Raw genomic sequence first — 115343 nt, forward strand, 5'->3', positions numbered from 1 at the left:
AGAGCTCGACCGAAGGATCCGGTGTACCCGGAGGCGGACCAGATCGCACTGAGGATACCGGTCAACAGCACCAGTCCTGCGCCATGGTCGCCGGTAATCTGCTTGATGGGGTCTTCCATAATGGCGTACATCTGGGCGGGCGCGTTGTCCTTGAGGAAGGCGAGGATGACGGCGGCGCTTTCCTCACCGTGACCGAATACGCCCAGTAGGGAGACGATCGCCAGCAGGGCGGGGAAGATGGACAGCACGGTGAAGTAGGTGAGTGCTGCCGCCATATCGGTGCCGCCGTTTGCGCCGAATTTGTAGATGGCACGGCGCAGAATGTAGAGGATGCTGCCCTTGGGGAAGTCGCGCAGTTTCACGCTTGCGTACTTGGGGGCTGCGGGCTTCTTCTTACGGGAGAAGAGTCCGCGTCGAGCTCCGGCGGGTACCTGGGTTGAGGAGGTGTCCGTGGAAGAGCCGGTGTGTGCAGCCAATGGGGCTCCTTGAATGAGTGGGGTGTACACAGTGGTGCGCCTATGAGCTTCAGCGTGTGGGCGCACAGAAGGGGCGAGGAGAACAATGAGCTGTCCTTCCCGCCCCTGCGGTGACATTATAGGGTCTTCTAACCCTCCCGCATTTTTCTGCGAGTGCAGATAGCTGACCTATCGGTCAGTTAGAGAGGGTAACCGCCCCGAAAAGCCTCAAAAAAGGCTTGTCAGCTAGGGTATAAAGCTACCTGCTGAGCCTAACTGAAAACTAGTTGTGAATACCCAGAACCTTAGCGGTGTGAGCCATCAGCTCATCAGCCAGATCCGGGTTGTCGTTGAGCTTCACACCGTAACCGGGGATAAGCTCCTTCAAACGGGGCTCCCAACCGGCAATCTTGGAGGGGAAGCACTTAGCCAGCAGGTTCAGCATAATCGGAGCCGCGGTGGAAGCACCGGGGGATGCACCCAGCAAAGCCGCGATGGAGCCGTCCGCTGCGGAGACAACCTCGGTACCGAACTGCAGGATGCCGCCCTTCTTTGCGTCCTTCTTCATGATCTGAACGCGCTGACCAGCTTCGATGAGCTCCCACTCGCCGCCGTCAGCCTCGGGGTAGTACTGGTGCAGGGTCTCCAGGCGAGCGTTCTTGTCCTTGACCAGCTCGGAGAGCAGGTACTTGACCAGGGAGAAGTTATCCAGACCTGCACGGGTCATGGGGTATAGGTTGTGCAGGCGCAGGGACTTCGGCAAATCCAGTACGGAACCCTGCTTCAAGAAGTTTGTCTTGAAACCGGCGTAGGGTCCGAAGAGCAGAGCACGCTTGCCGTCCACGTAGCGGGTGTCCAGGTGGGGAACAGACATGGGAGGTGCACCCACCGAAGCCTGACCGTACACCTTAGCGTTGTGCTGGTTTGCGGTTGCCTCGTGGGTGTTGCGCAGGAACAGACCGGAGACGGGGAAGCCGCCGTAGCCCTTACCCTCTTCAATGCCGGACTTCTGTAGCAGATGCAGGGCGCCACCGCCGGCGCCGAGGAACACGAACTTCGCGTTGATGCTCAGAGGCTCATCCTTGTTGATGCGGTTAATCGCCTCAACCTGCCAGGAACCGTTCGATTCGCGGTTCAGGTTGGTGACCTGGTAGCCGTAGCGAACCTCAACACCCTTGGTCTGCAGGTAATCGACCAGCTGCTCGGTGAGGGAGCCGAAGTTCACATCGGTACCTTCGGGGGACCAGGTTGCAGCCATCGGCTCGTTACCCTTGCGGCCCTTGACGGTCAGCGGTGCCCATTCGCCAATCTTCTCGCGGTCATTGGAGAACTGCATACGCTCGAAGAGCTTCTCCTTGCGGAAAGAATCGTAGCGCGCAGCCAGGTACTTGGAGTGGTCTTCGCCGAAGACCAGGGACATGTGGGGGACCGGGTTGATGAAGCTGGTGTCAGTCAGAATATTCTTCTCAGTCAGGGAAGCCCAGAATTGGCGGGAAACCTGGAACTGCTCGTTAATGTTCAGCGCCTTAGCTGCCGAGACGGTGCCGTCGGGGCCAGCGGGTGCGTAGTTGAGTTCGCATAGCGCCGAGTGGCCGGTACCTGCGTTATTCCAGGGGTTGGAGGATTCCTGAGCAACCTTGTCGAGGCGTTCGAGCAGGATAATATTCCAGGTCGGTTCGAGCTCCTTGAGGAACACGCCGAGGGTGGCGCTCATGATGCCGCCGCCGACCAGGACGACGTCGGTTCGTTCAGTACGTGCTACCACTGAATTCTCCCTTAGGGGTGCGGGTGCCCGGCCTGGGCACAATGACTGTGGGGTACATCATCTAGCCTACTCCTTTTAGCGGGGTTGGCATAGCTAGAATCAGCAAATAACAGGAGAGTGTTGCAGTTCACATGTTAGCTTCCCTGGAGGGTAAAAACCCTCCAGAGCACGCCAAACATGCGCACAACGCAACACTCAAACCTGAACTGCCTACAACTTACGCAGTTTTCCAAACAGCTCAATCGCATTCTGCTCCGTCTGATAGCCCTGAACCTCACGGCTCACAGCCACCTTAGACGTCACATTCAGCAACGGAACCGCTGGCATGAACTGACCCAACTGAGACACAACCTTCGCGTACAGCTCACGCTGCGAATCCACCGAATCGGCAGAGTCTGCGGTACGAATCGCCTCCAAAATCTGCGTAAAACGAGGCGACGGCGCCACCGCCACAGCAGTAGGCGACGGCGAAGGCGACGCCGACGGGCTCGGCGAAGCAGAAGCCGAAGCCTCCTCTTCAGGCGTCAACGGATCCGGCGAATAACTCGGCTGCGGGCTCGGAGTCGCAGAAATCCGCACATTCGAATTCGCGCCACCCGACGACGGCACATCAGAACTCTTCTTCGTCAAACCAGTCGTCATATCCGACGGCGCATTAGCAATCAACGAACGCACCTGATGCTCAGCAATCAGCGGCGCCAACACCGGACCAAAGAACGCATACGGGTCACGGTACATGCCGTAGAAACCCGCCAAGGTAATACCGCGCTCAGAAGAAACCTCACGGCTCTTCGACAGATACTCAGACCACGGCAGAGGCACCGGCTTAATATTCAGGCCCACCTCAATCAGCGAAGCCACCATCTCCGAATACACCTTCTGCGGAGTATCCATCCACGGTAGAGACACATCGGCAGGGTAGTAACACTCAATCACCTGATTGTCGTACCCAGCAGTTGCCAACAGTGAGCGCGCCATATCCTGATTACGGTCCGTGTAATCCTTCGCGTCATCAGCCTTAATGCGGAACGACGGCGAAATCAGCGTCTGCGTATCCGAGGTGCCCTGCGGATAATACTGACGTAGTGCACCGCGATCCACAGCATGCGAAATAGCGCGACGCACCGAAATATTCTTCAACACCGGATGCGCCGTATTCAAACCCAAATACACCAGCGAGAACGGGTCACGGCCCGGCGTCTGATAACCATCACGCGCCAACTGACCCAGATCAGACGAATTCACCTGATCACACGCATCAATATGACCCTGCATCAGCGCAAAATAACGCTTATCCGACGAAGTGAGGGTCGAAATCTGAATCTCATCCAGCTCAGGTGCCTGACCATCAAAATGGGTATTCTTCAGCAAGCGAACCGTGCCGGCCTCGAACGACTCCACACGGAACGCACCCGTACCCACCGGGTTACCCGTCAGCTTCTGATCCGCACCAAAAAGCGAAGGATCAATAATGCCAAACGCCTGCTGCGTCAAAATACGCGGAAACGCCAACGAAGGACGCGACAGGGTCACCACCACAGAGTTACCCTTCGCCACCACCGACGAAACCAGCGGCAAGAACGACTGCACTGCAAATGACTGGGTGGCATCTGTCTTCTTGCTGTTCTTCTTATCATCCGGCTGAGTAGCAGCATGAGCACCCGCAGAAGCCGATGCAGAAGCCGACGCGCTCGGGGTAGCCGTCTCGGAAGCAGACGGGGAAGCACTTGCAGAAGCAGACGCACTCACGGAAGCAGACGGAGTAGCTGCACCCGACGGAGACGCCTGAACAGGCGCAGGCTCCACCGCCGAAGGATCAATAGAACCCGGCTTCGGCACACCAAAACCCCACGCAAACAACGGCTGAGCAGGCACCACCAAAGCTGCAGTACCCTCACCCGTAGCCAACGCCTGCCACCTCTGGAAATTCTGCACAACAGCATCCGCAGACAACGCAGAACCGTTACTAAAATGTGCCTCACGCAACACAAATGTATGCACCAAACGGTCATCAGAAACCGTCCACTCACTACACAACGAATCCTGAACCTCAGGATCACCCGTGTAATGATTCGCCACCAACAACGTCTGCAAAACCTGCGCCGTCACCTGATACGTACTCGCCACAGGAAACAACGCCGGATCCAAACCCAACGGCGCCGCACCCTGCGCAAAACGAAACACACGACGCGCATCAGCAGACGACGCGCTCGCCGAAGAACCAGCAGACGAACCAGCAGAAGACTGACCAGAACACGCAGAAAGCGCCAAACCAGCACTAAAAAGCGCGCCAAAACGCAAAACGGCACGTCGACTCAAGCCACTCGAGCCGGCAGTGGCTCGCAGCAGCGCATCAGAACTGCCAACAGCTGACGATGCATAAGGCTGATGCTGCACGGGAGGGTCCTCTCTTCCGTCGCGGATGCTTATCTCTCAGGATAACGGTTCAACACCCAACCGGGCGAGACACACCCACCACGGCAAGGCACATACAAGAGAACCCGCCGCCACGAAAACCGTGACGGCGGGCCCAATGTGAATGTGTGTGCGCGAGGGGGGACTTGAACCCCCACGCCATAAGGCACAGGAACCTAAATCCTGCGTGTCTGCCAATTTCACCACTCGCGCGTAGCGTCACCCCACATCCGAAGATGCATGCGTCTGAGGCAACAAGAAATTAGTGTACACCAGGAACCAAGGTTCTCCAAGCCTTATAAAGAAGCCCCCATAGGGCAAAAAGCCTGCAAACACGCCGAACGACAGCCCCCTCAAGAATCAGCAGAACGGCGATACGCAAACCCTAAAAAGCACGCCCCTACTTCGGGTCAATACCCAAATCACGACGCAACTTCGCCACATGACCCGTCGCACGCACATTGTACTGAGCCACAGAAATAACACCCTGCTCATCAATCACAAACGTCGAACGAATCAGGCCCTCATACACCTTGCCGTAATTCTTCTTCTCACCCCACGCGCCATACGCCTCAGCCACCGCATGATCAGCATCAGACAGCAACGGGAACGTCAACGACTCCTTCTCCACAAAACGAGCAATAGCCGCCGGCGAATCCGGAGAAACACCCAACACTACGTAACCCAGCGACTTCAACGACGCCAAATTATCGCGGAAATCGCATGCCTCCTTAGTGCAACCCGGAGTCGAAGCCTTCGGATAAAAATACAAAATCACCTTGCTGCCCGCATAATCACTCAGACTGTGCTCCTTACCCGACGCATCAGCAAGGGTAAAAGCAGGCGCCGGGGTACCCGGCTCAAGACGAACGCTCATCAATAACTCCTCAAAACATCAATAGAAATCAGCAGGGGAGCGGCGGATGCGCCCCACACAGTACCAAGGGCGGACGCGCCCCATGCAATACACACAGTCTAGTGTCCCACACACCCCACCCAAACAATGTGTCCAGGCTCACCCTAAATCAACTTGCGCACACCACGGAAACTCGCGTATAGTATTTTTCTGTTGCAAGGGAAACCTTGAAACAAGCAAGCGCCTCTAGCTCAATTGGCAGAGCAATTGACTCTTAATCAATGGGTTCTGGGTTCGAGTCCCAGGGGGCGCACTTCAAAGAAAATCCCGCTGATTCTTCGGAATCGGCGGGATTTTTGCGTTCCCTCAATAAATGCAGTTTTGTCGTGCGAGGTGCATATTATCCTCTTTGCTCCTGCAGGGGACCTGTCCTCGCAGAGCTCGGACACCCTGATGTCGCGGCAGAGGATATATGCACCTCTGCGTGTATCGGTATTCGGGGTACGCTTCGGATCCGCCGGGGTTGCGGTAGATTCGCGGTGGTTTCGTGTGCGCCCCGTGCCTAGCGAACTGGGGCGGGGGAGGGCTGTCGCGGTTTAGTGTTTTGCGTGGTGGCTTGGCGTTTTGCGTGCAAGCACACGAAAGCCCGCCGCAACCCTAAGGGGTTACAGCGGGCATTCAATCAGAAAAGTCTCTGTTACAGGACCGGCCAAATCCGCGTCACAAACTCACGGAAATCCTCCACATCCTTACCCTGCTCCAACAGGCCAGTACCAAGGTGAGTCGCAACCTCAGCATTATCCTCAAACGACAAATAAAACGAGCTGCCATTCACCGACTCAAGCGTCACCGCATCATCACCCACACGATACGCATGCAGAGCATTCGTATTATCAATCGTCGTCGCCGTACCCGCAGGCGTCAACGCCGGCAAATTGACCGGAGCAATAATCACCTCATCAGGCGCATCCTGATACCCAACAATAAAATGCTGCTGATCAGGATACTGATGCAACGCCAAATCAGGATTACGGTAAACCGCACGGCCCGTCGCATACACCAAATTGTATGCACCGTAATTAATAATCTGCTCGTCAAAAACCGGGTGCAGAACCCGAATGAGTTCCTCACCCGTCAAAAACTCGCTACTCTCAACAGAGTTACGGGGGTCGATAACCTCTGCGTACTTACTTGCTTCGGTCAGCTCATCAGCGACCGGGATGATCGGTTCGGTCATAGCTTCAGTCTACCGGGGCAACCAACGAAGGTCACGAGTATTCGCACATATTACGCCCAATGACATCCAAAAAAAGCGAGTTTTTCTCACCTGTTCAAATGAACACGTGGGAATGTGTCAACAAGTGCAATGTGTCCACATCATGAAAGAAAGTATCTGACCTGCGCCTTTATGAACAAAAACGGGCGTGTTGCTCGATAGAGATTTGACTCACCCCTTCTTGGGGCGCACCATAGAAGGGTGAAGACAGCAATGTTCCAGCGAATTCTACGCCTTGTCGACGTCGCCTAGGGCGCGTGGCAGGGTCTATTCACTGCGACTGAGCGCCCCTACCGCTACCACCAACAGCGAGGGGCATTTTTTATAGCTTGGTACCCCCGGGCATAGGATGCGTGAGGATCACACAAACCCCACGCAGAACATTGAGTACAACGAAGAACCATTAAGACACGAGGCATTTCCATGACCATGGGATTTTCCACTTCTGATGACGCGGCAAACGCTCCCGCAGAACGCATGACCGGTTCTCAGGCTATCGTCCGCACCCTCGAAGACCTGGGTGTGACTGACGTATTCGGCCTGCCTGGCGGCGCAATTCTGCCGACCTATGACCCCCTGTACGACTCCAAGAAGGTCCGCCACATCCTGGTCCGCCACGAGCAGGGCGCAGGCCACGCAGCTCAGGGCTACGCAGTGTCCAGTGGTAAGACCGGCGTGTGCATCGCAACCTCCGGCCCCGGCGCAACCAACCTGCTGACCGCAATCGCTGACGCAAACATGGACTCCATCCCCCTGGTCGCAATCACCGGCCAGGTGTCCACTAAGCTGCTGGGCTCTGACGCATTCCAGGAAGCTGACATCGTCGGCATGGCAATGCCCATCTCCAAGCACTCCTTCATGATCACCGACCCGCAGGACATCCCCCGCGCGCTCGCAGCAGCATTCCACATTGCATCCACCGGTCGCCCCGGCCCCGTGCTCGTGGACGTCACCAAGGACGCACAGGTTGGCATGATGGAATACCGCGGCATTCCTGAGGATCTGGAGCTGCGCGGTTACACCCCCGTCACCCGTGGCCACTCCAAGCAGATTCACGAAGCAGCTAAGTTCATCACCGAATCCAAGCGCCCCGTCTTCTACGTCGGCGGTGGCCTGGTCCGCGCAGGTGCTTCCGAAGAGTTCCACAAGCTGGCTAAGCTCATCGGCGCACCCGTCGTCACCACCCTGAACGCTATCGGTGCATTCCCCGACTCTGACCCCCAGAACCTCGGCATGCCCGGCATGCACGGCACCGTCCCCGCCGTCGCCGCAATGCAGAAGTCTGACCTGCTGATTACCCTCGGTGCACGCTTCGACGACCGCGTCACCGGTAAGCTCGACTCCTTCGCACCCGAGGCTAAGGTCATCCACATTGATGTTGACCCGGCAGAAATCTCGAAGATTCGCTTCGCAGACGTGCCGATTGTTGGCGACCTCAAGTACGTACTGCCCGAGCTGACCGACCTGCTCTCCACCGAGTTCGCAGACCAGCTGCCGAACCTCACCGAATGGTGGAACGAGCTCAACGCAATCCGCAAGGACTACCCGCTCGGCTACGAGAAGCCCAACGATGGCCTCGGCTCCCCCGAATACGTCCTCGAGCGCATCAGCGCCCTCACCGGCCCCGACGCATACTACGTCACCGGCGTTGGCCAGCACCAGATGTGGGGTGCACACTACATTCAGCAGGAGAGCCCCCGTCACTTCATTAGCTCCGCAGGCCTCGGCACCATGGGCTACGGCGTTCCCGCCGGCATGGGTGCAAAGGTTGCACACCCCGAATCCACCGTGTGGATCATCGACGGTGACGGCTGCTTCCAGATGACCAACCAGGAACTGGTCACCTGCGCACAGAACAACATCCCCGTCAAGGTCGCTATCATCAACAACTCCTCCCTCGGTATGGTGCGCCAGTGGCAGACTCTGTTCTACAATGAGCGCTACTCCAACACCGATCTGAAGGACGGTCACGGCACTGCACGCATCCCCGACTTCGTGAAGCTCGGCGACGCATACGGTTGCGCCACCTTCCGTTGCGAGCGCGATGAAGACGTGGACGCCACCATTAAGGCTGCCCTGGAAATCAACGACCGCCCCGTGGTCATTGACTTCACCGTCAGCCCCCACGCACTGGTCTGGCCCATGGTCCCGGCAGGCGTTTCTAATGACAAGATTTGGATTGCGAAGAACACTTCGCCCGAGTTCGATCGTGAGGGAGAGAACTAATGTCTCAGCACACTCTGTCCGTTCTGGTAGAAGATAAGCCGGGCGTTCTCACCCGAGTTTCCGGTCTGTTCTCCCGCCGCCTGTTCAACATCCTCTCCCTGGCTGTGGGCCCCACCGAAAACCCCGGTGTTTCCCGCATCACCGTCGTAACCGAAGGTGACGCTCACACCATCGAGCAGATTACTAAGCAGCTGAACAAGCTGGTTCACGTGCTGAAGGTCGTCGAGCTTCCCGCCGACTCCTCCACCCAGCGCGGCCACATCCTGATTAAGGTCAAGGCCGACGCAGTTGCTCGCCTGCAGATCGTTCAGGCAGCTGACCTGTTCCGCGCATCTGTGATTGACGTTTCCCCTGAGTCTGTTGTCATCGAGGCAACCGGTTCTGAGGAGAAGCTCAACGCACTGCTGGATGTTCTGGAGCCTTACGGTGTTCGCGAAATTGTTCGCGCAGGCACCATCGGCCTGGCACGTGGCCCCCGCGCCATGAGCGAGCGCATCTAGCACAAAATACCTGACGCTACATTCCCGTAGCAGTTCTCCCGCCCGCACAACCGAAACACACGTATTCGCAGTGCGGGCGGGGAAGCATCAGGTACTCTCTATTTCTTTCTCTACTAGGTGATTTCTCTACCTGGGGACCCTAATGCCAAAGAAATAGATGCAGTACCCCATAAACTCTGCAGGTTGTAAAATCTTGAGCCACAATCTGAGAAGTGCTCTCGTAAACCTGCACCCCAAAAGCTATCAAGTAGAATAGTCAATGTTGAGCCCAGCCTGGGCCGCATACCAAACTTACTGAGGAGAAGAAATGGCAGCAACCATTTTCTACAACGACGACGCAGACCTCTCCCTGATCCAGGGTCGCACCGTAGCAGTTATCGGCTACGGCTCCCAGGGCCACGCACACGCACTGAACCTGCGTGACTCCGGCGTGAAGGTCATCGTCGGTCTGTCCGAGGGCTCCAAGTCCCGTGCCAAGGCTGAGGCAGAAGGCCTGCGCGTCGCAACCGTTGCAGAAGCAGCAGCAGAAGCAGACGTCATTATGATCCTGACCCCGGACCAGGTCCAGGCAAAGGTCTACGCAGAGAGCATCGAACCCCACCTGAAGCCCGGCAACGCACTGTTCTTCGCACACGGCTTCAACATCCGCTTCGGCTACATCACCGCACCCGAGGGTGTCGACGTGGCAATGGTTGCCCCCAAGGGCCCCGGCCACACCGTCCGCCGCGAATTCGAAGCAGGCCGCGGCGTTCCCGCCCTGGTTGCAGTTGAGAAGGACGCATCCGGCGAAGCACTCGCACTGGCACTGTCCTACGCAAAGGCACTGGGTGCAACCCGTGCAGGCGTCATCAAGACCACCTTCACCGAAGAGACCGAGTCCGACCTGTTCGGTGAGCAGGCAGTTCTCTGCGGCTCCACCTCCCAGCTCGTCCAGTACGGCTTTGAGGTTCTGACCGAAGCTGGCTACCAGCCCGAAATCGCATACTTCGAGGTCCTGCACGAGCTCAAGCTCATCGTTGACCTGATGATCGAGGGCGGCATCGCTAAGCAGCGTTGGTCCATCTCCGACACCGCAGAGTACGGCGACTACGTCTCCGGCCCCCGCGTGATTTCCCCCGAGGTCAAGGAAAACATGAAGGCTGTCCTGGCAGACATCCAGAACGGCAACTTTGCAAAGCGCTTCATGGAAGACCAGGCTGCAGGCGCACCCGAGTTCAAGGAACTGCGCGCAAAGGGCGAGGCACACCCCATCGAGGCAACCGGCCGCAAGCTGCGCGAGCTGTTCTCCTGGAACACCGCTGACGACGACTACACCGAAGGTTCGGTCGCTCGCTAAGTGGTAGCTCAGCAATAGCTTTCTAAGAATCCGGCGTTCCACCTCTCATCCCGCACAGGGGAGGAGGTGGGCGCCGGATTCTTGCTGTTTCAAGCTGAACAACAACACTCAACAAATATGTGATGCATTTCATGCTTAATCGAGTTGCGGGCGGTTGAAGAATGCCGTATAGTATTTACTTGTTGCAAGGGAAACCCGCAAAAACAAAATAAGCGCCTCTAGCTCAATTGGCAGAGCAATTGACTCTTAATCAATGGGTTCTGGGTTCGAGTCCCAGGGGGCGCACTTTACAGAAAATCCCGCTGATTCTTCGGAATCAGCGGGATTTTTGCGTTCCCCTTGAAATGCAGGCTTCATGGGTTGAGGAATCGGTGTTCGTCCTCGTTCCTACAGGGGGACCTGTCCTCGCAGAGCTCGGACACCCTGATGTCACTACGGACGACACCGATTCCTCAGATGGTTTCTGCGGGTTCGGCAGGGGCACGTTATCCCGCCGGGGTTGCGGTAGCTGCGCGGTGGTTTGGGTGTGCGCCCCGTGCCTAGCGAACTGGGGCGGGGGAGGGCTGTCGCGATTTAGTGTGTTGCTTGGCGGTTGGTGTTTTGCATGTGGGCGGGGGAGGGCTGTCGCGGTTTGGTCTGCTACTTGGCGGCTTGGATGTTTAGGCTGGTGCGCCGTGTTTTCCGGAAGCGCCCTCAGGGTGTCACACGGACGCTCTCCGCAGCGAAGCAAGGAGGAAGCGGAGCGTCCGGGTGACGGGTGCCCCTGCGTAGGCGCGGAGGAAACATGCGGCGTGGTAGCCTCCACCCCGCAAACAATGAGCCACCGCGTATCAGAGTGTAACCCCGGTGAGAGTCGCGCCTAAGACTGCGGTAAACTGAAAGTTATGACTGCAACTCCGTTCTACATCACCACCGCCATCTCCTACCCCAATGGCAACCCGCACATCGGCCACGCCTACGAAACCATCGCAGCCGACGTGCTAGCCCGCTTCAAGCGCCTCGACGGCTTCGACGTGCGCTTCATGACCGGCACCGACGAGCACGGCCAGAAGATGCAGACCACCGCCGAAAAACTCGGCAAAACCGCCAAAGAACTCGCCGACGAGAACTCCGCACGCTTCAAAGCAATGAACGACGCGCTGAACATCAGCTACGACCGCTTCATCCGCACCACCGACCCCGACCACTACGTCGCATCCCAGGCCATCTGGAAGCGCATGGAAGAAAACGGCGACATCTACCTCGACAAGTACGCCGGCTGGTACTCCGTACGCGACGAAGCCTACTACGCAGAAGACGAAACCGAAGTACGCGACGGCCAGCGCTACGCCATCACCACCGGCACCGAAGTCGAATGGACCGAAGAAGAATCCTACTTCTTCCGCCTCTCCAAGTACGGCGACAAGCTCCTCGAACTCTACGCCAACGAAGGCTACGTCTACCCCGAATCCCGCCGCAACGAACTGATCTCCTTCGTCAAGGGCGGCCTCAATGACCTGTCCATCTCCCGCACCACCTTCGACTGGGGCGTACCCGTACCCGGCAACGACAAGCACGTCATGTACGTGTGGGTCGACGCCCTCACCAACTACATCACCGGCCTCGGCTACCCCGACACCGACAACGAACTGTTCACCAAGTACTGGCCCGCCGACCTGCACCTCATCGGTAAGGACATCACCCGATTCCACTCCATCTACTGGCCCGCATTCCTGTGGTCTGCCGGAATCGAACTGCCCAAGCGCGTGTTCGGCCACGGCTTCCTGCTCGTCAACGGCGAGAAGATGTCCAAGTCCGTTGGTAACGTCGTCGACCCCGCAAACCTCGTCGACGCGTTCGGCCTGGACGCGGTGCGCTTCTTCCTCATGCGCGAGGTGTCCTTCGGCCAGGACGGCTCCTACTCCGAAGAGTCCATCATCAACCGCATCAACTCCGACCTGGCAAACAACCTCGGCAACCTCGCCCAGCGTTCGCTGTCCATGGTCGCCAAGAACTGCGGCGGTGCCGTGCCCGAGCACGGTGAATTCACCGAAGCCGACCGTAAGATCCTCGACGAGGCGGCAGCCCTCTACGAGCCCGTCCGTGCAGACTTCGACGAGCAGGCATTCCACCGCGCACTCGACCGCATCTGGACCGTCCTCGCAGACACCAACGCCTACTTCGCAGAGCAGGAACCCTGGACCCTGCGCAAGAACGGCGAACTCGACCGCATGAACACCGTGCTGTACGTGACCCTCGAGGTCGTGCGCCAGGTCGCCCTGCTGCTGCAGCCCGTTATGCCCGACTCGACCGCCAAGCTGCTGACCCTGCTCGGCGTACCCGAAGGCGAGTCCCGCCAGTTCGCCGCCCTCGGCACCGCGCTCGTGCCCGGCACCGAGCTGCCCGCACCCGCACCGGTGTTCCCCCGCTACGAAGCACCCAAGGCATAACAGCTGCTTCTGCAATAGCGAATAGCGTATGAAAGCCCTCGGCTTCCTGACCCCGAATGGGGGAGGAGCCGGGGGCTTTTTCGCATATATAGGTGTAGGCGCGGGCAGAGAAGCGAGGCAGAGATACGGGGGTGGGGGTGCGGGGTAAGGACGCAGGGTGAGAATGCCGGTTGAGCCGCCACTCATCCTTAAGGATGATGCCGGCACCCCTCCTAGCCAGCCTTAGACGCATCTCAGCCCGTGGGATTAGCGATAGCCCCTGCATCCGCAGGTCAAGACCCGGTGAACACCCGCCAAAATCAACCTGGAGGATGAGAAAAACCCAGTAGTCAGCGCCACATTGCGTGAAATAATTGAACCATGACTACGACAACTCCTCACGCACAGACGGCACAGCCCGCCGTCTCCGCACGAAACCTTTCCAAAACCTACGGCATGGGTGAAGCCACCGTCCACGCCCTCAACAACGTCTCCGTTGACTTTGAGCAGGGAAAGTTCACCGCCATTATGGGTCCCTCCGGCTCGGGTAAGTCCACGCTGATGCAGACCATCGCAACCCTGGACACCCCCGACCCGAACCCGGCAACCTCGATTCGTATTGGCGGTACCGAGCTCTTCGGCCTGAAGGACAACGCCCTCACCGAATTCCGCCGCGAACACATCGGCTTCATCTTCCAGGCGTTCAACCTGGTGCCCACCCTCACCGCGGGCCAGAACATTGACCTGCCCCTGGGCCTTGCCGGTAAGAAGCCGGACCAGCAGTGGCGCGACTACCTGGTCAAGACCCTCGGCCTGGAAACCCGCCTCGACCACCGCCCCGAACAGCTCTCCGGCGGTCAGCAGCAGCGCGTCGCCATCGTGCGCGCCCTGCTCGCACGCCCCGAAGTGGTCTTCGCCGACGAACCGACCGGTAACCTCGACTCCAACTCCGGCGCCGAGGTGCTGCGCCTGCTGCGTGCCGCCGCAACCGACCACGCACAGACCATCCTCATGGTCACCCACGACGCAAACGCCGCCTCCTACGCAGACCGCGTGGTCTTCATCAAGGACGGCATGGTCGCCGGCGAAATGATCGAACCCACCTACGACGCCGTCCTCGGCGCAATGGCACAGCTGGAAGGTCGATAAGCCGTGGCAACCACACTGAACACGGTGGCGCGCTCCAATCTGCGCGCCTCCAAAGGAAAATACGTCCTCACGGGCATAGGCATCGCGATCTCATCCTTCTTCATCGCCGCCATTATGATGCTCACCAACTCGCTGCAGGCGACTGTCAACTCCTCCGTTGGTGACGTGCTCTCCCGCGCCGAGGCGGTTGTCGCCTCCGCCGCTACAACCTCCGACGGTAGAGACAGCACCTCTATCTACCTGACTCGTGACCAGATTCAGAAAGTAGAAAAGAGCGACCTGCTCTCCGGCTACTGGGTACAGTACGCTGTCACGGGTAAGCTCGGCACCGGCGACCAGGCAACCCAGGTGCAGTACGACCAGCTGCCCGCCGACTCTAGCCTCTTCCCGTACAAGGTGCAGGGCAAAATCCCCAGTAGCGACCACGAAATCATGGTCTCTACCTACTTCGCGAAGAAGCACAACCTCTCGCTGAACGGCAAGGTCACCAGCACCGACGTTGTAGAATCCGTCAGTGCCCCCGGTACTGATAAGACCGCCGAATACACCGTCGTCGGTCTGTTCGACCCCGGTTTTGAAGGCTCCACCACCAATCAGGCTGTCTTCATTGGTGGCACCAGCCTCGGCGAAGCCGCCCTGAAGGCAGCCGAGGCAGAAAACAAGAGTTCCGCGGCAGGCTACCGAAGCATGGCTGGCGCGAACCTCATCTACCTCAAGTTCAAGGACGGCGTAACCGACGCCAAACTCAAGAGCCTGCAGGATACCCTCAGCAGCGGCGACACCAAGAACGACCCGCGCGTCATGACCGGTCAGAAGCTGCTGGAGGACTACCAGAAGACCATCTCCACGGTCTTCACCTCCATTAGCGTGGTTCTGGGCGCCTTCGCGGCACTGGCTCTGCTGGTTTCCTCCTTCGTCATCTCCAACACCTTCGCGGTGCTGGTCGGCCAGCGCATCCGTGAACTGGCTCTGCTGCGTACCCTCGGTGCCCGTGGCGGCTCCCTCGTACGGATGCTACTCATCGAATCCATTACCGTGGGCGTGGTGTTCTCCCTCATCGGTGCGCTGTTGACCTACCCGGTTGGCGCGCTGGTTGGTGCAAACCTCACCACCATCATGATTTCGTACTCAATCACCCCGGTGATTATCAGTACCCTGATCTGCACCATCGTGACGGTTCTGGCGTCGCTCTCCCCGGCACGAAGCGCCCTGCGCATCTCGCCCATCAGCGCGATGAGCGAGCACACCAACCTTGAGGTGCGCAAGCCCGGCAAGGTCGGCCCAATCCTGGGTCTGGTCTTCGGTGCCGCAGGTATCGGCCTGGTTATGCTGGCTCAGAACCAGGGTTCCGGTGAGGGCGCCGGCAATAAGGCCATCCTCCTCATGATGGGGGCCGCACTGCTGCTCGGTATTGCGGTCTTCCTCCTCACCCCGCTGGTACTGCCCCCGCTGGTACGTGCCCTCGGTAAGGTCACCCGCACCCAGACCGGCAAGCTGGCGCTCGCCAACGCACTGCGTTCGCCCAAGCGCACCGTCTCCACCGGCCGCGCCGTGCTGGTGGGTACCCTGGTCGTGTCGACTGTGCTCACCGGTTACTCGGTGCTGAGCGCCTCGCTGACCAAGGCCCTGGATCAGCAGTACCCGATTTCTGCGCAGGCAAAGTACAGCTCGTACGACCAGTCTGAGGCTGCCTCCACCGTGACCAAGGCGGAGGAAATCGCCTCCAAGGTCAAGGGTATTAAGAACGTTCAGGCATCCGCCGTCGGTTACGCAGCCGGTGTGGTTGACTACACCGTCGAGTACGAAGGCCAGACCGCCAACCAGAATTCCGACCTGGTGGCGCTGAGCTCCTCCGATTTGAAGGCAATCTTGCCGGGCGAAAACTCGAACCTTGCCGACGACACCGTGCTCGTACCGCAGGGCCTCTGGAAGTCCGCTGGCTTGAACGAATCCAGCCGCCTGAAGGCACACGGCCCGCTCGGCGAAGTGGAACTCAAGCCCGTCAAGTCCGCAACCAAGCAGCACCTGCTGATTGTCAACCCTGCCACCGCCGCCAAGCTGCAGGACGCCAAGAACCCGCAGAAGGTTGCCAACCCTGCCGCTGAGGAAGCTCAGAAGCGCCTGGAAGAAGCAATCGCCAGCGGTGACAAGGAAGCTCAGACGAAGGCAGCTCACCTGACTGTCACCAGCCAGGCAACCGGTAACGACACCGTCGTTCTGGTGCGCGCCGCCTCCCCGCTGACCAGTAGCGAGAACGCGACCCTGCAGGCTGACCTGAACCGAGCCAGCCCGGACAGCTCCTTCACCGGTGGTCTGCAGGAACGTCAGACCTACGACCAGCTGCTGACCGTTATGCTGACCTTCACCCTGGTGATGCTCATGCTCGCAGTGGTCATCTCCATCATTGGTGTGGCGAACACGATGACCCTGTCGGTCAACGAACGCCGCCGCGAGAACGCGATGCTCCGCTCGCTGGGTCTGTCCCGCAAGCAGCTGCGCCGCATGATTTCCATTGAGGCGATTCTGATTACGCTCGCTGCAGTGGTGCTCGGTATGGTTTCCGGTGGTGTGATTGGTAGCCTCTCGGCGCAGATTATTATGTCTTCCATGAGTGCTTCCGCCCCGCTCGTGCTTGACCTGCCGTACGTCTGGTACGTGGTCATCCTCGTGGTGGGTGTGCTCGCCGCGATGCTCGCTTCGGCTCTGCCGGCGGCTCGTTCGGCTCGCATGTCCCCGGTTGAGGGTATGCGCGGCTAACCCGCTGTATCTGGCATAGTTACAGTACCCGGCGAACCCGGATACTCGGCGTGAGAGAGCCCCGGAGGGTGCCCCCGATCAGGAGGCGCCCGCCGGGGCTTCACTGTGTCCTCTAGTCTGCCGTGCTTGTGCTCTCAGACTCTTGGAGCTGACCTGTAGCATGGCTTTGCGCGTATGATGGGTGTATGAGTACTAGCCACCCCAATCTGCGTCGCGGGTACACGCTACCCCATGAAGCGGAGGTTCTTCAGATCCTCCGTGACGCTGGTGTGCGCCGTGCCCGGCTCTTCGGTAGCGCCGCCCGCGGTGAGCTGACCGAAACGAGCGACCTGGATTTTCTGGTGCAGATGCCGGGTGTAGCTCCTTTTGACGAGTTCATGCAGATGGTGGACGCTCAGCACCGTATTGAACAGCTGACCGGCCGCAGCGTGGATATGGTCACCCAGCTACGCCCCCGCATCTACGCGGAGGCTGAACCGGACATGGTGGAGCTGCCGCTATAAGAAGTTGCCTGAGCTGATGAGCGACTTTGAGCGAATCATCGATGAGATACAAGAAACCACTTAACTAAAGAGCCCCGGAGGGTGCCCCTGATAAGGAGGCGCCCGCCGGGGCTTCACTGCGTCCTCTATTCTGCTGTGCCCTTATATAAGGGAGCGCTAGTGGGCGATACCCGCCTCATACGCCATAATGACCGCCTGCACACGATCACGCGCACCCAACTTCGCCAACACATGCGACACATGCGTCTTCACCGTCGCCTCCGAAAGCACCAGCTCCCGCGTAATCTCCGCATTCGACAAGCCACGCGCAATCAGGCCCAGCACCTCAAACTCACGCGGCGACAACTGCTCAATCAACTCACGATGCGGATAATCCTGCACAGGCTCAAAGCTTGCATGCTCAGCCGGAATGAACGTTGCCTTAGGAAGCTCAGAACCAGCAGCCGGGGGAATAGCAGGAACAGACTCAGCGGCAGGAGCGGCAGGAGCGGTAGGAACAACAGGAGCGGGGGAGTCCAGCACCGGAATCATATGCTCCAACAGGCGGCGAGTCGCAGACGGCGCAATCACCGCATCGCCGTGGTGCACCGTACGAATCGCCTCCAGCAGCTGCTCCGGCGGAGTGTCCTTCAACAAGAAACCGCTCGCACCCGCACGCACCGCCGAATACACGTACTCATCAATATCGAAGGTCGTGAGCATAATAATGCGCACCCGCTCATCCTCTTCACGCTCGCCGTCACGCTCCAGAATACGGCGCGCCGCCTCCAGGCCGTCGCAGTGCGGCATGCGCACATCCATGAGGATGACCTGCGGCGCCTGCCCCTCAGAGACCATGCGGTCAAAAACGTCAATCGCCGCCAGACCGTCATCAGCCTCCATGACGACCTGCAGGTCCGGCTGGGAGTTGACGAGCATGCTCAGGCCGCCGCGCACTAGGCGCTGGTCGTCAACGAGCATCACGCGAATCGGCTGGGTGGTCTGTGGTGCAGAAGTCTGTGGTGCAGAAGAGTACATAGTTTCAATCCTAGATCACGAGGTAGTAGAGGGCACCGCTATTAGAGGTCGCGGTAGGGCAGCGCCGCCTCAACGAGCCAGCCGCCATCAGGCTGCAGACCGTATGTGAGGGTGCCGTGGTAGAGGGCGATGCGCTCGCTCATGCCGCGCAGACCGTTACCGCTACCGGGTACCGGGCGGGCAATGTGCTGAGCCGCGGCAGAGGAAACCGGGTCGTTCTGCACCCACAAGTGCAGACCGTCCTTACCCCAGTGAATGGCGACGGTGGTTGCGGCGCCGGGGGAGTGCTTGAGCGCGTTGGTGAGCGCCTCCTGCACGGTGCGGTACGCCGCCAGCTCGGCGCCCTGCGGTAGGGTGCGTGCCATGGTGCCGGTGATTCCGGTGCCGGTGATTCCGGTGAAGGTGACGGGTAGCCCGGCGCGGCGGCTCTGCTCCACGAGGGCGGGCACATCGTTGAGGGTGGGCACGGGCGCGTAGGCGATCGCCTCGTCGGTGCGGAGCAGCCCGAGGAGGGAACGCATCTGGGTAAGGGAGTCGCGGGCGGTCTCGGCGATGAGCTCGAGGGTCTGCTCGGCAATATCCGGCGTATTCTGCTGCTGAGCCTGACCCGCCTGCTTTGCCTGTTCTACCTGCTGTGCGCGTGCGGTGCGGGTGCTCGCGGCTGCGTAGCGTGCCCCGTCCGCCTGGGAAATAATGCTGGAGAGCGAGTGCGCCACAATATCGTGCATTTCGCGGGCGATGCGGGTGCGTTCGTCCTGCGCTGCGAGGCGGCGTTCCTGTTCCTGCTCGTATTCGAGGCGGCGGGCGCGTTCTTTGAATTCCTCGCTGCGCAGTTCGCGCATGCGGCGGGAGTCGCCGAGGAACCAGAAGACGGTGAAGATGGATCCGCAGAGCACGCCGAGCATCAGGGAGATGAAGATGCGGGCGGGCATGTCGTCCCAGTGGTAGAGGAACGAGAGCGAGGCCTGCACGGTGACGGCGAGTGCGCCGACCCAGCCGAGAATGAGGCCGCGGAAGCGGGCGCGGCGGGTCCAGTGCCGACCGATATGGTAGGCGGCGAGGCTGACGGGCGGGTAGCAGGTGATGGCGAGTGAGTCGGGGAAGGGCTCCACGAGGGTGAGGCAGAGCGCCGCGATGACCACGTAGATGCTGCCGTAGGGGAAGCGGTAGCGGAAGTAGAGCGCGGTGGTGCTGCAGAGCGCGGAGATGAGCGGGATCCAGCCGTAGTTGTTGACGAAGGCAACGGAGAGCATGCAGCAGAAGAACTGCATGTGTGCGACGACGAGGACGTTCATCCAGCTGCGTTTGTCTCTGATGTAGTTTTGCACGCGGCTGGAGGCGCTGATTGCGTCGGCGGGTAGGTCGCTGCTTTCTGAGATGCCGAGGGTATGCGTTACGGCGTAGCCTGATTCGGCTGTCTCGGTGCTGTTCTGTGGGTTCTTCTGGGGTTCGGTGTGCTTGAGGGGCATGTTTCCAGTGTATCTGGGTGTTTGTGAGGGGTTGGGGCCTCTTTTGTGCTCTCACATGCAGGAATATTCTGTGGGTTTGTGTGTGTGGGTGTGTGCTTGCGTGTGTGTGACACGCTAAAAACATCTATTTTTAGTGACCTTGATTACTTTTTTGTAGATTATTTATTCAACTAAAGCTTGAGGGTTTGGGGTTGTATGGGGTTCGAATTCGGGTTTAAGAGACCTGTAACTCCCTTAAGTAACCTATTTTGGTTGAAAAACCTTCAACTAAGGCGGAGAGTTTAAGGGAAACCCCCTCATCAAACCATTTTTGGAACCATTGCGGGATAGGTTCTTGATGGGTATAGTTTTAGCCGTACCCGAAATCTGCGCCCGAGGTCTAAGGCCTTACAGAACGAACACCAAGCGTTCTGAAGCGCGTCTCCCTATGTAGGGGAGCGGAGTACAGCATTATGTCGTTATCACCAGAGGTTAGGCGCAAGCCTACTTCACTCACTCGAATCTCATCAGGTGACGTTCTTCGCCGCGCACGACGGCGGGTGATAACTTTTATTCCTCAAAATGACATCACTCTCGAAGGACATACATGTCTACTAACATTTCTCGCCGCAAGGTTGTCGCTGGCGCAGCATGGGCTGCTCCGGTTGTCGCAGCATCTGCTGCAGTTCCCGCTTTCGCTTCCTCCACTGTTTGTGAGTGGGAAGAGACCGTAGCTTACTCCGCAAACGGCGCCGCATCCGGTGCTAAGGGCACCGCATCCTTCGTCGTTCCCGCACTGGTCGACAAGATCAAGTTCGAGGTCGTCGGTGGCGCTGGTGGTACCAACTACGACGATATGGCAGCAGGTTCCGGTGCAAAGATCACCGGTATCATCGAGGTCAAGCCCGGCCAGACCGTTCAGCTCATCGGCGCAGCCGGTGGTATTGGTAACGGCCCCCTGACTGCAGCTGAGGGTGGTGAGGGCTACGGTAACGGTGGTTCCTCCAACCTGCCCAACCCCATCCCCTCCAGCATCATGCAGCAGGTCAACACTATTTGGCCCGCTAACTCCCCCCTGAAGCGTATTACCTACTCCGCATCCGGTGGTGGCTCCTCCGCTCTGGTTATCGACGGTACCCCCGTTGCAGTCGCAGGTGGCGGTGGTGGCGCTGGCTTCATCAACAACGGTGGCGCTAACAACAACCCCCAGTACATGGAAGCTGGCGCAGTGACCGCTTCTTGGCAGTGGCCCTCCGGCGCAAAGCGCAACGGCAACATCATCTTCGGTTCCACCGGTGGTTCCGCTGACGGTGCATCGGGTTCTGCAGGTCTTGAAGGCTTCGGTATCTACGACGCTGACAACTCTATCCGCGAAACCGTTGAGGCCGGTGAAGGTGGCGCAAACGGTATCGGTGGTAACGGTGGTGCTAAGACCGCTCTGCACACCGGCAAGTCCCCGAACGGTGTTCTGGGCTTCTCCTCCGCCAACAACCAGGAGATTTACCAGTCCTCCAAGTCCGGTAACAATGGTGGCTCCGGCTTCACCGGTGCCGGTGGTGACGGTGTAGCATCCTACTCCTACCTGATCGACAACAACGATCGCACCAAGAAGGAAGAGGGTACCCACAACGGTACCGGTTACGCTCTCGAGTACTCCTCCATCGGCTTCAACTTCAACGGCTACGAGTCCGTCATCTCCGCAGGTGGTGGCGCAGGCTACGGTGGCGGTGGCTCCGGTGCTTCCAGCTCCTCCTCCGCAATCGTTCTGACCCAGAAGTGGAACAACAACCCCAACGGTATCCGCCAGAACGTCTCCTTCGGCCAGCTCGGCGGCGGCGGCGGCGCAGGTGGTTCCTACGTTGCTCCCGGTGTTTCCGGCGGTACCATTACCTCCGCAGGTAACGCTCCGACCGCTCGTAGCGAACGTGGCAACGGCTACGTCAAGGTCACCCTCTGCAAGCGCACCGCGTAATTGCATAGACCTTTAGGGCTCTCACTCTGAGTGAGAACTCGTAACGATATTCCCCGGCTGATAATTCAGCCGGGGAATATTGTTTTAACCGGTAGAGGCTGAACACCACAGAATCCAGAACCCCAGACTTCAGGAGGCGGGTCTGGGTCAAGGCGCTGCCGGGCAGAGACTGGGGGGGGGGTAGCCCAGAGCCCGTCTAGCCCAGAGTCTGAGAACCCGCCCGCACACTCTACCGCCCACCCGCGGCGCGTATTACGGTAGAGGCATGACTGAAGCACGTAGCATCGACCTCGCCGTCATCCCCGGCGACGGCATCGGCCCCGAAATCATTACCGAAGCCCAGCGCATCCTCACCCGCGCCTGCGAGCTCGAAAACATCACCGTAACCCCCACCCACTACAAGCTCGGCGCCGAGCACTGGCTGGAAACCGGTGAAACCCTGCCCGACTCCACCATGGACGCCCTCAAGCAGCACGACGCGATCCTCTTCGGCGCCATCGGTGCAGACCCGCGCAGCGGCAAGATTCCCTCCGGCCTCATCGAACGCGAAATGCTCCTGAAGCTGCGCTTCGCCTTCGACCACTACATCAACCTGCGCCCCTCCCGCCTGTACCCCGGCGCAGTTTCCCCGCTTGCCAACCCCGGCAACATCGACTTCGTCGTCGTGCGTGAAGGCACCGAAGGCCCCTACATCGGCAACGGCGGCGTGATTCGCCAGGGCACCCCGCACGAAATCGCCACCGAAGTCTCCCTCAACACCGCGCACGGCGTGGAGCGCCTGGTACGCTACGCCTTCGAGCTGGCGTCCACCCGCCGCAAGAAGGTCACCCTCGTGCACAAGACCAACGTGCTCACCCACGCAGGTCGCCTCTACAATCGCTACTTCACCGAAATCGCGGCTGAATTCCCCGAGGTTGAGACCGACTACCTGCACATTGACGCGACCACCATCTTCATGGTCACCGACCCCGCCCGCTTCGACGTGATCGTCACCGACAACCTCTTCGGCGACATCATCACCGACCTCGCAGGTGCAGTGACCGGCGGTATCGGCTACGCGGCAAGCGGCAACATCAACGCCGTCGGCGAGTTCCCCTCCATGTTCGAGCCCGTTCACGGCTCCGCACCGGACATCGCCCGCCAGAACAAGGCAAACCCCACCGCCGCAATCCTCGCTGGTGCCATGCTGCTGCGCCACCTCGGCCACGATGCAGCCGCAGCCCGCATTGAGGACGCCGTCGAAGCAGATATGCGCGAAAACGGCGCCACCGTGCGCGGAACCGATCAGGTTGGCGCGGACGTGCTCGCACGCCTCGGTTAATACTTGCCCGGCTAAAACTGGCTCGGCTAAAACGTGAACTACGCTAGTGAAGCCCGGAAGGAACACACCTTCCGGGCTTCACCTGTTCACATCCTGAATGGGAGAAAAGGTGCGCATGCGGCAAACGCATCTTTCCGGTACTCTAAACAGGTCAGGCACACCCGCCCGGCACCTCGGCGGTGGACACCATCCACCACTAGCTTTGATGCATCCAACTAGCACAGACCGCTAGATGCACCATCTGCCCCGCACGACAACGCGCCCGGCGGCACACACCGGTCCCTCGCCCCGCCGCGAGAACCGCCACTCAAAGAACGCCCACAGAGGCAACTAGACGAAGAGGAACGCAGAACGATGGCAACCGAATTCAGCCACGAAGCAAACCAGTCACCCGCCACCGCCGAACGCCGCGCCGAAATCCTTGCAAACCCCGGCTTCGGTGACTACTTCAGCGACCACATGGTCACCATCGACTGGGAAGGCGACTACAAGACCGGCGGCACCTGGTACGACGCACGAGTTCACCCCTACGGCCCGCTCGTCCTCGACCCCGCAGCATCCGTGTTCCACTACGGCCAGGAAATCTTCGAAGGCATCAAGGGCTACCGCCACGCCGACGGCTCCGTGTGGACCTTCCGCCCCGAAAAGAACGCGGCACGCTTCGCGAACTCCGCACGCCGCCTGTCCCTGCCTGAACTGCCCGCCGAGACCTTCATTGAATCCCTGCGCGAACTCGTGAAGATGGACGAGCAGTGGGTACCCACCGGCGACGGTGAAGCCTTCTACTTCCGCCCCTTCATGATCGCAACCGAAGCGTACCTCGGCGTGCGCCCCGCAAAGCACGTGCAGTACCACGTGATCGGCTCGCCCGCAGGTAACTACTTCGGCACCCCCGAACCCGTGGACATCTGGCTCTCCACCACTTACGCCCGCGCAGGCGAAGGCGGTACCGGTGCGGCAAAGTGCGGCGGTAACTACGCAGCATCCATGATCGCCCAGACCGAAGGTGAAAAGCACGGCTGCAAGCAGGTCATCTTCAAGGATCCGCACCGCGGCGACGCCATCGAAGAGCTCGGCGGCATGAACGTGTTCTTCATCTTCGGCAAGGAAAACAAGATCGTCACCCCCGAACTGACCGGCACCATCCTGGAGGGCGTGACCCGCTCCTCGCTGATTCAGCTCGCCAAGGACCGCGGCATGACCGTGGAGGAGCGCGCTATCACCCTCACCGAGTGGCGTGAAGGCGTGGCAAACGGCGACATCACCGAAATCTTCGCCTGCGGCACCGCAGCAGTGGTCGCCCCCATCGGCAAGCTCAAGGCAGAAGACTTCGAAATCCCGGCACCCACCGAGCACTTCGGCGAAATCTCTAAGAGCCTGCGCGAAGAGCTCGTCGGCATTCAGCTGGGCACCGTTGAGGACCGCCACGGCTGGATGACCCGCCTCATCTAAAACGTGAATCTAACGTAACCCGCGAAATCCCCGCAGGATGCGCTCCCACCCGGAACGCACACCCGCGGGGATTCGCTGTGTCCGGTAAATGCTGTAGGGGAGGGGAGGCGCACCCCGCCGAACCTAATAGCGTTGAACCCCGCGGGGATTCGCTGTGCCCGCTAAAACCTGCCTTGCCAATTCCGCCCGCCGCCCGCGCCCTCGAAGGCTGGTACCCTAGAAAGTATGCGTATTGCACGATTTACCGTAAATAATGAGCTCCACTTCGGGCTGGTAGAAGGCGACGCAGGCGAAGAAACCCTGCGCGTACTCGCCGGCGACCCCTTCTACTCGGGCGTCGAACCGACCGGCACGACCTACCCCATCGATCAGGTGCGTCTGCTCGCCCCGATTATTCCCCGCTCCAAGGTGATTGGAGCGATCGCAAACTGGGCTGGAACCGAGGCGCCCGCCTCCCCGCAGTTCTTCCTCAAGCCCAACACCACCGTGATTGGCCCCGGCGACCCCGTGACCCTGCCCGAGTACTCCGAAGCCGTCAGCGCAGAAGGTGAACTCGCCGTCATTATCGGTCGTATCGCCAAGTCCGTGCCTCTTGAGCGCGTGCACGAAGTCATCTTCGGCTACACCGTAGCCAATGACCTCACCGCCCGCGACCTGCTCGAAGACCGCCAGTGGACCCGCGCGAAGGGCTTCGACGGCTCCACCCCGCTCGGCCCCTGGATCGAAACCGACCTGGACACCGACTCGCTGAACATCACCACCTGGGTTGACGGCGACGTCGTGCAGGAAGGCAACACCTCCGAAATGCACTACTCCGTAGCCGAGCAGGTTGCCGCAGCCTCCGAAATCTTCACCCTGCTGCCCGGCGACGTACTGCTCACCGGCACCCCCGCCGGCATCAGCGTACTGCGCGACGGCAACGAAGTAGAGGTCGAAGTCGAAGGCATCGGCTCCCTCGTCACCCGCGTGCGCGACTAAGCAGCCCGCCCCCAAAAACGTAACGTACATCCTGAAACACACCGTCAAGGAGACATCATGACCGAATACCACGGTCCCGTACTCAACAGCCCCGCAGACACCCGCGTCCGCTTCTGCCCCTCGCCCACCGGCACCCCGCACGTGGGCATGGTCCGCACCGCCCTCTTCAACTGGGCGTACGCACGCCACACCGGCGGCAAGCTGATCTTCCGCATCGAGGACACCGACGCCGCACGCGACTCCGAAGAGTCGTTCAACCAGGTGCTCGAATCCCTGCACTGGCTCGGCATCAACTGGGACGAAGGCGTGGGCGTTGGCGGCCCGCACGAGCCCTACCGCCAGTCCGAGCGTAAGACCGCCGGCATCTACAACGAGATCTTCGAAAAGCTCGTTGAGGGCGGCTACGTGTACGAAGACTTCTCCACCCCCGACGAGGTGAAGGAACGCCGCAAGGCAGCCGGTCAGGACCCGCAGCTCGGCTACGACAACTACGACCGCAACCTCACCGAAGAGCAGAAGGAAGCCTACCGCGCAGAAGGCCGCCAGCCCGTGTGGCGCCTGCGCATGCCCGACGAGGACATCACCTTCAACGACCTCGTTCGCGGTGAAATCACCTTCAAGGCAGGCACCGTACCCGACTACGTGGTCGTCCGCTCCAACGGCGACCCGCTGTACACCTTCGTGAACCCCGTCGACGACGCACTCATGGGCATCACCCACGTGCTGCGCGGCGAGGACCTGCTCTCCTCCACCCCGCGTCAGATCGCGCTCTACCGCGCGCTCATCGACACCGGCGTGACCAGCTTCATTCCCGAATTCGGCCACCTGCCCTACGTCATGGGCCAGGGCAACAAGAAGCTCTCCAAGCGCGACCCCGAGTCGAACCTCTTCCTGCTGCGCGACTCCGGCTTCATCAAGGAAGGTCTGCTGAACTACCTGTCCCTGCTGGGCTGGTCCCTCTCCGCAGACCAGGACGTCTTCAGCATCGACGAGCTCGTCGAGCACTTCGACGTACACGACGTTGTCGCCAACCCCGCACGCTTCGACGTGAAGAAGGCAGAGTCCATCAACGGCGACCACATCCGTGCGCTCGACCCCAAGGACTTCCGCGACCGCCTCATCCCGTACCTGCAGGCTGCAGGCGTACTCGGCGAGACCCTCACCGAGCGTGAAGAGCAGGTCCTCACCGAAGCTGCACCCCTCGTCCAGGAGCGCATGCAGCTGCTCGGCGAAGCACCCGGCCTGCTCGCATTCCTCTTCAAGAGCGACGACGAGATTACCGTGGCTGACGACGCACGCAAGCAGCTCAAGGAATCCGCACCGCAGGTCCTCGCCGCCGCAATCGAAGCTCTGGAGCCCCTCGAGGACTTCACCGCAGCCAGCATTGAGGCAGCCCTGCGCGCCGCAATCGTCGACGGCCTGGAAATCAAGCCGCGCCTCGCATTCGGCCCCGTGCGCATCGCAGTGTCCGGTGAGCGTATCTCCCCGCCCTTGTTCGAATCCATGGAAATCCTGGGCAAGGAATCCTCCCTCGCACGTCTGCGCAAGCTTGCCGCTGAACTGAGCTAACTATGAAACAGTCAATCATGGGGAAGGCGCTGCTGAAGGGCTCCATCATGGCGCTCACCAACGCCTGCATTATCTGGCTGATTCTGTACATCGCCAACATGGACAAGTCCGTCTTGATGGTGGTCGCTGTTGTCGTTGCGGCAGCCTTCGGATACGTGACTGCCTACTTCGAGGCGCGCGCCGCCCTGAACGCTCAAGAAGCTCAGGCACGGCACGCCCGCGGCGGCGACGTCAGCAGTTCGTCTGACGGCGTAGACACCTCGGACTCTTCGCGTGAAGAGGACGACGAAGACGACTTCGTGGACCCGGGACCCGACCCGGACGCGGGCGACTTCGACGCCGGAAGCTCCAGCAGCTCCAGCAGTTCGGACTACAGCAGCTACAGTAGCTCCGACTACTCTGGCGGCGGCGACTCCGGTGGAGGCGACTCCGGCGGCAGCAGCGACTAAGCTCTAGAGAATCCCCTTATCCAGCGGGAATCTGACGACCGAAAGGTCTGAAGGAAACCCGGTGGATAAGGGGATTTTTCATAAATTTGAGAATATTTTTTGTGATGGGTGTTTCCTGTAAAACTACTAGTCAGTATGTTTTATTGGGGTGAATCTGCCTCCATTTTGGGGAGTGTGGCAAGAATTTGGTTTGCGCACCCCGGCAAAGGCTCGTATAGTAGTACCTGTTGTTGCGACGAACTGAAAAGTTCAAAGCGAAAACATGCGGTTGTAGCTCAGTTGGTAGAGCACCACCTTGCCAAGGTGGATGTCGCGAGTTCAAGTCTCGTCAACCGCTCCACTTAAGCCCCGAGGTTCGCCTCGGGGCTTTTTCGTTGTCTCCGGTTTTTATTACCTCCGGGTTTTTGCCGTCTCCGGGAGTTTTAGTTTTTGGAGGGGTGGGGGTCCTGTGATCTTTCCCGAGGTGTTGCTTGGGTGGGTTGGCTACCGGGGTGCTTTGGCTATCTGGTTACCTGACTGCCCGGTCATCTGGCTATCGGGAGGCAGTGCAGGAAAAAATCTTCAAAAAATTTTGGGACACAAAGCATGCAGGGGAGGGGGTAAAACTGTTCTGAGCCCCCTTGAAGACGCTTTGAAGGGTGAAAATCGGCCCCAGAACCCTCTTTTTGAAGAAATTTAAAAAACTTTTTAACCTCAAAAACCCCGGAAACACGCGGAAGTAGCGGGCATAAAACCGTGAATGTGAGGCGGCTCTCCAGATTTCGGCTTGCACGCCTCCAGAAAGACCCGTATAGTTATTACTCGTTCCGGTGAAAAGCCGAAAGGCGAAAAGCGGAACGGTAACTCAATAGAGTAATGGGATATGGTGTAATTGGCAACACGAAGGTTTCTGGTTCCTTTGTTCTAGGTTCGAGTCCTGGTATCCCAGCTAACCTCCTCACGGAGGTTGCGGCCCCATCGTATAGCGGCCTAGTACTCCGCCCTCTCACGGCGGCAACACCGGTTCAAATCCGGTTGGGGTCACCACTAGGAAAAAAGCCTGGTTTCTTCGGAAGCCAGGCTTTTTTGTTTATCCAGTGAAACCGGACTGAGATTCGGTCATGACTTAGCGACTTCAGCCATGGTTAAAAGCTATCCCTCAAGACGCTAACCCAGCCCCAAAGTCCGTACCTCATGACCAGAGTCCATAAGTCATTACTGAACCTGCAGTCACCTCTGGTGGGATGATCTTTTAGATTCCATGGTGCCGCCGCATACTCACCGGGAAGGGAACGGGAAGAAAAAAAGGGGAGCGCAAAATTTGACCTTCACGCTAAGCCTCGGTATAGTCTTATCCGTAAGCGTGATTGGCGCAGTGGTAGCGCGCTTCGTTCACACCGAAGAGGTCACTGGTTCGAACCCAGTATCACGCACCAATAACCCCCGTTTCAAGGAACGGGGGTTTTATTATGCCCACCGGTATTTGTGCCCGCAAGCAGTACAAACCCAGCCGCGGACACAACCACCCGAGAATGAGGTACCCCGTGACAACACCCGAACTCGCCGCAGCCACCGACTACGGACGCATGTACGCGCGCGTCCGCGGAGGAGAACCCCTCGTCCCCTCCATCACCACCGTCATCGGGCAGCACGCCAACGACCTCAGCGGCTGGCACGGGTACATGGCCGCCAAAGCCGCCCTCGAAGACCAGCGCGCCTACCGCGCCACCGGATCCCACGGCCTCAAATTCGCCATTATCCGCGACGCAGCCAGCGCCTCCGAACGATACCGCGACGCAGCTGCCGCCCGAGGCGACCGCGTCCACAACTATGCTGAAGCCGTCGCCCTACGCGCCATGGGCCGCGAACACAACCTCGACGAAAACCGCGAACAGCTCATCATCAACGGCGAACAAGCCTACGCCGACCGCTTCGACGAATGGTGGGAAGCCTTCAAGCCCCGCCCCCTCGCCGCCGAAGTCACCATCTGGAACGACACCGTCGGCTACGCGGGAACCCTCGACCTCGTCGCAGAAATCGCAGGACGAACCTGCATCATCGACTACAAAACCAAAGGCACCGACAAACGCGGCCGCGTCAAAGCACTCGACGAAAAAGTCGTCATGCAGCTCGTCGCCGGACTCAAAGCCGAAGAATCCATCGTCGACCCCGACGAAGGCACCTGGGAACCCTGGAAATACGGTGACGCGCCCGTCCTCATGGGCGTAGCCCTCGGCGAAACGCAGGTGCTGCCGCAGCAGGCAAACCCCGCCGTGCTCGAACGTAACTGGTACAAGTTCTGCGCCCTGCGCCGCGTCTGGGAATTCGACCGCCAGGTCCAAGAATTTGAAGACCCTGCGCTCATGCCCGTAGTACCCCCGCCCGCGGCATAGGGGAGTAGCGGGCATAGGGGAGAGGATCAAACCCCCGAGGAGATGAGCGCTGGGAGGTGAAGCTCAGCCCTCACCCTACCGCCTCCACCCCCAGCGCCTCGATTCGTTCTAGATTCGCGCTACTGAATCGGCGACAATAGAACAATAGGCAGAACGGCGCACCTGCTGTGAAGAATGCGCCCGCTGTGAAGAACCCGCTACTGAGAAAACCGCCAGCGCAGTTTCACCCGCGAGGTTCTACCAGCGCAGTTCTGCCGCCATATTGAAATCCGTAAGCACATTCCCGGCACACCGCCGGCAAAGGAGGACCATGACCATCCTGAGCATCCGCACCGTAGGCGACCCGGTGCTGCGCAGCGTCTGCGACCCCATCACCGTCTTCGACGACGACCTGGCACGACTCATCGACGACATGCTAGAAACCATGTACGACGTGGGCGGCGTGGGCCTTGCCGGCCCGCAGGTTGGTATCTCCAAACAGATCTTCACCTTCGGCGGCATTGACGACCGCGAAGGCTACATCATCAACCCCGTGCTCGAAGTCGGCGAAGAAGACCAGGAAGGCGGCGAAGGCTGCCTGTCCGTGCCCGGTCAGAAGTCCGCGACCCCGCGCAAGAACTGGGCGCGCGTGACCGGCGTGGACCGCCACGGCGAACCCCTCGTGCTGGAGGGTGAGGGCCTGTTCGCGCGCATGCTACAGCACGAAACCGACCACCTGCACGGCAAGCTGTTCATCGACCGTCTCGTGGGTGAAGACCGCCAGCGCGTGATGCGTGCCCTGCGCGCAGCAGACTACAACAATGTCGCCGCGAAGACCGTGACCGAGCGTGCAACCCGCGTGGGCGGTGCCTTCGGCGGCGGCGGTGCGTTCGGTGCCGGTTCTGCCGGTTCCTCCTTCGGTAGCTTCGGAAAGTAGGCTCACATGCTCAACATCATTTACGCAGGCACCCCCGACGTTGCCGTGCCCCCGCTCGACTACCTGGCGAACTCCGATAAGGTTCGCGTGGTCGGCGTGCTCACCCGCGAAGACGCCCCCGTGGGCCGCAAGCGCGTGCTCACCCCCTCCCCGGTCGCGCAGCGCGCCGAAGAGCTCGGCCTGCCCATCGTGAAGGCAAACCGCTGGAACGACGAAGCCGCCGCAGCCATCGCTGAGCTGAACGCTGACGCAGCCGCCGTGGTCGCCTACGGCGCCCTGCTGCCGCTGCCCGCGCTCGAATCCCTGCGCTACGGCTGGGTCAACCTGCACTTCTCCAAGCTGCCCGCATGGCGCGGCGCCGCCCCCGTGCAGCGCGCTCTCATCGCCGGTGAGCAGGAAATTTTCTCCACCACCTTCCTGCTCGAAGAAGGCCTGGACACCGGCCCCACCTTCGAACAGGAATCCACCCCCGTAGCCGCCGACGACACCGCAGGCACCGTGCTGATGCGCCTCGCAACCAGCGGCGGCGCACTGCTTGAACGCACCTTCGAACGCCTCGAAGCGGGCGAGAACGGCACCGTGCAGGTCGAGGACGAATCGGTCAGCTACGCCTCCAAGATGAGCATTGCCGACGGCCGCCTCACCTGGACCGAACCCGCCGAACAGATCCTGGCACGTTTCCGCGGCGTGACCCCCGAACCCGGCGCATGGTGCGAACTGGGCGAAAACCGCTTCAAGATTGGCGGCCTGGCGGTAGCCGACGAGCGCCTGGTGCAGTCCCTGACCGAGGCAAACGGCGGCCCCCTCGCACCCGGTGCGGTGCGTCTGCACGCAAAGAAGGTACTGGTCGGCACCGGTACCGAACCCCTGATGCTGCTGCAGGTTCAGCCTGCCGGCAAGAAAATGATGGATGCGCCCGCGTGGGCTCGCGGCGCTGGCAAGGACATGGCGGAAGGCCTGGTGGTACTCGCATGAGCAACGAAAAGCGCCCCTACAAGGGAGGACACGGCAAGCCCGGTCACGCTGGCAATGGCAAGCCCGGCAACGGCAAGTTCAGCCAGGGTAGCGGTCAGGGTAAGTTCAATCAGGGCGGCGGTCAGGGTGAGGGCGGTGCGAAGCGTAAGCGTCGTCGCCGCTCCGGCGCTGGCAACGGCTCGAGTTCTGGTGTGAGCGAGCAGAACCGCCAGCAGTCCCAGAATTCCCAGCGCGCTCAGAACCAGCGCTCGCAGAATCAAAGCTCGCAGGGCCGCCCGCAGAAGTGGGACGACAACTCCCGCAGCGAATCGCGCACCGGCCGCCGTTTTGACGGCCTGACCAGCGTCGAACGCGCCGCACGCCGCGCCAAGACCGAGCACGACGACACTAAACGCGGTGGCGGCGGCACCTCCCAGCGCAATAAGAGCGGCCACGAACGCAACCGCCGCTCCATGTCCGCCCGCGAATTCTCCGCGGCGGCACCCTCCGCACGCTCGCGTACCGCAGACACCGCCCGCGCAACCGTCTTCGACGTACTGCGCTCCGTGGCGGAATCCGACGCCTACGCGAACCTCGTGCTGCCCAAGGCGATTCGTAGCCACCGCCTCGACCACCGCGACGCAGGCTTCGCAACCGAGCTGACCTACGGCACGCTGCGCCACCAGGGCACCTACGACGCAATCCTCAGCCGCTGCGTAGACCGCCCCATCGAGAAGGTCGGCACCACCACCCTGATCGTGCTGCGCATGGGCGTGCACCAGCTGCTGAACATGCGCGTTCCCGCCCACGCGGCACTGAACCAGAGCGTGTCCCTGGCACGCGAAAAGATCGGCGCGGGCCCGGCAAGCTTCATCAACGCGGTGCTACGCCGCGTCTCCGAGCGCACCCCCGAAGAGTGGTACGAACTCATCATTGAGGACGCGAAGGACGACACCGAGCGCATGGCGCTGCTCGCCTCGCACCCCGGCTGGATTGTGCGTTCCATGCGCCAGGCACTCGTCGCGCACGGCCGCCCCGTCTCCGAAATTGAGCAGCTGCTCGAAGCGGACAACCTCGCCCCCGTGGTGAACCTGGTTGCGTTGCCCGGCCTGGGTAGCCTCGAGGAGGCACGCGAACAGGGCGCCGTCGACGGCGAGCTGGTTGAAGGTTCGGCGCTGTACGCCTCCGGTGACTTGGCGCGCCTGGAATCCGTACGTGAAGGTACCGTCCGTGCGCAGGATGCCGGCTCCCAGCTGGTGGCACGCGCGCTCGCCGCAGCACCCCTGGACGGCACCGACACCGCATGGCTCGACCTGTGCGCAGGCCCCGGCGGTAAGGCGGCGCTCCTCGGCGCGCTCGGTATTCAGCGCGGCGCATCCCTGGTCGCCAACGAGGCGGCACCGCACCGCGCGCAGCTCGTGGAATCCTCCATGCGCCCCCTGCCCGAGGACAGCTACACGGTACTCACCGGCGACGGCCGCCAAATCCGCGAGACCCTGCGCAAGAACGCCTCCGACCTGCCCGGTTCCATTGAGCCCGGTCAGCTTTTCGACCGCGTCATGGTGGATGTTCCCTGCTCCGGTCTGGGTGCCCTGCGCCGCCGCCCCGAGGCGCGTTGGCGCAAGTCCCCGCGCGACATCGCGGAGCTACTGCCCCTGCAGCGTCAGCTCCTGGACGCAGCCATTGAGGCGACCCGCCCCGGCGGCGTCATCGCCTACGTGACCTGCTCCCCGCACGCGGCAGAAACCCAGAACATTGTTGCCGAGGTGCTCGAAAGCGGCGCGGTCAGCCTGCTCGACTCCGCCGCCGCACTGCGCGAAGTCGCCCTGCACACCGAAGGCGCGAACGGCGAACCCGTGAGCGTGCTGGCGGGGGAGAAGGATCCCGGCCACACCCCCGAGATTAAGGTCAAGAAGGGTGCGCCGGTCCTGAAGGCTTCGGAGAACCCGACCACCGCACAGCTGTGGCCGCACGTGCACGGAACCGACGCAATGTTCCTCGCCCTACTGCGTAAGAACTAGCCGCTTCACCGCCTAGCATCATCCGCCATACGGCACGGACTTGAAAGGAACCCCATGGGTATTGCCATTAACCCGTCGATTCTCTCGGCGGATTTCGCGAACCTGCAGCGCGAGCTGGAGCGCATTTCCATCGCAGACGCCGCGCATATTGACGTGATGGACAACCACTTCGTCCCCAACCTCACCTGGGGCCCGCCCGTGGTCAAGCGTCTGCGCGAAATCTCCCCGGTGCCGTTCGACGTGCACCTGATGATTGAGGACGCCGACCGTTGGGCACCCGAATACGCCAGCATGGGCTGCGAATCGGTGACCTTCCACGCGGAGGCGGCTATCGCCCCCATCAAGCTGGCGCGCACCCTGCGTGCTGAGGGCGCGAAGGCGGGTATGGCGCTGCGCCCGGCAACCGCCGTGGAGCCCTACCTGGACATGCTCGGCGAACTGGACATGCTGCTGATCATGACCGTGGAACCCGGCTTCGGCGGCCAGGCATTCCTGGACGTGACCCTGCCGAAGATCGCCCGCGCCGCCAAGGCGATTGAGGGCGCGAACCTGCCGGTGACCGTGCAGGTGGACGGCGGCATCACCGAAGAGACCATCCTGCGTGCTGCGGAGGCGGGCGCAACCTGCTTCGTTGCCGGTAGCTCGGTCTACGGTGTGGACGAGGCGCTCGGCGGTCCGGAGGCGGCAATTGCCTCCCTGCGTGCGGCGGCTGCATCGGTCAAGCGTTCCGGCACCGGATGCGGTTGCGGCCACTAGCGGTGCACGCTGGTAACGGTGCACGCTGGTAACGGTGCTTGCTTGTAACGGCGCCCCGCATCGATGACACCCCCGCGCCCATAAAACCTCATACGCCCCGTTGTGAAGACTGCATCCCGTCGCGGCTCTTCGCGGCGGGGCGTTTTGTATGCGCTTGGGTGCGTAGGCGAAGTTACCGTCAAGCGGGTGTAGGGTGGGGAGGACCACCCTTTTAAATGACATAGTGTCAGCAAGACTATGACAAAACGTGAAATATGTTAACCCGCGCAATTCCGCGGTAAAACCGGGCATCCTGACGGTCAGAGAAGCCAAGCTGAACCCGCCTTGATGTAACACTCAGATATCTGTAAGGTTAGGTATAGTTTAGTCATTTATAGGGGGAATTATGTCTTTCAACCGAACCGAGCTGACCGACGCCGAAAACCAGGGCGCATCGGGCGTTAACCGCCGCGCATTCTTCGGCCTGGCGCTCGCTTCCTCGGCTGCTCTCGCCCTCGCGGCATGCAGCAGCGAGACCACCACGACCACCACTTCCGGCGGTTCCACCTCCGGCGGCAACAGCGGCACCCGCACCATCAAGGACATTGACGACGAGAACGTAGAAGTTCCCGCCAACCCGCAGAAGGTTATCGTCCTCTCCGAACCCACCCTCGACGGCCTGCTCGCCCTCGGCGTGACCCCCGTCGGTTCCGTCTCCGGTCGCGGCCAGTCCGGCGTGCCCAACTACCTTGCCGACCGCGCCAAGGGCGTGCAGATTATCGGCACCGTCGCCCAGGTCAACTACGAGCAGATTGGCAACCTTGATCCCGACCTGATTCTGGTCGACTCCACCGGCGTGGACAAGCGCTCCGAGGCCTTCGAAACCCTCAAGAAGATCGCTCCCGTCGTCTACTGCGGCTACGCGGGCGGCGACTGGCGCATCAACTTCCGCAACGTCGCCAACGCTATGAACATGGTCGACAAGGGCGAAGAAGTCATCAAGGCATACGAGTCAAACGCCGCAACGTTGAAGGATCAGCTCGCCCCCAAGTACGGCGACAAGACCTTCTCCATCGTCCGCTGGGCAGGCAACGGCCCCGCCCTGATCCTCAAGGAACTGCCTGCCGGCCAGGTACTCAACGACCTGGGCCTCAAGCGCCCCGAGGCGCAGGACCGCAACGGCCAGGGCCACTCCGAACCGGTCTCTCTGGAGAACCTGGCAACCATCGACGCGGACTACATGTTCCTCGGCACCCTCGGCGGCGCAAGCCAGAAGAACCCGAACGCACAGGGTACCGCAGGTCTGCAGGGCGCTGAAGAAGCACTGAATAAGGCGAAGGAAACCTCCGGTTTCACCAACCTAAAGGCAGTCAAGGACGACCACGTGATTCTCGTGGACGGCTCCAAGTGGACCTCCACCGGCGGCCCGCTGCTGCTCGAGGGCATTATCGAAGACGTCAAGAAGGCGCTTCCGCTCTAAACATCCCGTTCTAAATACCCTGTGAAGCAATCACCCGCTGAAGCTTCCGCCACCCTTCTCGCCGCGACCTAAAAACCGCGGCGGGAAGGGGATGCACGACCCACCACACCATCCTCAAGGACCACAATGACCGAAACTCGACCCGTGCGCACCGCAGCCCGCTACGGTGCCGTCGTGGCTCTCGCCGGCGCGCTCATCACCCCCGGAGCAGCGCTGACCGGCTCCACTCTCGCATTCGCGGATACTCCCGCCGCCACCCAGCAGGAAGCTAAGGCTGCCGTGACCATCTCCACCGAGAAGTGGCGCGAAGGTAAGCTCGTGCTGCGCGGCACCGGCTTTACCAGCACCGCACCCGGTCGCGGCGCAGTGTTCGCCGTGAAGTTCCTCGACGCCCTGCCGGATGAAGCGCACCAGGCGATTAACCCGATCACCAAGAAGGGCGGCAACTCGCCCGCGAACTTCATGGCAACCGCCAAGGAGGACGGCACTTTTGAGGTTGAGGTGTCCCTGCCGACCCCCGAAAACACCGGTCTGACCGCTGAGCAGCTGAAGAACAAGGGCTGGACCGTGGAGGGTACCAGCCACCGTATTCAGGTGCTTTCCGGCTCCCTGGGTGGTACGGATGCGGACGGTAACACCTACGACCGTCGTGCATCTGTGTCGCAGAATATTACGCTGAGCGACCCTGCTCCGAGCCCGGCACCGACCGCAGAGCCCAGTGCAACTGCAGAGCCTTCTGCGACTGCCGAGCCTACCGCTGACCCTAGCGCAACTGCAGAACCCACCCCCGCACCTACCGCTGAGCCCAGTGCAACTGCAGAACCCACCCCGGCACCTACCGCAGAGCCGACCCCCGCGCCCAGCGAAGACTCGAAAACCTGCGCCCCCGCCGATGACTCCTTCACCCCGCGCCTGACCATCGAGAACCCCAAGGCGGTTCAGGGTGGCAAGCTGCACCTGACCGGTGACGGCTGGTGCAACCCCGAAGACAAGAAGGCATCCGTTATCGGTCTGAAGATTGACGACGGCAAGGTATCCCGTAACGACGCCACCGCGGTCAACGACAACCGCACCATCTGGGCTATCGTCACCCCCGACGAAAACGGCCACATCGACGCCTGGATTGACCTGCCCACCCGCGATAACGCAGCTTTCAAGAATGACGAAGACGCGGCAAAGTACGCCTCCGGTGAGCACACCCTGCGCCTGCTGACCGGTAGCCTGCGTGAGGGCGACCGATCCGGAACCTACGGCGGCGCCAACAGCCAGGGCGGCATCAACACCACCTTCACCATCGGTGAGTACGCCCCCGGTGACGCACCCGAGCCGGTCAACGCCTCCGAACTGACCGCTGGTAATGGCGTGCAGGTGAGCCGTGACGGCTCCACCGTGACCGTGACCGTGCCGAACGCTGAACCGGGCACCTGGGTGTACGCCGCAACCTACCTCGGTAACTCCCCGCAGACCCTCTACGGCTCCGGCTGGAAGCGTCTGGATGGCAACCGCAGCTTCAGCTACGAAACCAGCGTGAGCATGCCCGCCGCAACCTACCGCGTGGTTGTGCACAACGGCAACCAGGGCGCTGAAAATGCGGTGCTCGGTTTTGCTGACATGACCGTGGAACGTGCTGTTACCCCTCGTCAGGACGTTTCCCGCGATGAGCAGGACGCCACCGACCAGCTGGTCGAAGAGTTGAACGAAAACCCCGCAACCGCAACCTCCACGGCACCTGTGCCCATGCGTAACGCGGGCGGCCGCATCAGCACCCGCGCCACCGACGTGGATGCATCCCTCGCCGCGCTCTCGCAGAGCACCGCTCCGGTCGTGAACCGCGTGCAGGCTAAGGCGAAGGTTCAGAGCGCGCAGAAGACCCTGGCATCTAACCTGCAGAAGACCGAAGCTAACGCAAAGAAGGCTGTGAAGGCCGCCGCCGGTTCGAAGAACTCGCAGAACGCACAGGGCTCGCAGAACTCTCAGAACTCCGCCGCTGGCACCAAGGCACAGGGCCCGACCATTGAGGGTACTGAGCTGACCGGTCTGACCAAGTGGCTGGTCAACAACGCCAATAACCTGCTGCTCTCGGCGGCTGGCCTGGTGGTTTTGGCCGCGGCTCTGCTGCTGCGCACCTCCAAGAAGTAAGCTCTCTGACCACATATTCACATCGGCACCGGTCCACGCTCCACACTTTTGACCCTGCACCCTTGAACAGGGGCGTGGATCGGGTGCCTCCAACCACTCGGGTCACGACCCGCTGAACTGCACCTCCACGAACCCGGTAGCGTTCAGCTTCGACCCCGGTAATTTTGAAAGGACCACCATGCGTGCACCTTTTTCGGGAGCCCCGAAGGCATCCCTGACCTCTAAGGCGCTGACCGCCTGCGCTGCCGCAACCCTGGCGCTGGGCTTGGGTGTTGGCACTGCATCCGCTCTGCCTCCGGGCGGTGCAAAGGCATCCACCCCCGGCACCTCCTCAACCGTTTCCTCCTCCGTGAGTGAGCACGGCGTGATTTCCTTTACCCTAAGCGGCTTCCCCGCGAATGCTGTGGTGTCCGTGAAGGTGGACGACGGCAACCTGTGCCCCTCCGATGCGGCTCAGGGCGCGTGCGTGGTGCACCAGCAGAAGGCCGATAGCAACGGCAACGTCTCCGGTTCCTTCGTTCTGCCGGATGTAGGCCCTGGCACCCACACCCTGCGTTTCCTCGCATCCGGTGAGAAGCGCGACAAGGACGGCAAGTACCTGGGTACCGAGGCGTACAGCAACCGCAGCCCCGAGTTCACCGTGGTGGGTGAGGGCGGTTCGGATAATTCCTCCTCGAACTCTTCGGGTTCTTCCTCGAACCGCGGCTCTTCCAGCTCGAAGAGCAACGGTGGTTCCTCGAACGGCGGCTCGAACTCTAACAACTCAGACTCTGCAGACGAGGCTCAGGGCTCTAACGATTCCAACGAGTCCTCCTCCAATGGTGGTTCGAACGGCTCCTCGAATGGTTCTGCAGGTGGCGCGGCTGAGGCTGAGACAGTGTACACCGACGCTGACGGCAACACCATCACTAAGGAGGAGTACGACCGCCTGAACGCGGAAGCTGACTCTTCCGGTACCTCCGGTACCTCTGGCTCTTCCGCTGCGCCTGCTGCTTCGGCTTCTGCAAATGCCCAGAAGAAGGCAACCGTTTCGGCGAGCGCATCTTCTTCGGCTGTTGCGCGCGGTGCTGCGTCGAGCCCGAGCGCTTCGGCTTCGGGCGCGGCTAACACCGCATCCACCGTTCAGACCGTGACTTACGGTGCTGCGTTCCCGTGGATTGGCGTGGTGGTTCTGGGCGTAAGCATTGTGGGTGCCGCTGCGCTGCTGCTGACCCGTAAGCGCTAAGACTTAACATCGGATGCGGGTGGGGGAGTAGCCCGCCCGCTCCGGCGTTTCTCTCGTTATCTACCGGTGTGCCGGGTGCCCCTCGTGTGGTGTGGGTGCGCCGGGTGTGCCTCCCCGTTTTCTTGTATCGAGCATAAGGAGCATAGTGGCCCGCACGAGCTCATTGTCCCGAGATGTTCAGCAGGAGAGTACGTCCCGTCAGGGTTCTGTGATTCAGGGGCAGAAGTTGGGTAAGCGCCTGGCTTTTCTGTTCTTGTTTGCGGTGCTTTTGGTGGGGGCTGTGGCTGCTTCTTTGCTGTTCGGGTCGAATAATCTTCCGCCGGATCAGGTTCTGGCTGTTTTCAATGGCACTGCTTCTGAGCAGGCGCAGACGATTGTGATGGAGCAGCGCATTCCGCGTACCCTGGTGGGTCTTGCGGCGGGTGCGGCGTTGGCTATTGCCGGTTCTCTGATGCAGTCGTTGACTCGTAACCCGCTGGCTGAGCCCGGCCTGATGGGCGTGAACGCCGGTGCTGCGGTGGCTGTGATTGGCTCCGTGGTGGTTTTTGGCGTGATGGGTATTTGGCAGTACATGGTTGCTGCGACGATTGGTGGCGCGTTGGCTGCGGTGCTGGTGTACACGCTGGGTCGTGGCCGTGACGGATCGATTGTGAAGCTCGCTCTGGCGGGTGTGGCGATTTCTGCGGCGCTGTCGGCGATTGCGCAGGGCCTGATTTTGGCTGATCAGGATGCGTATAACGAGTTCCGTGTGTGGGTTGCCGGTTCGCTGGAGGGCCGCGGTATGGATATCGCGTCCACGGTGGGTCCGGTGATTGTGCTGGGTATGCTGGTGGCGTTCTTTGTGGCTCCTGCGATTAATGCTCTGAGTATGGGCGAGGAGGCGGCGACCAGCCTCGGCGTGAGTGTGCGTACGACCCAGAATTTGACGTTGCTGGCGGTGACGGTGCTTGCCGGTGCAGCGACTGCTGCGGTGGGTCCGATTGGTTTTGTGGGTTTGGCGGTGCCGTTTGTGGTGCGTGCTTTGCTCGGTAATGATGTGCGCTGGGTGAATTATGGTTCGGCGCTGTTGGGTCCGGTGTGGCTGCTGTGTGCTGACGTGTTGGCGCGTGTGCTGGTGGCTCCGCAGGAGACTCAGGTGGGTATTGTGGCGACTCTTGCCGGTGCCCCGGTGTTCTTGTTCTTGATGACTCGTCGTAAGGTGGAGGCTCTCTGATGTCGAATTCTTCCGCTGTTTCGACGGCGACTGCCACCAGCTCCGCTAATCGTTCTGCGCGTCGTAGCGGCCGCGATTTGGGTGGCCGCCCGGTGTTGACTGTGCGCGGTCCGCTGAGTGCTCAGGTGCCGTGGCGTGTGCTGATCCTGAATGTGGCGTTGGTGGTGCTGATTGCGGCGCTGGCGTTTTGGGGCATGTTGCAGGGTGATTATAAGCTCGCCCCGGAGAAGGTCATTCCGGCGTTGATGGGTGAGGGTAAGCAGATTGCTGTGACTTTCGCTCAGCAGCGTGCGGCGCGTATTGTGGCGGCGCTTCTGGTGGGTGCGGCGCTTGGTCTGTCGGGTGCGATTTTCCAGGTGATTTCGGGTAATGCCCTGGGTTCGCCGGATATTATCGGCTTCACGAATGGTGCCGCGACCGGTGCGCTGTTGCAGATTATTGTCTTCAATTCCGGTCCCGTTGAGGTTGCTCTGGGCGCTGTGGCTGGTGGCTTGGCGACTTCGGTGCTGGTGTGGCTGTTGACGCGCCGCACGGGCCTGCATGGCTTCCGTCTGGTGCTGGTCGGTATTGGTGTGGGTTCGACCCTGGCGGCGTTCAATGCGTTGCTGGTGGTGCGTGCTTCGCTGACTCAGGCGCAGACCGCGGCGTCCTGGCTTGCCGGTTCGCTCAATGACATCACGTGGGAGCGCACCTACGCGCTGATGGGTCTGTTGCTCGTGGTGACTCCGCTGCTGCTGATGCTGGTCCGCCCGCTGGGCGCGATTCGTTTTGGTGACCAGGTGGCATCCGGTTTGGGTGTGAGCGTGAATGCGTACCGTGTGGCGGCTCTGTTTATCGGTGTGCTTCTGGTTTCGCTGGCGACCGCGACGACCGGCCCGATTGCCTTTGTCGCCCTGGCGGCACCGCACATCGCGAAGACCCTGTCTCGTAGTGGCGGGGTGGGCTTCACCTCCGCGGCACTTATGGGTGCGCTCATGGTGCTCGGCTCTGACCTGATTGGCCGATTCGCTGTTCCCGGACGCATCATTCAGGTGGGTGTGGTGACCGGCGCGATTGGCGGCCTGTACCTGATTTACCTGATTTACCTCGAAAGGAAGAAGAGCTAGTGAACACTAGTGTGACGACCCGCCTTGAAGGCGAGAACATGGTGGTTGCCTACGGTGAGCATACGGTGCTCAACGGGGTAGATTTTCAGGTGCCGGAGGGGGAGCTGACCGTTATCTTGGGCCCGAACGCCTGCGGTAAGTCGACCACCCTGAAGGCTCTTGCCCGCGTGAACCCGCTCAAGCAGGGTGAGGTTCGCCTGGACGGCACCCCGCTGCCGCAGATGAAGTCCCGCGCCATCGCCAAGATCCTGGCGATGCTGCCGCAGACCCCGGAGGCGCCTAGCGGCGTGACCGTGGCGGATGTGGTGGCGCGCGGCCGCTACCCGCACCAGTCGCTGCTGCGTTCCTGGTCCGATGAGGACGAGCGCGCCTGTGTGGATGCGATGCAGGCTGCGAACGTTCTGGAGCTTGCCGAACGCCCCATTGAGGCGCTGTCCGGTGGTCAGCGTCAGCGCGTGTGGATTGCCATGACCCTGGCGCAGCAGACCCCGCTGATCCTGCTCGATGAGCCGACCACCTACCTGGACATCACGCACCAGATTGAAGTGCTGAACCTGACGAAGAAGTTGCATTCCGAAGGTCGGACTGTAGCCGTGGTTTTGCATGACCTGAACCTTGCTTTCAGGTATGCTACTCATGTTGTGTTAATGAAGCAGGGACGGATTATCGCTCAGGGCGATCCGCGTGCGATAATTACACCGGAACTTATTCAGGAAGTTTTTGACCTGCAATCGGTCATTATTCCTGATCCATGCACTGGTACCCCTTTGGTTATTCCGAAGGAGAACCAAACAATTCATATTGCCGCTGACGCTATTTCGGCGGCCCGCGAAAGCGAATAGTTTTCGCCCCTAAGCCGCGTGGGAGTTAGCACCAACCGTCTCAGTACGGGTGGAAAAGCTCGGCATTGCGCCAAGCAGCGAACGCTAGGATCTGAGGGACCCAGGATCCCCTGCGCGTAGGGCGCCTACCCGGTGCTCGCCCGTCTTTGACGCATGAACGGATCCGAGCACTGGGTAGGTTCCATTTTGGGAACCCGCAGATGAGGCACCGAGACTGCCGTATGAGACCTTCACTGTTTGGAGGTTTGATGCACGGTCTCGGTGCCTCATCTCATTTAACTGCCCTGTTTGTGGTGGGCACTGTTTGCGACCTACAGTTGGGGCCTGCATTTGAACCCCGCGCTCGCTGTCATGAATGTCATGTTGTGGTTCTTTCGCTTTTCCCTTTGGCTGGAGTTTGGGTAAGGGATACCATAGAGTGAGGTAGTAGAGGCTAACTAATGATAATGCGCCTCCTCACCGATTCTCACCGATTGAGTGTTTCCACAGACCAAGGAGGAACCGTTGGGCGAGCACGAACCCACCGCGACCGTTCCCGCGCAGAGTATTTCTGCACAGAACACTTCTGAACAGGCTACTTCGGCGCAGCCGCGTACCGTTGCACCGACCGTGCGCCCGACCCCTCCCAAGACTCCGCGCCCGGTACCGGCACCGCGCGTGGACAGCCCCCTCGTTAGCGCCATTATCGCCGAGGCGGTCAGCCCCGAAGAGCTGAACGCCCGCATCCTTGAGGTCGTCTCCGAAGGCACCCCCATCATCGAGCCGGTGCACCGCGAAGACGGCAGCATCAGTGAGAACGAGCGCATCGTCACCTTCCTGTACCACAACGAGCAGGCGGAGCAGGTGCTCATGTTCATCAACCGCCTCACCGATGAGAAGAACCTCGACCGTTCCCTCATGACCCGCATCGAGGGTACCGGCTGGTGGCAGCTGAGCATGCAGATGGAAACCACCTGGCGTGCCTCCTACAACTTCTTGCCGGCGCTGCCCGGCGAGCGCCCCGCCTGGCTGGGCGATGACGACCAGGTGCGCCTGCGCGCCGCCCTGGACTCCGGCGAGGGCGACCCGCTGAACCCCGAGACCGTGTGCAACCGTATCGGTCGTTGCATGGGCGTGGTGCAGCTTGAGCATGCGCCGGTGCAGGATTTCATCCTGACTCAGGAAGAGATTGACGTGCTGCCCGCCCCCGAGTGGATGCAGACCTCTGACGGTCACCAGTACGTGCTCGGCCGTGTGGGTGACCCCGCCCCGGATGCGCCGCTGTTCATCCAGTTCGACGGTGAGATGTGGTTCAGCCAGGGTATGGAGCACACCCTCAACCGTGCCCACGAGGCGGGCCGTATTCCGGCGATGCACGTGTTCTTCCTGCACTCTGGCGGCCGTGAGAACCGCTGGAAGGAGCTGAACGGCGACAACCCGATTGCCGACTACCTGGTAGAGATCGCGTTCCCGCACCTGGAGGCGGTGCACGGCATTAAGACCGCGCCGCAGAACATTGTGATTAACGGCCAGTCGCTGGGTGGTCTGTCCTCCTTGCTGGCGGTGCTGAGCCGTCCGGAGGCGTTTGGCGGCGCGATTGCGCAGTCTTCGTCGCTGTGGCAGCCGCAGGTCATGGACCGCCTGGACGAGCTGGAAGCGGCGGGTGAGATCGACCGCCTGCGCCACCTTTACCTTGAGATTGAGGTGGGGGAGCAGGAGTGGGTTCTGGTACCGCCTCACCGCGAGCTGAAGGAGCGCCTGGAAAAGCTGGGCCTGAAGAATGCGCGTTGCACGACCTTCAACGGCGGTCACGATTATGCGTGCTGGCGCGGTGCGATTGTGCCGGCGTTGGAACGTATTATTGCTGCCCGCCGGGAGGCTGAGCGCGCTGAGCGGAGCTTAGCTGAGGAGTAGCGAGAGATCGCCTAGGGATCCTGCACGGGTAGAGCACACCCCGCATGGTGGGCGTGCGGGGTGCCCCGTTAGGGTAAACACCGCCGCGCCCGTATCCTAGAGAAGTACAGCCTAAGAGAAGTGCAACACTACCGCGCCGCGAGGGGTGCCGAAGGGTACCTGGCGCAGGTTGCGCACCCGCCCTCATTGACGAGATGGCATCACGCTGCGAACGCACGCAGCACGTGAGCGCTATAGAAACCGCAAACGACACAGAAATCGAGAGAAGATGACCGTAGAACGTAGCCCCCTGGCCCCCACGCCGCTCATCCCCGAGTCTTTTGCCGCGAAGTACCGCGAAGCCGGCTACTGGATTGACCAGACCATCCCCGAGTTCCTGCTGGACGCCTGCCGCGCCAAGCCGCACTTCCCGGCGCTGGTGGCGCTTTCGCACGCGCAGCTCGATGAGAACGGCAAGCCCCAGCAGATTCGCCTCTCCTACGGTGAGCTGGAGGCGGCAGGTCGTGCCGCTGCTGCGCGCCTCGTTCAGGCTGGCGTGCAGCCCGGTGACCGTGTGCTGCTGCAGCTGGGTAACACCGCCGAGTACCTGGTGTACCTGCTGGGTATTTTCTGGGCGGCGGCGCTGCCGGTGTTCTGCCTGCCGCAGCACCGCACCACCGAGCTCGTGCACTTTGCGACCCGCACCGACGCGGCGGCGCACGTGTTCTCTTCGCTGACCCCGGGCGCAGATTTTACCGCCCTGCACGAGGACGTTGCCGCCGAGCTGCGCAAGAACTCCCTGGAGCCGCCGGTTGCTATTGATGTTGCGGAGCCGCTGACCCCTCTGACCGAAGAGGAGCTCGCTGAAGAGTTCGTGCCCGGTGTCATTCAGAACACCGAGAACCTGCGTGCGAGCGAGCAGGTGGCGTTCCTGCAGCTCTCCGGCGGTACGACCGGCATTTCGAAGCTGATTCCTCGCACCCACGCCGCCTACCTGTACTCGGTGCGCGGCTCGGTCGATATCTGCAAGCTGAACAACAACACGACCATGCTCGTGGTGCTGCCCGCCGCGCACAACTTCACGATGAGCTCGCCCGGTATTCTGGGCGTCATGTGCGCCTCCGGCAAGCTGGTGTTCGCGGCGGATCCGTCCCCGCAGACTGCGTTCCACCTCATTGAGATGGAGGGTGTGACCACCTCCGCGCTGGTGCCGCCGCTGGCTCAGGCGTGGGTTGCCTCCGCGGAAAAGCGCGGCGTGTCCCTGCCGTCCCTGCAGACCCTGCAGGTGGGCGGTTCGAAGCTGGCCCCGGCGGTTGCGGGCAAGATCGAGTCGGTGCTCGGTTGCACCGTTCAGCAGGTGTTCGGCATGGCTGAGGGCCTGGTGAACTACACCCGCTCGACCGACCCGATTGAGATGCGTCTGAGGACCCAGGGCTACCCAATCAGCCCCGACGACGAAATCCTGATTGTTGATGATCAGGACCAGCCGGTCAAGCGCGGCGAGAGCGGCCACCTGCTCACCCGCGGCCCGTACACGATTCGCGGCTACTACCTGGAGGAGAACGCGAACCGCTACGGATTCACCGAGGACGGCTTCTACCGCACCGGTGACATTGTGCGACTGGTCGCAGGCAAGTACCTTGAGGTGACCGGCCGCGCGAAGGACCAGATTAACCGCAATGGCGAGAAGATTGCCGTGGACGAAATCGAAGAGCTGGCGCTGACCCACCCCGACGTTTTTGACGCCGTGGTCCTGGGCATCCCGGATGAGACCGTGGGTGAGCGCGTGGGCCTGGTCATTGTGCCGCAGGAAGGCGCCGACTTGGGCGAAAACCCGCGCCGCACGATGCACGAGTTCTTCACCTCGAAGAAGCTCGCCGACTTCAAGATTCCGGAGCGAGTGCAGGTTCTGCAGGAGCTACCCACCACGAACGTGGGTAAGATTTCTCGCCGCGAACTGCGCGCCAAGCTTGCCGAAATTTTCGGCTAAACCCTTTGAGCTGACCATTTTCAGCTAAACCGTACGCCCTTATTCCTACCCCTATTGAGGAGAAAAATGTCCGCATTTGAGACCCTGCGCCCCATCATGGAGAAGTACATCGTCGAGCCCGACTCCCTGCAGACCGCTTTTGACGAGCCGACCACCGACCTGTTCTCCCTAGGCATGGACTCTATGGGCGCATTCGCCCTGCTCGACGACCTTGCCGCTGAGGGCGCCGTGATTGAGTTTACCGAGCTGGTGGAGAACCCGACCGTGGAGTTCATCGCCTCCCGCCTGGGCTAAGCGTTACCGCACCCCGAGTGCCCGCCTGCCGCGAATGCAGGCGGGCGCCCGGGGTGTTTGCTACTCGCCTCGTTTTTCTTTGCGCCGGTTTTACGCCGTGTTGTGTAGCTGCGTTTACCCTTGTCAGCGCACTTCTGTCAGCGTGAAGCGGCGGGGCAGTAGCCTACCTTTCACACCTACCTTTAACACACCGCATATCATCCCTAATCCAGACCCCTAATCCAGACCTTTGAGAGGCCACCATGGGCGTAGCTGATACTACCGCACCCGCTAGCTTCGGGACTGCTTCCGACCTTCGCACCGCCGCGAACCCCTCCGCACAGCACAGCGCTGACAGCCCCTGGCTACCGCTGACCACCAACGCACGCGGCATCTACTTTGCCGCCGCGATTGACCCGACGAACCCCTGCTACAACACCGCGGAGGTTCTGCAATGCCCCGCAGACACCGACCTCGCTCTGCTACGTGAGGCTTTTGAACAGCTCTACCGCGAGAACGAGGGCTTCCGCGTGCGCACCCGCATTGCCGATGGTGCCGCCTCCCAGCAGATTCTGCCGCTTGAGGCGTTCCTTTCGGGCATTGACCTGCTCGTGGACGGAAGCAAACTGGACGGGGGCGAACTGGAGGAGCGCGAGCTGAGCGGCACCGCCGAGGCGGGGGAGGAGAACGCCTCTAACCTGCCTGAATCAGCCCTGCCTGACTCTAACTTGCCCGCGCCGGTGCGCGCCTGGGCGCAGCGACTGCTCGCCCAGCCCCTCGCCACCGATGAGGGCGTGACCGTGCGCAGCGCAGTGGCGCGTTACGGCGGGTTCCTCTGGGTGTACCATTCCTTCTCCCACGTGGTTGCCGACGGATTCGCCGCGTTCAACGGCCTCTCCCGCGTGGCGGCGGTATACCGCGCCCTGTCCGCCGGTCAGCCGGTTCCGGCAACCCGCCGCATGAGCCTGCAGCAGCTGCTCGACGCCGACGACGCCGCCTCCACCGCCCGTGACGAAGACGTCGCCTTCTGGGAGGCGAGCGGCGCCCTGGAGCAGGAAGACACCTCCCTAGCGGGTCGTACCGCCTCCCCGTCGGCGCAGTCTGAGCGCCTGGCGTTCAGCATTGACGTACCCACCCAGCAGGCCCTGCTGGATGCGGCAAAGCAGCACGCCGTCTCCTGGCCCGTGCTGGCGACCGCCGCCGTCGGCGCCTACCTGGCGCGTGTGGGTGGCTACCCGCAGGCTTCGTTCGGCGTGCCGCAGATGAACCGCATGTTCGCCCGCACCCTGCCGGAGGCGACCCGCGCCCTGGGCACGGCGAGCGCGCAGACCGGCTGTACCGCCGTGAACGTTCTGCCGGTGCAGGTTGCGGCGACCGGCCCCATCGCACAGTCCCTGCACTCGGTGAAGGAGCAGTACGCCCGCAACGCGGAGCATCCGCTGGCTCGTCAGGAAGACCTCGAGCGTACCGCGCGTAACGCCCAGTCCAGGCTGTTTGGTGCGCAGATTAACGTGGTGCCCTTTGACGCGGTGCTGCCGCTGGCGGCACCCTCCAAGGACAAGTCCGGATCCGCGGTACCGACCGCGCACATTCACAATATCTCTGCCGGTCCCGTTGCTGACGCGACCTTCACCCTGCGCGGCATGCCCGGCCGCGGCAATATCATCTCCTGCGAGATTGACATGAACCCGGCGCTCTACACCGCTGAGGAGCTGGAACGTCACGCCGCCCGCCTGAGCGAGTGGCTGCCCGCCTACGCGGCGGAAGCGCAGCGCGAGGGCGCCTCCCTGAACAACCTCGGCTTGGCGACCGAGGCTGAACTGGCGACCCTGCGCGAGCTGACCGCCCCGGCGCTTACCGACCACCCGATGGAGTACAAGACCCTGCTGGGTCGCTTCCGTGAGGGGGTGGCGGCGCATCCGCAGGCGCTCGCCGTGCTGGATTCTGCCCCCGTGCCCGGTGAGGTGCTCACCCCCGAGTCGGATCGCGCCTACGCTTTTGACCGCGCCCTCACCTACACCGAACTGGACGAGCGTGCCCGTGCGCTTGCCGCGCAGCTGCTGGACTGGGGCGTTCGCCCTTCAGACGCGGTGGGTCTGCGTGTGCACCGCGGCGCCGAGCAGTACGTGGCGCTGTACGCCCTGCTGTACGCTGGCGCCACCTACGTGCCGGTGCTTCCTGATCTGCCCGCCGAGCGTGTGGGCGTGATGATAGAGGATGCCGAATGTTCCCTGCTGCTGCACGGCCCCGGTCTGCAGCCGCTGAGCGCGGAAGAGCTGAACCCGCAGGAGCCTGCACGTCACGCGAACCTGCCCCAGCACACCCTACCGCAGCTGACCATCGAGGAACCTGTACAGGCACCCGCCGCTGAGGAGCTTCCGGGCGTCAAAACCGGTCTGGATGAGGACGCTTACGTGCTCTTCACCTCCGGCTCAACGGGCAGGCCTAAGGGCGTTGCCATTAGCCACCGGGCGATTGATAACCGCCTGCGCTGGCAGCAGCACCAGATTCCGGTGGGGGAGGGCGACCGCGTTCTGCACAAGACCCCCATCTCCTTTGACGTGCACGTGTGGGAGCTGTACTGGCCTCTCGCCGAGGGTGCCGCCGTGGTCATTGCCGCCCCGGAGGGGCACCGCGACCCCGCCTACCTGGCGCGCGTGATTGCCGAGCAGTCCGTCACGGCGGTGCACTTTGTGCCGACCATGCTGTCGGCGCTGACCTCTTCGCCGGCGGCGCGCCGCATCCTGGCTGATGCTGGCTTCGGCCAGGATCGAGAGCAGCCCCTGCGCTACGTGGTCTGCTCGGGTGAGGCGCTGCAGAAGGACCAGGTGCAGGCCGCGGGCGAGGTTCTGGGAGTGTACCCGCTGAACCTCTACGGCCCGACCGAGGCGGCGGTGGACGTGACCTTCTGGGAGACTTCCGGCGACCCGCAGCGCGAGAGCGTGCCCATTGGTGAGCCGGTCTGGAACACCGGCACCCTGATTCTTGACCCGACCGGCCACCCCGTGCCGGTGGGTGTGACGGGTGAACTGCACCTGTCGGGTGTGCAGCTGGCGCGCGGCTACAAGAACAACCCGCAGGCGACCGCGGCGGCTTTTGTGGAGCAGGCTCCTGCCGGTGCGCTCGCAATGCTGAACGGTGAGAGTCAGCGCCTGTACCGTACGGGTGATTTGGCATGCTGGGAGATTCTTCCCGATGGTCGCGCCGTCATTGGCTACCGCGGCCGCACGGATTATCAGATTAAGGTGCGCGGTCAGCGCCTGGAGCTGGGCGATATTGAGATGGCTCTCGCCGCGGTTGAGGGTGTGAGCGCTTCGGTGGCTCTGCTGTACCGCGGTCTGCGTGAGCCTGCCCTGGCGGCGGTGCTGGAGGTCGGCGACGTGCCCGCTGAGCGTGCCGAGCAGCTGGTGGAGGCGGCGCGTGAGCATTGTGCGCAGGTGCTGCCGGACTACATGGTTCCGACCCTGTGGCACACCCTGCCTGCTCTGCCGGTGAGCCCCTCCGGTAAGGCGGATCGCAAGCTGTTGGCGTCCCTCGACCTGACCCCTCAGACTTCTGATGCTGAGGGCCCGCACGGTCTGCTGGAGCAGCAGCTGTGCTCGATTATTGCCGGTGTGCTGGGTCGTGAGCGTTTCGGCGTGGATGAGGATTTCTTCGCCTCGGGTGGTCATTCGTTGGCGGCTCTTGAGGTGATTGCCGCGGTTGAGGAGCAGCTGGGTCTGAGCGTGAGCATTGGTGCGCTGTTTGCGCATCCGACCGTGCAGGCTTTGGCGGCGTCCATTGCGGGCGAGCGTGGCGAGGGTGGGGAGTTCGCGCCGGTTCTGCCGCTGCGTGAGCAGCCCGTTGTCCCCGATACTACCGAGGCCCCCGCGCCGCTGTTTATCCTGCCGCCTGCGGGTGGTTTGGGCTGGTGCTATGCGGGGTACCTCTCGCATCTTCCGGCTCAGCAGGGCGTGTACGCTTTGCAGGCTGAGGCGTTCTCTGACCCGCAGGCTGGGTTTGCGTCGAGCCTGCAGGAGTTGGCTGAGGGCTACCTGAAGCTGATTGAGAAGACCCTGGCGGAGCGTTCGTTGCCGCGTCGTTTTGCGTTGATGGGCTGGTCTGTGGGCGGTACTGCCGCGGTGCAGGTGGCGGCTTTGGCGCAGGCTGCGGGTGCGCAGGTTGAGCGCGTCATCCTGTTGGATGCGTATCCTTCGGAGCAGTGGCAGGGCGTGCCTGCGCCGGATGAGCAGGAGAGCTTCCGTGCGCTGCTGCGTATGGGTGGTTTGCCGGAGCCTGCCGCCGATGAGCAGCTTGACCTGCCGGGTACGTTGGAACGCCTGCAGAAGGCGGGGTCGGCGATGGGTTACCTGCCGGAGGAGAAGCTGGGCGTGTGCCTGGGTAGTATGCGCGCTTCGGCGGCGTTGATGCGTGGTGCTGAGCAGGCGTTCTTTGAAGGGGACGTGTTGCTGGTGGGTGTGCCGCATGAGGATCAGCCGTATTTGGATGCGGCGGGTTGGGCGGCGCATGCGTCGTCGTTCCGTTCGGTGCTGCTGGAGGGTACGCACCCTGATCTGGTGAATCCGGCGCGTTTGGCGGAGGTGACCGGCCACTTCGCCGATTAGCCTGCTCTATCTTGTAGAGTAGTTAATATATATAAAGGTCCCCGATTGATGATTTATCAATCGGGGACATTCTATTTATTGGTTTTTGAGAACCCACTCTTTATATCGGAGATTAACTTCTGATAGCTGCTTTCGCTGTTCTTCTAGTTTTGTTTCATTATCCCGGATGAGCGGTTTTTGATACGAAGCTACAAGATTAGCAAGACCTTGAGCCATTCCTGTATCTTTACTGCATTGTGCTTCAATGACGCTGAGTCGAATTTCTTCTTCTGATGCCGGGGCATTATTATCACCGCTAGCACGAGTTGCATTTGATAGTTCTTTTGTACCCCATTCTTCGTCGCCTTTTCGTGGCGTTAGACCTTTATCCGATAGGCATTTCCACCATGCTTCACGGTATTTTTTCCATTCAGGATGATTCATGGCAGCTGCATAGGATTCGCCGTGGATTCGACGATAGGCTTCTGTGAGGCCACTTTGCTCTTCGAGGCTGATGCCCGCGATCTCTTTCAACGTGGCTAAGATTTCAGGCATGCACTGTTCCATGATTTTTGTGTCATAGCCCCCGGATGATGGTGCATTCCCTCGCTTGTAGTTTCCATATTTGGCGGCGTATTCGGGGTTCCAGAGGCCAAACTCGCGACCGGACGAAAAGAATTTCCTATCTTCTACATCCGGGATATATATTTCATAGGATTGGCCGTGTTTTGCGAAACAGCGCTGCCTGAGAATTTCCAAGGCTCGAGTGTAATACTGGGAATTTTCATCTAAAAGGTCATTGTATTCTTCGAGTGGAGTAATGATTTGGTTGTTTTTATAGTCTAGAGTTGCTTGGGCTGTTTCATCACGTTCTAGTTGCGGGCCTGTAGAACAGGATGTGCAGGCTAACGTGAATGCAAACGTTATAGCCATTGCGGGTTGAAAGAATTTCTTGAGGTTCATAATTCTCCCTCCTTAATTGGATAAAGAATATGCGGTAGTAAAGAAAGCGGGGCTGTATTTTGCTGATTGTTGCAAAGCATATGACCCGGTGAATATGGGTGTCGAGAGAATCTGGAATCTATGTGAATCCCAGAGCGATAAGCAGAATCTCGGGGGAGTACCTGCTAGCTTGGGAGCGCACCCATAGCGAAAGGCCAAGACGCTATGGCAGACCACGCACAAGGGTGTTTCTGCAGCGTCGTTACTGCTGGGAGAGTGTTCTAGAGCTTCATCATGAACCCCTATGGGTTATGGAGGACAAATACTCGTAGATGAGTGAGTCGTGCCCCCCCCGTAATGCTGGTCGGGCACCCTAAAATATCCACCGATACTATGGCGAATATCATAGTTGAAGGGTGGTTAAAGCCTACCACCGGCTAGACGCACCAGGCAACCAAAACTCCGGTCACGTCTGATTTATTACATGAGAAACGCATAGTCAACGAGCATATCGACAGGAATCAGCTCGGGTATCCTGCACCCATTCACAGTTAAAACACGAATGCCCCCGGTTGATGATTCATCAACCGGGGGCATCGTTTAGCTTCTAACGCAGAACCGGGGTTCTACAGCTAAATGCTTAGTGCTGCTCCAGCTCGGAGTTAGCGTTCACGTTGAGCAGGTCGTACTTAGCGAATGCCTTCGCGGGAACGTCTGCTGCAACCTCGCCGCGCTTTGCCAGCATCTGCAGGGTGCGGACAACAACCGACTCTGCATCGATGTGGAAGAAGCGACGTGCACCCGGGCGGGTGTCTGCGAAGCCGAAGCCGTCAGCACCCAGGGTTGCGAAGTCGTTCGGAACGAACTGGCGGATCTGGTCGGGAACATCCGAAGCGAAGTCGGTGGTCGCGACGATCGGGCCAGCAGCGCCAGCCAGCTTCTGGGTCACGTAAGGAACGCGAGCGGGCTGGTTCGGGTTCAGCAGAGCCTCTTCCTCAGCGGCAATGCCGTCGCGGCGCAGCTCGGTCCACGAGGTGACAGACCAGAGGTCTGCGGAGACGCCCCAGTCCTCAGCCAGCAGCTGCTGAGCCTTCTCAGCCCACGGAACAGCAACGCCGGATGCCAGCAGCTGTGCCTTGGGGCCGGAGGTCAGCGGGGACTCGCTGATCTTGTGGATACCCTTGATGATGCCCTCAACGTCAACGTTTGCCGGCTCAGCAGGCTGGTGAATCGGCTCGTTGTACACGGTCAGGTAGTACATGACGTTGTGGTCTTCGTCCTTGGTACCGTACATCTGCTCGATACCGCGCTCCACGATGTGAGCGATCTCGTAGCCGTAAGCCGGGTCGTAGATCTTGAACGCCGGGTTGGTGGACGCCAGAATCGGGGAGTGGCCGTCGTTGTGCTGCAGACCCTCACCGGACAGGGTGGTACGACCTGCGGTTGCACCGATGACGAAGCCGCGGCACAGCTGGTCGGCAGCAGCCCAGAAGCCGTCGCCAGTGCGCTGGAAGCCGAACATCGAGTAGAAGATGTAAATCGGGATCATCGGCTCGCCGTGGGTGTCGTAGGAGGAGCCCAGTGCGATGAACGCAGCGGTTGCGCCTGCCTCGTTAATACCCACGTGAACGATCTGGCCCTCGGGGGACTCGGTGTAGGTGAGCATGAGCTGGTGGTCAACGGGCACGTAGTTCTGGCCGTTGGGGTTGTACAGCTTAGCCGAGGGGAAGAAGGAGTCCATACCGAAGGTACGTGCCTCATCGGGGGTGATGGGAGCGATACGGTGACCGAAGCCCTTCACACGCATGAGGTCCTTCATCAGGCGGACGAACGCCATGGTGGTAGCAGCGGTCTGCTTGCCGGAGCCCTTCTTGGTCTGTGCGTAGACCTTGGACTCGGGCAGGATAATCTCAGGCTGGGTGTTTGCACGGCCGGGGATGTAACCGCCGAGTTCCTTGCGGCGTGCCTGCATGTACTGCAGTGCCGGGTGGTTTGCCTCGGGCAGGTAGTACGGCGGGTTGTACAGATCCTTCTCCAGCTCCTCGTCGGAGATGGGGATGTTCAGGTGGTCACGGAAGCCCTTCAGTGCTTCCATGGTGAACTTCTTGATCTGGTGGGTGGAGTTACGTGCCTCGAAGTAGGGGCCGAGCTCCGCACCCTTAATGGACTGTGCCAGGATGACGGTGGGCTTGCCCTTGGTCTCCATAGCTTCCTTGTAGGCTGCGTAGAGCTTCTTGTCGTCGTGGCCACCCAGGCGCAGGTTGAAGATCTGCTCGTCGGTCAGGTCTGCAACGAGTTCCTTGGTTTCGGGGTACTTGCCGAAGAAGTGCTCGCGGATGTAGCCACCGTCTTCGCCACGGAAGGTCTGGTAGTCACCGTCGAGGGTCTCGTTCATCAGCTGGATGAGCTTGCCGCTCTTGTCCTTCTTGAGCAGCTCGTCGTAGTCGGAGCCCCACAGGACCTTGATGACGTGCCAGCCTGCGCCGCGGAAGAATGCCTCGAGCTCCTGAACGATCTTGCCGTTACCACGAACGGGGCCGTCCAGACGCTGCAGGTTGCAGTTGACGACGAAGGTCAGGTTGTCCAGGTGCTCGTTTGCAGCCAGCTGCAGTGCACCACGCGACTCGGGCTCGTCCATCTCGCCGTCGCCCAGGAATGCCCAGACGTGCTGCTCGGAGGTGTCCTTGATCTTGTGGTTGTGCAGGTACTTGTTGAAGGATGCCTGGTGGATTGCGTTCAGGGGGCCCAGACCCATGGAAACGGTCGGGAACTGCCAGAACTCGGGCATGCAACGGGGGTGCGGGTACGAAGGAATACCGTCTGCGCCCTTGGTCTTCTCCTGGCGGAAGCCGTCCATCTGCTCTTCGCTCAGGACGCCTTCAACGAATGCGCGGGAGTAGACACCGGGGGAGGAGTGACCCTGGAAGAAGACCTGGTCACCGCCACCGGGGTGGTTACGGCCGCGGAAGAAGTGGTTCTGGCCCATTTCGTAGAGGTCAGCCACACCTGCGAAGGTGGAGATGTGACCGCCAACGCCGATGCCCTTCTTCTGGGCACGCTGAACCATGATTGCTGCGTTCCAACGAATCCATGCGCGGTACTGGCGCTCGAGTTCCTCATCACCGGGGTACTCGGGCTGCTGGTCGGCGGGGATGGTGTTGATGTAGTCGGTCTTGACCAGAGTCGGGACCTTAACGCCCTTTGCGCCAGCCTCCTTGAGCAGTGCGCGAAGGATGTACTCTGCACGCTCAGTGCCGTGAGTCTTGATAAGGTCCTCGAGGGACTCGGCCCACTCCTGGGTCTCTTCTACGTCGATGTCCTTGAAGCCATCGAGAAGGGTGCTCAGGGAGTGCTCGTTCGGTACGTTAGCCAAACTAATCCAACCTCTCTTCTGTGCGGTTGTGAGATCGCCCGCCGCGCGTTGTTGCGTTGTCGAACAATCTTTGTGTTTAAGCGCTATAGGTCCGTAAGACCCACATCGCTTCTTATCTCTACTATCTTAGACCTAAAGGCGCCTCTCTTGGTCTCAAATGAGGGTTTTTGTGATGTGGGTTTCGCATTGTGACTATCTGAGTGGGAAAAATACGCATCAAAAGTACTAGTTAGGGTCTTTTTGCACCTAAATGGCGCGGAATGGTGGGGGTGGCGGAATGGTGCGGAACGAAGGGGTGTGACCCATCTGAGGGGAGAGTGTCAACTATGGCTTGGTGTGGCTTGGTGTGGGGTGCAGTGGGAAAAGGAAAAAAATATTGAGACATAGAACACGCTCCGTGGATTTGCATGTCATATCGAAAGTCCGTATAGTTTTTTCTTGTGTTCGCCACTGGGTCGTCAAACGAAACAGTGAGAACTACGGGTCTTTAGCTCAGCTGGTAGAGCGCCACGTTTACACCGTGGATGTCATCGGTTCGATCCCGGTAGGACCCACCAATTACCCCGGTACCGCAAGGTACCGGGGTTTTTCCGTTCTAAGCACTTTCTCCACGCGCTATATTTCTCCAGGAGTGAGAAGGGCGACTCTTCAGAGCATAAAAGTGCACTCCACCTATATATAGCCTGCCCTCAGCGCGTATCCTTATATACATGACTGAAAACAAGAAGGCACAGATTGGTGTCACCGGCCTTGCTGTCATGGGCGCAAACCTCGCCCGCAACCTGGCACGTAACGGCTACACCGTGGCACTGCACAACCGTTCCGTAGAGAAGACCGACGCACTGCTGGCTGAGCACGGCGCAGACGGCGACTTCATCCGCACCGAGTCCCTGCAGGAACTCGTCGACTCCCTCGAGTCTCCCCGCCGCATCCTGATTATGGTCAAGGCGGGCGCACCCGTCGACGCTGTTATCGAGCAGCTCACCCCCATGCTCGATGAGGGCGACATCATTATTGACGGCGGTAACTCCCACTTCCCCGACACCATCCGTCGCGAGCACGCCCTGGCTGAAAAGGGCCTGCACTTCGTAGGCGTTGGCGTCTCCGGCGGCGAAGAGGGCGCTCTCTGGGGCCCCTCCATGATGCCCGGCGGCTCCGCAGAGTCCTACAAGCACCTGGGCCCGCTGCTCGAAAAGATCGCAGCGAAGGCACCGCAGGACGGCGCACCCTGCTGCGCATGGATCTCCACCGACGGCGCGGGTCACTTCGTGAAGATGGTCCACAACGGCATCGAGTACGCCGACATGCAGGTGATTGGCGAAGCTTACGACATTCTGCGCTCCATCGCAGGCATTGAGCCGGCACAGCAGGCAGAAATCTTCAAGACCTGGAACGAAGGCGACCTGAGCTCCTACCTGATCGAAATCACCGCTGAGGTGCTCGCACAGGTTGACGCAAAGACCGGCAAGCCCCTGGTCGACGTTATCGTTGACGCAGCGGGTCAGAAGGGTACCGGCCTGTGGACCGCTAAGGCTGGTCTGGACCTCGGTTCCCCCGTCTCCGCTATCGCAGAGTCTGTGTTCGCACGCGCCCTCTCCTCCTCCGAGCGTGAGCAGCGCGAGCAGGCACAGCGCGAACTGCCCGCAGGTCTGATCGCAACCACCGGCATCGGTGCAGGCGACCCCGAGTTCGTTGAGGATGTGCGCCGCGCACTCTTCGCATCCAAGCTCGTTGCGTACGCACAGGGCATGGACCTGCTGACCCGTGCAGGCAAGGAATACGGCTGGGATCTGAAGCTGGACACCATCGCATCGCTGTGGCGTGCAGGCTGCATCATCCGGGCAGAGCTACTGGGCGACATCATGGCTGCCTACGCAGGCGAAGCACCCGCGAACATGCTGCTGGCACCCGCATTCAAGAACCTCATGGAGGAGCTCGTTCCTTCCTGGCGTCGCGTGGTGGCTAAGGCAACCGCACTGGGTATCCCCGTGCCGGTGTTCGCTTCCGCACTGTCCTACTACGACGGTCTGCGCCGCGACCGCCTGCCCGCATCCCTGATTCAGGGTCAGCGTGACTTCTTCGGTGCACACACCTACGGTCGTATTGACGAAGAGGGCGCCTTCCACACCATGTGGAGCGGTGACCGTTCCGAGGTGAACGCAGCGGACATTCACGTTCACTAAGCTCCCGTAGCTGAATACATAAAGCCCGCCTTCGGCTGGATGAGAATCCAACCGGGGCGGGCTTTCGTTATGTCTTGTTCGTTATGTCTTGACGGGGCGCCCCCGAGATGCCTCAGGGGTATCTTGAGGGGCGTATAGCAGGAGAGAAGACCTGCGGAGCCCGGTGAGGAGCTTGGAGCCTCGTGAGGAGCCGCCAGGTGCGCCTCTACGGGGTCAAAACGCTTGCCAAGCGCTATATCCACATGGCGGGGTCAATGTACTCCACAGCGTCCACCAGCGGCTTCTTCTTCTCCGGGGTACGCGGGCGGTGCTTCGCAGGAATACCGGTAATAATCGAATCGGCGGGGTGATTATTGACGACCACTGCGTTCGCACCAATAGCGCTATCGGCACCAATCTCCACCGGGCCCAGCACCTTCGCACCGGCACCAATGGTCACACGGTCACCAATGGTGGGGTGACGCTTCACCTTCTCCAGGGAGCGACCGCCCAGGGTCACACCGTGGTACAGCATCACGTCGTCACCAACCTCAGCGGTCTCACCAATAACAATGCCCATGCCGTGATCAATGAAGAAACGGCGGCCAATGGTCGCACCGGGGTGAATCTCCACACCGGTCAGAAAACGAGCAAACTGCGAAAGAGTACGGGCCAGAGCCTTCGTCTCATCCTTCTGCCAGAGCTTATGGGTCAGACGGTGAACCCAAATGGCGTGCATACCCGAATAGTTCAGCGCAATCTCGACAGCGCCGCGCGCAGCAGGGTCGTGCTGGCGGACGTTCTCAATATCTTCACGCAGACGCGCAATAAAACTCATGGGTTCCCTTTCCCTCATCGGTCGTGCTCTGTGTATGCGACCTTTCCAAAGGTACCAACAACGGGGCCCTTTCGGCTATTCCCACCGCAATCAGCAATATGATGGACGCACCCGCCCCTATCACTGCTCAACCGCGGCGGATGCACACGGGACGGCAGAAAAGAACAGCCCGGGACCAACAGGGGAGCGGCGGAACAGCTCAGCTCCTCGCCGTACAGTTCGCAGAGGGCATAGAAACGCCCCGCCTGCCGTGTATGCAATCGGCAGACGGGGCGTAGCACTATAGGTCCTCCCGATAGCGGGGGCTCAGAAGCTCAATTAGCCGCGGATATCCTCGTACAGAGCGGTAGAGATGTAACGCTCACCGAAGTCAGGAACGATAGCCACAATCAGCTTGTCCTTGTTCTCAGACTTCTTAGCCTCCTCCAGAGCAGCCCACACAGCCGCACCGGAAGAAATACCGCCCAGAATACCTTCCTGGGTAGCCAGCAGACGGGAGGTGCGCATAGCATCCTCAGCACTGACCGGAGTCACCGAATCGTAGATGCCGCGGTCCAGGGTCTCCGGAACGAAGTTAGCGCCCAGGCCCTGAATCTTGTGGGGGCCAACGCGACCCTCAGAGAGCAACGGGGAGTCCTTCGGCTCAACCGCAACAACCTTCACGTTCGGGTTCTGCTCCTTCAGGTACTTACCGGTACCGGAGATGGTGCCGCCGGTACCAATACCCGCCACGAAGATGTCGACCTTACCGTCGGTTGCTTCCCAAATCTCGGGACCGGTGGTGTTGTAGTGAATAGTGGGGTTCGCCTCGTTGGAGAACTGGGACGCCAGGATAGCGTTCTCGGTGGTCGCAACGATTTCCTTAGCCTTCTCCACAGCGCCGCGCATACCCTCGGTACCGGGGGTCAGCACAATCTGAGCACCGTAAGCGCGCAGCAGCACGCGACGCTCAGCAGACATGGTCTCCGGCATGGTCAGGATGACGCGGTAACCGCGAGCAGCACCCACCATAGCCAGCGCAATACCGGTGTTACCGGAAGTGCCCTCAACAATGGTGCCGCCGGGCTTCAGCGCACCCGACTTCTCAGCAGCGTCAATGATGGCGCGACCGATACGGTCCTTAACCGAACCAGCGGGGTTGTAGAACTCAAGCTTGACCGCTACGTTACCGGGAAGACCCTCGTCCAGTCGGTTCAGCTTAACCAGGGGGGTCTGGCCGGTTGCTTCAACAATGCTGTTGAGAATCTTTGCCATGGGGTGCTCCTTCATGAGCTTGGGGGAGGCCAGCCGCGACGGGGTCTCCGCAATGAATAATCGGTTACGTGGCAACTCTACTACTCACCGGCAGTAGGTTTAAACCTGCGGTCACAGTTCGTAATAATGCCAGAGAAAAACCTCAAGGAACGAGGTCCAGAAAGAGGGTACAGAAAAGCGCCGCACAAACCCTTTCTCGACAAAGGACGATGAATGTGCGGCGCTCTCTAGAAACATTATGTAGCCCAAAAGACAACCTCTGTATATAAGAGTAGTGGTGAACTCCGTTCACCGCAAGCTGGAGCCACAAATTTTATTGCCATCAATGGAAAAAACATTAAAAACCGCATCCTGAGACGGCACAACGCTACAAGCGGGGGGGGGGGAAACCAGCCTCAGAGGACTAGTTGATGTCCATGTGAAGATCCCACTTGTTGTTCAAGTAGCGACCAACAGCCTCACCGAACATCTTCACGTGACGCTTGTCAGCCGCCACGGTCTGCTCCTTGCCGTCCTTGAACAGCTTCTCACCCAGATCCACGTTCAACGTCACGGTCCAGTTGTACGCGCCCTGAGCCAGAACCGGCTGCTTAGTACCAATAGTCAGGGTAGCGGTCGGGTTCACGTACCAGGTCTTCTTCTCATCAATACCGGCCTTGGTGGAGTCTGCGTACTTCTTCATCGCCGCCAGGGTCTCCTGGTCGGTGCTGACCTCGTTCATGTAGTGCATATCGCCGGTACGCAGCAGGTACTCAAACGCCGCACCGAAGTACGCCAGAGCCGCCGCAAAGCCAGCCACCGAATTCTGGTGCATAGCCTCCGGAACAATCGGGGACGGCACGTTCTGCGGCGGGTGCTCAGCATTACCCGGCTGGTACTCGCCGTGATCCTCCATCTTCTCCAACTTCGCTACGCCGCTGTAATCCTTATTGTCGTTGGGCAGCGGAGAGTTCGTTGCAGTAGCCGAAGCCGACGCAGAAGCGGACGGGGAAGCAGACGCCGATGCAGAAGCAGAGGGCGAAGCGGTAGCAGACTCAGAAGCAGCAGCAGAAGCGCTCTCAGAGCCAGAAGCGGAAGCAGACGCCTCAGAAGTAGCCTTAGAGCCACAAGCCGCCAGCAAAGCCATAGAGCTGACGCCCAGCACACCCAGCGCCGCGCGGCGGGTCAGGTTCTCGGACATAGTGATACCTTTCAGTCAGTCGGTGATTGCAACCAGTTTAGCCGCAAACCCAACAGGATACAGAGTCGAACGAAGCGTGAGAAGCGCCTCGCACACAAAAGCGTTATGACGAACTAAGACGCCGCGGAGGTGGCAGAGGCCTCCGCAGAAGCGGCGGCAGAAGCGGCGGCAGAAGAGGGCACAGAAGCCGAACCGGATGCCGCGCCAGACGCCGCAGCACTCGCGGTGGACGCACCGCCCTGAGTAGCGCCTCCCTGGGTGGCGGCACCCTGAACAGTAGCACCGTACGCCACGCTCAGCTCCCACATCTTAGAATCAGCGTGGTAGCGGCCGCGGAAATCGCACTCCTGAACCGTCACCTGAGAAGCAGGACCCGCCGCAGTAGCAGTAGCACTCGGGGACGCCGCGTCAGACACCAGCGCATCCTCAGAAGGCTCAGTAGGCTCAGCAGAAGCAGAAGCGCTCGCCGAGGCAACCACCGGCTGAATTTTGCCCTCTGCCACCGCCTCCGTACCGAAGTCCAGAGTGTACTGACCCTTAAACAGCAGGTTGCCATCACTCATAATCGACGGCTGAGCGCTCGCCAGAGCATAAGAAGCCGACGGATTCACATACCAGGAACCCTTCTCCACACCCGCAAGAATAGAAGCCGACAAGGCATCCACCTCAGAGCGAGTCTTCGACGACAGTTGAATACCGGTCGAGAACGCATCCGTGCTACCGGTCTTCACCAGATAATCCATAGCCGCCGCAAAATAAGCAATCGCCTCATGAAAACCCGTCACCGTATTCAACGAAAGAGCGTCAGTCACCTGCGGCTTCGGAGCATTACGCGGCGGATGATCCACCGTACCCTGCTCATAATTCACCGCACCCTCATAGTGGGTGTACTCCACCAGACCCGAATAGTTCTTACCATCATCGCTGTACCCATTCGGGTTAGCGCTCGACTTCGAACCGTTCAGGCTACCACCCTGGGAACCAGACTGCTGGCTAGATCCACCCGAACCGCAAGCGCTCAACAGCGCCGCAGAACCGGCAACAGCAGAAACGCCCACACCCAGGCGCATCAGGGAGCGGCGAGAGAAAGACTGAGAAAAAGAAGACATACAAAAACCTTGAATCCAGGAAAGCTCGTTACTACCAGAGTAAAACAGATCATGCCCTAACCCGAGTGCGAGTTAGGGCATGATGCCTCATCCATCTGAGGGCTTAAAGGTTGTCACCATTAGAATTGCCGTCATTACCGGAGTTACCGGAATTGTCAGCATTACCATCGTTAGCGCCACCACCGTTAGCGCCACCATTCTTAGGCTGAGCCGAAGCCTGTGCCTCATACTCATCCTGAATAGTCAAAGTCCAATCATTATCGTGGCGCACACCGGTAACCACCAAGCCACGCTCAGTGCGGCGCACCTTCTCAGACATCTCCGCGGGAGCACCGTCAATCACCACGGTCGGCCCCAAATCAATCACCAAATCAAAAGTCCACTGCACACTCTTCTTCACCAGAGCAGGAACAGCAGTGAACGCAGACATGGTCACCTTCGGCGACACATACCAGTCACGATTCTGCGAGCTCTCATTCGACTCATCCATAAACGACGAGAACGACGCAACGAACTTCTCATCAGCCTTTGACTCACGCAGCGGAGCCGCATCACCGGTCAGCACCAGGTAGTTAATCGCCGCATACACGAACGCAATCGAATCGTACAGACCCTGCACCGAGTTCTCCGATGCGCTCGCCGGACGCTTAGGGAACGGCACGTTCTGCGCGGGAGCAGACTCGGTCGCTGGAACGAAAGTGCCCTTCTTCTCATAGTTATCGAAGGTGACCTCGCCGCTAAAATCAGTACGCGCAGAAGCCGAAGGGGAAATCTGAGGGGTATCCGCATCAGCGTTCTCGCTAGAAGAAGAACCACCGCACGCAACCAGTAGGGCGCTCAAAGACACGCCCGCAACGCCCGCACCCGCGTAACGCAGAGCAGAACGGCGGCTGATGCCGGTAGTGGAACTGGGAAGCCCGGAGGTCATGGGGAAAAGCGCCACGGAATACCTTTCGAGTGAGACTCTCTGGTGAGAGACGAGTGAGAGAACGCCTCGACGAGCGGATATCACACGCGGACATCCCTCTAGAGACAGTCCTAAGTATAACGCGCCCCCGCCTTCACACCCGTGCGTACCAGCGCTCAAACGAGCGTGATATGCCGCCCATCAGCGAACTTACCGTGACTAGGAACTTAGTGGAACCAGCGGGAGCATCGCACCGGATGGGGTGAAAGAGGGGACGCGTTCATCGTCTATAGGGGGAGGGGCTACTCGGTCTCTAGGGGCTACTGGGCGCCCTCACCGGGAACACCGGCAGGTGCCTCAGCGCCGCCAGCAGCACCGCCCGCATCGGGGGCACCGGGCGCTACAGTCGGCTGAGCCGTCGCAGCTGCAGGCTGAGTCGCCACGGGCTGCGCGGGAGCGGTAGCCGCAGGCGCCTGGGTAGCGTCAGGCTGAGGAGCCTGAGCCGCGCCACCCTGACCGGTGCCGGTCTGTGCGCCACCATTCTGGGAACCAGTGTACTGACGGGAACCGCCCTGACCTGCACCATTCTGGGCGGCAGGAGCCTGCGCACCACCGTTCTGTGCGGCACCATTCTGAGCAGTGCCCTGAGGCGCGCCGTTACCCGAAGTATTCGCGCCGGCGTTCGCACCAGCATTAGCCGCCACAGTGCTGTCATCAGTCACCGTCGGGGTATAGGTCGAGGAAGGATGCGCGCGCGGAGTCTGAGTCGGCTTCGGGGCCAACGCAGGATCGTACTGCTGAGGCGAAATCACGACCCAGCGCTTCGCTTCCTCATCGTACTCAGCGTACAGAGCCTTAATCTCCGGGGCCTCAGTGTCCTCCAGAGGCTTGGTCGTATTGGTTGCCTTCTCAACCCGCATGCCGTGTGCCTGAGTCACGGTGCACGCCCACGAATACTTCGTGCCGCGGGTCGTCGGCTGCTTATCGGTCAGACGGAACGTCCACTCGCCGCCCACCAGCCAGTTCGTACCGGGAGCATAGAACGCACGCAACTTCTCCAGCGCCGCACGGTCGGTAGAGTTCTGTGCCTGAACCACCTGCAGAGCAGGACCGGGGTCACCGGTCATGCGGGCATAGTTCACCGCTGCCGCAAAGTAAGCGAAGGTGGCGCGCAAGCTACGGGCGTTCTTCTCGTACATGCTCTCATCCTCAATGGGGATGGGCACGGCACTAGCCTTAGAATCAACGCTTGCCGGGCCGGCAGTCGGCTCAATCGTGTACACCTGACCGGTTTCCGGGTCGGTGCTGCTCATCGGGGCCGCACCGTTGCCCGCAATGTACTTAGTCCACTTCAGCTCGCCCGACAGATTGTCGTAGGCACCCGCAATCGAAGCGGAAGCAGTGGGGGAGGCAGTCGCCTCCTCAGTCTTTTTGGAACCGCAAGCGGCAAGCATCGCACCCAGGGCGGCGGTGCCCGTAAGCGCAATAAAGTGGCGGCGGCTGTGAATCATAGTGATCCCCTTGAATGTGCTGTGATGCGGAAGTATCGGTGATAAGTGAAGAGCTCACGCTCCAATTCTCAGCCTAACATCACGCCCCTACAGGAGGGCGCGAAGCAGTCACCCGCAGGGCGGGTAGACGCGTATTGAGGCGAAAATGGGCGGACCTCATCTAGCCCTAGCCTATAGATTTCACGCGTGGCACACAAATAAAAGCTCTTATCCGTGCCTCATATCACCCAATATGACGGGTTCTTTGAGGCACGGATGTAAAGAAGCTTTAGGCTGAGCCTCGAATATAACGAGTCGCCTTAGAAGAGGTGCTCTCATTCGGGGTCGGCTGTGCGCTCGGAGTATTCGCGGACGGTTCAGGGTTGGCCGCGGGGGTGGCGGTAGCACTCGGGGAAGAGTTCGGATCCTCCAGCATCTGCCAGCCCTCTTCACCAAAGTAGACGTAAGCATCCGCCTTCTGATTGCTGCCGTAGATACCGGTGAGCTGCTCACGCTGACGGGTCTCATGGTTGAACAGGAACGCGTTCTCGTCCACCTTCAGGGTCGCCTTCCAGCAGTAGACGTCCTGCTCGGTAGCGGGCACCGGCTGCGGGGAACTCAGGTTAATGCACATGGGGTGGTTGTTCTTAGAGACCAGCCAGCCGATGTTGTAGCGGTAGATATCGCGGTACATCTGCGCCATCTGACTAAAGTGCTCCTGGCCGGGCAAATCCATGAAGGGATTGGTGTCACCGGTGAGGAGCATGTAGTTCTGTGCCGCACCCCAGTACTGCAGGAAGGCATGCAGGCCCTCGACGGTGCGCTCTTTAGCTTCCGGGGGCATGGTGGGGCGGGGGACATTGACGGCTCGATGGCTCAGGGTGCCGTTTGAGAAATTTCCGGAACGCTCAAAGAACTGATCCGGCAAAAGAGCCGGTCCGCGACCATCCAGAGCCGATGCGGGCAGAGGCTCGGCATACGTAATACTGCGCGTGGTGGTCGCAGATTTAGTCTGGGCGCTCTGAGGAGCAACCTTGGTAGGGGAAGGGTTAGCGAGTGGTTGAGGGCGAGAAACTGCGCTGGGGCTGCAAGCGCTTGCGAGTGCACTCAATGCTGCTCCGGAAGAAAGAGCAAGAAGATGGCGACGTGACAGCGGACTGAACATACGCAACCTTTCGCAAGAGTAAAGACGGGCAGGCAGTAACGGGTGGCTCGGATGCAGTGAACCTCAACGGCAGTTGATTGCAGTTGTGTGAGGAGTCGGTGAGCGTTCCCGATGGATGTGGCATACCGCAGTGAGTACGGATGCGATAGAAAGGGCAGGTCAGAAGCCACCTGAAGGAATCGGTATGGGTTATGACCTGCCTGGTTGTCGTGCTCAATGATTCTAAACGTACTTTCAGGTTCAAAATAACCATATCTGCGCTTGAGCGTAAAAAGTTATCAAATCTTAATATTTGCCCGTTTTATGCGGGTTATAAAACATACCAATGTGTTCGGGATAACCGCATTGAAATGTGCTGATTTCCTGCGGAAACTCAAGGATTTTCTCACCTGCTCTTCTTGCGAATGAATCATAAATTGGAGTTGTTGCACCCGGCGTGCAAGTAGTATCTCAACCTCTTCAGGTTGTCCAAACACCTATCAAAAACACCTCAACATGAGCCCCTAAACAACCCGTAGCCGTAACGCGCCCACCGCAACGCCCACACATGGCATGAAGCAGGTGCACCCTATGGGACAATAGCGCTGTGACTACCACCGACTATGCGCAGCTCAAAGCAGCTCGCGAACTGCTCACTCGAATCCCCCTCCCGCTCGACGTAGAAGCCGGCGAAACCCCCGGCACCCCCTACACCGTCGCCCACGACGGCACCGCCGAGCACGGCACCGCCACCGCGCGCACCATACTCGCCGCCATGGCACGCCAACTCGACGACTACATCCTGCCGCGCAGTGCCAGCGTCGACAACCCCCTCACCATCGTGGTCGGAGGCTCCACCGGCGCCGGCAAATCCACCCTCGTCAACACCCTGCTCGGCGAACCGCTCACCCAGTCCGGCGCGATTCGACCCACCACCCGCCACCCCGTACTCCTGCACCGCGCAGAAGACGAAGCGGCGCTGTCGCCCGAACGCTTCCTGCCCACCCTGCCGCGCACCCGTACCTCCGGCATGAACGCCGGATCGCAGGCACTACCCGGCCTCGACCCGAAGATTGCGCGCGCCCTCATTCCTATTACTACCTCGGCGCTACCGCAGGGCATCGCGCTCATCGACGCACCCGATATCGACTCCGTCTCCGAGGAAAACCGCACCCTCGCCAAGGAACTGCTCTCCGCCGCAGACCTGTGGCTCTTCGTCACCACCGCCAACCGCTACGCCGACGCCGTGCCCTGGGAACTGCTCCACGAAGCGGCCGCACGCTCCATCGCCATCGCCGTGGTGCTCAACCGTGTGCCCGAAGGCGACGAAGAAGCCATCGAAAACGACCTGCGACGCATGCTCGACGAGGCCGGAATCCACGCCGTACTGATTCACACCGTCACCGAACAGCCGCGCGACGAAAGCGGCATGCTCGCACCCGTCAGCCTCGCCCCGCTGACCCTGTGGATCCGCGAACTCGGCGCCGACGCACCCGCCCGCGCCGCCATCGCCCGGCAGACCCTTGCAGGTGCCGTCGAAACCCTCGCCGGTAACCTGCAGGTGCTCGCCGCCGAACAGGCACGCCAGCAGGCGGCGCACCAGTCGCTTGCCACCATCGCCGCAGAAGAATACGAGGACGCGCTGACCACCATCGACGGGGCGCTCTCCGACGGCTCGCTGCTACGCGGTGAAGTGCTCTCGCGCTGGCACGACTTCGTGGGAACCGGCGACTTCTTCCGCTCCCTCGACAGCACCATCGGTCGTCTGCGCGACCGCGTCGGCTCCGCACTGCGCGGTCAGCCCGCCGCCGCACAGAAGGTAGAAGACGCCCTCGAAAGCGGCGTCCACGCCGTCGTGCTGGATGCGGCCGCACGCGCCTCCGAAAACACCCGCACCCGCTGGCGTGCCAGCCGCGCCGGACGCTCCCTGCTGGCGCGCCTTGATGCGCCGCAGGCTGTTTCTGTTGCGCCGCAGACGGCCTCCGCCGCGGCGCCCGAACAGAACGCAGGCGCAAACGGCGAGGCGAAGGGCAACGAAGCAAAGGGCGAAGTGCAGTCCGCCGAAGACATCTTCTCCGCAGCCGTTGCCGAGCAGATCCGCCTCTGGCAGGGCTCCGTCCTCGAAATGATCCGCGAAGAAGGCGCCGACAAGCGCAAACGCGCCCGCTTCCTCTCCCTGGGCGTGAACGCCGCCGCCGTGATGCTCATGGTCGCCGCGTTCAGCCTCACCGGCGGCATCACCGGTATTGAGGCGGGTATCGCCGGCGGTAGCGGCGTGGTCGGCACCAAACTGCTCGAGTCCATCTTCGGTGAAGACGCGGTGCGCCGCATGGCAACCCGCGCCCGCACCGACCTGCTCGAACGCATGGTGGATCTGCTCACCGAGCACGCTCAGCCCTTCACCGCCGTACTCGAAGAAACCGACCCGCAGGCTGACGCCGAGGACATTTACCGCGCCGCCGAGCAGGTGCAGAACATCGCCGCAGAAATGAGCGCCCAGAGTCAAACCACACAGCGCCAAGCCGCAGCCCACACTAACGGTACGGTTGCCCGCTAAACCACTCCGGACAGGCACCCCGCACCACAGACGAAGAAAAACGCACTATGACTACCCCCGAGAAGAAACTCGAGAACACTGAGCGCAACGCCGAGCGAGGCGCCACCCCCGCCGTGGCGACCTCGCCCTTCGCGCGCTCCGTCGCATCCCTCAAGGACGCCATCAGCTACGGCGAAGGACGAGTCCCCGAAACTGTGCTGCTCGACGCCGCCGAAACCCTCGAACGCCTCAGCCAACGCCGCGAACTCTCCACCGAACACACCGTCATCGGCTTCTTCGGTGCGACCGGCAGCGGCAAATCCACGCTCTTCAACGCCATCGCTGGGCAGAACATTGCCCTCTCCGCTCCCACACGCCCGACCACCTCCACCGTGCAGGCGGCAATCTGGGAGGCAGAGGGCAGCGAAGAGCTACTTGACTGGCTCGGCATCGACAAGCGCGTCTACCCGCAAACTCAGGCGCTCGCCGCCGAAGGAGAGGCAACCGAGGGTAACGAAGCAGGCGGAAACAATAAATCTGCCGGGGGAGTAGCGGCACCCAACGCCGTCACCGAACCGGCACCCGGACTCTTCAACCGCATCCGCCGAGCCGTCGGTGGACGCGGCGAAATGCGCACCCGCACCGGCGGCCTCATCCTGCTGGACATGCCCGACTTCGACTCGGTCACCACCACCAACCGCGACCTCGCCGCCCGCATGATGCGCTACGTGGACGTACTCGTCTGGGTCGTCGACCCCCAAAAATACGCCGACGCCGTCATCCACCGCGACTTCATGGTGCCGCTTGCCGCATCCGGTGCGCAGGCGCTCTGCGTGCTCAACCAGGCGGATAAACTCGCACCCGCCGAGGTGCCCGCCGTGCTCGCCTCCCTCACCCGCCTGCTGCAGGCTGAGGGCACCGAAGCGCACCTGCTCGCCGCACCCATCGCCGTCTCCGCGCGAACCGGCGAAGGCGTGGACGTGCTCCGCGACCTGCTCGCCCAGGTAGCCGCCGCCAAGAGCCTATCCCTGCAACGAACCGACGCGCAGCTGCACGCCACCGCCTCCCAGCTGCGCACCTACGCCGGAGGAGAGGGGACCGTGCTCGCCGGAGCCTACGCCCTCGAAGCGGAGCAGAAGCTCGTGAAAGCATGCTACTCATCCAGCCAGGCAGAACAGGTTTTGCAGGCTGCAACCGCCTCCTACCGCCGCGCCGCGGGTCAGCGCACCGGCTGGATCCTCACCCGCTGGATGAGCCGCCTGAAGGCTGACCCCCTGCGCCGTCTGCACCTGGGGCAGCAAGACGAAACGAAGAGCACATCTAAGGCTGAGAAGTCCGCGGGTATGCTCGGTTCCGATAGCGAGAACGCACCCGAGCTGGTGGCATCCTCGCTACCCCCGCTGAGCGCCGCGCAGAAGGCGGGCATGGCAAACGCCGTGCGCCAATACAGCAAGCAGATGGCGGCCCGCATCGACGAACCGTGGAAGCGCAGCATGAAGGAAGCCGCCCTCTCCCGCGAGGCGGAGCTTCCCGAACTGCTCGAACGCGACATGGTGCGCATCGACTACGGTCTGGGCCGCACCCGCGCCCCCTGGGTCATCTTCAACGCCCTGCAGTGGATCGCGCTAATGAGCGCCCTGGTAGGCGTCGGCTGGCTGACCCTGATTTCCGGCTTGGCGTACCTGCAGATTCAACTGCCGCCCGCCCCGACCCCCGAAGGCTCCCCGGTGCCCCTGCCGACCCTGCTTCTGCTGCTGGGTGTGCTGCTCGGTATCGCCTCGGCGGGTGTGGGCAGGCTACTTACCGCCATGGGCTCACGCTACTACGCACGTAAGCTGCGGGGTCGCCTGCAGACCGGCGTGGAGAAGGCGGTGCAGTCCTGCGTGGTCGCCCCGGTACAGCAGGAAGCAAAGCGCCTCAACGCCTACCGCAAGGCGCTGGACATTTAGCGGCGTATCATCCGAGAAGCCGCATCAGGACAAGCCTCATCAGAACAAGAGCGCGCAAAAGAAATCCCTCCCTACCTCAATCGAGGCGGGGAGGGATCCTTTTCGTTAAATCTATACGCTACTGAAGCTTAGTCCTCTTCAGTACTCTCAGCGCAGGGAGCCTGCTGAGACGCCGCAAGCTCACGCAGACCGTCCGTAATCGCCTGAGCAGCCTTAACGACCAGCTCGGGGTAGTTGCGGTTCGGCTGGCGGGTCATGCGGTCAATCGGGCCTGAGATAGACACAGCCGCAATCACCTTGCCACCGGGCGCACGCACCGGAGCAGAGACCGAGGCGGTACCGCGCTCGCGCTCACCCACGGACTGCGCCCAACCGATGCGGCGCACAGCCGCGAGCATGGCGGCGCTGAAGTGCGCATCGCGCAGGCCTTCAACAATGCGGTTCTGGTCTTCCCAAGCCAGCAGAACCTGGGCGGCGGAACCAGCCTGCATGGACAGCTGGGTACCGACCGGGATGGATTCGTGCATGCCGGAGGGTCGTGCCGCGGTTGCCGCGCATACACGCCAGTCGCCCTGGCGGCGGTACAGCTGGGTGGATTCGTCAGCTTCGAGGCTGAGCTTCTGCAGAATCGGGTCTGCCACGGTGATGAGCTCATCGGAAATGGTGGCGGACGCGAGTTCGGTCAGGCGGGGTCCGAGCATGAAGCGTCCCTGCACGTCGCGGGCTACGAGGCGGTGGTGAGCCAACGCCACGGCGAGGCGGTGTGCGGTGGGGCGTGCCAAACCGGTTGCCTTGACGAGGTCGCCCAGGGATACGGGGCCTGCCTCGAGGCAGTCAAGAATGAGGGTTGCCTTGTCGAGCACGCCAACGCCGGAGGAGCCGTGGGAGTGTACCTCTACCATCTGCTCGTCGGCGGCCATGTGTTCGGGCGGCTTGACGGGGTCAACGATCGGTGCGTTGTGGTGTGTGGATGCGTTGGGGTGACGCATTCCGTGTGCGTTAAAACGTGATGCGGAAGGAGTCATTCTTATATTCTATCTCAGAATATGAAAGATACCCCGGACTTCATGGACTCTTTGGGGTGCAGAGCTGAAGATGGAATCACCCCCTACGGGATAAATTATGAATTTTTCATAATAAGTGTTTGTGTGGGTTTATGGGTGAAAATATGCGAAAAGACGCAGAAAAATGCGAATAATCCCGCAAAATTACCCTGGAGTCATAGAGTAAACCCACATAAAAACACTCGCTAGTTCGGGGTGTTTCTGAGCCGTCTCACAGGCTAAGAATCCGTGAAAAAATATGCGACACGCCGCGGGGAAATACCGATTTGAGGGTCCCATCGGGTACATAATCCGCCCCTCAACTCCGCAAACTTGCGGCACGCACCACACCGAACGCATCCACCGTAGGAACGCATCAAGCAGGAGAAAGCATGACTAGCGAACAGAACGCAACCACCGCGGGCACCCGTCCGCGCACCCTGGCAGAAAAAGTCTGGGACGCACACGTCGTCGTCCCCGGTGAAAACGGCAAGCCCGACCTGCTCTACATCGACCTGCAGCTACTGCACGAAGTGACCTCCCCCCAGGCATTCGAAGGCCTGCGCATCGAGAACCGCCCCCTGCGCCGCCTCGACCTGACCATTGCCACCGAGGATCACAACACCCCCACCGACAACATCTTCGGCACCATCGCCGACCTGACCAGCCGCACCCAGATCGAGACCCTGCGCCGCAACGCCAAGGAATTCGGCGTGCGCATCCACTCCCTCGGTGACGAGGAACAGGGCATCGTGCACGTGGTCGGCCCGCAGCTGGGTCTGACCATGCCCGGCATGACCATCGTCTGCGGCGACTCCCACACCTCCACCCACGGTGCGTTCGGCGCTCTCGCGTTCGGCATCGGCACCTCCGAGGTGGAGCACGTCATGGCGACCCAGACCCTGCCCCTGGCACGCTTCAAGACCATGGCAATCAACGTTGAAGGCACCCTCAAGCCCGGCGTGACCGCAAAGGACATCATCCTCGCTGTCATCGCGCAGATCGGTACCGGCGGCGGTCAGGGCTACGTGCTCGAATACCGCGGCTCCGCGATCCGTTCCCTCTCCATGGAGGGCCGCATGACCATGTGCAACATGTCCATCGAGGCGGGCGCACGCGCCGGCATGGTCGCCCCCGACGAGACCACCTTCGAATACATCAAGGGCCGCCAGCACGCGCCCAAGGGTGAAGAGTGGGACAAGGCAGTCGAGTACTGGAAGAGCCTGCCCACCGACGAAGGCGCCGTCTTCGACAAGGAAATCTTCATCAACGCTGACGAGCTCGAGCCCTTCGTCACCTGGGGTACCAACCCCGGTCAGGGTATTCCGCTGAGCCACGCCGTTCCCTCCCCGGACGACTTCGAGGACGAGAACGACAAGGTCGCAGCAGAACGCGCCCTCGAATACATGGACCTGAAGGCCGGCACCCCCATGAAGGAAATCCCCGTGGATGTCGTCTTCCTGGGTTCCTGCACCAACTCCCGCATTGAGGACCTGCGCGCCGCCGCAGACATCGTGCGTGGCCGCACCATCGCCGAGAACGTACGCATGATGGTCGTGCCCGGCTCCCAGAAGGTCCGCGCGCAGGCAGAAGCAGAAGGCCTGGACAAGGTCTTCAAGGAGTTCGGTGCCGACTGGCGCTTCGCCGGCTGCTCCATGTGCCTGGGTATGAACCCCGACCAGCTGGCACCCGGTGAGCGTTGCGCCTCCACCTCGAACCGTAACTTTGAGGGCCGCCAGGGCAAGGGTGGCCGCACCCACCTGGTCTCCCCGGTGGTCGCCGCCGCAACCGCTGTGCGCGGTACCCTGTCCGCCCCGTCCGACGTCGTGGCCTAGCACGCCGCTATAGCTAAGGAGCCATTATGGAACCCATTATTAAGCACACCGGCATTGGCGTGCCGCTGCGTTCTTCGAATGTTGACACCGACCAGATTATTCCCGCCGTCTACCTCAAGCGAGTGACCAAGACCGGCTTCGACGACGCCCTCTTCGCTAACTGGCGTAAGGACCCCGAGTTCATCCTGAACCAGGAGCCCTACAAGCACGGTAGCGTGCTGGTCGCGGGCCCGGACTTCGGTACCGGTTCTTCCCGTGAGCACGCCGTGTGGGCGCTGCGCGACTACGGTTTCAAGGTCGTTATCTCCGCTCGTTTTGCCGATATTTTCCGCGGCAACTCGGGCAAGCAGGGCCTGGTTACCGCGCAGGTTGCACAGGACGATATCGAGCTGATCTGGAAGGCGCTGGAGCACGAGCCCGGCACCGAAATCACTGTTGACCTGGAGTCCAAGACCGTAACCGTGGGTGCGCTGGTCGTTCCCTTCGAGATTGACGACTACGTGCGTTGGCGCCTCATGGAGGGTCTGGACGATATTGGTCTGACCCTGCAGAACCTCGAGGCTATTGAGGCGTACGAGGCGAAGCGCCCCTCCTGGATGCCCCGTACTCAGGAACTCTAAGCCGAGAGCTCTAAAACCTAGAGATATAAAGCTCGAAGGCGGCGACTGAAACAGTTGCCGCCTTCGAGCTTTTCTGTACCCAAAAACCTGGCACACATATGAATGCGCCTCCCCGGAACTTCTGGGGAGGCGCATTCATTGACTATCTAGAGCGCGCCCTCAGTGATGGGGGTGTTCAGGGTTGCGTTCTCGGTGCAGCTGTACAGCGCCGCAGAACCGGGGGAGCGCACGCCCGCGGTCGGGTTCGCGTTCTGCGCAGTGGCAAGTGCGAAGTCAGAAACCACTTCGTGGTTAATGTAGCTGCCGCCTGCGCCACCGCCACTGCTCAGGGAGCTGAGCGAGTAGATGTTGCCCTCGTTCTCGAACTGCACCTGGCGGCCGAAAACGCTCTCGCGGTACGCACCGATGGTCCAGATGTTCAGGCCTGCGCCGCCGCCGCCGTAGCCAGCGCCTCCGCCGGATGCTACGGAAGTGAGAGAAAGCTTGCCGTGGGTGCGGGAGAGCAGGGCGCCTGAACCGCCCTTGCCGCGGTAGGAGCCGGTTGCGTCGGCGCCGCCGGTGCCCTTCTCGCCCTCGACCACGGAGTCACCCTCGTACATGTAGTAGCGAGGGAAGTCGTAGGTTTCGAACCATGGGTCGGACATGGGCATGAGCTTCAGCTCGTTATTCTCGTCGAGAACGCCGACCAGCGCCTCACCGAGGGTACCCGCCACGCCGGAGCGGCCAGCGGTACCGCCGGTGACCATGAAGCGCATGTCGAGGGTCTTGTCGTCCTCGTCGAGGGGCTTGAACTCCTGGTAGGGGCTTGCCATGAGCATGCCACCCTGACCGGTGTTGTCGGTGCCCAGGTCGCCGCCTGCGCTACCGCCTGCGGTGGTGGATGCGTCACGGCCGTCCAGCGCTACGCGCAGTGCCGGGTTCAGCTGGTCCTTGGGCTGAGTATCGAAGACGCCCTGGTGGGTGGTGAGGGTGCCGAGCTGTGCGCCGCCACCACCGGCACCTGCGACAGCAACAATGGTGACTGCGCCGTCGCGAACGAGTTCGACCGCGGAGGAACCGCCGCCGGACGCGCCGTACACGTAGCCGCTATCAGTGCCCACTACCTGCGCGCTACCGGTTGCTTTGCTGGAGCCGGTGGAGTCGCCGCCTGCCGCGTAGCCTTCGCCGCCGAGTGCGGGCTGTGCGCCGGATGCGGAGCCGACGCCACCGTTACCCGCCCAGACGCGCAGGATGTCGCCGGACTTAACCGTCAGAACGCCGCTGAGCTGTGCACCGGCACCGCCGCCAGCCAGGGCCGCGTTCGTGACGTCGGTCAGGTATTGGGGAGTGAAGGAAGATGCAGCACCGCCGGCACCTCCCACGAGGTCGAATCGTACTCGTCCAACGCCTTCAGGGACGAGCCATTCGGTGTATGCACCAGCCTTGTCGTCGTAGCCGGTTGCGGTCGGCTTGAGGGTCAGAGCGGGGGAGCAGGTGGGCTCGCCGCTTGCCGCCCATGCGGGGACGGTTGCGCTGGCGAGGATAACGGGGGCGCTCCATGCCGCGCCCTGTACGAGGCGACGGCGTGAAAAGCGTGATGCAGTGTTGTGATGTGTCATATTTGGGGTCCTCCGGTAGTTCGCGGATGCAGCCGCGAAGTGACCTGTGGTTGGTTGCGATACGCCGTGGTTTTTAGTTGACTTTCGAATATTTACGGTGATGTTGAAGTGAATTTTTGAAGTTGAAGTGAAGCAGGAAGCCGAACCGTTTTAGTTGGGCGTTATCGCAAGGTTGTATGCAGTGAATGCACGCCCGTTCCCTGCCGTGAGGCTCCGTACTGCATGGAGTGACGGCAATGCCGGCGCCGATGCCGCAGTTGAGAGCTGGTTGGTTTCTCCTTGAGAGTGGAGGCACCGCTCAGCGGTCACGAGTGTGCACGCTATTGTAGGGGCGAGGTTGCTCTCAAGTTCAAATTTGTGCGTCAAAAAGAAGAAGCTAACGTCAAATTTTGGCGAAGAACCAGAAAATGTTTGCATTAGTGTGAATATTTGTGTATCTTTTTGTCTTTTCCAGCTCTGATTCTGAGGAGGGGTCAGAGCGGTTTTTCACATACACAACAGAGCAAAATCTCAGTCACGAGTTCCAAAGGTTCTTCAGTGTTTGGAGCACCTTTACGCAGGGCTTAGAATAATGATGAATATATGCGCCCGTTTCGCCCTGCTACCGGCAAGGGTGCGGCACGACAGAACACGGCGCATCGGCACACTGTTAAAGTTAAAGTTCGGCCTAAACCAGCCGACTCCACAAAGGATTTTTAATGACTGAGAACATCAGCAAGCTTCGCATTGAAGGTGGCACTCCGCTCGTTGGTGAGGTTCACGTTCGAGGCGCCAAGAACCTGGTGCCCAAGGCGATGGTCGCAGCACTGCACGGTTCGACCCCCTCGACCCTGCGTAACGTTCCCGACCTGAGTGATGTCGAAATCGTTACCACCCTCGTGGAGCTGCACGGTGCAAAGGTCGACTACGACCGCGAAGCTGGTGTTCTGACCCTCAACCCCGCACAGGATGCAACCACCGCCGCAAAGAACGCAGAGGAGATTCAGCTCTTCGGTGGTAATTCCCGCATCCCGATTCTGATGGTGGGCCCGCTGCTACACACCCTCGGTACCGCACGCATCCCCAACCTGGGTGGTTGCAAGATCGGTGACCGCCCCATCGACTACCACATGTCTGCACTGCGCAAGTTCGGCGCAGTCGTTGAGAAGGACGACGAAACCGGCACCACCCTGATTGTTCCCGAAGAGGGTCTGAAGGGTGCAGAGATTGTGCTGAACTACCCCTCCGTGGGTGCTACCGAGCAGGTTCTGCTCACCGGTGTGCGTGCTAAGGGTAAGACCATCCTGCGCAACGCTGCGATTGAGCCCGAAATTATTGACCTGATTGCTGTTCTGCAGAAGATGGGCGCGATCATCTTCATCAACGAGGACCGCACCATCGTCATTGAGGGCGTGGACGAGCTGACCGGCTACGATCACGCGTCCCTGCCCGACCGTAACGAGTCCGCTTCTTGGGCTTCTGCGGCGCTGGCTACCGGTGGCGACATTTTCGTGCGCGGTGCAGCTCAGAAGGACATGACTGCGTTCCTAAACCAGTTCCGTAAGATGGGCGGCCTGTACGAGGTGACCGCTGATGGTATTCGCTTCACCCACCCGGCTCAGCGCACCCCCGGTGCAGAGCTGAAGCCCATCGTTTTTGAGACCAACGTGCACCCCGGCTTCATGACCGACTGGCAGCAGCCCCTCGTGGTGGCGCTGACCCAGGCTAAGGGCGCGTCCATCGTGCACGAGACCGTGTACGAGGAGCGTTTCGGCTTCACCAACGCCCTGAAGCAGATGGGCGCAGATATCGTTGTTATGCGCGATTGCGTGGGCGGCGCACCCTGCCGTTTTGAGGGTAAGGGCTACGGCCACTCCGCTATTATTTCTGGCCCCACCCCGCTGACCGGCGCTGATATTGAGGTTCCGGATCTGCGCGGCGGCTTCTCCCACATCATTGCTGCGCTGGCTGCTAAGGGCACCTCTCACGTGAGCGGTGTTGAGCTGATTGCTCGCGGCTACGAGAACTTCGAGGAGAAGCTCAAGGGCCTGGGTGCCAACTTTGAGGTGCTGGCACGCAAGGCGTCGAAGGCTCCCAAGCCCGATGCAGCAATCGTCGTTGTTGAGCCCGAGGAAGTTGAGGTTCAGGGTTAATGAGCGGACAGCAGGGAAAGCAAGCGCTGCCGGAGATTGAGCCCACCGCTTACGGTGACGCTCTGTACAAGGTGCTCGGTAACGCCGCACGCGGGCTGTACAAGCTCATGGCGCGCGTTGAGATTACCGGCCGCGAGAATCTGCCTTCCAGCGGCGGGTACATTATCGTGGCTAACCACACCACCGAGCTTGATCCGGTGACCGTGGCTTTCCCTGCTTTCGTTGAGGGCGCCCTGCCGCGTTTCTTGGCGAAGGATTCGCTGTTCCGTGCTCCCGTGCTCGGCTACATTATGCGCAAGCTCGCGCATATTCCTGTGGTTCGCGGTTCGGTGGATGCGCGTAAGTCCCTGATTACTGCCCGCAAGATTGTTGAGGCTGGCGGTGCCGTCGTGATTTTCCCGGAGGGCACCACTACCCACGATCCGCAGCTGTGGCCCATGCAGGCGCGTACCGGTGCGGCTCGTCTGGCTCTTGCGACTGGTGCACCCGTCTACCCGGTGGCGCACTGGGGTGACGAGCAGATTCTCGGTTACGTGGATGAGGCTAGCGAGGACGGCCGCATCAAGGAGAAGCGTAAGATTTCGCTGTTCCCGCGCAAGACCGTGCGAGTGCAGGTTGGTAAGGCGCTGGATATCGCCTCCCTTGTTGAGGACGCCAGCCCCGAAGCTAAGCACACCCGCACCGAACTGGGCGTGGTCACCGACGCCATGCTGGACGCTATTACCGCCGAGCTGGAGAAGATCCGCGGCGAGAAGGCTCCTGAGGGTCGTTGGAACCCCCGCACGAAGCGTCGTGAAGCCCCCGGTACCCCCTCGGGTCCGGTTGGTGGTGCGCTCGGCGAACCGGACGAAAAGTAGCATCCCAGCTGGGAAAATCGTAGAGGCCCTGACAGAAGCCGCGGCTATTTGCTGAGGCGCCTGTCAGGGACTCGCACAATAACCTCGCAAGGAAGAGAGGCAGGTGTTTTCGTGACCTTCTTTGGACGCACCCCCGCAGCAAGCCCTGAATTTACCCCTCCGGCAACCGTACAGTCTATTGCGGTGCTCGGTGCCGGTAGCTGGGGCACCGCTTTCGCTAAGATCGCGGCGGACGCTGCCCGCGAGCGCGGCGATGACACCCGCGTGACCCTCATCGGTCGTGATGAGCAGGTGATGGCTGAATGCGAGCGCACCCGCGAGAATGCCCGCTATTTTCCGGGAATGAAGCTGCCGGATAACATGCACTTCACGGCGGATGCCCCCGCGGCGCTTGCCGGTGCGGATATTGTGGTTCTTGCCCTGCCCGCGCAGGTTCTGCGTTCGCAGTTGCAGAGCTTCGCCCGCTATATTGAGCCGAACGCCATGCTGGTGTCTTTGGCGAAGGGTTTGGAGACCGGTACGGGTCTGCGCATGTCGCAGGTCATTACCGAGGAACTGGAAGAATCCATGGCTCTGCGCGGTGCTGATCTGCGCGCGATTGGCCATATTCCGCACCGCGTGTGCGTGCTGTCGGGCCCGAACCTGGCGAAGGAAATCATGGGGGAGGAGCCTACCGCCTCCGTGGTTGCGGCTCGTACCCTGCCGGTGGCTGAGGCTGTTGCTCACGCGATTGCGTGCGGTTACTTCCGCCCGTACACCAACACGGATGTGGTGGGTACTGAAATTGGTGGCCTGGTGAAGAACGTGATTGCCCTTTGCGTGGGTATTTGCGAAGGCCGCAATTATGGCGATAACTCGAAGGCGTCCATTATGACGCGCGGTCTGGCGGAGATTACCCGCCTGGCGGTGGCGTTGGGCGGCGAGGCTGCGACGATGAGCGGTCTTGCCGGTATGGGCGACTTGATTGCGACCTGCTCTTCGCCGCTGTCTCGTAACCACACGGCGGGCCGCCTGCTGGCTCAGGGTGTTACCCCTGACCGCCTGCACGAGCATATGAGCCAGACTGCCGAGTCGATTAAGTCGGCTCCCGTGGTGGCTGAGTTGGCTCGCCGTCACGGCGTGGAGATGCCCATCGTGGAGGCTGTGGTGGCGGTGCTTTCGGGTCGCATTGGCATTGAGGACTTGGCGCCTCAGCTACTGGGTCGCCGCCTCAAGCATGAGAGCCACTAGATTTTGAAGCTTTCTGGTGTGCTGGCACCCCTTGATTCGGGTTATGTGCCAGGACATACTAGAAGAAGATTGAATGTAAACATCCAAGGACGGATACCGTTGCGGAAGACCGGTGCGTGAGAAACGCATCAGTGACCGCGACGGTATTCGTGCGTTAGGATTATTGACGCATTGCCGTTCCACCTTCCGGACCTGAGGGTAGGGGAACATTGACTAGGAGAAATATATGACCGAGAAGAAGACCGTCGCCCTGCTGTGCGGTGGCCGCTCCTCCGAGCACCCCATTTCGCTCATTACCGCCGCTGGCGTGCTGAGCGCCATTGACCGCACCGCCTACGAGGTCATCACTATCGGCATTACCCGTGACGGCCGCTGGTATCTGACTGACGAGCAGGAGCTCGCCGACCTGACTGCTGGCACTCGCGGTACCGCAGAGTTCCCCGAGGGTACCCAGCAGGTGTTCCTGCCGATGGGCGCCGGCGATTCCCGCCTGACCCTGGTGGATGCTGAGGGTAACGTTACCCGCACCGCACCGGTGGACGTTGTGTTCCCGCTGCTGCACGGCCCCTTCGGTGAGGACGGCACCGTGCAGGGTCTGCTGGAAATGGCTGACCTGCACTATGTGGGTTGCGGCGTGACCGCATCCGCTGTGGGTATGGATAAGCACTTCATGAAGGTTGCTTTTGAGTCTGCTGGCCTGGAGGTCGGCCCCTACGAGGTTGTCACCAACCGTCAGTGGGAGCACGAGGACCGCGAGCAGATTCTGGAGCGCGTGCTGAAGCTGGGCTTCCCCATGTTCGTGAAGCCGACCCGCGCAGGTTCTTCCTTCGGTATTACCAAGGTGGATTCGGTGGAGGAGCTCGTGCCCGCGATTGAAGAGGCACGCCGCCACGACCCGAAGATCATTATTGAGGCGGGTATTGTGGGCCGCGAAATCGAGTGCGCTGTGCTCGATGGCCACCACGGCGAGATGCCGCGCGCATCCTACCCCGGCGAGATCGAGGTTGTGGATCAGGACCACGGCTTCTACGACTTTGAGGCGAAGTACGTTTCTGAGTCTTCCGCTGTGACCGTGTGCCCGGCGAACCTGCCGCAGGATGTGCAGGAGCGCCTGCGCGAGCTGGCTGTGAAGGCATTCCTGGCGCTGGACGGCGAGGGCCTGTCCCGTGCAGACTTCTTCTACACCGAGGACGGTCGCCTGGTCATCAACGAGGTGAACACCATGCCCGGCTTCACCCCGATTTCGATGTACAAGACCATGTGGGAGAACACCGGTATCTCTTACACTGACCTGATTAGCGAACTGCTGACCCTGGCGATGGAACGACCCCTGGGTCTGCGCTAGTTCTTGGGCGCGCCGTCGTTTTGACTGCGCTCAGTTATTGAATACGTAACGGCGGGGGAGTAGCCCCTGTTGTAAGGCGCCTCGGTACGGATTCTTGAGGGATTCGCGCCGAGGCGCTTTTTGCGCGGTGGGCAAGTTACTGCCTTTGTGGGAAGGGTAATTGGTACGTATTAGCCTCTAAATCTTGATGAGAATCGCTCGAATTTCACCCATGAGAAAAATCACTCACACTCGCCTCGAGGCTGCTTGGATAGTGGAGTGCAAGTTTTAAAGTGGTATTGATAAGGCAAAACGTAATTCTGCTCATAAGTGCATGAAATGATGCTTCTAGGTAACGAAAAGATGTTGTTGATGGTCGTTGCACATCTTGAAGCTCAAAGATTGGTATGAAAGCGCTAAAATGAGTAATGAAGAAAAAGTCGATTCGGTAGAATAGATGAAGGCATATCCAATCTGCCCTAGCGATTGGGTATCTATTCACTCACAACGTATTAGAAAGTCAAGGACAACCTTTGGGAAAACGAAACCGTAAGGTGGTCTCTGCGAGTCTGGCGACAGCACTGGTTGCTTCCGGAAGTCCATACGTAGCCTCATTTGCTCAAGATGTGCAGGAGGCAGCGTCACAGCTTCCGCCGAACCCTGTCGGCACCGCAAGCCAAACCCTGGACCCCGCCGCGGCCGCGGCATCTTCCTCTCAGGCGGCAGTACCCACGCTCGCAACCGTGAGCGCATGGCCCACCGCTCAGGGAGATAAACAGGGGGACAATAAGACTGACAACGCGCAGGCAGAGCCCACCGCTCAGCCTAGCGCTTCTTCGAGCGCTCAGCCCACCGCTAGTGCTGAGCCTTCTGCAAGTGCTACGCCCAGCCCGGATGCGACTCCTACCCCGAACGCTACCGCGCAGCCCACTGCCGAGCCCACCGCTTCTGCGAGTGCTACCGCAACCCCGAGTGCTACGGCGAGTCCTAGCGTAGAGCCCTCTAAGGATGCGACCGCTGAACCTACCGCTACGCCGACCGTAGCTCCTAGCGCAAGTGCCGAACCGAGTGTTGCTCCTACCGCAACTCCGACGGCTGAGCCGACTGTAGCTCCGACTGCGGAGCCTACGGTCCAGCCGACGGCAGAACCTACTGTTGCTCCCACTCCGGAACCGACCGTTGCGCCTACTGTGGAGCCCACCGCAGAACCCACCAAGGATGCAACTCCTGAGCCTACTCAGGATCCGACTCCTGAGCCTACGGTAGAGCCTACCCCTGAACCTACTCCCGAGCCGACGAAGGATGTAACTCCCGAGCCGACCCCGGAGCCTACTCAGGATCCGACTCCCGAACCGAATCCGGAGCCCACTCCGGAACCGACCCCCGAACCGAATCCGGAGCCCACTCCTGAACCTACTCCCGAGCCGACGAAGGACGTAACTCCCGAACCGACCCCGGAGCCGACCCAGGACCCCGCTCCGGAACCGAATCCGGTGCCCGCTCCTGAACCGACCAAGGACGTAACTCCCGAGCCGACTCAGGAACCGACTGAGGCACCCACCCAGGATCCTTCTCAGGTTCCGGTAGTCCCGGCCCCGGTTCAGGATCCGACTAACGAGCCGACCAAGGATGCGGTTATCCCCGTGATTCCGGTAGCTCCCGTAGCTCCGGTAGAGGATAACAAGGACAGCTCGGACTCCAAGTCGGTTACCCCGATTGAGACCGAACCTGTTGCTCCGATTCCTCCGGCGAACAACCCGGTGACCACCCCCGGCACCCGTAAGGAAATCTCTGGGGAAGATGTCGTCATCTCTATTGAGCTTCCGCGACCGGGCAGCTCCTCTGACTCCTCAAGTTCCTCTTCGGGATCTTCGAGCTCTTCACCGAGCAAGGCACCGAGCGACAGGCTTGATGGCGACGATGACGATCCGTTGCGTTCTGGCGGCACCACCCTCGGACGAATCGCAGCCAATAACGGCTCGAATGACTCCATCCCCGGTGCGGCAGACTGGGTTGCTGGATACCTCTCGCGTAATAAGACCGACGAGGACCACTCCCATGAGGCAAGCCCCTCGAGCTCCTCAAGCTCGGTATCGGCTTCGAAATCGCCTAGCTCCTCCACCTCGGCTAGCGCCAGCCGCTCCGCAAAGAGCGTGGCAAAGGCTGACGGCGCGAATGCCGCCCAGGAGCAGGCCGTGAAGAATGCGGACGCGGACGATTCCGGACTTTCCGGTATTGCACCGCTGATTCTCTTCTCGCTCATCGGTCTGGTGCTGATTGCTCTGGCAATCCGCTACTTCAGCCGCGGAGCATAAGGCGAACATAACGCGTAAGAATACGCGATAATAGAGGATGTGAATCCTCAGACTTTTAGCGAAACGCGGGACAACCCCATGCGAGAGACACCTCTCTCAAAGCTGGGGGAGTCCCGCGTTCTGCGCGCTTTCATGCCGATTATCAACGCCCACAACGAGCAGGTTGCCGCAGCGGCACGCCAGGCGGGGCGCATCGAACCCCTCGAGGTGGGCCCCGGTGACGACTGTGCCGTCCTCGCCGAGCCCGCGCCCGGTCAGCGTACCGTGGTCACCACCGACACTCTCGTTGAGGACCAAGACTTCATGAACCTGTGGCCCGGTGGTATCGCACGGGCGGGTGAGGCCGGTGAGTTCATTCTGGACCCCGCCCGCAGTAGCGGCTACGATGTGGGGCGCAAAGCCGCGACCCAGAACCTCGCCGACGTTGCCGCCATGGGTGCGCGCCCGGCGAGTCTCTTCATCTCACTGAGCCTGCCCGGTAGCACTCCTTACGGCTGGATTGACGGCTTCGCCCACGGCATTGTGGACGGAATCAACGCCTGCGGAGCCACCGAATGTGTGATTGGCGGCGGCGATATTGGCGACTCCACCGAAATGTCGGTGACCGTCACCGCCCTCGGCTACACGGACCGCGCCGTGCTGCGCTCCGGTGCACGCCCCGGCGACACTATCGCCCTGGCGGGGCGTACCGCCTGGTCCGATGCCGGTCTGCGCCTGCTGCTCAACCCGCTCTCCCTGCCCGCCACGGCACTACTGCGCGCCATCGCCGCAGGTCAGGATGCTGAGGCGATGGCGGGGGCGGTAGCTCAGGCGTGGGCTCAGAAGCAGGCTGAAAAGTCGGGTGAAGACTCAGCCGCTCTTCCTGAAGGACTCATCGAGCTAGCCCTCACCCTCACCCCCGAAGACGCCGCGCATATGCTCGCGGTCTGCGAGCGTGCCGTCGACTCGCAGCACCACCCGGTCAGCCCCATCCCCGCCGGTGAAGTGGCACGCCAGCATAGGGCGAGCTCCATGCTGGATCTTTCCGACGGGCTCGTCAAGGATGCTGGACGAGTTGCCGCCGCATCCGGGGTGCAGATGCGCCTCGACCGCGCCGCCGTGGATGCGTTTGCCGAGCCGCTGCTGCCCCTGGCGCGCCTGCTGTTGGTGATTGGTGAGCGTAACGAGGTGGGGGAGAGTCCCGCATCCCTGGCGCGTACCTTTGTGCTGGTTGGCGGAGAAGATCACGGCCTGCTGGCGACCTTCCCCGGCGATGTGCCCGAAGAATTTGTGCCCCTGGGAACCTGTGTTGCGGATGCCCCGGAGCGCGGGCTGAGCGCCGAGCTCTACGGTTCCGAGCGCCGCCATGATACGGTGACCGGCGCCGCGGTGGTGATGGACGGCCGCTCCCTGGACGGCATGGGCTGGGAGCACTACGGGGCTTCCGCATAGGAGTTCCATCGAGTGCCGCGAGGTGCGTGCGGTTTGTAAGTTTAGTCCGGGCTTTCATCCTCCGTGCTTTCATCCCGCGGGATAGATGACCGGCAATACCGTACATTTAACCGAAATTACCTAGAATAGAAGTACGAAACAGGTTAGATTCAGCCCGTGCTGCGGGCAGTGCAGAGCATCGAGAACTAGCTGAGAATTCAGCCGAGAACCACGCGAAACTGACGAAACCGACGAGGAGGGTAGCGTGAACGCAGAACAGAACCAGCGCACCGAAGAGCGCGAGATTTACCGCCGCGCCTGCGTGCGCGCCTACCGCTTCGGCGTAGCGTGGTCCACCGCCGCCCGCACCACCATCGAACGCTACCGCGAGGCGCTCAATGAGCTCAACGGGTTCCCCGTGCCCGATAAGGATACAGGCTCCAATATTGCCCACACCCTGCTGACCCTGACCGAGGAGTTTGAGCGGGGCATGGAGCAGGTTCTGCCCGGTGAAATTCTTTCTAGTGAGGTTCTTCCCGCGGGCGAAATTCTTGGCGGGGAGGGCACCTCTGACGAGGAAACCCTCGCCCACCTGTGGATTCAGTTGGGTGGAATCTACGAGCACGCGATTATGCGCGCATCCCGTGTGGCACGCGGCAACTCGGGTACCCTGCTCTGCGCCTGGGCGCTGGAGGCGGTGCGTAGCTACTGGTTCCTGCCCGGAAACCTCGCTCGGGAGCTTGGCGACGCAGCCGATGAGCTGCCGCTCGTGCGCGCCCTGGAAGCAGACTACGAGCGTGTGCTGGCTGGCGGTTCCCTGCCGAAGCACCGCGAAGTGAAGCTGGAGTACGCCCACGCGGAGGCGCGCGCGATGGCGTTCGCGGCTGAGCGTATTCGCGCCAGCGTGGGGGAGCAGATGGTGCCCTCCACGATGCTGTCGGTCATGGTGGAGCTCGCCCGCCTGGACGCGCACTATGATACGGATGCCGCTGACGAGGTGCTCAAAGAGCGTCGACGTGCGCTGATGCGTGCCGCTCTGGAACGTACCGCGCAGTTCCCGCCCTCACCCGAGCTTGCAGGTTTCGTGGATGCTGGCGCGCTCGGCTTCTACCTTGCCGTGGTGCACTCCAACCCGCGTTGGGAGGGCGCGATCCTGAACGAGGCGCAGGTGGAGTCCATGCTGCGTGCGCCCTCTGCCGGTGTGGCTTCTGCGGTAGGTTCTGAACCTGCCGAGCACGCAGAAGGTGAGGGGCAGAGTGGCTGGGAGCTCATGGGTACGCTGACCTGCGAGCCCCTCGCCCTGGCGCAGTTGCGCCCCGAACTTGAAGCCATGGGTGACAGTCTGCTCATTACGCCCCTGGACATGGCGGCTGGACTCTGGGCGCTGCACGTGCATGTGCCCGACATCGACCCCGCCCGCGAGCTGATTATGGGCTACGGGCAGTGGGCGGATGAGCGTATTTCCTCCCTGACGGATGGCCACCACGCCGACCACGCGTGCGGTGCGGAGGGCGGCGTATGAGCCCCGCCCGACGTTCCGTGAACCCACAGCAGGAAGCCCTGGATTTGGGGCTTCCCGAGCCTGCGCCCGCTAAGACTAAACCTGCGAAGGCCGAGGCAGCGCAGGGTGAACCCGCAGAGTCAACGGCTGTCGAGCCTACCCGCGCTCAGCGGGGGAAAAAAGCTACGCTTCTACTGAGCGATGAGCAGCTCCGCACCACCGCCGAGCTGACCGTGCGTGATCTTGCCGCCTACGCCCGCGGCGAGGTGAGCCGCGCCGAACTGAGCGAACGCGCGGCACAGCGCGCCAGCGCACCCTACCGTAAGGCGCTCAAGACGCTCAAACATTCGCTGGGCCCCGCCGCGCACACCATGACCGACGACGCTCTCTACGAGCTGGTCGATATTGCGTTGGCGGCGCGGCAGGCAACTCAGGCGGAGGAGCCCGCACGGAAGAAGGCAACCCGCAAGGCACCCGCTCAGAAGAAGACGGTTCAGAAGGCACCTGCCCAGAAAGAACTAGTTCAGAACGAACCGAGCCCGCAGGAGAGTGAAACTGCCGCGCGGGATATTCCGGCGCGCCCGCAAAAGGTAACGAAGGCAAGCGAAGAGGTCGAGCAGGAGCCTGCGCCGAAGAAGAGTGCGCCCGAGATAGAAGCTGAAAAGTCCGCGACCAAAAAGTCTGCACCCAAAAAGGCTGTAGCGAAGAAGACTGCGCCCGCAGAGAAAGCTCCCGCTTCCAAAGCCTCGGTATCGAAAACCGCAGCGCCGAAAACCCCTGCAAAGCCGAAAACTGCGCCGAAGAAGACTGCTCCTGCGAAGAAAACAACCGCTGCGAAGGTTGCGGCTGAGAAGCCCGCATCAGCCGCCGCGGAGGCTAAGAGCCGTGCCCTGGCGCGTTACGCCTCCGAAGACCGCATCGAAAATGCGCCGCTCAAAAAGTACCTGCCCGCACCCAGCGCCAAGGCAATCGCTACACACCTGGACCTGCACACCGTCGGGGAGATGCTCGAATACTTCCCGCGCAAGTACCTGCCGCGCGGTGAGCTCAGCTCCTTCGCCGAACTTGTTGAGGGCCAGGACGTCACCATCATTGCCCGCGTGGTGCACGTGAGCACCCGAACTATGGCGGCGCGCCGCGGCAAAATCACGGAAGTGACCATCACCGACCGGCTTTCCGACGCCACCAGGCAGGATACACCTGCAGGTTTTGGGGCTGCCGGTTTTGGTGCCGCTGGCCTCGGGGCTGGTGGCCCTGTATCCGTGGTGCACGGGCGCGCGAACCGCCCCGGCGCATCCGGTGCATCCAGCGTATCCGGTGCGCCCGCGCAGAGCTGGCAGGCAACCGGGATGCATAACCCGCGCATTAACGCGCTCGCTAACTCCACGCAGACCCCCGCGGTACAGGGCAGGGGAGCCCAGCCCGCCTCCTACAGCGGCTACGCAGATAGCTACGGCCAAGACTCGTTTGGTCAGGATAGTTTCGCGCAGGGAGGCCTCTTTGGCGTGCCCGCGCCCAGCATGACGAACCCCGGTGCGCTCATTGGCTCGCAGATGAAGCTTTCCTTCTTCAACGCCTGGACCGCCGCCCGCGAAATCCGCGAGGGCGAAACCATGATGTTCTCCGGCAGGGTCGGCATCTACCGCGGCGAATACACCCTCACCAACCCGCACTACGCCCTGCTCTCGAAGGACGCCTCCGGCGCGGACGTCACCGACGCCGCCACCGCCCCCGTGCCCGTCTACCGCGCCCCCGTGAAGCTGTCCACCGACCGCATTAGCGGATACATGGCGCAGCTGCTCGAAAAGGTGCCGCTCAAAGAACTTGAAGACCCGGTACCCTACACGATTCGTCGCGCCCGCAAGGTGCCCTCGCTGGAGTGGACGTACCGCGCCCTGCACACCCCCGACTCGGAGGACACCTGGCGTGCCGCGCAGGCGCAGATGCGTTACCGCGAGGCGTTCGTGCTACAGAGCGCGCTCGCCCGCCTGCATTCGGTGCGTGCCGCGCACCTGACCCAGCCGCGCCCCGCCGTGGAGGGCGGCCTCGCCGATCGACTGCTTCAGGTTCTGCCCTATGAGCTGACCGAGGGACAGCAGAAGGTGGGCGCTGAGATTGCCGCGGATTTGTCGAGTGAATCGCCCATGAACCGCCTGCTGCAAGGTGATGTGGGTTCCGGTAAGACCGTGGTGGCTCTGCGCGCCATGCTGCAGGTTGCCGATGCGGGCGGCCAGTCCGCAATGCTCGCCCCGACCGAGGTGCTTGCCGAGCAGCATTTGCGTTCGGTGCTGGACATCCTGGGGGATATGGCGGCGCCCGAAGACTCTGACGCTGATGATTCAGCCGCCGATTCTGCCGAGGGGATCCCCGCGGGGAGCGGGGCGGAACCCGGCCGTGTGCGCGTGCGCCTGCTGACCGCCTCCATGGGCACCCGCGCCAAGCGCAAGGTACTGCAGGAACTCGCCGACGGCACCGCCCAGATTGTGATTGGCACCCACGCCCTGCTTTCCGATGAGGTGAGCTTCCACGATTTGGGTCTGGTCGTCGTGGACGAGCAGCACCGTTTCGGCGTAGAGCAGCGCGACAGCCTGCGCGGCACCGGCGGCGCCCTGCCGCACCGCCTGGTCATGACCGCAACGCCTATTCCTCGTACCGTCGCCATGACCGTGTTCGGTGACCTGGACGTATCCGTGCTCGACACCCTGCCCGCGGGCCGCCAGAAAATCTCAACGCACGTGGTGCCCCTCGCCGAGAAGCCCGCCTGGGCGTCCCGGCTGTGGAGGCGCGCCCGCGAAGAAATTGATGCGGGCCACCAGGTGTACGTTGTCGTACCCAAAATCGGGGAGGACGGCGACAGCCTGGAGGAAGGCGCCGCGTTTTTTGGCGCATCCAGCCTGAACGGTGCTGGAACTGGCGCGGGCGCGGGCAACTCTGCCCAGGGCTATTTCGGTCAGGGCGGTAGCACGAGTAGCGATGGCAAGGTTCAGCTGACCTCGGTCGCCTCAATGTACTCTTACCTGAGTGCTGAGGACGCCCTCGTCGGCGTGCGTATCGGCACCCTGCACGGCCGCATGGACCCGGCGGAGAAGACCGCCGTCATGACCGCTTTCGAGCGCGGAGAAATTGACCTGCTCATCAGCACCACCGTCATTGAGGTGGGCGTGAACGTCCCGAACGCCACGCTCATGATCATCATGGATGCCGACCGCTTCGGCATCTCGGGCCTGCACCAGCTGCGCGGTCGTGTGGGCCGCGGCGGCTACGCGGGCACCTGCCTGCTGGTTACCCGCCAGGAGGAGGGCGGCGTGTCCCGAGAGCGTCTGGATGCGGTCGCCTCCACCACGGACGGCTTTGAGCTTTCCCGCATCGACCTGGCGCAGCGCCGTGAGGGTGATATTCTGGGTGCTGCACAATCGGGCTCGAAGAGTACCCTGCGGTTCTTGCGGGCGCTCGCCGATGCCGACATTATTGAGCGTGCCCGCGAGGATGCCCGCTCGGTGGTGGAGAAGGACCCGACGCTGGCTAAGCACCCGTCGTTGGCGCGTACGATTGACCGCGCTCTGGACGCTGACCGTGAGGCGTTCCTCGGCAGGGGATAAGCGCCCAACGGGGCAGAACGCTCTGCCCGCTCCGCCCATCAACCAGCCTTGCCCACCACTCGCTGAAACCCTGACGTCAACACACCGCACTAGTTAAGAGGAGAGACCTATGAGCCGTATTATTTCCGGTGCTGCCGGAGGCGTTCGCCTTGCCTCGGTTCCGGGGGATAATACTCGCCCCACCACCGACCGGGTGAAGGAATCCCTCTTCTCCAAGCTGGAGAGCTACGACATTATTCGTGGCGCCCGCGTGCTGGACGCTTTCGGCGGCTCGGGTGCGCTGGGTTGCGAGGCGCTCTCGCGCGGTGCCGCCTCCGTGACTCTGCTGGACACATACCCGAAGGCTGTTGCGGTGATCCGCAAGAACGTTGCCGCGGTGGAGAAGGCGATGGGCCGCACCGGTTCTTCTGGCGCTACCGGTTCTGCGGCGCGCGTACAGCAGTCTCAGGCGCTAACCTACGTGAAGTCCGCTTCCGGTCCGTGGGACCTGGTGTTTGTTGACCCGCCCTACGCCATGCCGAATGAGCAGGTCAGTGAGCTGCTGGAGGCGCTCACCCCCAAGCTCGCCGAGGGTGCCGTGGTCGTGGTGGAGCGTTCTTCGCGCGATGCGGAGCCGGTGTGGGGCGAGGGCCTGTACTGTTTTTCGACCCGTCAGCACGGCGAGACGGTTCTCTACTATGTGGAGCCTGACGAGGCGGAGGAGCAGGCGGGCGACGAGTCTGGCGAGGATGCTGAAGAGCTCGCCGCCTAAAATTGCCGCCTGACCTTTCCGCCCGCATCCTGCGCTCGTCCGCATGCCACTAATCCGCATCCTAAATTCGCCCGCATCTACTCATTCCAACGTCTGATATTTATTTCGTGAAGGGACCGCCATGATTGCCCTCTGCCCCGGATCTTTTGACCCCGTGCACCACGGCCACCTGGAAATCATTGCCCGCGCCGCTCAGCTCTTTGACGAGGTGATCGTGGGCGTGGCGCACAATAGCTCCAAGAAGTACCGTTTCTCCCTGGAGGAGCGTGTGCAGCTGGTGCGTGAGTCTCTGCAGGAGCTCGGCATTGAGGGCGTGAGCGTGGAGCCGATTCCGCCGGGCGTGCTGCTTGCCGAGTACGCGGCGGAGCGTGGCGCGAAGGTGCTGGTGAAGGGTCTGCGTTCGGCGACGGACTACAGTTATGAGGCTCCGATGGCGAGCATGAACCGCCACCTGGCGCAGGTTGAGACGGTGTTCTTGGCGGGTGAGGACCGCTACGGTGCGGTGTCGTCCACGATTATTCGTGAGGTGGCGTCGCTGGGTGGTGACGTGACCCCCTTCGTGCCGGAGTCGGTCGCCCGCGCGCTGAAAAACCCCTAGAAAAGCGCCTAGGAAAACGCCTCATCAACCCAGGCGCACACCACCTTGTGCGCACCCATCCGACACGCCCGACATGCCCACCGGCAGGGCCCCGGCAGAATAACTCGCACCGCCAACCGGGTGCTTAACTATCTCTGCAGTACCCCCGACCGTCCGATTAAAAGCCGCGCGGCGCCTCCTTAAGGGGATATTTAAGAGGTGAGCGCCACTTAAAGAGATTTAAAAGGCGCTTAATCTTGATTAACGGTGCGAATGACCCCTAAAATGGGACTTTGGTTTATACATTTCGTAAGGAGAAACGCCATTTCACGTGCAGACGCATCGCCGCTGGTGGTATCGGTTACTAACCTGATTCACCGCCCCGGCACCATGGAAACTCTCGCTGAGGTCCTGCCCGCACCGGCAGACCTGGGTAACACGCTCATCGGCGTGGAAGAGGGTTCGGATATTGACCTCGATATTCGTATGGAGTCTGTTGTTGATGGTATCCTAGTTACCGGCTCCGTCGTTGTGGATGTACACGGCGAGTGTAGCCTCTGCTTGGATCCGATTGATTACGAGATGTCGGCCAATATTCAAGAGCTTTTCGTCTTTGAGAAGGCCCCGGCTGGCGGCCCCGAAGACGAAGTAGATGAGCAGTACGCCGTTGAGGATGATTCCATCGACCTTGAACCGGCTCTGCGGGACGCAGTAATCCTTCAACTGCCGTTCCAGCCTGTTTGTAGGGACACCTGCCAGGGTCTGTGCGCCGATTGCGGTGCGCGCCTGGAGGATGACCCCGGGCATCATCACGAGGTGTTGGATCCGCGCTGGTCGGCCCTGCAGGGCCTGCTCGGTGCAGATACCGAAAACTAAATTGTTGTTACTAGAGATTGTGAGATAGCTGTGGCTGTTCCCAAGCGCAAGATGTCCCGCGCTAACACCCGCGCACGCCGTTCCCAGTGGAAGGCATCCGTGCCCCAGCTGGTTAAGACCGTTGAAAACGGTCGCGTGACCTACAGCCTGCCCCACCAGGCAAAGGTTGTAACCGACGCTGCAGGCAACGCCCTGTTCCTGGAGTACAAGGGCCGTAAGGTTGCAGACGCCTAAGAAGCGGTGAATCCTTATGACTGAATTTCCTAGTGTTGATACTAGGGAGTTGCGTAAACGTCTCGGAGTCGATATCGACGCCGAGACGTTTTTGCTATCCCTAACCCACCGCTCCTACGCCTTCGAGAATCCCGGAGTGGAGCATAATGAGCGCCTGGAGTTCCTGGGCGATTCGGTGCTTTCCCTGGCGATCGCTGAAGAAGTGTACCGACGCTACCCTGACCTGCCCGAGGGTGAGCTCGTGAAGCTGCACCACGTGGTGGTGTCGACTGTGGCGTTGGCGAAGGTGGCACGCGACCTGGATCTGGGTAGGTACATCCTGCTCGGTAAGGGCGAGATTCACACCGGCGGCGCCGATAAGGACTCGATCCTTGCCGACACCATGGAAGCGATTTTTGGCCTGACCTACCTGGAGTGCGGTCGCGAGGCGGCTCGTGACCTGGTGCTGCGCCTGATTGCGCCGCTGCTCGACGACGAGAAGGTCCTGAACTCTGGACGCGACTGGAAAACCGAGCTGCTGAACCTCGCCACCGCCCGCGGCTGGGGAGACGTGCGCTACGAGGTCACCGGCGAGGGCCCCGACCACGCGCGCGTGTACACTGCGGTCGCTATTGTGGCGAACCAGCAGGCCGGTACCGGTGTGGGTCCGAGCAAGAAGGAGGCGGAGCGCCTTGCCGCTGAGCAGGCGTACCGCATCCTGGTTTAGGCTCAATCAAGCATCCTGCAGGTCTGTTAGCTCTGCGGGCTCTTGATTCTGCAGCCCCGCTGATTGGAGGGAACCATGCCCGAACTGCCCGAGGTGGAAACCGTTCGCGCAGGTCTAGCTGACCATTCGTTGGGTCGGCCCGTGCGGGCGGTGCGCGTGGTCGATGCCCGTTCGCTACGCAGGCACCTGCCCGGTCCCGCCCACTTTGAGGCGGCACTCACCGGCAGGGCGCTGCGCGGTGCATACCGCCGCGGCAAGTACCTGTGGCTGACCCTGAGCGAGTCGGATGGCACGCTTGCCGACGAGGCGCTCGTGGTGCATCTGGGTATGAGCGGTCAGCTGCTCGTGCGCGATGAGCCGGGCGGCGATTCGGGTAATGATTCGGAGGCTCGCGAGGCCTTTGATGAGCAGCCGCGGCACCTGCGCGTGGCGCTCGAGCTAGGACCGGCGGAAGCCACCGGCGGTGCGATGAGCACCAACCGGGCAAGTACCGACCGGACAAGCGCCGGGCAGCGGTTGCTCTTCGTGGACCAGCGCATCTTCGGCGGCATGTTCCTCAGCCCGCTGGTACCGGACGTACCCGCAGCGGTTGCAACGAATAAAGCAGCACCGGGTGAAGCAGCACCGGGTGAAGTACCGGAGCGTTTTCTGGTATCTGAGCGTTTTCTAGTGCCGGAAGCGGTCAAGCACATTGCCCGCGACCCGCTGGACGAATTCTTCGACCCCGCGGCGGTGCGCCGCAAGTTCCTGCGCACCTCCAGCGGCATTAAGAAGGTGCTGCTGGACCAATCGGTGATCTCCGGCGTGGGCAATATCTACGCCGACGAGGCGCTGTGGCGTGCGCGGCTACACTACGCGAAGCCCGCACGTACCCTCAGCGCCGCGCAAACCCGCGAACTGCTGGAGGCGGTCACCCAGGTACTGCGCGAGTCCCTGGCGGCGGGCGGCACAAGCTTCGATGCCCTGTACGTGAACGTGCTGGGGGAGTCTGGCTATTTTGAGCGCTCGCTGAACGCCTACGGTCGTGCCGGGGAACCCTGCCACCGTTGCGCGGAGGTGGGCCGCACCTCCCTGATCGTGCGCGAGCCGTTCCAGAACCGCTCATCCTACCGTTGCCCGCACTGCCAGCGGGCGCCGCGCTCTCGCTAGGTAAAAGCGCGGGCTAGGTAAAAGCTCCATAAAGCATCACGCTAGATAGACGCTCCGGCGCAAAAATGACGGCGTAGCTACGTTCCTCCATACGGGGGATGTAGCTACGCCGTCATTCATTTAAAGCTGGGTTAGGAAAGCCCACTCGAAAAGAAGCACTTAGCGCTTGTACCTGTCCCCGTAGAACAAACCCAGACGCTCGTATCCTTCCTCAATCGACACGGCGGGCTCCCACTGCAGAAGCTCACGGGTGCGGCGCTGATCAAACCAGTGCGCGGTCGACAGTTGCTCGGCGAGGAACTCCGTCATCGGCGGCTCATCACCGGCAGTCACGTTCTTTGGCAGACGCTCCCAGACGCGCTCAATGACCTTACCCGCCAGAGCCGCAACCTTCGCCGGAACCGAGAAACGCGGGGCGGGAACGCCCACCGCCTCACAGAAACCACCCAGTAGTTCAGCGATAGTGCGCGGCTGACCGTTCGTCACCACCAGCGCCCGGCCCGCAAAAGCGTCGAGGCGCTGATAGCCGCGTACCACGGCATCCGCGGCGTTATCAATGTAGAGCGTGTCAATCAGGCCCGTACCGCCAGAGAGCAGAGGCAGACGGCCCGCGGCGGAACGCTCCAGAATACGCTCGACCAGCTGGGTGTCGCCCGGACCCCACATCAGGTGCGGGCGCAACGCACCTACGCGCAAAACCCCGCCACCGGGCAGAGCAGTGCCGTTCGCCTCCAGGGCAAGAAGCTCAGCGGCAGCCTTCGAACGCGCATAGTTACCGCGCGCATGCTCCGGGGACGCCACGCCGGCACCGTCACCCACAATCGCCGCGCCGGCATGAGCTACCGACGGCGAGGAAATGTACAGGAACGAACCCACCGAATGGTTCAATGCCGCCTGCAGCAGGGTGCGGGTGCCCTCAATGTTGATGCGCTCATAGTCAGCCCACTCGCCGCTAACCGAAACCTTCGCCGCAGCATGCACCACGCCGTTCACGCCGGTCATCGCCAGATCCACAGCCTGCGCGTTCGTAATATCGCCGCGCACCTGCTCAAAACGGGGGCGAATCGAATCGGGCAGAAGCGCCGCAATACCCGAATCACCACGCTGAAAAACGCGCACATCATAACCGGCACGCAACAACGCCAGCACACTCTCACGACCCAGCAGACCGCTCGCACCGGTAAAGAGGATGCGCTCGCCAATACGCGGCGCGAAATCGGGCTCCTCAACCGGGCGCAGCGAACGCGGGGCGGGGTCGGTGTAGCGTGCCGCCAAAGGCTGCGCAGGCTTGCGGAACCGCGCCGTCGGGGAGGTCACCGCATGCGCAGTCGACAGGCGGTGCCCAGACGGGCGGGACCCAGACAAGCGGGGTGCGGGCTCGTAGGAAGAGGACTCACGCGAAGAATGAGGGGACATCATACTCCTTAGACTTAGGGATCCGGCAGGTGCTTACGCCCCCGCAAGGACCTTCGACGCCCACTCACCCAGGGCGGGGCGGTCAATCTTCGAATTATGGCGAATATCGGTCGGATGCTCATGCACCACCAGCACCGCGGCAAGCTCCACGCCGGTATCCTCGGCAACCTTCTGACGCACCAGCTGCGACAGCTCGAAGGGCGCCACACCCTCCGCAATGGGGAAGCGGCGAGCGCCGGGTACGCGATCGAGCAGGGCACGCTTGAGGCCCGATGCTGACTGGCGCGCCTCCAAAGCGGCAGTATTTGCGGACGCCTCAATGACCAGCACCGGGGCGGCGGTACCTGCAGGACCCACCGCGACCAGGGCGGCGCGGCGCACCTCCGGCAGCGACTCGGCGGACTGCTCGGCGGCCACCGGGGTCAGCACACCCTGCGAAGTCAGCAGCACGTGCGCGAGGCGGCCCTCAACCCACAGGCGACCCGAAGCATCCAGATGACCGACGTCACCGGTATGATGCCAACCCGGAGTGCTAATGGACTGCTCCTCAGTCACCCACAAGGTGTCGTAGCGGTCCTTCACATGCGGCGCCGATACCAGAATCTCACCGGTCACACCCGGCTCATGGGTCAGCTCATCCGCGACCGAACCGTCCTGCAGCAGCGGCGCAATAGCCACCGCCGCACCGTACACCGCGAAACCAACGCACACGCCGTCACGGGCGAACGGGTCAAGCACCTCACCGGCAGCATTCGGGGTGCCCTCAGCAATTGCCTGGCGAATCATCTCGAAAGACACATCGGTCACCGGCAGACCCTCGGTCATGCCGTACGGGGTATGCAGGGAGGCGTTCGGCACCAGGGCGGAGAGCGCCTCCAGCAGCGGCACGGGAATCGGCGCGCCAGCACTCAGCACAGTCTGAACCTTGGCCAACGCCGTACGCTGCTCAGCGTTCAGCTCATCGGCGGTTGCCACCACATTTACTAGGGCGGCGGGGGATGCAAACACGACCGACGCATCAATAGCCGCCGCAGCCGAGGCAAGGGCAGAAGCCGTCAGGGTCTTCGGGCGGGTCACATCCATCGTCGGGGTCACGCTGGTAGCACCCAGCGCCGGACCCAACAGCGCAAACGGCGCAAAGCCAGCCACCAGGCCGCTACCGGGCGCAAAACCGTACGTATTCGCAATAGCGTCGCGCATACCCGCCAGCTGACGCTGCGTGTACACCACACCCTTAGCCGGGCCGGTCGAACCGGAAGTGTACAGCACCGCCGCATCAGCATCCGGCACGGGGGAGGGGAACTCCACCACGGCCGGGGTGGGCACCGGCGCACCCGGAGTACCGTCAGCGGCGGGCGCGGTAAACACCGAACCGGCAACACCCAACAGCTTCTCCTGCACCGAACCCAGCGGCTCCACAGAAATACGCACACCCGGCCACAGCAGGGTACGGGCGGCACTGAGCGCGGCGGGAATACCCACCAGGAAGCTCGGGTTAGCGCCCTTCAACGCGCGAGTCAGACCCGGAATACCCAGACCGGTATCAGCCACCACAATGACAGCGCCCAGCTTCATGCAGGCGTAAATCAGGGTGGTCAGGCGGGCACCCGGAGGCACCATCAGGTTCACACGGTCGCCCGGACGCACACCCAGGGCGTGCAGGCGGGTCGCGGCGGCGTTGACCTGCTGGTTCAGCTCAGCCCAGGTCAGGGTCATACTCACGGTGGTGCCGTCACCCTTGGGGTCCATATCCACCACGGCGGTGGAGGTATCATTGGCGCGTTCGGTGAGGGCAGCGAGCATGGGGCGGAACGCCGCGGGAACAGCGCCCCCAGTCGTAATACCCTCAGCACCCTCAGCGGCAGTGCCCTCGCCGGCAGTAAGACCGTGGCGGCGCGCGCGGGCGGCACGATGCTCCGCCTCAACGTTGTGCGGGGGCACCAGAGCGCCATCCTCCCTTGTGCCGAAAGTCTGCGCAAGCCACGAAATCATGGGGGAGGCAATGTCGTAATCCTCAATGACCAGGTGCGAGGCTTTCTCGTAGCGGTGCACCTTCGCCTGCGGCATGCGCTCCATCAGGTCGAACAGGTAGCGGCGCTGGAACACCGGGTCCTTCGTGCCCCACTGGAAGAACGCGGGCACGTCCAGGTCACGGATCTGCTCGGCAATACGCTGCATCGGCGTATAGGAAGGAATATCGGTGCCGGTCGGAATATCGCCCACAAAATTACGCACACCCTCACGCCACGCCGAATGAGCGTACGGCGCACGGTACGTACGGTAAATCGCCTCGTTCAGTGGGCTCGGGTACAGGCGCTTAGGCTGCTGACCCACCGGCTGCGGCAGGGCGCCATCAAGCGCCCCGGCACCGGCAGAACCCGGCGCGGGCAGGCGGCCCTCATTCTGAGCCAAACCCAAGGTCACATCAATAAACGCGGTCGAATCGTGAGTACCCCACTCGTGCACACCCAACGCCAGGCGCAGGGCGGCAGGGATATTCTCAATGCCGTCATGGTAGACCGCGGTGTTCGTCAGCATCACGCCCGAAAGAATCTCACGATGCTCCAACGCCCAACCAAAGGACACCAGCCCACCCCAGTCATGGGCGAGGGTCACGACCGGCTTATCGGTCTCATCCAGACCGAGTGCCTTCGTGAAATCACCCAGGTCAGCGATACGGTCGGTCAGGGAGCGGCGCTCACCCTCCAAATCCAGGTGGGTGCGCTCCGAATAACCCATATCAATCTGATCAACCGCAACCACACGCCACGGGGCGCGCTCATTCACACCCGCATCCAGCACGGTACGCCACAGGTACGACCAGGTCGGGTTGCCGTGCACGCACAGAATCGTGCCAATCGGCTCCAAACCCTGCTCGACCAGCACCGGAAGGTTATCCAGGTAGTGCCAGCGGCGCGCGCCAGCCTGCTGCGCCCGCTGCTCAATGGGGGCGGAGGTGGGCACCTCCAGAAGGTGGGAGTAGCGCGGGTTCACGCCCGCCCATTCCTCCGGGTTATACGGGGGCTGAGTCTTAGGGAAGTTCAAATGGCGCATGCTGGGAATCCTTCCGGATCGAATCGGTGAATGTCTACCGCAAAAGCTAACGGGTTACCACTGAATTTCAAGCAGGGCAGTGTTCAGGCCAGAACCCACACCCATGCACAGAATACGGTCGCCCTCCGTGTAGGTCGGCGCGCATTCGGCGAGAGTCATCGGCAGAGCCGCCGCAGCCACATTGCCCCACTTCGGGAAAGTCATGGGGATGCGCTCACGCTTAATACCGACCGCCTCAATAATGGCGTTCGTGTGGGCGTTCGAAATCTGGTGGGTCACGTAGGAGGTCATATCGTTCCACTCCCAGCCGTCCTGATGCGCCTGCTCCCACGCCTGCGCCACCAGCTCCAGGCCGTGCTTGAGCAGGCCCTCGGCGTCAGTGTTCATGCCCTGATCCGCCTCGCCACCGATGCACAGGTTACGGTGCTCAGTACCCGCGCGGGATACCGAACCGACGATGCGGTGACCCTCCGGGTGGCGGTCAGCGCGACCAATCACAGCCGCCGCCGCACCCGAACCGAGGGTCAGGGTCGCGAACTGAGCCAGCACATCCTCGCGGGTCGAATCGGGGTTGTTCAGGATGCGCACCGCGGTACGGTGCCACGGGGAGGGGTCCTCGCCAGCGACAATCAGGGCGTAGTCGATAGCACCCGCATCAATCATGGTGGAGGCGACAGTCATCGCGTTCACAAAGCCCAGGCAGGCATTCGTAATATCGAAGTTCAGGGCGTGACGCGGCAACTCCAGGCGGTCGTGCACACCCACCGAAACGGCGGGCTCAAAGTTATCGCGAGTCACCGAAGCGTTAATCAGCAGTCCAATCTCGGAACGGTCAATACCCGCCTGTTCGATAGCCTTCTCGGCTGCGGCAACCACGCCATCCTCGAAGGTCTGGCCCTCAGCCCAGCCGCGGCGAGTGCTAATACCGGCTAGACGCTCCAGCAGGCCCTTCGGCATGCGCAGACGCTTATAGGTTTGGGCCAGCTGCTCATCGAAGTAGTCGCTCGTGACGACCTCCGGAGGCAGCTCGTGGGTAATGGACAGCAGAGCTGCGTTAGCGTGGCGAATGTCAGAGTTCGTGCCGACCTTATCGGCGGGTGCATTCATCAATGGTGTGGCCCTTGAAAATAGAAGTCAGTGGGATACATAGAAAAACGCGGGGATGCGAACAGCGGCCCCGCAGAATTCGTGATGCTCATTCCAATCTACCGCACCGACCGGGCGAACCCGTATCCGTAGACCCAATATGAACGCGCCCGTTCACCCCGCGCGTAAGATGATGCATAATGAGGAACTTTGAACCCCCTTCACCCCGTGCACGTTCACGCCGCCCGCCCGCCGCACCGCGTACACTAGAGGGATGCCGCCACGCACCACAAAACGTGCCCGGCACACACCACAAAACGTGCCCGGCACACACCAGTTCTTCTGCAGAAAGGCCCCTTGTGCACCTGATGTCGCTGACCCTGCGCGGGTTCAAGTCTTTCGCCTCCGCAACCACTTTTGAGTTCACCCCCGGCATTAACGCGGTGGTTGGACCCAACGGCTCCGGCAAGTCCAATGTGCTGGATGCGCTCGCCTGGGTTATGGGTGAGCAGGGCGCTAAGAGCCTGCGCGGCGGCAGCATGAAGGACGTTATTTTTGCGGGCTCCGGCGAGGCTGGTTCGGGTGACGGCGCCCAGCGTGCGCCCCTGGGCCGCGCCAAAGTCACCCTGACTTTCGATAATTCTGACGGCACCCTCAGCATTCCCGCTGATCGGGTGCAGATTTCGCGCACCATGTTCCGCTCCGGCGGCAGCGAGTACGAGATTAACGGCTCCCCGGCGCGCCTTGCCGACATTCAGGACTTGCTCTCGGAGGCGGGTCTGGGTCAGCAGATGCACGTGCTCGTCGGCCAGGGTCAGCTGGATGCGGTCCTGCATGCCACCGCGCAGCAGCGCCGCGACATGATTGAGCAGGCGGCGGGCGTGGTCAAGTACCGCCGCCGCCAGGAGAAGACCAGCCGCAAGTTGGAGTCTGTGGCATCGAACGTTACCCGCCTGAGTGACCTGGTTGCCGAGCTGGATTCGCAGCTGCAGCCGCTGAGCGAGCAGGCGGAATCCGCCGCGACTGCACGCCAGCTGCAGGCGCGCATCCGCCAGCTGGAGGCGGTGCTTTTGGCTCGTCAGCTGGGTGTTCTGCAGGCTGAGCAGGCGCAGGCTCTCGCCTCCGAAGCGGAGGGTACCCGCCGCGCCGAAACCCTGAAAGAACAGCTGGAGGCGGCACGTGCCGCATCCGCGAAGCATCAGCAGGAGCAGAACCGCCTGAACGCCGAGGTCACCGCCTGCCAGAAGGCCGTGTCGACTCTGCGCGAGTCCGCCGCGCGCGTGCGCACCGTGCAGTCCATTGCCGCCGAGCGCGTGCGCACCTACCGTGTGGAGCTGACCGAGGCGACCGCCGCCGCCCGCGCCGGATACGAACGCGCCCTGGAACTGCTGGAGGAACGCCGGGAAGAGGCAGAGCGCGCGGTGGAAAGCTACGCCAGCTTTGAGGAACGCTACAATGCGGCGCTGAAGAACGTTGAGAAGGCGGCATCCGAGGTTGCGCAGACTGAGCGCGCCTCGGGTGAGGCGGCGCAGTCTCGTGCCCGCTCGCAGGCCCGGCTGGATGCCGCCCGCGCCGCTGCGGTGGAGGCGACCCGCGCCTACGCGGCGGCGGCTGAGCGTGCCGCAACCCTGCGTGAGGCGCTGAGCCAGAGCCTGGGCGAAGCACCTGCCGAACTGGACGCTGAATCTGCTGAGGCGGTGTTCGACCCCGAGACCGGCGAGCTCATGGATCCTTCGAGCGAGGGCGTGAGCCTGCTGCGCGTGCTGGATGCCGTGCAGATTGACCCCGAGTATGCGCGCGCGGCTTCTGCGGCGCTGACCTCGCTGGCGACCGCAGCGTTGAGCGTGCCGGTTGAGGGCGCCGAGGTGTCGCAGCTGCGCGGTGATAAGGGGGACGAAAGCAGCGAATCTGCCGCGAAGGAACTTTCAACAGAACTGCCTGAAACCACCCTGCCCGAACCGTGCGCCGCTGAGCTGCGCGAGCTGGGTATCCGCCCCGCAACCGAGATGATTGAGCCGCTCAGCGAGGATGCCGCCGCGCTCGCCGGCATCGACGAGCACGCCCTGGCGCGCGTCACCGCGGCGCTGGGTGAGCGCCTGGCGGGTGTGCTGTTCGCGCCGGATGCCGCCTCCGCAGAGCACGCCCTGCAGCTGCTCGCAGAGAATACCCTCGCAGGTCAGCGCACTATCTGGCGTATTTTTGACCCCGCAGGCACCGAGCACACCCGCTACAGCCTGCTCTACCCGGCTGAAGGCGCCAGCCCCCTGGAACTCGCCGCCTCATACCGCGCCGCCTCCCAGGTCGTGACCCGCACCCGCGCCGAACTAGATGAAGCCGAACAGGCCGTTCAGCAGGCTCAGACCGCGGCAGAAGCGGCGGTCGAAGCAGAACGTGAGGCAGCTAAGGCGGCGGGCGTGGCGAGCGCCGAGCACGCCCGCGCCCGTGCCCAGGCGGAGTCCCTGGAAGCCTCCGCGCAGAACATTCAGAATGAGCGCGCCCGCCTGAACGAGCGCCTCACCGCCGCGGAGGAGTCCGTAGCCGAAGCGCGCACCGCCTACGAGTCGGCGCGCACCCGCGAGGATTCCTACCTGGCGGGCACGGGGGAGCAGGCTCCCGCGGCGACCATCGAGCGCCGCGCCCAGCGTCTGGGCGAGGTGCTTGCCGAGCAGGTGAGCGAGGGTGAGCAGCAGCTGCACGAACTGAGCACCGCCCTGAAGAACGCCCAGGAAGGCCTGACCAGCACGAACGATGAGGTACAGGATTTGCAGGCGGCGCACGCGGCGGCACTGACCCTGCTGGCGCGCACCCAGACGGAGGCGGCGCGCGTGCAGGAGCGTGTGCAGGCGCTGGCTGAGCGTGCCCGCCTGGTGACGGGTTTGACCCTGGAGCAGCTGGAGGAGGAGTACTCCGAGCAGCTGCCGGTTGATGTGCCCGCAGGGGAGGCTTCCGAAAACGCCGCTTCCGAAAATACTGCTACCGAAAATACTGCTACCGAAACGGCATCCGAGACTACCGAAGCCTCCACCGAGAGCGTGCGCGCTCGCCTCAAGGCAACCCGCGCCGAACTGGAGGCGCTGGGCGCCATTAACCCGCTGGCACTGGAGGAGTACGAGGCGCTATCTGAACGCCACGCCTACCTGAACCAGCAGATTGAGGATTTGAAGGCGACCCGCCGCGACCTGAACACGGTCATGGATGAGGTCAGTAGTCACATTGCGGAGGTTTTCACCGCCGCGATGGATGACATTAACACCCACTACCGCCGCATCTTTGAAACCCTGTTCCCGGGAGGCGAGGGCCACCTGGAGCTGGACGACCCGTCCGATCCGCTGAATTCGGGTGTGGAGATTCACGCGCGCCCGGCGGGTAAGAAGGTTAAGCGCCTGTCGCTGCTGTCTGGCGGTGAGCGTTCGCTCGCTTCGCTGGCGCTGTTGATTGCGATTTATATGTCTCGCCCGTCGCCGTTCTACGCCCTCGATGAGGTTGAGGCGGCGCTGGATGACCGCAACCTCTCGCGCCTGCTGCAGGTGATTGGTGAGTTGGGGGAGCGTTCGCAGCTGATTGTGGTGACGCATCAGAAGCGCACGATGCAGATTGCGGAGACCCTGTACGGGGTGTCGATGCGCGGTGGCGTGTCGACGGTGCTTTCTCAGCAGATGGAGGAGCTGCGCGAGCTGCTGTAGCTCGCCGCACCTTCCCAACGTTTATACCTTCCCATGCGAGCCGCCCATACCCGCGGGCACACCCACCCCGGCGAACGTCACATGTCCTAGGAATGGTCATGTGCACTCCGGGGTACAGGTCACCGCCTGCACCCGGGTACTATAGGGGGATATGTGCGAACACCGCCCACCTATTCGCGGTTGGCGTGGTGTTTCGCTGTGATCAGGCCTGATGCCCCGCCCTACCCGCGGTGCGCATCCGGCGGCAACCATCCAGGGAAGGAATAGTGATGAGCGAGAACCTGGCAGATGCTTTCCTCAACGGCGAGTCGTTGAAGAATGCCCCCGGCCCCTATTTTGGTGAGTACGGCGGGCGGTGGATGCCCGAGTCGCTGATTGCCGCCATGGATGAGCTGGAGGCAACCTTTAACGAGGCGAAGAACGACCCCGAGTTCATTGCCGAGTTCCAGCGTCTTTCTGCTGAGTATTCGAACCGTCCGTCGCTGCTGACTGAGGTTCCGAAGTTCTCTGAGCATGCTGGTGCGCGTGTGTTCCTCAAGCGTGAGGACCTGAACCACACGGGTAGCCACAAGATTAATAACGTGATTGGTCAGGCTCTGCTGGCTAAGCGTATGGGTAAGACCCGTCTGATTGCTGAGACCGGTGCGGGTCAGCACGGTGTTGCGACTGCGACCGCGGCTGCGCTCTTCGGCATGGAGTGCGTGGTCTACATGGGCGAGGAAGACACTGAGCGTCAGTCGCTGAACGTGGCTCGTATGCAGCTGCTGGGCGCGAAGGTGATTGCGGTTCAGAACGGTTCCCGCACCCTCAAGGACGCCATTAATGAGGCGCTGCGCGACTGGGTTGCGAACGTTGAGAACACCCACTACCTGCTGGGTACCGCTGCGGGTGCGCACCCGTTCCCGGCGATGGTGCGTTTCTTCCACGACGCTATCGGTGAGGAGGCGCGCGAGCAGATTCTGGCTGAGACCGGCCGCCTGCCCGATGGTATTGCTGCCTGCGTGGGTGGCGGTTCGAACGCGATTGGTCTGTTCCACGCGTTCTTGGACGATTCGTCGGTTGAGATTTACGGTTTTGAGGCTGGCGGCGACGGCGTGGAGACCGGCCGTCACGCGGCGACCATTACTCTGGGCCGCCCGGGCATGCTGCACGGCGCGATGACCTACCTGATGCAGGATGAGGACGGTCAGACCATTGAATCCCATTCGATTTCTGCTGGTCTGGATTACCCGGGCGTGGGTCCGGAGCACTCCTACCTGTCCGATATTGGTCGCGTGACCTACGAGCCGGTCACCGATACTGAGGCGATGGATGCGCTGAGCCTGCTCTGCCGCACCGAGGGTATTATCCCGGCGATTGAGTCCTCGCACGCTCTGGCGGGCGCGTTGCGCGTGTGCCAGCGTTGGGCTGCTGAGGATCCGGAGGCGGCACGCGAGAAGACGATGATTGTCTGCCTGTCCGGTCGTGGCGATAAGGACATGGAGACCGCGCTGAAGTGGTTCGGTCTGGGTAAGGCGATTCCGTCCTCGACCCTGATGACCGGTAATAAGGAAGCTGCCGCATCCGCTGCACAGAACGCACAGGCTGAAAGTGAGGCTAAGTAATGAGCTACCAGGACGCTATTTCTCAGTCGGCACCTTTTACGGTGCTGGATGGTTCTTTCCCCGCTCCGAATGCGCAGTCGCCTCTGGCGGCTCGTTTGGCTGAATGCGAGAAGCAGGGCCGTGCGGCGCTGATCGGCTACCTGCCGGTGGGCTTCCCGACCCTGGACGAGTCGATTGACGCGGCGATTGCTCTGGGTAATAACGGCGCGGACATTATCGAGCTGGGCGTGCCTTATTCTGATCCGGTCATGGATGGTCCGGTGATTCAGAAGGCTACCGGCGTGGCGCTGGAGAACGGTTTCAAGCTTCCTCAGCTGTTTGAGGCGGTCCGCCGCATTACCGAGGCGACCGACGCGGTGGTTGTCGTGATGACCTACTGGAACCCGGTTCTGGCGTACGGTGTGAAGAACTTTGCGCGTGATTTGGCGGCTGCCGGTGGCGCGGGCATGATTACCCCGGACCTGGTGCCTGATGAGGCGTCGTCGTGGTTTGAGGCCTCTGACGAGTACGGTCTGGATCGTATTTTCTTGGCTGCTCTGTCTTCTTCGCCGGAGCGTCTGGCGACTATTGCGAAGGCGTCGAGCGGCTTCGTGTACGCCGTGTCGGTGATGGGCGTGACCGGTGCCCGCACCTCCGTGTCGGAGGCGGCTCGCACCCTGGTTGCGGACATTAAGGCTGCCGGTGCGCCTCGTGCGTGCGTGGGTCTGGGCGTTTCGACTCGTGCCCACGTTGAGGAGATTGGCGAGTATGCGGACGGCGTGATTGTCGGTACTGCGCTGGTGAAGGCTTTGGCTTCTGGCGGTGTTGAGGCGGTGGCTAAGCTGACCCGTGAGCTGGCGGGGCGTGAAGGCTAATGTCTGATGTGCTGTCGCTGGCGAGCGTGCCGGTAGCTAACGTGCTGGCTTCGATTCCCTCTCCGAGCGTTTCGTACCTGCAGTTGGGCCCGTTCCGTGTGCATTTCTATGCCCTGTGTATTCTTGCGGGTATGGCGGTGTGCTTGTGGCTGGGTTCTCGCCGTTGGAAGGCGGCGGGTGGTACCCCTGAGCGCGTTTTTGACGTGGCGATGTGGGCTATTCCGGCGGGTATTATTGGTGCCCGCGCCTACCATGTGCTGATTACTGACCCGGGTAGCTATTTCGGTCCGAATGTTGCTGATCCGTGGGCTTTCCTGAAGATTTGGGAGGGCGGCATCGGCATTATGGGTGCCGTGTCGGTTGGTGCGTTGGGCGCCTGGTATGGTTGCCGCCGCTACGGGATGAATTTCCCGGCTTTTGCGGATGCGGTAGCGCCGGGTATTCTGCTGGCTCAGGCGTTTGGCCGCTGGGGTAACTGGTTCAACCAGGAGCTGTTCGGCAAGCCGACGACTCTGCCGTGGGGCTTGGAGATTAGCGCGTCGAGCGGTAATTTCCCGACCCAGTATCCGGCGGGTACGCTGTTCCATCCGACGTTCCTGTACGAGTCGCTGTGGAACCTGCTGGGTGTGGCACTACTGCTGTGGCTGGGCCGTAAGGGCGTGCTGAAGCTGGGTCAGACCCTGTGGCTGTACGTGTTCTACTACGGTGTGGGTCGCCTCTTCATTGAGATGTTCTTGCGTATTGATACCTCGGAGATGCTCTGGGGCGTTCGTATTCACGTGTGGACTGCTCTGCTGCTGGTTCTGCTGGGTGCTGCTGGTTTTGTGGTGGCTGGTCGTCGTGCTGCGGCGAAGGCTGCTGCGGGTATTGAGCCGGCTCCGGCGGAGTTCGCTCCGAAGCCTGCCGCAGATGAGTCTGTAGAGGGCGCTGAGGAGAAGGCATCCGAGAAGGCATCTGAGAAGGCAGAGCCCGCCGAGGATTCTGACTCTTCTGAGTCTTCGACGAAGGGCTCCTAGCTGACAAAGGGCTCCTAGCTTTCATCTTCTAGCTCCATCTAAATTTCATAGAAAAACCGCCGGATGGGGGAGCGCCCCTGTCCGGCGGTTTTTTGTGCCCGCTATTTGTGCTTGCTGTCTGTTTCTTGCCGCTGGATGTTCTCATGGTGGCATGTGCCGGGACCCTGCGTGGATTTGGGCTGTTGAGAAGGCATAATAGAGGTATTGCGTGTGGCGGGCACCCGCGTAAGGAGTATGAGGCTCCGCGTAAGGGGCATGAGGCTCTTCGAACGCCCGTCGCGTCTGCGTTTAGAAACACCCACTCAACGTACAGGATTTTTATCGTGAGCTCTTCTGCCGGCGATTCTTCGCGCCCCGTTTCTCCTTCTTCTCGCCCGGGTCTGACCCGTCGTCGTCTGGTGGCTGGTGCGGCGTGGGCTGCTCCGGTTGTTGTGGCTTCTTCGGTGATTCCGGCGTATGCGGCTTCTGATGAGGAAGGCGAGTGCACCGGACCTTACGAGGATTCGACGATGGTCACTGCCGGTGATGGCGTGAAGAAGGTTGCCGTGCTGACGGTTCCTGCGGGCGCTAAGCGTATGCGTTTTACCGCTGTGGGCGGTGCTGGCGGCACGAACTACACTGTGGCTGATGCCGGTTCCGGCGCCATGGTGGAGGGTTCTATGGCTGTGCGCGGCGGCCAGACTATTACTCTGACTGCCGGTTCGGGTGGTATCGGTAATGGTGAGCTGAAGCCCGCTGAGGGCGGCGACGGCTACGGCGTGGGCGGCTCCTCGAAGGCTTCTTCGCCGGTTCCCGCGAATGTTGTTTCTGCGATTAATGATTTGACCCGCATTTCTGGCGGTGTGACCGGTCGCGGCGGCATGAGCGCTGTGCTGTATTCGGCGTCCGGCGGTGGTTCGTCCGCTATTGAGGTGGATGGCGTGCCGATGATTGTTGCCGGTGGCGGCGGCGGTGCTGGCGTTCTGGCGTCGTATGCGACGGTTCTGCCGAACCCCGCGAATGCGGGTGCTGTGCGCCCGACCGCGCACTATTCGCTCGATAGCTCCGGTGGCGAGCACCAGTTCAGCACCGGTGGTGGCGCTGGTTCGGGTGACGGCGACGGTTCGCCCGGTTTTGTTGGTTTCACCTCGTACGAGGTGCAGTCTAATCCGATTCTGACGGTGAACCCGGGTTCGGGTGCCGCCGGTGGTGTGGGCGGTGCTGGCGGCGAGAAGCTGAACCCGCCGACTGCTGATGGTCCGGTGATTGGTTTTTCGAGCACCTCCACCCAGAAGCTGGTGAGCACTGCGACTGCCGGTGCAGCGGGTGCGAGCGGTTTCCGCGCGAAGGGCGCCGATGGTGTGGCGAGCTATTCGTACCAGTGGGATCAGACTCCGGAGGGTACCGATAACCGCCCGTCGAACGCTGGTGAGCTGTTTAACGGCTACCAGTCAGTGGTTTCTGGAGGCGGTGGCGCCGGTTATGGCGGCGGCGGTTCCGGTGCTGCGTTGAGCGTTTCGGCTCGTGTGGTGTCGCAGAAGTGGAATAATGATGCGGCTCGTGCCCGCTATGCGGTGGGTTCGGTGCAGCTGGCTGGCGGTGGCGCTGGCGGCGGTACGTTCATGGATTCTACGGTGCGCATCATGGATCTGGGTTGGGCGTTGAATGCTCCGAATGGTCCGGGTGAGCGCGGCGCTGGCTATATTGAGGTTGCTTTCTGCTTCTAGGCAGCTAAGTCTCATCGGCTAAGAGTTCCTATGCGCCTGTAGGAATCGTATAGGTGTAGAATGAACCCTTTCTTTAGGGTGGTATGCGCCTCAAACTTAATATTTAAATTTTTTCTGAGTGCCTCCCAAACCGCTTGTTTGGGAGGCATTCTCATCTTCTGTGTTGTTTCGTCATAGCGTCATATCAACCTTTGGCGGTTTAGCGCATTGGTCGGAATAGACCTTATCGAAAGATCATCCTCGCTCGTGAGAAGGCCTCTATCTAACCCCTCTGTCATATTCGGGGAAGGTCCTTTAGATTGGCGGCTCATCATTTTACGGTGGAAATGTAAAGAATACGCACGCTCACCCCGCTAGGTTGCACAGCGCAGATTGCAGATTGCAGATTGCGGCTTGAGCGTGACCACCGATGACTAAGGAGTTTAGGTCATGTGCAAGGAAACCATGAAGGCTGTTGTTGTCCCTGAGAAGGTTGACGGTTCGGTTGTTGTCCGTGAGGTTCCCGTTCCGGCTGTCGGTCACGGCCAGGCGCTCGTGAAGATTGAGTACTCGGGCGTGTGCCACACTGACCTGCACGTGGCTTCCGGTGACTTCGGTGAGGTTCCGGGTCGTATTCTGGGTCACGAGGGCATCGGCCGTGTCGTCAAGGTCGGCGAGGGTGTTGAGTCCCTGAAGGAAGGCGACCGCGTGTCGGTGGCTTGGTTCTTCGAGGGCTGCGGCCACTGTGAGTACTGCACCTCGGGCCGTGAGACCCTGTGCCGTTCGGTGAAGAACGCAGGCTACTCGGTTGATGGCGGCATGAGCGAGTACACCCTGGTGACCGCTGATTACGCTGTGAAGGTTCCCGAGGGCCTTGACCCGGCACAGGCAAGCTCCATTACCTGCGCTGGTGTGACCACCTACAAGGCAATTAAAGAGTCGCTGGTTCGCCCCGGTGAGTGGCTGGTTGCTTACGGTGCGGGCGGTCTGGGCAACCTGGCTGTTCAGTACGCTAAGAAGGTTTTCGGCGCCAAGGTTATCGCTGTTGATATCAACGACGACAAGCTGGCTCTGGCTCGTGAGACCGGCGCTGATTACGTCATCAACGGTCGTGAGGTTGAGGACGTTCCGGCTCGTATTCGCGAGCTGACCGGCGGTGGCGCTCACGCTGCTGTGGTGACCGCGGTGTCGAAGGTTGCATTCAACCAGGCTGTTGAGTCGGTTCGTGCGGGCGGTTCCGTGGTGGCTGTTGGTCTGCCTTCGGAGATGATGGAGTTGTCCATTGTGAAGATTATTCTGGACGGTATCCGCGTGGTGGGTTCCCTGGTGGGTACCCGTCAGGATCTGGCGGAGGCATTCCAGTTCGGTGCTGACGGCATCGTGGTTCCGGTGGTTCAGTTGCGTGAGGTTGACGATGCACCGGCTGTCTTCGAGGAAATGGCGGCGGGTAAGATTACCGGCCGTATGGTTCTGGACTTCGCTAGCCTCTAAGCTAGCGGATGGGTCGAGGCGCCCGGTAAGGCCTCAAGATCTCACTCGGCTGGGGTCTTGCCGGTAGTTTCGATGGTTATAGCGCCTAGGGCGCATCCCGTGTGGCGGGGGAGTAGGGGTACTCTTTCTGCTGTGCATACGACGCGGGGTGCGCCTTAGTGTTTTTAACGCGGCGTTTTAGGGTTCCGGATTGTTGAGAGCCGTTATCGTGAGGAGCCGAATTCCTCTGTGAGTACTAGGCACCTAAACGTAATATACGCAGGAATTTATTTTGAAATATTCGGGGAATATCTCAAAATTCTCACAAAATTAGTTCAATATAGCATTTTGTTTGACATCTATAGGCCTCAAAATGCATACTTGTATTGTAAACATTCAACCAATGGTTGAAGCGTAATATTTGCCGAAGAGATAGGTTTCGCACGTCGCTACACCTACCCTAGATGTAACGGGATATGACGCGTGAAGGTTTCGGCCCTCCTAGATATCGATTCCTTCTTACGGAACGCCATACCCGGGTGAATTTCAGCATCTTCGTACCGTGCCGTTATTCACCGTTGAGTCCTTACTTCCGGTCAGGCGCCCCTCTAGACACCTTCGGGGTGAGGTCTCACCAACGATTAGTGTGGGCCCCACGGACATAGTCAATGGGGATTATGTCCGCCACACTAATCCGGGGCTTTTAGGACATTGCATGACTTCGTGGTGGTTCGCCCGCCACGCTATAAATTTACCTGCCGGCACGGGTAACATAGCCGGGTTCTCTACTCACTCGGTAACCCACCCGCTGCAGAACGCATCTTGATTTTTGTGTTGTTCAGAAGATGCGCCCTGTAGCAAAAGAACGAGGGGCACCTCTGCCAGGTGCCCCTCGTTTTTATATGCGCGTTGTAGCGTTTATTAGCTGCCGCGCCGTTGAGTAAATGCCACGCTCTTAGTAGATACCACGCTGCGCGGTCCAGCGGATCGTGCCACGCTCAAAGTCCATGTAGTACACGCCGTTCGCGTAGGACTCGTCGCCGCGTGCCGCACCGTAGCGAGCGGTATTCTTCTCCCAGTGCTTGAAGATTGCGCCGTTACCGTTGGTCTCGTACGCACCGTACGCATCCGACCAGAGCAGTACCTTGCCGGAGGCGAATCGCACCTGAGCACCCGTGGAGGTGGCGGTTTCGTCGGTCACCGGTGCACCCCAGGTGCCGCGGTGCTGCAGGAAACGGTGGTAGAACGCGCCGCCGGTGTGCAGGCGGTGGGTGCCGGTCTGTGCGGACCACACGTAGGTGGTGCTGCCGGTGAATTCCTGCTTGATGATGCCGTTGCCCAGATTCTGCTCGTCAGTGGTGGGCGCGCCCTTCATGCCTGCCTTGCGCCAGGTTGCATAGATGGCGCCGCGCTCGTTGAGGATGTGGGTTCCGTATGCGTTGGACCAGTAGCCACCCTCACCGTTGGCGAAGGAGACCGCGATGGTGTCGGAGCGGGTTTCCTCGTTGGTGGTCAGGCCGCGGAATCGTGCCACGTCCGAGCGGAACTTATAATCCAGGCCGCCGTTGGTGACCAGCCAGTGCGAACCGTGAGAGTTCGTCCAGTAGATGGTCTTGCCGTTGGTGAACTTCTGCGCATACACGCCGTGACCCAGAGAGTACTCGGTGCCAATCGGGTTGCCGTAGAAGGAGCGATTCTTATTCCAGTAGCTGCCGATGCCGGTGCGAATATCAATCGAGCCGGTCGCGGTGGTCACCACGTTCGAATCCTGTACCGCGCGGTCTTCTGCCGAACGGTCTTCCGCTGCGCGATCCTGGCCGTTCGACCAGTTGCGGTGCACCGCGTTGGGGTTCTTTGCCAGAACCTTCAGATCGTTCACGGTGCCGGGGAAGAAGTTCGAGTCACCCACGAACGGGCCCGAGTCAGTGAACTGCCAAATGTCGTAGCCGCTCCAACCCGCCGGAATCGCACCGACCACGGTGGAGTAGCTTGCCAGGTGCAGCGGCAGAGCGCCGAACTGCGGCGAACCCACGCAGTGCGACCACCAGGAGGTTGCGGTGTACACCATCGGGGCGCGACCGGTCAGTGAACGGTAGGTGTCCACGAAGTCGCGGGTCCAGGCGGTCAGCTGCGCCGGGGTCATGTTGTAGCAGGTGTTGCCGTAGGCGGGGTAGGGGTTGAACTCGATGTCCAGCAGACCGGGCAGGGTCTTGCCGTCGGCAGTCCACGCGCCACCATTCTGCACGAAGTAGCGTGCCTGATCGGCACCCGAGGAGGTGCGGGGGTTTGCGAAGTGGTAGGCGCCGCGCACCATGCCGACCTGTGCCGAACCGTTGTACTGCTGACCGAAGTAGGGGTTGGCGTAGTAGCCGCCCTCGGTTGCCTTCACGTAGGCGAAGCGGGAACCTGCGGCGTAGGCGCTCGCCCAGTCCACGTTCTGCTGGTGCGAAGAGACATCCATGCCGAGGGTGCCGCCGGAGGGGGTCCATGCGGAGCGGCCCTGTGCCAGCGCTTGACCGGGTGCCAGTGCCTGACCGGCTGCCGGAGCTCGACCAGCTCCCAGACCCTGCGCGGAGCTCTGGGTCGCGGAAATACCGCTCAGGGTCGCGGTGGAAGCGGGGGAGGTGGCGCCGGTTCGCGCGTTGGCGGTGCCCAGGCGTTCGCGCTCGCCCGCACCCATGGCGGGGTTGGAGCGTTCGACCAGGGATGCATCCGGGGCGGGGGCGTAGGTGAGCTCCTCGTAGGATGCGTTGGGGTTGACCTCTGTGGCTGCGCTCGCGCTGGGGGCGGCGAAGGCCGCGGGAACGGAGGTGAGGGATGCGGCGACGAGGGAGAGTGCACCTGCGGACGCCATGATGGAGCGGGCTGCCGCGGAGCGTGCGGCAGTCTGGAGTTTCTTCATAGATTTTGCCTGTGTTTGAGAGGTGGATGTGTCGATGTGGCCCTGTGTGGGGGCTTCTGACACGAGTGAATATGTGGGGTAGTTGAAGTGATGTGTGTCGGTTGCCGGGTATGTCATGCGGCTGACACAGCTAACAGCGTACGGTACCTGCACCGATGTGCGCAATGATTTGGGGTGTCATTCTGGCGGCATATCTTTCGCAGAGTGCACAGTAACCTAGAATCTTTGGGGTGCCTGTTTTACTTTGTGGCTTGTTGGTGCATTTATTGGCTCAAGTTTTTGGGACAAAATTTTAGGCACGCGACACGCCGGGGCGTTGCGAATTTCACTCTGTGGACTGCTGTATTGGGGTGTTGCTGCGTCGGTTCGTTGTGCAGGGTGGGCCGCAGCATCTAGAGCTACGTTGCCGGGATGCAGTCGGGTGCTGATGCGCCGGGCGGTGCCTCTTGCGACTTCTGAGTCGGCTTTTGGGCATAAGGAAAGGGGTGGGCCGCACACACAAAGACCCACCCCTCATGTTCCGGGTACTGTATTTGGCGCGGCCTCGCACCGGCACCCGGAGTTTCATGGTCGATGCAGGAGAGATGAAGAGTCATCGACCACGTATATGGTGCCTGTTGGCACGTTTTTCTCGGCTCTTCCCGCCCGCTCTTTCAGGTTCTGATGTCCGGCTGAAAGATCGGGAGGGAAGAGGCGAAAGTTTATTTTTCCTCGAATTTTTTAAAATTTCGAGGGCTTAGAGGAACTTGGCGATGTCCTCGACCAGCGGCTTGAGGGTCTCGCGGTCGATGTACTCAGCCTTGCCGGTCTTGTAGCATTCGAGCATCTGCTTGATGCCCTCGTTGGGGTTCGGGTTGGCCATGAGCCATGCGCGGACCGGGCCTTTCAGCGCGGTCTTGTGAGCCAGTGAAATCTTGTCAAAGTCGATGCCGCCACGCAGGTGGTAGACGGGGCGACCTTCGGTCAGTTCGGGGGTGTAGCTCTTGGCGACGGCCTTGTCCAGCAGCTTCTTCGAGTACTCACCGGTGAAGGAGACGGTGAAGAAGGCGGTGCGGTTCTTCTTGGGCGCAATGATCGGCAGAATCTTCTTGCGAAGTGCCGGTGCGCCGTTGAGGAATCCACCGTAGTCGCTGCCGGCAATGACGAAAGCATCGAATGTCTCTGCCTGCTCGGGGGTGACCTTGGAGGCGGGGACAGTCTCAACTTCGGGAGCCTGCGGGAGTGCACGCAGATCTTCTGCCAGCCAGGTGGCGTACTGTTCGGTGTAGCCGTAGGTGGAGCCGAAGATAATCAGCACGCGAGTAGTCATCTGTGAACCTTCCAGATATATTTCGCATTTCAAATACTAATTATGGGTTCCAATATAGGCTAGGCGCGCGAAAATGTGAAATCGCCCAGCCCTTGGATGCCCTATCTATCTTCTCATAGCCCACTCTGAGTGTCTCTATGTTTTTGAAACACGCCCGAAGGTTCTCGAGTGTGACTAAATATTGCACAGTGCCCATTTTCTATAGGTAAAAAGCACCCTAATTTACTTTCTGGGTGACATGGAGGCGCGGGGACTGTGAGGTGGGTTTGGGTGAGGTGAACAGTAGGTGGGGAAGGGGTGCATAAAATGCGACGTGAAACACAAGTTCTTCGGTGGAAAGAGTTGGGAGAAGCATACCCAAGAGGGCGCAAAACCCCTATAATTGAGAAAGAGTCCCACGCATCCGGCATGTGGTTACTTGTTAGAACACGTGGGAATAATTGGGAATTTGACGTTAGTCTTCCCCGGAAAATCAGTGTGAACCCTCAGAGGTCACACAAAACAACACACAAAGGTTAGGTACATGAGGCGCGCAAAAATCGTTGCAACCATCGGTCCGGCAATCGAGTCCCCCGAGAAGATCTCCGAGGCAATCAAGGCTGGCCTGAACGTCGCCCGTCTGAACATGAGCCACGGTGACCACGCCGAGCACCAGGCACGCTATGACACCATCCGTGAAGAGTCTGCAAAGCTCGGTAAGGACGTTGCTATCCTCGCCGACCTGCAGGGCCCCAAGATTCGCCTCGAGCGTTTCGCAAACGGCAAGGAATACCTTGAGCCCGGCGCAGACTTCACCATCACTTCCGAAGACGTTGAAGGTACCGCAGAAATCTGTGGCACCACCTACAAGGGTCTGCCCGGCGACGTAAAGCTCGGCGACAAGCTCCTGCTCGACGACGGTAAGATCCGCCTCGAAGCTATTGAGGTAACCCCCACCCGCGTTCGCACCCGCGTGGTCGTCGGTGGCCCCATCTCCAACAACAAGGGCATCAACCTGCCCGGCGCAGCAGTCTCCCTGCCCGCGCTGACCGAGAAGGACGCAAACGACCT

Annotated in this window: 77 protein-coding genes and 8 tRNA genes (2 of these 85 running past the window's edge); 61 read left to right on the plus strand and 24 right to left on the minus strand. The window is 61.3% G+C overall.

Annotated elements, in window-relative coordinates; genetic code table 11:
- The 5 genes from O3649_RS02100 to bcp form a co-directional block, all read right to left on the minus strand.
- A protein-coding gene (locus O3649_RS02100) for a YihY/virulence factor BrkB family protein (protein WP_102033329.1) crosses the window boundary here: on the minus strand, positions 1–476 show its 5' end (the start). The gene continues 916 nt to the left of window position 1, outside the view; 476 of the gene's 1392 nt are visible here — the first part of the coding sequence; it begins with the start codon at positions 474–476; the stop codon falls past the left edge of the window.
- 262 nt (positions 477–738) lie between these two features.
- Positions 739–2220, minus strand: coding sequence for a malate:quinone oxidoreductase (locus tag O3649_RS02105; RefSeq protein WP_102033328.1), 1482 nt, complete (start codon positions 2218–2220; stop codon positions 739–741).
- Between the two features lie 210 nt (positions 2221–2430).
- Complete coding sequence (locus O3649_RS02110) at positions 2431–4617, minus strand: ABC transporter substrate-binding protein (protein ID WP_371572544.1); 2187 nt, start codon at positions 4615–4617, stop codon at positions 2431–2433.
- 149 nt (positions 4618–4766) lie between these two features.
- Positions 4767–4848: transfer RNA gene (locus tag O3649_RS02115), tRNA-Leu, on the minus strand.
- 187 nt (positions 4849–5035) lie between these two features.
- A complete protein-coding gene (bcp, locus tag O3649_RS02120) occupies positions 5036–5512 on the minus strand; it encodes a thioredoxin-dependent thiol peroxidase (protein WP_005508643.1) in 477 nt (158 codons plus the stop codon).
- Positions 5513–5731: 219 nt separating this feature from the next.
- Here bcp and O3649_RS02125 point away from each other — a divergent pair.
- A tRNA-Lys gene (locus tag O3649_RS02125) sits at positions 5732–5804 on the plus strand.
- A 384-nt stretch (positions 5805–6188) separates the two neighbouring features.
- On the opposite strand, the gene O3649_RS02130 is transcribed toward O3649_RS02125, so the two are convergent.
- Entirely contained in the window at positions 6189–6728 is a 540-nt protein-coding gene (locus tag O3649_RS02130) for a hypothetical protein (RefSeq protein ID WP_294458797.1), read from the minus strand.
- Positions 6729–7190: 462 nt separating this feature from the next.
- Between O3649_RS02130 and O3649_RS02135 the strand changes: the two genes are divergently transcribed.
- From O3649_RS02135 to O3649_RS02170, 8 genes are all read left to right on the plus strand, one after another.
- Positions 7191–8993 carry an acetolactate synthase large subunit gene (locus O3649_RS02135; RefSeq protein ID WP_070666281.1) on the plus strand — a complete coding sequence of 601 codons (1803 nt, stop codon included), beginning with the start codon at positions 7191–7193 and terminating at the stop codon, positions 8991–8993.
- The gene (gene ilvN / locus O3649_RS02140; RefSeq protein WP_005505523.1) at positions 8993–9493 is read left to right on the plus strand and encodes an acetolactate synthase small subunit; all 501 of its coding nucleotides are present in this window, start codon (positions 8993–8995) and stop codon (positions 9491–9493) included. Before O3649_RS02135 ends, ilvN begins: the two co-directional genes overlap by 1 nt.
- Positions 9494–9800: 307 nt before the next feature.
- Complete coding sequence (ilvC, locus tag O3649_RS02145; protein WP_070738796.1) at positions 9801–10829, plus strand: ketol-acid reductoisomerase; 1029 nt, start codon at positions 9801–9803, stop codon at positions 10827–10829.
- Between the two features lie 212 nt (positions 10830–11041).
- A tRNA-Lys gene (locus O3649_RS02150) sits at positions 11042–11114 on the plus strand.
- 599 nt (positions 11115–11713) lie between these two features.
- On the plus strand, positions 11714–13258 hold the full coding sequence (metG, locus tag O3649_RS02155; protein WP_371572547.1) for a methionine--tRNA ligase: 1545 nt from the start codon (positions 11714–11716) through the stop codon (positions 13256–13258).
- A 360-nt stretch (positions 13259–13618) separates the two neighbouring features.
- Entirely contained in the window at positions 13619–14386 is a 768-nt protein-coding gene (locus O3649_RS02160) for an ABC transporter ATP-binding protein (protein WP_049333221.1), read from the plus strand.
- A gap of 3 nt (positions 14387–14389) precedes the next feature.
- A complete protein-coding gene (locus O3649_RS02165) occupies positions 14390–17143 on the plus strand; it encodes an FtsX-like permease family protein (RefSeq protein ID WP_371572549.1) in 2754 nt (917 codons plus the stop codon).
- 185 nt (positions 17144–17328) lie between these two features.
- A complete protein-coding gene (locus tag O3649_RS02170) occupies positions 17329–17646 on the plus strand; it encodes a nucleotidyltransferase family protein (RefSeq protein WP_049345070.1) in 318 nt (105 codons plus the stop codon).
- Positions 17647–17802: 156 nt separating this feature from the next.
- On the opposite strand, the gene O3649_RS02175 is transcribed toward O3649_RS02170, so the two are convergent.
- Entirely contained in the window at positions 17803–18663 is an 861-nt protein-coding gene (locus O3649_RS02175) for a response regulator (protein WP_371572551.1), read from the minus strand.
- Positions 18664–18704: 41 nt separating this feature from the next.
- A complete protein-coding gene (locus O3649_RS02180) occupies positions 18705–20132 on the minus strand; it encodes a histidine kinase (RefSeq protein ID WP_371572553.1) in 1428 nt (475 codons plus the stop codon).
- Between the two features lie 586 nt (positions 20133–20718).
- On the opposite strand from O3649_RS02180, the gene O3649_RS02185 reads away from it, so the two are divergent.
- The 25 genes from O3649_RS02185 to O3649_RS02305 all read left to right on the plus strand — a co-directional run bounded on the left by O3649_RS02185 (position 20719) and on the right by O3649_RS02305 (position 51594).
- Positions 20719–22083 carry a hypothetical protein gene (locus tag O3649_RS02185; RefSeq protein ID WP_049348993.1) on the plus strand — a complete coding sequence of 455 codons (1365 nt, stop codon included), beginning with the start codon at positions 20719–20721 and terminating at the stop codon, positions 22081–22083.
- A gap of 265 nt (positions 22084–22348) precedes the next feature.
- On the plus strand, positions 22349–23404 hold the full coding sequence (locus O3649_RS02190; RefSeq protein ID WP_005507402.1) for a 3-isopropylmalate dehydrogenase: 1056 nt from the start codon (positions 22349–22351) through the stop codon (positions 23402–23404).
- Between the two features lie 354 nt (positions 23405–23758).
- Positions 23759–24856 (plus strand): branched-chain amino acid aminotransferase, encoded by a 1098-nt coding sequence (locus O3649_RS02195; RefSeq protein WP_371572556.1) that lies wholly within the window; start codon positions 23759–23761, stop codon positions 24854–24856.
- A 225-nt stretch (positions 24857–25081) separates the two neighbouring features.
- On the plus strand, positions 25082–25834 hold the full coding sequence (locus tag O3649_RS02200; RefSeq protein ID WP_070629415.1) for a fumarylacetoacetate hydrolase family protein: 753 nt from the start codon (positions 25082–25084) through the stop codon (positions 25832–25834).
- Positions 25835–25891: 57 nt separating this feature from the next.
- Entirely contained in the window at positions 25892–27403 is a 1512-nt protein-coding gene (gene gltX / locus O3649_RS02205; RefSeq protein WP_371572558.1) for a glutamate--tRNA ligase, read from the plus strand.
- A 2-nt stretch (positions 27404–27405) separates the two neighbouring features.
- The gene (locus O3649_RS02210) at positions 27406–27852 is read left to right on the plus strand and encodes a hypothetical protein (protein WP_371572560.1); all 447 of its coding nucleotides are present in this window, start codon (positions 27406–27408) and stop codon (positions 27850–27852) included.
- Between the two features lie 264 nt (positions 27853–28116).
- Positions 28117–28192, plus strand: a tRNA-Gly gene (locus O3649_RS02215).
- Positions 28193–28708: 516 nt separating this feature from the next.
- Positions 28709–28780, plus strand: a tRNA-Gln gene (locus O3649_RS02220).
- Between the two features lie 22 nt (positions 28781–28802).
- Positions 28803–28878: transfer RNA gene (locus O3649_RS02225), tRNA-Glu, on the plus strand.
- 314 nt (positions 28879–29192) lie between these two features.
- Positions 29193–29267: transfer RNA gene (locus tag O3649_RS02230), tRNA-Val, on the plus strand.
- Between the two features lie 108 nt (positions 29268–29375).
- Positions 29376–30224 carry a PD-(D/E)XK nuclease family protein gene (locus O3649_RS02235; protein ID WP_294632903.1) on the plus strand — a complete coding sequence of 283 codons (849 nt, stop codon included), beginning with the start codon at positions 29376–29378 and terminating at the stop codon, positions 30222–30224.
- Between the two features lie 310 nt (positions 30225–30534).
- Positions 30535–31140 carry a peptide deformylase gene (gene def, locus O3649_RS02240; protein WP_049337906.1) on the plus strand — a complete coding sequence of 202 codons (606 nt, stop codon included), beginning with the start codon at positions 30535–30537 and terminating at the stop codon, positions 31138–31140.
- 6 nt (positions 31141–31146) lie between these two features.
- Positions 31147–32115, plus strand: a complete 969-nt coding sequence (gene fmt, locus O3649_RS02245; protein ID WP_049327739.1) for a methionyl-tRNA formyltransferase — start codon at positions 31147–31149, stop codon at positions 32113–32115.
- Entirely contained in the window at positions 32112–34115 is a 2004-nt protein-coding gene (locus O3649_RS02250; RefSeq protein WP_371572563.1) for an RsmB/NOP family class I SAM-dependent RNA methyltransferase, read from the plus strand. Before fmt ends, O3649_RS02250 begins: the two co-directional genes overlap by 4 nt.
- 54 nt (positions 34116–34169) lie before the next feature.
- Positions 34170–34871, plus strand: a complete 702-nt coding sequence (gene rpe / locus O3649_RS02255; RefSeq protein ID WP_371572565.1) for a ribulose-phosphate 3-epimerase — start codon at positions 34170–34172, stop codon at positions 34869–34871.
- A 385-nt stretch (positions 34872–35256) separates the two neighbouring features.
- Positions 35257–36330, plus strand: coding sequence for an ABC transporter substrate-binding protein (locus O3649_RS02260; RefSeq protein ID WP_371572567.1), 1074 nt, complete (start codon positions 35257–35259; stop codon positions 36328–36330).
- Between the two features lie 126 nt (positions 36331–36456).
- Positions 36457–38469 (plus strand): peptidase, encoded by a 2013-nt coding sequence (locus O3649_RS02265; RefSeq protein WP_304269918.1) that lies wholly within the window; start codon positions 36457–36459, stop codon positions 38467–38469.
- Between the two features lie 178 nt (positions 38470–38647).
- Positions 38648–39694: a hypothetical protein gene (locus O3649_RS02270; protein ID WP_005505567.1), complete on the plus strand. Its 1047-nt coding sequence runs from the start codon at positions 38648–38650 to the stop codon at positions 39692–39694.
- Positions 39695–39857: 163 nt separating this feature from the next.
- Positions 39858–40907: an iron ABC transporter permease gene (locus O3649_RS02275; RefSeq protein WP_233992320.1), complete on the plus strand. Its 1050-nt coding sequence runs from the start codon at positions 39858–39860 to the stop codon at positions 40905–40907.
- Complete coding sequence (locus O3649_RS02280; RefSeq protein WP_294632898.1) at positions 40907–42013, plus strand: iron chelate uptake ABC transporter family permease subunit; 1107 nt, start codon at positions 40907–40909, stop codon at positions 42011–42013. The genes O3649_RS02275 and O3649_RS02280 overlap by 1 nt, the downstream gene beginning before the upstream one ends.
- The gene (locus O3649_RS02285) at positions 42013–42855 is read left to right on the plus strand and encodes an ABC transporter ATP-binding protein (protein WP_070614918.1); all 843 of its coding nucleotides are present in this window, start codon (positions 42013–42015) and stop codon (positions 42853–42855) included. Before O3649_RS02280 ends, O3649_RS02285 begins: the two co-directional genes overlap by 1 nt.
- A gap of 504 nt (positions 42856–43359) precedes the next feature.
- Complete coding sequence (locus tag O3649_RS02290; RefSeq protein ID WP_371572571.1) at positions 43360–44748, plus strand: enterochelin esterase domain-containing protein; 1389 nt, start codon at positions 43360–43362, stop codon at positions 44746–44748.
- Between the two features lie 268 nt (positions 44749–45016).
- Positions 45017–46717 carry a (2,3-dihydroxybenzoyl)adenylate synthase gene (locus tag O3649_RS02295; RefSeq protein ID WP_294632895.1) on the plus strand — a complete coding sequence of 567 codons (1701 nt, stop codon included), beginning with the start codon at positions 45017–45019 and terminating at the stop codon, positions 46715–46717.
- 66 nt (positions 46718–46783) lie between these two features.
- Positions 46784–47011 carry a phosphopantetheine-binding protein gene (locus O3649_RS02300; RefSeq protein ID WP_005507422.1) on the plus strand — a complete coding sequence of 76 codons (228 nt, stop codon included), beginning with the start codon at positions 46784–46786 and terminating at the stop codon, positions 47009–47011.
- Between the two features lie 242 nt (positions 47012–47253).
- A complete protein-coding gene (locus O3649_RS02305) occupies positions 47254–51594 on the plus strand; it encodes an amino acid adenylation domain-containing protein (RefSeq protein WP_371572573.1) in 4341 nt (1446 codons plus the stop codon).
- A 75-nt stretch (positions 51595–51669) separates the two neighbouring features.
- Here O3649_RS02305 and O3649_RS02310 read toward each other — a convergent pair whose 3' ends face one another.
- Both O3649_RS02310 and aceE read right to left on the minus strand, forming a co-directional pair.
- Positions 51670–52536, minus strand: a complete 867-nt coding sequence (locus O3649_RS02310) for a hypothetical protein (protein WP_070615994.1) — start codon at positions 52534–52536, stop codon at positions 51670–51672.
- A 619-nt stretch (positions 52537–53155) separates the two neighbouring features.
- Positions 53156–55888 (minus strand): pyruvate dehydrogenase (acetyl-transferring), homodimeric type, encoded by a 2733-nt coding sequence (gene aceE / locus O3649_RS02315; RefSeq protein ID WP_371572575.1) that lies wholly within the window; start codon positions 55886–55888, stop codon positions 53156–53158.
- 481 nt (positions 55889–56369) lie between these two features.
- Here aceE and O3649_RS02320 point away from each other — a divergent pair.
- Positions 56370–56445 (plus strand) — tRNA-Val (locus O3649_RS02320).
- 153 nt (positions 56446–56598) lie between these two features.
- Complete coding sequence (gene gndA, locus O3649_RS02325; RefSeq protein WP_005505596.1) at positions 56599–58071, plus strand: NADP-dependent phosphogluconate dehydrogenase; 1473 nt, start codon at positions 56599–56601, stop codon at positions 58069–58071.
- A 232-nt stretch (positions 58072–58303) separates the two neighbouring features.
- Here the strand turns inward: gndA and epsC are convergent, their stop codons facing one another.
- The 7 genes from epsC to O3649_RS02360 form a co-directional block, all read right to left on the minus strand.
- Positions 58304–58888 carry a serine O-acetyltransferase EpsC gene (epsC, locus tag O3649_RS02330; protein WP_311448716.1) on the minus strand — a complete coding sequence of 195 codons (585 nt, stop codon included), beginning with the start codon at positions 58886–58888 and terminating at the stop codon, positions 58304–58306.
- A gap of 318 nt (positions 58889–59206) precedes the next feature.
- Positions 59207–60142, minus strand: coding sequence for a cysteine synthase A (gene cysK, locus O3649_RS02335; protein WP_371572577.1), 936 nt, complete (start codon positions 60140–60142; stop codon positions 59207–59209).
- Between the two features lie 403 nt (positions 60143–60545).
- Complete coding sequence (locus O3649_RS02340; RefSeq protein WP_012903318.1) at positions 60546–61322, minus strand: DUF6318 family protein; 777 nt, start codon at positions 61320–61322, stop codon at positions 60546–60548.
- Between the two features lie 113 nt (positions 61323–61435).
- Positions 61436–62431: a DUF6318 family protein gene (locus O3649_RS02345; RefSeq protein WP_371572579.1), complete on the minus strand. Its 996-nt coding sequence runs from the start codon at positions 62429–62431 to the stop codon at positions 61436–61438.
- A gap of 103 nt (positions 62432–62534) precedes the next feature.
- Complete coding sequence (locus O3649_RS02350; protein WP_371572581.1) at positions 62535–63374, minus strand: DUF6318 family protein; 840 nt, start codon at positions 63372–63374, stop codon at positions 62535–62537.
- A 284-nt stretch (positions 63375–63658) separates the two neighbouring features.
- On the minus strand, positions 63659–64849 hold the full coding sequence (locus O3649_RS02355) for a DUF6318 family protein (protein WP_070629423.1): 1191 nt from the start codon (positions 64847–64849) through the stop codon (positions 63659–63661).
- Positions 64850–65117: 268 nt separating this feature from the next.
- Positions 65118–65939 (minus strand): DUF6318 family protein, encoded by an 822-nt coding sequence (locus O3649_RS02360; RefSeq protein WP_246822807.1) that lies wholly within the window; start codon positions 65937–65939, stop codon positions 65118–65120.
- A gap of 640 nt (positions 65940–66579) precedes the next feature.
- Here O3649_RS02360 and O3649_RS02365 point away from each other — a divergent pair.
- A complete protein-coding gene (locus tag O3649_RS02365) occupies positions 66580–68529 on the plus strand; it encodes a dynamin family protein (protein WP_070629425.1) in 1950 nt (649 codons plus the stop codon).
- Between the two features lie 47 nt (positions 68530–68576).
- Positions 68577–70457, plus strand: a complete 1881-nt coding sequence (locus O3649_RS02370) for a GTPase (RefSeq protein ID WP_070629426.1) — start codon at positions 68577–68579, stop codon at positions 70455–70457.
- Positions 70458–70585: 128 nt separating this feature from the next.
- Here O3649_RS02370 and O3649_RS02375 read toward each other — a convergent pair whose 3' ends face one another.
- A complete protein-coding gene (locus tag O3649_RS02375; protein ID WP_005507443.1) occupies positions 70586–71482 on the minus strand; it encodes an IclR family transcriptional regulator in 897 nt (298 codons plus the stop codon).
- Positions 71483–71892: 410 nt separating this feature from the next.
- Between O3649_RS02375 and leuC the strand changes: the two genes are divergently transcribed.
- Together leuC and leuD are read left to right on the plus strand one after the other, a co-directional pair.
- On the plus strand, positions 71893–73335 hold the full coding sequence (leuC, locus tag O3649_RS02380) for a 3-isopropylmalate dehydratase large subunit (protein ID WP_049347426.1): 1443 nt from the start codon (positions 71893–71895) through the stop codon (positions 73333–73335).
- 26 nt (positions 73336–73361) lie between these two features.
- Entirely contained in the window at positions 73362–73955 is a 594-nt protein-coding gene (gene leuD, locus O3649_RS02385; RefSeq protein WP_005505627.1) for a 3-isopropylmalate dehydratase small subunit, read from the plus strand.
- A 146-nt stretch (positions 73956–74101) separates the two neighbouring features.
- Here leuD and O3649_RS02390 read toward each other — a convergent pair whose 3' ends face one another.
- Complete coding sequence (locus tag O3649_RS02390) at positions 74102–75553, minus strand: transcriptional initiation protein Tat (protein WP_371572585.1); 1452 nt, start codon at positions 75551–75553, stop codon at positions 74102–74104.
- A gap of 698 nt (positions 75554–76251) precedes the next feature.
- On the opposite strand from O3649_RS02390, the gene murA reads away from it, so the two are divergent.
- From murA to mutM, 14 genes are all read left to right on the plus strand, one after another.
- Positions 76252–77685 (plus strand): UDP-N-acetylglucosamine 1-carboxyvinyltransferase, encoded by a 1434-nt coding sequence (gene murA / locus O3649_RS02395; protein WP_005505632.1) that lies wholly within the window; start codon positions 76252–76254, stop codon positions 77683–77685.
- Entirely contained in the window at positions 77685–78542 is an 858-nt protein-coding gene (locus O3649_RS02400) for a 1-acyl-sn-glycerol-3-phosphate acyltransferase (protein ID WP_070687591.1), read from the plus strand. The genes murA and O3649_RS02400 overlap by 1 nt, the downstream gene beginning before the upstream one ends.
- A 111-nt stretch (positions 78543–78653) precedes the next feature.
- Complete coding sequence (locus O3649_RS02405) at positions 78654–79772, plus strand: NAD(P)H-dependent glycerol-3-phosphate dehydrogenase (RefSeq protein ID WP_371572587.1); 1119 nt, start codon at positions 78654–78656, stop codon at positions 79770–79772.
- A 226-nt stretch (positions 79773–79998) separates the two neighbouring features.
- Positions 79999–81117, plus strand: a complete 1119-nt coding sequence (locus tag O3649_RS02410; RefSeq protein WP_371572589.1) for a D-alanine--D-alanine ligase family protein — start codon at positions 79999–80001, stop codon at positions 81115–81117.
- Between the two features lie 605 nt (positions 81118–81722).
- Positions 81723–83411, plus strand: a complete 1689-nt coding sequence (locus O3649_RS02415; RefSeq protein ID WP_371572591.1) for a PT domain-containing protein — start codon at positions 81723–81725, stop codon at positions 83409–83411.
- 78 nt (positions 83412–83489) lie between these two features.
- Complete coding sequence (locus O3649_RS02420; RefSeq protein WP_371572593.1) at positions 83490–84842, plus strand: thiamine-monophosphate kinase; 1353 nt, start codon at positions 83490–83492, stop codon at positions 84840–84842.
- A 244-nt stretch (positions 84843–85086) separates the two neighbouring features.
- Positions 85087–86343 carry a Dak phosphatase gene (locus O3649_RS02425; RefSeq protein WP_049359363.1) on the plus strand — a complete coding sequence of 419 codons (1257 nt, stop codon included), beginning with the start codon at positions 85087–85089 and terminating at the stop codon, positions 86341–86343.
- Positions 86340–89921, plus strand: coding sequence for a helicase-related protein (locus tag O3649_RS02430; protein ID WP_371572594.1), 3582 nt, complete (start codon positions 86340–86342; stop codon positions 89919–89921). Before O3649_RS02425 ends, O3649_RS02430 begins: the two co-directional genes overlap by 4 nt.
- Positions 89922–90030: 109 nt before the next feature.
- The gene (gene rsmD, locus O3649_RS02435) at positions 90031–90672 is read left to right on the plus strand and encodes a 16S rRNA (guanine(966)-N(2))-methyltransferase RsmD (RefSeq protein WP_371572596.1); all 642 of its coding nucleotides are present in this window, start codon (positions 90031–90033) and stop codon (positions 90670–90672) included.
- A 121-nt stretch (positions 90673–90793) separates the two neighbouring features.
- The gene (coaD, locus tag O3649_RS02440) at positions 90794–91270 is read left to right on the plus strand and encodes a pantetheine-phosphate adenylyltransferase (RefSeq protein WP_368867123.1); all 477 of its coding nucleotides are present in this window, start codon (positions 90794–90796) and stop codon (positions 91268–91270) included.
- A gap of 246 nt (positions 91271–91516) precedes the next feature.
- Complete coding sequence (locus O3649_RS02445) at positions 91517–92125, plus strand: DUF177 domain-containing protein (RefSeq protein ID WP_049337938.1); 609 nt, start codon at positions 91517–91519, stop codon at positions 92123–92125.
- Positions 92126–92155: 30 nt separating this feature from the next.
- Positions 92156–92359, plus strand: coding sequence for a 50S ribosomal protein L32 (gene rpmF, locus O3649_RS02450; protein WP_005505656.1), 204 nt, complete (start codon positions 92156–92158; stop codon positions 92357–92359).
- A 16-nt stretch (positions 92360–92375) separates the two neighbouring features.
- Complete coding sequence (gene rnc / locus O3649_RS02455; protein ID WP_070690551.1) at positions 92376–93065, plus strand: ribonuclease III; 690 nt, start codon at positions 92376–92378, stop codon at positions 93063–93065.
- 75 nt (positions 93066–93140) lie between these two features.
- Complete coding sequence (gene mutM, locus O3649_RS02460) at positions 93141–94214, plus strand: bifunctional DNA-formamidopyrimidine glycosylase/DNA-(apurinic or apyrimidinic site) lyase (protein ID WP_371572599.1); 1074 nt, start codon at positions 93141–93143, stop codon at positions 94212–94214.
- Positions 94215–94373: 159 nt separating this feature from the next.
- Here mutM and O3649_RS02465 read toward each other — a convergent pair whose 3' ends face one another.
- Genes O3649_RS02465 through O3649_RS02475 form a run of 3 tightly spaced genes read right to left on the minus strand, consistent with a single transcriptional unit; the run spans position 94374 to position 99791 of the window.
- The gene (locus O3649_RS02465; RefSeq protein WP_371573057.1) at positions 94374–95630 is read right to left on the minus strand and encodes an NAD-dependent epimerase/dehydratase family protein; all 1257 of its coding nucleotides are present in this window, start codon (positions 95628–95630) and stop codon (positions 94374–94376) included.
- A 33-nt stretch (positions 95631–95663) separates the two neighbouring features.
- Positions 95664–98684 (minus strand): alpha/beta fold hydrolase, encoded by a 3021-nt coding sequence (locus tag O3649_RS02470; protein ID WP_371572601.1) that lies wholly within the window; start codon positions 98682–98684, stop codon positions 95664–95666.
- A 54-nt stretch (positions 98685–98738) separates the two neighbouring features.
- Positions 98739–99791, minus strand: coding sequence for a 3-oxoacyl-ACP synthase III (locus O3649_RS02475; protein ID WP_314361381.1), 1053 nt, complete (start codon positions 99789–99791; stop codon positions 98739–98741).
- 347 nt (positions 99792–100138) lie between these two features.
- Between O3649_RS02475 and O3649_RS02480 the strand changes: the two genes are divergently transcribed.
- From O3649_RS02480 to adhP, 6 genes are all read left to right on the plus strand, one after another.
- Complete coding sequence (locus O3649_RS02480) at positions 100139–103453, plus strand: chromosome segregation SMC family protein (protein WP_371573060.1); 3315 nt, start codon at positions 100139–100141, stop codon at positions 103451–103453.
- A gap of 269 nt (positions 103454–103722) precedes the next feature.
- A complete protein-coding gene (trpB, locus tag O3649_RS02485) occupies positions 103723–105057 on the plus strand; it encodes a tryptophan synthase subunit beta (RefSeq protein WP_314364257.1) in 1335 nt (444 codons plus the stop codon).
- Positions 105057–105911 carry a tryptophan synthase subunit alpha gene (trpA, locus tag O3649_RS02490; protein WP_049327777.1) on the plus strand — a complete coding sequence of 285 codons (855 nt, stop codon included), beginning with the start codon at positions 105057–105059 and terminating at the stop codon, positions 105909–105911. Before trpB ends, trpA begins: the two co-directional genes overlap by 1 nt.
- A complete protein-coding gene (lgt, locus tag O3649_RS02495) occupies positions 105911–106927 on the plus strand; it encodes a prolipoprotein diacylglyceryl transferase (RefSeq protein ID WP_371572605.1) in 1017 nt (338 codons plus the stop codon). Before trpA ends, lgt begins: the two co-directional genes overlap by 1 nt.
- A 323-nt stretch (positions 106928–107250) precedes the next feature.
- Positions 107251–108633, plus strand: coding sequence for a phosphoenolpyruvate synthase (locus O3649_RS02500; protein WP_371572608.1), 1383 nt, complete (start codon positions 107251–107253; stop codon positions 108631–108633).
- A 429-nt stretch (positions 108634–109062) separates the two neighbouring features.
- On the plus strand, positions 109063–110103 hold the full coding sequence (gene adhP, locus O3649_RS02505) for an alcohol dehydrogenase AdhP (protein ID WP_371572609.1): 1041 nt from the start codon (positions 109063–109065) through the stop codon (positions 110101–110103).
- A gap of 934 nt (positions 110104–111037) precedes the next feature.
- On the opposite strand, the gene O3649_RS02510 is transcribed toward adhP, so the two are convergent.
- Both O3649_RS02510 and O3649_RS02515 read right to left on the minus strand, forming a co-directional pair.
- A complete protein-coding gene (locus O3649_RS02510; RefSeq protein ID WP_371572611.1) occupies positions 111038–112984 on the minus strand; it encodes a GH25 family lysozyme in 1947 nt (648 codons plus the stop codon).
- Between the two features lie 736 nt (positions 112985–113720).
- Positions 113721–114293: a flavodoxin domain-containing protein gene (locus tag O3649_RS02515; RefSeq protein WP_005508118.1), complete on the minus strand. Its 573-nt coding sequence runs from the start codon at positions 114291–114293 to the stop codon at positions 113721–113723.
- 523 nt (positions 114294–114816) lie between these two features.
- Here O3649_RS02515 and pyk point away from each other — a divergent pair.
- Positions 114817–115343, plus strand: the beginning of a protein-coding gene (gene pyk / locus O3649_RS02520; RefSeq protein ID WP_005508119.1) for a pyruvate kinase. Its footprint extends 937 nt past the window's final position; the window shows 527 of its 1464 coding nt (coding positions 1–527); its start codon is at positions 114817–114819; the stop codon falls past the right edge of the window.

Origin of the sequence: Rothia sp. 27098_8_29 (assembly GCF_041432785.1) — a bacterium.
GTDB classification, from domain to species: Bacteria; Actinomycetota; Actinomycetes; order Actinomycetales; family Micrococcaceae; genus Rothia; species Rothia mucilaginosa.

Excerpts from the sequence above, each read along its gene's own strand:
- ilvC (WP_070738796.1), top strand. The coding sequence starts at position 9,801 with ATGGCAGCAACCATTTTCTACAACGACGACGCAGACCTCTCCCTGATC.
- O3649_RS02430 (WP_371572594.1), top strand. The coding sequence starts at position 86,340 with ATGAGCCCCGCCCGACGTTCCGTGAACCCACAGCAGGAAGCCCTGGAT.
- O3649_RS02135 (WP_070666281.1), top strand. The coding sequence starts at position 7,191 with ATGACCATGGGATTTTCCACTTCTGATGACGCGGCAAACGCTCCCGCA.
- rnc (WP_070690551.1), top strand. The coding sequence starts at position 92,376 with ATGACTGAATTTCCTAGTGTTGATACTAGGGAGTTGCGTAAACGTCTC.
- O3649_RS02515 (WP_005508118.1), bottom strand. The coding sequence starts at position 114,293 with ATGACTACTCGCGTGCTGATTATCTTCGGCTCCACCTACGGCTACACC.
- adhP (WP_371572609.1), top strand. The coding sequence starts at position 109,063 with ATGTGCAAGGAAACCATGAAGGCTGTTGTTGTCCCTGAGAAGGTTGAC.
- fmt (WP_049327739.1), top strand. The coding sequence starts at position 31,147 with ATGCTCAACATCATTTACGCAGGCACCCCCGACGTTGCCGTGCCCCCG.
- mutM (WP_371572599.1), top strand. The coding sequence starts at position 93,141 with ATGCCCGAACTGCCCGAGGTGGAAACCGTTCGCGCAGGTCTAGCTGAC.
- O3649_RS02200 (WP_070629415.1), top strand. The coding sequence starts at position 25,082 with ATGCGTATTGCACGATTTACCGTAAATAATGAGCTCCACTTCGGGCTG.
- O3649_RS02295 (WP_294632895.1), top strand. The coding sequence starts at position 45,017 with ATGACCGTAGAACGTAGCCCCCTGGCCCCCACGCCGCTCATCCCCGAG.
- epsC (WP_311448716.1), bottom strand. The coding sequence starts at position 58,888 with ATGAGTTTTATTGCGCGTCTGCGTGAAGATATTGAGAACGTCCGCCAG.
- rsmD (WP_371572596.1), top strand. The coding sequence starts at position 90,031 with ATGAGCCGTATTATTTCCGGTGCTGCCGGAGGCGTTCGCCTTGCCTCG.
- O3649_RS02305 (WP_371572573.1), top strand. The coding sequence starts at position 47,254 with ATGGGCGTAGCTGATACTACCGCACCCGCTAGCTTCGGGACTGCTTCC.
- murA (WP_005505632.1), top strand. The coding sequence starts at position 76,252 with ATGACTGAGAACATCAGCAAGCTTCGCATTGAAGGTGGCACTCCGCTC.
- metG (WP_371572547.1), top strand. The coding sequence starts at position 11,714 with ATGACTGCAACTCCGTTCTACATCACCACCGCCATCTCCTACCCCAAT.
- gndA (WP_005505596.1), top strand. The coding sequence starts at position 56,599 with ATGACTGAAAACAAGAAGGCACAGATTGGTGTCACCGGCCTTGCTGTC.
- O3649_RS02175 (WP_371572551.1), bottom strand. The coding sequence starts at position 18,663 with ATGTACTCTTCTGCACCACAGACTTCTGCACCACAGACCACCCAGCCG.
- O3649_RS02470 (WP_371572601.1), bottom strand. The coding sequence starts at position 98,684 with ATGCGCCATTTGAACTTCCCTAAGACTCAGCCCCCGTATAACCCGGAG.
- O3649_RS02345 (WP_371572579.1), bottom strand. The coding sequence starts at position 62,431 with ATGTCTTCTTTTTCTCAGTCTTTCTCTCGCCGCTCCCTGATGCGCCTG.
- O3649_RS02510 (WP_371572611.1), bottom strand. The coding sequence starts at position 112,984 with ATGAAGAAACTCCAGACTGCCGCACGCTCCGCGGCAGCCCGCTCCATC.
- O3649_RS02375 (WP_005507443.1), bottom strand. The coding sequence starts at position 71,482 with ATGACTCCTTCCGCATCACGTTTTAACGCACACGGAATGCGTCACCCC.
- O3649_RS02355 (WP_070629423.1), bottom strand. The coding sequence starts at position 64,849 with ATGATTCACAGCCGCCGCCACTTTATTGCGCTTACGGGCACCGCCGCC.
- O3649_RS02160 (WP_049333221.1), top strand. The coding sequence starts at position 13,619 with ATGACTACGACAACTCCTCACGCACAGACGGCACAGCCCGCCGTCTCC.
- O3649_RS02340 (WP_012903318.1), bottom strand. The coding sequence starts at position 61,322 with ATGTCCGAGAACCTGACCCGCCGCGCGGCGCTGGGTGTGCTGGGCGTC.
- O3649_RS02170 (WP_049345070.1), top strand. The coding sequence starts at position 17,329 with ATGAGTACTAGCCACCCCAATCTGCGTCGCGGGTACACGCTACCCCAT.
- O3649_RS02310 (WP_070615994.1), bottom strand. The coding sequence starts at position 52,536 with ATGAACCTCAAGAAATTCTTTCAACCCGCAATGGCTATAACGTTTGCA.
- trpB (WP_314364257.1), top strand. The coding sequence starts at position 103,723 with ATGAGCGAGAACCTGGCAGATGCTTTCCTCAACGGCGAGTCGTTGAAG.
- O3649_RS02185 (WP_049348993.1), top strand. The coding sequence starts at position 20,719 with ATGTCTACTAACATTTCTCGCCGCAAGGTTGTCGCTGGCGCAGCATGG.
- def (WP_049337906.1), top strand. The coding sequence starts at position 30,535 with ATGACCATCCTGAGCATCCGCACCGTAGGCGACCCGGTGCTGCGCAGC.
- O3649_RS02390 (WP_371572585.1), bottom strand. The coding sequence starts at position 75,553 with ATGACACATCACAACACTGCATCACGCTTTTCACGCCGTCGCCTCGTA.
- O3649_RS02195 (WP_371572556.1), top strand. The coding sequence starts at position 23,759 with ATGGCAACCGAATTCAGCCACGAAGCAAACCAGTCACCCGCCACCGCC.
- O3649_RS02465 (WP_371573057.1), bottom strand. The coding sequence starts at position 95,630 with ATGTCCCCTCATTCTTCGCGTGAGTCCTCTTCCTACGAGCCCGCACCC.
- O3649_RS02480 (WP_371573060.1), top strand. The coding sequence starts at position 100,139 with ATGTCGCTGACCCTGCGCGGGTTCAAGTCTTTCGCCTCCGCAACCACT.
- O3649_RS02280 (WP_294632898.1), top strand. The coding sequence starts at position 40,907 with ATGTCGAATTCTTCCGCTGTTTCGACGGCGACTGCCACCAGCTCCGCT.
- rpe (WP_371572565.1), top strand. The coding sequence starts at position 34,170 with ATGGGTATTGCCATTAACCCGTCGATTCTCTCGGCGGATTTCGCGAAC.
- O3649_RS02190 (WP_005507402.1), top strand. The coding sequence starts at position 22,349 with ATGACTGAAGCACGTAGCATCGACCTCGCCGTCATCCCCGGCGACGGC.
- O3649_RS02400 (WP_070687591.1), top strand. The coding sequence starts at position 77,685 with ATGAGCGGACAGCAGGGAAAGCAAGCGCTGCCGGAGATTGAGCCCACC.
- O3649_RS02410 (WP_371572589.1), top strand. The coding sequence starts at position 79,999 with ATGACCGAGAAGAAGACCGTCGCCCTGCTGTGCGGTGGCCGCTCCTCC.
- O3649_RS02475 (WP_314361381.1), bottom strand. The coding sequence starts at position 99,791 with ATGAATGCACCCGCCGATAAGGTCGGCACGAACTCTGACATTCGCCAC.
- ilvN (WP_005505523.1), top strand. The coding sequence starts at position 8,993 with ATGTCTCAGCACACTCTGTCCGTTCTGGTAGAAGATAAGCCGGGCGTT.
- O3649_RS02260 (WP_371572567.1), top strand. The coding sequence starts at position 35,257 with ATGTCTTTCAACCGAACCGAGCTGACCGACGCCGAAAACCAGGGCGCA.
- leuD (WP_005505627.1), top strand. The coding sequence starts at position 73,362 with ATGGAACCCATTATTAAGCACACCGGCATTGGCGTGCCGCTGCGTTCT.
- O3649_RS02370 (WP_070629426.1), top strand. The coding sequence starts at position 68,577 with ATGACTACCCCCGAGAAGAAACTCGAGAACACTGAGCGCAACGCCGAG.
- cysK (WP_371572577.1), bottom strand. The coding sequence starts at position 60,142 with ATGGCAAAGATTCTCAACAGCATTGTTGAAGCAACCGGCCAGACCCCC.
- bcp (WP_005508643.1), bottom strand. The coding sequence starts at position 5,512 with ATGAGCGTTCGTCTTGAGCCGGGTACCCCGGCGCCTGCTTTTACCCTT.
- O3649_RS02270 (WP_005505567.1), top strand. The coding sequence starts at position 38,648 with ATGCGTGCACCTTTTTCGGGAGCCCCGAAGGCATCCCTGACCTCTAAG.
- O3649_RS02420 (WP_371572593.1), top strand. The coding sequence starts at position 83,490 with ATGCGAGAGACACCTCTCTCAAAGCTGGGGGAGTCCCGCGTTCTGCGC.
- trpA (WP_049327777.1), top strand. The coding sequence starts at position 105,057 with ATGAGCTACCAGGACGCTATTTCTCAGTCGGCACCTTTTACGGTGCTG.
- gltX (WP_371572558.1), top strand. The coding sequence starts at position 25,892 with ATGACCGAATACCACGGTCCCGTACTCAACAGCCCCGCAGACACCCGC.
- lgt (WP_371572605.1), top strand. The coding sequence starts at position 105,911 with ATGTCTGATGTGCTGTCGCTGGCGAGCGTGCCGGTAGCTAACGTGCTG.
- O3649_RS02265 (WP_304269918.1), top strand. The coding sequence starts at position 36,457 with ATGACCGAAACTCGACCCGTGCGCACCGCAGCCCGCTACGGTGCCGTC.
- O3649_RS02250 (WP_371572563.1), top strand. The coding sequence starts at position 32,112 with ATGAGCAACGAAAAGCGCCCCTACAAGGGAGGACACGGCAAGCCCGGT.
- O3649_RS02180 (WP_371572553.1), bottom strand. The coding sequence starts at position 20,132 with ATGCCCCTCAAGCACACCGAACCCCAGAAGAACCCACAGAACAGCACC.
- O3649_RS02300 (WP_005507422.1), top strand. The coding sequence starts at position 46,784 with ATGTCCGCATTTGAGACCCTGCGCCCCATCATGGAGAAGTACATCGTC.
- leuC (WP_049347426.1), top strand. The coding sequence starts at position 71,893 with ATGACTAGCGAACAGAACGCAACCACCGCGGGCACCCGTCCGCGCACC.
- coaD (WP_368867123.1), top strand. The coding sequence starts at position 90,794 with ATGATTGCCCTCTGCCCCGGATCTTTTGACCCCGTGCACCACGGCCAC.
- O3649_RS02130 (WP_294458797.1), bottom strand. The coding sequence starts at position 6,728 with ATGACCGAACCGATCATCCCGGTCGCTGATGAGCTGACCGAAGCAAGT.
- O3649_RS02210 (WP_371572560.1), top strand. The coding sequence starts at position 27,406 with ATGAAACAGTCAATCATGGGGAAGGCGCTGCTGAAGGGCTCCATCATG.